The following is a 115,011-nucleotide window of genomic DNA, read 5'->3' as shown; positions in this document are numbered from 1 at the left end:
AATACTGGGCCTTTTCAGTAGCGCTCAGCAGACAACGGGAGATGGCCTGCTCGATGCGCACCAGCCAGGGCTGCAAGGTATAAGTCAGAAACCAGAGGTTCATTTGCTCCAGGCCGGAGCCCCACGCGGTGGATTTCTCCATGCGCCCGATCATGACCGGAGCCACACCGTACCAGCGGCAGATGGTTTCCACGTTAAAGCCACGGGTCTGGAGGAGCTGCATGTCTTCCGGATTCATGCCAATGCTCTCGACCGTCCACCCGCCCTCTAGCAGAGGCGTTTTCCCCGCATTTACGGCCCCGGAATAGTCTTTCAGGATTTCCTTGGCCCGCCCCAGCATCTCATCAGGCACCCAGTCAGGGCTCTTGATGTAGGTTTGGCTCAGCATGCCATTAGCAAACATCCGGGCCGCCGTTTCTTCCGCTGCCATGGCGCTGCCCAGTTGCTGGCGGCCAGCAGAGATCGGCGAGATCCCCATCATGCCGTCTGTGCAGTAGCCCTTGATGTGGAAAATCTGGTTTTCCGCCAGGACCAACTGCTGGCCCTGATAGCTGTAGGTGTAGGTCAGCGCTCCAGTGCCGGCATCCCGCCTTACCGTCATGCGGTCCGGACGCAGGGGATTGAGCGCGATGACCGCGCCATCGCCCCGTCTTACAACCTGAGCAAAGGCATTCCCCCACAGCATGAGGCAACTGACCATGGCCGACCAGAACTCCATGGCGGTCATATCCGCATTGGGCGCGACATACAGGATCCGGTAGAGTGGATGATCCCGCGCCAGGAGCGATGTATCATCAGGCTGCCGCTGGTAGAGCTTGAGCGGCATGGCGGCGATGGTATCGGAGATCAGCCGCGAGCAGGCCCAGACCGTATCAAGCTGCATGGCAGTATCTACCGTCACCAGCTTGCCGCTGTAGGTCGGTCCGCCAGCGAGGAAGGCACCCAGCCGCAGATCTGTCAGAGACACACCTGTGACGGTCAGGGTCATGGCATTGGCCGCTTTATACAGCCAGCCCTTTACCCTGCTCTTGAGTGTCATGCCGTTAACAATCCTCTGCGCATAAATCCGGCCATTGTCGGTTTGGCCTGGGGGTTTTTGCTCATGAGCACCACTGCGTTGAGCAGCGACATGAGCGGATCAATCTTCAGGTAACCTGCTGCCTGTTTTGTAATGATGATGGCGTTGCCACGCGCTTCCACCTTGGCGTTGCTGACTGCCCAAGTCATGATGGGTTGCCCGCAATGGAGCAGGCTACCGTCAGCAAGTTTCCGTTCGGCTGTCTTGATGGCCCCGGAAAGCGTCCAGCCCTGGGAAACACCGACAACGCGCGGACCCTCAATCCCGCGATCTGCCAACGCATCCACGATGGCACCAACACCCATGGGATCCAGGCCAACCATGGCAAGCTTGCCCGACTTGTTCACGCCGCCGAGCGTGTCCGCCAGATGCTCGATATCCATTCCGGGCTCCTGGACGATGACCAGATCACCCTGTTTCACGAAATCCTGTAGCTGGGAGGCTTCACGCTTGCGCAACTGGAGCACGCCTTCCATGACCCAGCTTTTCGACCACTGGAGCCATTCGGCTGTGACACTGTCCCGCCCCATAATGGTCAGAGAAAGCAGATCATCCAGGCCACCACCGTCAATCCCGGCGACAATCACGTCAGAACGGGCGACGATTTCCGAAACAGTAAGATCAGGATCCGCCTGAGCTTCCCAATAATCCGCGCCCGCCCAGCGATCATTCCGCAGCGCAAGGCCGATTTCCACGTTGAGGTGCTGAGACGCCCAGCGGGTGAGTTCTTCAAGCCCCTTTTCCTTGGCCTCCCGGAAATCATCTTCCAGGCGCGGCACAGTGATGGACCGCCCTGCATTTGGCAGGACCATCTGCCACAGGGCTGGATTTTCCCATGGAGCCGGTTGCCCTGGAACCGTGGAGGCTTTCTGAATGTCAGGCGGAAACTCATACAGGATGGGCAACGTATGGCCCTGCACCAAACCGTCACGGACAGCCCGCGCTTTTTTCAGATCACCCTTGAACACACCACGCGGCGGCCTTTCTGACTGCGTCGTGATGATAGCCAGGAAGGCCTCAGGCTGGCTGACCATACCACCACGTATCTGACCCATGACACGGTCAGCATCAGCGCGCTCAGCAACCACGTGCTCTTCATCCACCAGGATGCCAGAAGGCTTCACGCCAGTCATGACATCAGGAGAGAACGCCTTGATTTTGAGCGTAGCCCCCGTAGTCAGATAGGTAATGGTCTTTTTGTGATCCTGAATGTGGAAGCGCTTGCGAAGCCCTCTATCCAGGTCAATCATGCCTGTTGCCTGGTCAAAGGCGAGCTGGGCCACCTCCTTTGTTGGGGCCACGATCAGAAACTCGCCACGGGGCCGTTCATTCATCAGGACCGATGTGAGCATGGTTGCTGCGCCCAGCGTGGTCTTGGCGTTCTTCTTCGGCACAAGGATGAACAGTTCCCGGATCATCCGCTCCCGCGTCACTGGATCGAATGAGCCGTGCAGGGCCATGACGATTTCGCGGAACCATTCACCGCAGGCATCAGCAAGGAGCGGTGTGCCGACAATGTCTGGGATCCGCAGCCGGTTAAAGATGCGGACGGCCCTTTCACCCCGCGCCACGTCCAGATCAGGCAGGTCTGGCATAAGGGACTGGCCGCGCCGTATGCGGTCCTGCCAGTCAACGCAGCTCAGATCCCATGCCATCAATGCAATCCCTTCTGGTCAGCGCCGGGGTTTAGGTCATGGGTCCAGTCATCACCCGCGCCGGGAGCGTTTCCTAAATCCGCCTGATCACCGTCACGGCTTGGCCCAGGCTTTGCATGCATGAACGGCATGGCTTCCTTGGCAGCCGTCATACGCAGATCAAACGGGGCATTATCGTCCCGTAGGATAGCCAGCCAGAAATCGAGAGGCCGAAGCTGCTTACCTTCAGGAAGCTCTGGCCCTTTCCACTCTTCGGTTGTGACTTGCTTCTTTTTGCGGCCAGCGCCAGGACGAGCACCGCCACGAGCCATCTCCATGTCTCCTTTGATTTCTTTGATTGTTTTCAAAACTGACTGAAAAATCTGCGCGTGAGCCTGGCGCGGTTGGGGTGCCCATGGGGCTGTGAAGATTTAACCCACCCCCCACCCCCAGCCGAGAGGCGAGGTCAGATCAGGAAAATCCGCAGATTTCTACCGTTTTTCAGCGTTGATGCCGTTCTCGCATCCGGGCCGCGCGGACTTTGGCTGTCTTTTTGGTGTGACACGATCCACAGAGCAGCCGGATGTTGGCTGGATCCAGTGGAGCGCCACCGTCCTTGAGCTCCTGGAGGTGGTCACCAAAGAGGCGGACACCTGACCGGCCACATTCCTGACAGACGTTTCCGCGTGCGGCGGTGAGGTGCCGCATTAGATCCCGCCAAGGCTTGGTGAGATAAAACGGATCAGCCCGCTTTGGCGGTGGCTGCGCAATACGCGTGTCGATGGCGGCTAGTCCAGGAGGCAGGCATTTGAGGCGTGGTGCCATTGCTGTGCTCCGGGCAATAAAAAAGGCCGTGTAGCCTCTTGGCTGCACGACCCCACATCATGGTCCTTAAAACACTGCATTTTGGAAAGTTTGGAAAGAGAAAAATGCAGTCAGGCGTAAATTTTTTTCGTGATGGAGGATAACCCTCTGTGAAACCAGCTTTTTACCGTGACGTGATTGCTGCCCATCGTGTCACCGATCTGTCGCCAACTGTACCTATGGCGGCGCGTGAGCGGGTGAATCATCATCCAGAGCAGCACGACGCGGCGGTGTCCGGCGTCTTGAATGGACTGAACCCAGTCAAATGCCTCATCCATGCGACTGATGGCAGCGGCTGACGGCATTGGCGGCCTGATCTCGCTTTCGGCGGTAAGGGACAACAGATCATCCAGATCCATCAATGTCTCACCCCATGCGGCACACCGACTGGACGGCCTGATGCCATGGGCTGGCAGGCAGGCCAAAGTAAATCCGGCCTCAAACAGACGGTGCTCCACCATATGGGCCATTTCTGCCCCGTTCATCGGTTTGCAGGCAATCATTTCTGCTGGCGTTCCGTTGGTTCCCATCTGGTTCCCTTTCGGTTCCCTTTATTATCTATGTATATCAATAAGTTAGAAAGAAAGGGAACTAGGGAACCAAGGGAACCGCTGTTCTCTCACGGAACAAGAGGCGAGAAGCAAGTTTCTCCGTGAGGCGCGGATATTGGTTCCGTTAGTGGATTTTGGTTCCCTTTAGGAAAATACAGCAACTAAAGGGAACCCGTTACGTTCCCATTAAGTTCCCTAGTTCCCTTTCGGCGCTATTCACCGTCATCTGACAGTCCCAATTCGCAGCATCGGACCCAGAAGCAGCCCTTGTGCTTCATTTTACCGATGGCAACAGCTTTTTCTGTCCCATCCTTGTTTTTGGGCGCGGGACGGTAACTCTCCATCCTGGCAAACTCATATATGTATTTCTGGCCTGCGAATGTCGTATCCTTGAACAGATCGGCCAGCATAGCGTTACGCGGCCAGATCCACAATCCATCACCATCACTTGCCCGCAATGCAGGTTGTCCGCTTCGCCCTGGCGGCTCATCAGCTCTCACAACCCGGATGCCATAACTTGCCAGGACTGCCGCAACGTTATCACGAGAGTAGCCCACGTCCTGAAATTCTGGCTCCTCCTGCATGCGCTGCCTGTCAGGTTCCAGCATCCGGCTGATCAACACGTTAAGCGGCTGCCTGTCCGTTGAGCGGTTCATCTGCACCTTTTGCGACAGGAGGAAATCAATCATCTGCTGCGTGCCGCTTTGCGTCATGACCTGATCGGCACTGCGGATATATCCAATCACGCCCTGCACGGCATCATCAGCTTCGCTTTCTGCTGGCACATGATCATGGGTGAGAGTCCACCATCCAGCCAGTAGTGAGCCCATCTGGTCCATTTCACGCGGCTGGCATCCCGCCTTACCAATGGCGGCACGGAGGATGATACGTGCCTCACGGTAACGCTCCCACGCAGCAATGGCACGGCCCCACATGGCTGGCCCGATATCCTTGGCCCATGCAGCAAGATCATGATGCTCCGCCGTATGATCAGCACCTTTATGAGCGGCGACCATCTCAACAATGGTGAATCTGCCCAGGTGCTGGGCCTCCATGTCTGGCGGCCTGATGGATGCCATGATGATGCTCCCCGCTACAGAGATCTTGCGGGCAATACCATCCGAGCCACCACGCGCGCCCTTGGTACCTTCGCCACCCGTGGCAGACAGCACCAGATCAAGCAGGGCACGGGCCGCACGCTGGTCAACACGGTCTGACGCCTCATCAACAAGCATGGGTATTGCACGGCCGTCCACCGTCTGCTCAATCCCGGCCTTTGAGGCATCGTTGGTTGCAAACTTGAGCGGAATGGCGCTTTTCAGCACTTCCAGCAGCGATGATTTACCGCAGCCCGCGCCACCAGTCAGGAAACCGGCTGGCCGCCACGGAATAGCCGCACCGTAATAAGCGCACGCCAACATGCCCATAACAATGACATCACTGCCCGGAATACGAAAATTCCAGAGATCCCGTATGCTTTGCTGGAGCGCACGCGCCTCTGCCGCGTCACATGGAGCTGCGGGGCGCGGCTCAGGTGCCGCGGCAGCCCAGATCTGATTGCCGATGCGCGTACCTGGGCGTTCCAACCTTGCTCCAACCAACACGCGATCACCACAATGCACAATTGGCATACCTTTCGGATCCGGCCACACGCCTGGACGCCTGATCTGGATATGATCACCATACAGACCGGCGCGAAAGCACTCACGCTGGAGATACTCGGCGGCATGATTGATCTTAAAATCAACAACAACATCGCGGCTAGTTTCTTCACCGTCCTGTCCTTTTTCTTTTACCTTCGTTGTTTTCGGAAATTTGGCTTTCAGCCACGAAATATTGCCGCCGAACAGCGCCACCAGATCCGCACGGCGCGTCATTTGCGATGCCTTGAGCACACGCAACTGACCGACGCGATCCAGAAAATAAAAAGCACCGTCCAAATGGCCGATTGTCACAACCGGACAATCTTCTTCCACCTGGGGCGCTTCTGGCGGTCCACCACCGCCTTTTTTATCTTTGCCGCCATCAATGATCTGAAAATGCCTATCGGCCGAATGAACGGCGGCTCTGATATCCGATAATGCATCACCCGAGGACATCATTAAAATCCTTACCTTTGGGCGGCTTTGCCACGCGCACGTTGCGATCAGCCTGCAAGAATTGATCTATTGCTTTGCGGAGACCCTGCTGCGCAGCGGGCGCTTCATCCCGATCCGCCAGTATCAGCACATCTGTGGCTGTATCTGGCAGTTGGACTGAGCCGAGATTTGAGAGGGAGACTGCGGCGAGGATCCGCAGTTCCGGGCAGGCCAGAGCGACTGACAGGCAGGTTTCGATACCTTCCCCAATCGCCACTGTCTCGCCCGGTTTGATCTGTTTTAGCGTGGTGCCTGATGCACCTTTGCGGAGCGGGATAAACCCGCCAGACATTCTGCCACGCACCTTTTTGGCGCATTGCAGGTTGGCTTTGGTCCATTGACCACCATGCTGGCCGAGCCATGTCTGGTGCAGGGCGATGATCTTGCCCTCCAGATTGGAGATGGCGGCCAGCATGGCGGGCAATGGAGCACGGATTTCATGGCAATAATGCGCAGGCGCAAACCGTAGCGCTCCTGGAGCGTGATCCAGCTTGCGCAGGTCGATGCCACGGCCTTTCAGGTAGGCATCGACCGGCGAACCGATGATATCGGGCCGGGCGTCCAGCCACAGTTTGCGGGCCGTCGCACGGTTGTTTTTTTCATATTCTTGCTGGGCCTTTTGAGCCTTTTCGCATTTCTCTTTAATTTCCGCACGGCGGATGGCAACTGTCTCATGTGTCAGACCCAACCAGTTTGATGCCCAGCGATATGCCTCAGACAGATCTCCGCCCGTCAGACTGGCAGCAATCAGATCCAGCGCATCACCGGACTGGCCAGACGCAAAATCCTTCCACACGCCCGCTTTAGGCCCATAGAGATGCACTGCCAGAGATCTACCGGCCTCACCTGCTACCGATCCACATAGCCATTCTGCGCCATTTTTGCGGCCGCCCGGCAGCACCTCACGGGCCAACTGTTCCATGCTTTGCGCCAGCATGGCAGACAGTTCCGCAGCGGACAGTTTCTGTTTGCTCATGCCGCCACCTTTGCCAGGGAGAAACGGACAACTGGCGGCCCGTAGCCAAGGCGAGCCAAAACGGGCGCAAAGCCACGCACACCGTTGAGAATGTTGGAGAGGTGCTGCTCAGATATGCCAAATTCTGGAGCAGCCGCACGCTGAGAGCCGCAGGTTCGGATAAAACTATTCAGATTTTCTTGAATTTCCCACCCTGTCGCAAGGCGATTGGCTTGGGCAAGAACTGGATAACGCAGAACCTTTATCAAGCCAAGAGCTTTGGCAACATCATCCCCAATAACCTTGAGCGCCACAGCATCCCGTACAGCCTGCGGCTTGAGGCCATGCTGGCGTGCAAACGCAGCAGCGCCACCAGCCTTGCGCGTTGCGGCATTGATTCGGGCCGCAAAATCCAAACCCTTGAGCAGAAGATCATCCATTTTTGCGATCTCCAGACAAAGACAGAGGCCGCCAGCTAAAGCCGGAGGACGCACGGATCTGCTGCGACTGGTCTGGCCTGATGCGGCAGCTTTTGGCCAGCACATCAGCATTAAGAGGGCGACAGATAATAAGATGCCGCCCAGGCATGGCCCGCTCGCCAAAGGTGTGGACTGATAGGGCAGTTTTAAGCATGAGCCGTAGGCTCCTGATTTTTGCGTTTACGGCCAAGGCCCAGAGCGGAACGGCGCTGATAAACGGCGCGTTCTGAGACTTTCAGTTTGCGGGCCTGCCGCTTGATGCTCAGGCCCGCCCGATCCATCCGGCGGAGCGTGCCATCCAGTTCACGCCATTCTATGGCTGGCCGTACCATCAGGCGGCACCGCTGTCTGGATGCGGGAAAACGATCTGTGGCTTGTTTTCATCCACAATTTTCCGCATGGCGGCCTCAATGTGGGCTGAGGTAATGGCGACCGCCTGCATATGTTTCAGGACGGCCAAGGCTTCCTGCACATCCACCTTGCCATCAGCCATACTTTCCAGACCGGCCTGAAGCACATCACTGGTGGTTTCGGCAAATTTGCTCAGATCACGCGGGATATGGCCTTCACCAAAATGCATTGGCACCAGGCGGTAGCCTTCTGCATTGGCCATGGCCGTGAGGATAAGCGGCTGCTGGGCGCTGAGATCAAGATCAACAGCAACATCCACCGGGACAATCTGCGGACTGTTGCGGTTGCCGTAGTCGCTTAGCTGAGACTTACCAACGCGGGTAATATCCTTGGCATAATCCGGGCCACCACAGATTTTAACGGCCTTTTGCGTGGCGGTTTTCAGGGCAGCAACGTGCATCAGTGGCACTCCGCAGCATTGCAGGCAGTGGCATTGCTGCCACCGCCCGCTACGTCCATCATGTGATGTGGGAAGACATGAAAGGACGATTCCGAAAATGAGTATTGCGACGTGCAGCCAATGTGGAGCGCAGGCTTCCGTAGTGACAATTGGCCGGAAAAACACGGTACGATATGTGCCGCCATGCATTGATAAATGCATGATCTGGCACCAAAAGAACCCAGACCAAGGGAAAGCTGGTCCTGATTGCTCATTTCTACAGGCAGCAATTCAGGAAACAGTTTCCGATAACATACGCCGTCAGCGGTAAAGCTTCGGCCAGCCAAACTGCCGCACATGCTGAATGAAATCGCGTAGGCGGCAGTAATAGCGCCACCGGATGACATACTGCCCATTTTCAGGCCATTCGGCATATTCAACGATACCTCTGGCACACAATAACCACGGGTTATCCGCATCAAGCCTGAGCCAGTACCAAGGGCGCTTGCCCAGGTGGAATTTGAGCCAATTCCGCATTGACCATCCTTTGCAATGGAGTTCAGAGCAGCCCCCCGGACAACATCCGGCTGACAGGCTGGGGCAGCAGGCGTACGGGTGGGGTTATGAGATTTCATGCTGCTTCACCGTTACTGAGTGACAAAGCCGTCGGGTACAGATCTGGTCGCAACTCACAGGCGGGAATCCCTGTGATTTCGGCTATGCGGACCACCCTCCTCGGAGGAATTTCTTTCCATGAGTATATTGACGGAGGTTTGATGCCGAGGAGTGACGCTAAGGGCGTCACCCCTCCAACAGCTTCAATCACTCTCTTGAGCGCATCGTTTTCCATAGGATGGATAATAGGCAATGCCTAGCATGTTGGCAATAGGCAAATACTAGGCGACATTAGGATGTGCCTAATAGATTATGAATGCATGGAAGATTGGGCATCACGTCTTAAGCGCCTGCGCATGCACACACGTCTTTCGCAAGCTAAAGTAGCTCGCGAATTAGGTATTTCTGCACCTTCAGTAGCGCAATGGGAAATTGGCAGATCGAAGCCAATGCTTGACCGCTTACCTCAACTCGCAGCTCTCTACGGAGTGAGCTTAGAAGACCTATGCGGCTCAGATCTTGGATCACCGAAAGAAGCACTTAAAGCGGCTGGATGCACTCTTTCAGAACGAGGAACCAAAGTGCCGGTTTCTGGTTTTGTCGCTGGAGCTGATAGGGTGGTGCTCTTTGAGGACGGTGACATCGAGCAAGACGGAGAGGCCTATCTGCCCTTCCAATGCTATGACGGTATTGTCCTGCGGGTCCAAGGTGAATCCATGGTTCCAAGATATAAACCAGGAGAAGTCATTGGCATTCATTTGCCTGGGCGAGAGACGTTTTCTCTTCGCATGATTGGGAAGGATGTTGTAGCTCGCCTTTCAGATGGGCAAATGGTGCTTAAGACGGTAGCGTCTGGTCCAAAGCCTGCAACATTTGTTCTCACTTCGGTCAATCCAATGGTGCCACCAATTTTTGAGCCAGAAATTGAATGGGTGGCACCTGTCGAGTTCCATTTGGTTGGTTAGATTACTGAAGCATAATACTAGAGATGAAAATCTCTTCTTTCTGAATTAGCCGATGAAAATGCATGATTAACAACTATATTATTTTCAAAATATATAGTGATTGTTTTCTTATTTGTTTTCTGAACTTGCTGGAATGGTGTTGATACAAATACAGGAGTCCGCGTTTTAGAGAACGTGTATGTCCAAACTTCTTGATTTTTAGTTTTAAAATCTACGTTGTCAGGATCACCATAATACTGCTTTATTTGGCTTTTTGTTGTTTGGCCATCTATAATTTTTTGTGAAACGGACGCATCAGTCTCCTTTTCAACTCGCTCATTACCTGAACTTGAGCAGCCTGGAAGAATGACCAGCAGACCGATTAGACCAATCCCTAGAAAACGTCTCATTCCGTAATGTCTCTCTAAATTACATTTTACTTATATTACCCACTTGCCCACAAACAAGAAACTAGGCATTGCCTATTGACATCATCAGTAGGCAATGCCTAGTGTTTCTCCGTCGCCCACCGCGATGGAGGAATGAATGCCCACGCACCAGGACCACACAGCCCCCACACCACCGCGCTTGTTTCGTGCCGCCGGCGTGCAGGTGCGCCGCTATCTGATTGTGGACCTGAACGGTCAGGCAAGGTCACTCACAGACCACCAGCTTTCAAGCCGCCGAATGCTGCTCAGCCTGCATGGCGGCAACAAGGATTGGCTGATCCGCCACTATCCACGCATGGTTGATGGCAAGCCTACGGATGACTGGGATGATCTGGCTGTTGCAGATGCCATAAAAAGGCAGGCGCTTTTCAAAACCTATCACCTTAGCCAGGCAGCCCACGTGCGCCTGCGCCAGAAAGGATTGCGCGCATGACACGCCATGCTCTGATAACCCCCTGCGGTGATGATCTGGATGATGCAGGCCTGACCTATGGCGGCATTGCCCAGCAGCTTATGGCGCATGCGGAAGAGGCTGACCGGCAGGCTTTACGGTGCCGGAAAGCCAAGATGCCCTACGGTGAAGGCGTCTGGTTTGCCGTGGCCAAGAATTACCGCACGCAGGCAGCGCTTATTTCTGGCCGCCTGATGGATGGTTCACTTACCGATACTGTCAAACATCAGTAATCGAACAGTAAATACAAGGTTTTACTTAAATGCAGAACACAACTCAGTTTGAACAGCACCGGGCTGTGCTGGAGCAGCATGTCCATCGTACGGTGACAGACCCCGACATGCGCCAGGTGATGCTGTCACACATCGGTGCCATGGGCGCAGCCATGCATGCTGAAAGCATGAATACCGATGCCGCCCTGCGTCTGTACGATGTGCGCCGCCGCAGCCCCTTGCGTCGCTTTGTTCTGGGTGTTGTGGAGAGCGTGGCGTGATGACTATGAGCAAAGAACAGAAAGAAGCCCTTGAAGCTCTTGAGGACGCCTATCAGGACACTATTAAGCTTATCAAAAGCGCAAAACTTGATGATCAGGTCGCTCTCCTTTCCACCGCAGCATTGGTAAGGCCTTCAGGATTTTCCAGTGCCGGCATGCATACACTCGGAACGTTCGGTGCGCTGATTACCGCCGCTGGTCAGTCTCTCGTCCAGGTGGTGATGATGGCTCCGGATGATGAGCGGGATAAGGTTTTGTTCAGAGTTATGGTGATTATTGCGGAAACCGTAAGGAGAAAGCGCAAGGGAGATGAAACGCCGGTCACCTCTGCTTATATCGACAGGGTAAAGAGCCTGATACTCTTCCCCGAACCAAACCCATGCCCAGATACCAAATTACACTGACCGGCGCGGGCCGTGGCCGGTTTGAGGCAATCATGACCGACCACACCACCGGCTGGCAGATAGTGTTTGGTGACTGCCGCAGAGAGATGCGTGACGGCCAGAAGATCTGCGCAGGCCCGCAAACAGAAGGCCGAGGCCTGTGGATGCTGGAAATGCGGAAGAAGGCAGACGGATACTATCAGATTGACCTGACGGATGCCCAACATTGGCTGATCCGTTTTGAAGATTGTGAACTGGACGCCGAAGACGGCCGCCAGTGCATCACCGGTTGGTGCAACCAGGCAGAGCCGCTTGCGGCGGAGAAGGAGGCAGCGTGAAGATTATGAGCGGAGACCTGTTTGTGTCTCAAAATCCACGCTCTACTTATGCAAGTGTGCAGATCCTGCGGGCAGATAATGCGCCCAATTCAAACCAGATCAATATTCGGTTTGAAACCAAATGGACCGATAGAAAAGGGATTGTAAAATCATTCCTTGAATACAGGCAGAATATAAAAGTCTGGATATTCAAGAATGACGCAACACGTCACCCTATGACAGAGGCTTTCGTACCAAGAACGCATGTTATTGGCTATGTGCCAGACACGTTACCTTGGAATAATCTTGAACCATCTATGACTGGACTTTACCGGCAGGCGTCTCCGTTGGGACGGAAAGCTGTAGTCCTGGAAGCAGATCATGCAGCGGACATGGCTGCCCGCGAAGTCCTTATTGCGGATCTCTATTCTCGCATAGGCCGCTTACGCAAAGGGCTGGAGAAGATTGCTGAGCCATCCGGCGTAAGGTGCGTCAGCAAGCTAATGCGTACCGCCAAAGTAATACTGGAGAACGACGAATGAGCGTCCAAGAACAAGATATGTCAGTGGTGACTGTCCAGCCAGCAGGCCTTTACTTGTTGGATATTAAGGAGGTGATAAAACGCACCAGCCTGAGCCGCACCACAATATGGCGGCGGCTCAAGAGCAAGAGCTTTCCAGAGCCCGTGAGGCTTTCCGAACAGTGTGTACGCTGGCGAGCAGACGAGGTTGATTCGTGGATCCGGAATTTACCGGCGCGGCAGGAATAACAACTCCGCAGCCGGTGGGAAATCTTCCAGGAGAAGATCGGCCCATTCCTGCGCTAATGCTTTTCTGCGTGCCATATGCTTGGCACGGTTATAGACACCCTCAACCCTGTTTGATGGTGTATGCGCCAGCATCAGATCAATCACGGCCCGATCTGTCGGATTGCGTTCATTCATGATGCTGGAAAATGAACTGCGGAAGCCATGCGGAACATGGCGGCCGCTGTATCCAGCCCTGTTGAGCAGATAGCCTAAAGCGTTTTCGCTCATCGGCCGCATGATCCATCTTGCACCAGGGAAAACATAAGGGCTGCCCAATGATATAGGGCGCACGGCCTCAATGACCTCCAAAGCCTGCCGTGAGAGCGGAATCAAATGCTCTTTGTGCGTTTTGGCGCGCTCGGCCGGTATCAGCCATCCATCCCCATTGATCTCTGCCCAGGTAGCTAACCGCACCTCACCTGGGCGAGCTGCTGTGAGCGCCAGGAACCGCAGAGCCAACTTTGTGACGCCATGCGCCGGCGTTATTTCCACGGCGCTTAGCATCTCACGCAGATCCGTCAGATCTATGATGGCAGGCTGCGGCTTAGTAGGGACGGGGGCAAATGCCGCCTTGATTACGCCTGCAGGATCCATATCGGCTTTGCCGCAGGCAATGGCATGGATGAACACAGCCGAGATGCGTTGACGTACCCGGCGCGCAATCTCCTTGGCGCGTACCTTCTCGATATCCAGCACGGCTGCCCGGACCATCTGGGGGCTGATATCCCGCATGGGTAAAGCGCCTAGACGTGGGAACACTAAGCGCTCCATGCTGTCCAGGACTGATGCCGCATGGCGCGGCCGCCATGTGGGAGCCATGACGGAAAACCATTCGCGGGCTGCTACCTCAAAGGTGCTGCGCTGTTCGGCCGCAGCTTCTGCCCGCCTGCGTAGCTTGGTAATGGCGGGATTAAGCCCCGCTCGTAGATCTGCCCGCGCTCTATCCCGCGCTGATCGTGCCTCTGCTAATGAGACTTCAGGGTATGCACCAATGGAGAGAGTTTGCTCTTTGCCCTCATAACGATAGCGATAGTGCCACAACTTGGAACCACTCGTCCTGACCAGCAGCAGCAGTCCGCGCCCATCATAGAGCTTATATTGTTTGTCCTTTGGCTTTGCTTTACGAATAGCCGTATCAGTCAGCACGTTACCCCACCCCAATACCCTATTTCCGGGGATCAGTTACCCCGGACGTTACCCCAAAACATAAAGGCTTGGATGACACTGACTGGAACGGGATGCAATGTTGAATCCGCAGTTTTCAGCCGACTTTATGGGATTTGAAACAGCGGGGAATTGCCTGATTGTGTGCTCTGGTGTCCGCGGCGGGATTCGAACCCACGGCCCCAGGATTCTTCCCACTTCGGTTTTCACCGCCATCCACCGGGCAGATGCCGTTGGCAGATGTTCGTGGTCTGGACTGTCCCTTTGCCTTAGGCCACCGAAGTGGCCCGTAGGCACCGCCCGTCCAGTCTCTACACCTTCCGGCCCTGCGTGGCAGGGCTGGCTTGGCTCGGGATCGGCACGGTCCGAGTGGACCAGAGCGTTCCCCGACTTTGAGCGGATACACCATGATGTTTCCTGTCATGGCGCCCAATTGCATTAGGAATCCTGTGCTCTATCCTACTGAGCTACGCGGACACACTCTTTCATCTATACTGAAAGCCGGAACGGGGGCAAGAGGCGGGGGTGCCGGATACTGCCCTGTGATTCAACGGCGTGCGGCGCGTGCGGCTTTGGCGGCCAGCGTAGCCACATAGCGTTTACATAAAAGCTGGTCGGGCGCGCCGGTCTGTTTGCAGGCCAGTTCCAGCGCCTGTGTGTCTTCCAGTGCCTGCGTCAGGGCCGCCAGAGGCCAAAGATCAAGAGACCGACCGAATCCATTTGTCCGTTTGAAAAACACTGGCGGTCTGAGGGTTTTCATGGCGTCTGAGCGACTTTCCCCCTCGGCCATGGCTGCGCGCACCCGCCGCAGGCGGTTCAGGTGGCTTAGAAACGCACGGGCTATGGTAATGGGGCTGGTGCCCTCCGCTAGAGCCCGCTCAATGGCCAGATCAGCATCCGCGCGGCGACCTTCCGTGGCGGCAAAAGCGGCGTCCTCAATGGAAACGCTACCCGCATCTCCAATGCAGGCACGGGCGTCATCCAGCGTGAGTGTGCCGGTGTCGCCCGCATACAGGGCCAGTTTTTCTACTTCGCTGCGGGCGGCCCCCCGGTCTGCACCCAGCCGGCCCATCAGCCAGTGCAGGGCGTCCGGTTCAATGCGCACCGTGAGGGCTGCCAGCATCTGGGTAATGGTGGCTTCCAGCGTGCGGCCTTCCTCCGGGTAGCAGCCAACGCTGGCGCAGTCCGGTCGTTTTTCCAGCAAGGCACGCAGTTTGGAGCGCGAGGGCAGGCTGGGTGATTCCAGAATAACCACTGTATCGGTGGGCTGTTCCAGCACGTGGCTCACAGCTTTCAGCAGTGAGTCAGAGGCATCACGCACCCGCACCACGCGGCGGCCACCCATCAGGGAAAGGGCGGTGGCTTCTTCTTCAAGCCGGTCATGGGTTTCCTTGTCCAGCACGGAAACCCGAAACGGATCATCGGTAGAGCCCGCAATCTTGCGTGTGGCATCCTGCGCGCGCTCACGGATCAACCCGGTATCTTCTCCGTGCAACAGGATAACACGCCACGCGCCAGGGTTCTGGGTAACGCGGGGCAGGGAACGGGCATCAATCTTCATGGTCCGGCTTTCCTGCCGCGCCGGAAATTACAGAGAACCCGCGTTGGGGGCGTTACGGCCTGTTGCCATATCGGGAATGGCGTCAGCCCCTTCCTGTTCCATGGGGGCCTGTTTTTCAGACTCCGGAATGGCGTTGGGGGTTGGGTAATAGGCCGCTGGGCCCTGATCGCGCCGGCGGGATGGCGCAGTATGGGTCCGGAACCATGTGGCAACCTGCTGGGTCACCTGTTCGGCCAGAGTCTGTGCCACGCGCCCGATTGCTGTTTCACTGTTCAGGGTCTGGGCAAAATACTGTTCGTACGTGCTGGTGTATCCATCCATTGTGGAGGCATCACCCTGCGCCAGCAGTTTGGGGTATTGTTCAACGGTCAGAAGCTGCCAGTGGGCATGGGCGTTCATACGCACCCGGCCGGATGTGTTGTCCGAGTGGATATCAATGGATTCCTGCCCGAAGGAGGGCTGCACAATCAGTGTATAGCCATCCGGGGCTTCGGGGCCATCGCCCGCCATGTTCTGCTGCAATGCCAGCCGTAACTGCTGGCCGGAGCGTTCAGGAATATTGGCAACATAAACCCGCTTCAATTCCACTTCCGGCGTGGTCTCACCCTTCTGCTCGCCATACAGGGGTTGGAATCCGCAGCCGCTGAGGGCCGCGGGCAACACCAGCAGGGGGAGAGCCGTCAGGGGAAGAGCGAGTGCCTTCCGGAGGGAGCGGGTTTTTTGCATCAGCCTGCCGTTACAAAGTTTACAATGCGGTTGGGCACATGCACGCGTTTGACAATACGCTTGCCTTCAAGCAGCCGGGCCACATTAGGTTCGGCTTCTGCACGGGCCACCACGGCATCCTTGGCTTCATCCGGAGCCGCTTCAATGGTGCCGCGCAGCTTGCCCATGATCTGCACTGCAATGGTCACCTGCGTTGCAGCCAGCAGACTGGGGTCTGCTTCCGGCCACGGCTGTTCCACCACCATGGATGTGCCGGGTTCAAGCTGGGCGTACATTTCCTCGGCAAGATGTGGCATCATGGGGGCGCACAGCAGGCAAAGGGTGCGGGCCGCTTCACGCCGGGCAAACGCCATGCCGGGCAGGTCTGCCGTTTTTTCGGCTTCAGCCAGAGCGGATGTCAGTTCATGAATACGCGCCACCGCCACGTTGATGGTAAAGCCTTCCAGCGCTTCGGTTACCGCCGCAATGGTGCGGTGGTTGGCACGGCGGAGCGCATCGGCCTGCGGGGCGATCTCGACCGGGCAGCTTTCCTGCGCGGGCACTGTCTGGGCAACTGTGCGGACAATGCGGAACAGACGTTGTGCAAAACGGGCAGCGCCGGAAACCCCGGCTTCCGTCCATTCCATATCGCGTTCGGGCGGGCTGTCAGACAGAACGAACCAGCGGGCGGTGTCAGCCCCAAAGCGCTCGATAATGGCCACCGGGGCCACTGTGTTGCGCTTGGATTTGGACATTTTCTCCACACGGCCAACGGTTACGGGTTCTTCCGTTCCGCGTTTGACCGCGCCATCGCCCTTGCGCTCCACTTCTTCCGGATACAGCCAGTTGCCAGCGGAATCCTTGTAGCTTTCATGGCTGACCATGCCCTGTGTAAACAGCCCGGCAAAGGGTTCGCTTACGTCCAGATGGCCGGTTTTCTTCATCGCGCGGGTGAAGAAGCGGGCATAGAGCAGATGCAGAATGGCGTGTTCAATGCCGCCAATATACTGGTCAACCGCCAGCCAACCATCCGCCGCGGCGCGCACGGTAGGGGTATCAGCATGGGGTGCCGTAAAGCGGGCAAAATACCACGAGCTATCAACAAACGTATCAAACGTGTCTGTTTCACGGGTGGCGGGCTTGCCGCATTTGGGGCAGGCCACATGCTTCCATGTGGGGTGGTGATCCAGCGGGTTGCCCGGTTTATCGAAGGTAACATCTTCCGGCAGCTTAACCGGAAGCTGGTCATCGGGAACAGGCACAGCCCCGCAGCTTTCGCAGTGAATGACCGGAATGGGGCAGCCCCAGTACCGCTGGCGCGAAACGCCCCAGTCACGCAGGCGCCAGTTGACCACGCCATTGCCCACGCCCATGTCTTCCAGCCGCGCAATGGCTTCACGCCGGGCTTCTTCCGTTGAAAGACCGTCCAGAAAGCCGGAGTTGATCATGGTGCCGTCACCGGTGAAGGCGGTTTTGGTGATGGCAAAGTCCGCCTGATCCTTGCCCGGAGGCAGAACAACAGGCGTTACCGGCAGATTGTATTTATGCGCGAAATCAAGGTCGCGCTGGTCACCGGACGGGCAGCCGAACAGAGCGCCCGTGCCGTAATCCATCAGCACAAAATTGGCGATCCAGACCGGGAAGCTCTGGTCAAGGAACGGGTGATTGACGCGCAGGCCCGTATCAAACCCACGCTTTTCTGCCGTTTCCACTGCTTCCACGGATGTGCCAAGACGACGACATTCGGCAATGAACGCGGCAGCTTCAGGGTTCTGCTTACCTGCCCATTCCGCCAGCGGATGATCTGGGGCAATGGCCAGAAAGGACATGCCAAACAGCGTATCCGGCCGGGTGGTGAACACTTCAACAGCGTTCAGGTTGGTGTCCAGCCCATGTGGGGGTGCGTGTAGGGAGAAACGGACGCGAGCCCCTTCCGAGCGGCCAATCCAGCGCTCCTGCATGGTGCGCACGCGGTCCGGCCAGCGATCCAGTGTTTTCAGGCCATCCAGAAGGTCTTCCGCAAAATCGGTGATCTTGAGGAACCACTGCGAAAGCTGCTTTTTCTCGATAGGGGCGCCGGAACGCCAGCCCCGGCCATCTACCACCTGCTCGTTGGCCAGAACGGTCTGATCCACCGGGTCCCAGTTCACCCAGCTTTCCCGCCGTTCCACCAGTCCGGCCTGCAAAAAGTCCAGAAACAGTTTCTGCTGCTTGCCGTAATAATCGGGCAGGCAGGTGGCAATTTCACGGTCCCAGTTCAGGGAGAAGCCAAGCCGCTGCAACGTGGTGCGCATGGCGGCAATATTGTTCAGCGTCCATTCCTGCGGGTGCACACCGCGTTCACGCGCTGCGTTTTCTGCTGGCAGGCCAAAGGCGTCCCAGCCCATGGGGTGCAGCACCGCGTAGCCCCGTGCCCGTTTGTAGCGGGCAATCACGTCACCCAGCGCGTAGTTGCGCACGTGGCCCATGTGCAACTGGCCAGATGGATAGGGGAACATCTCCAGCACGTAATATTTCGGGCGGTCTGCCGGGGGCACATCCGGCACCGTGAAGATGCTCGCTTCATCCCATGTTTTCTGCCAGCGCGGTTCAACAGACTGGAAATCGTAGGAAACGGCGGCAGGAGCCGGTGCGGCAGGCGTGTTGGCGGGCTGTGTCATGGAACTCGTGCGGGTCACTGGGGAGAGAAGGAAACGGCAGGAAAAGCCGGGACGTCAGTCGTCCCGGTTGCCGTTGTCCGCGCGCAGCTTGCGGGCGCGGGAGAGAATGCGGGCGGCAATGTCAGATGCAGTGTTGGCGGCAGGCGGAGAATCCACCCATTCATCGCCTTCCTTCACCTGCCGGAACACGGACAGACGCAGCGCGTCAGAGCGCAGGCGGCGGTCAAGAATGAACGCGGTAATCTTGAAGCGTTCATTATGCGCGGCGGGTGGTGTGTACCAGTCCGTCAGGATAATGCCGCCTTCAGCATCTGCCGTGGCAACGGGCATGAAGGAAATGGTATCCAGCGTGGCGCGCCACAGATAGGCGTTTACGCCGCCTTTCAGCTTGTCTTCTCCGCCAGATGCACCGCGGTCTTCTGCCAGCAGATGGTTGCGCGGGGCTGTCAGATCCGTGGAGGAGCGTGGACCACTGGAGCAGGCAGGCAGAAGCACCACCCCCAGCAGGGCTGCAACGGAAAGGCAGGAAACGCCCGGTATGCGGCGTGCGGAAGAACCGGGAGTGGGACGGCAGGGCATGAGACGACGTGGCATAATGTCGATACGGCTCCTTCGGCGCGCGGGCGTCGATGTTCCCAGTCCTGTCTGCTTGCGGCAGATCAGGTCCGGTTCATGGTCAATCAGGTCTATTGTGCCTTCATATCCTGTCGGGGCAATCCCGCCAAGCGTCTGCGTGCAATGGCGGCATGGTGTGTGGGAGTCTTTCCGACCTTAGGACAGCCGCAGCGATGGGCACAGTATCTCTCTCTCCTGCACCAAGGTGCCGCCCGTTGCTTCAGTGTGGAGGCGGTTGGAGCACTCAGTCCTGTCGGTTCGGTAGGGTTTTTTGTGCCGGAATGCGCCGGATTTTCGTCCCGATGCCTCTGCATGAGGCTGTCAGATCCTTCATGATAGCCTCAAAAACGGCTCATGGCCCTCAACGCGGACGTTTCAAATTACGTCTTATTGGGTGATCACCAGCACGCAGGACATCCCCTGCTGGCGTAGGCTGGTGCAGATGTTGTCTGTCTGATCGGCGGGCAGGCCTGCAAGCCGGGTGCGCCATATGGGACGGCCCGAGCCGCCTGTGTTGACAGGTTCAATCCGGCTGACGGCATTTGCCAGCGCGGTGGAGGATTGTCTGGCCAGTGCCGCAGCGCGCTGTGCCCGTTCCTGCGTGGAGAACGCACCAATCTGGATGATGGCGTTCCCCGTGCTGTAGGCGGCGTTCTGCCCCCACGCTGCCCGCACTGCCGCCGGGGAAGTTGGCGCGGCTGTATAAGAAACGGGCCCAGCCGTTGCAGGCGTGGTCTGGGCTACCGTGGTGCTGGAGACAGGAATACCGTCATCTGCGCCAGCCCCAGACTCTGCTGAGGCACCCATCGGGGCCGGGGGCGCAAGATCATCCTGCAAGGGTGGTGCCGTTCCCACAGTCTGCTGGCTGAGGGGCGCAGAAGCCGGTGCGGTAACTGCCGTGACGGTAACGGGCGGCGTAGGGGCCGGGGCGTAAGCAATCTGGGTAGGTTGCAACATGGCGGGGATGGGGTCGTTCAGATGCGGCTTGATGGCGGCCATGTAGGTTTTGGCATAACCGGGCAGCGCCGTGCCACGGGAGCGATGATTCTCCGCGCATTGGGGGCCACAATTATAGGCGGCCAGAAAATCCGGTGACCCGAAACGATCATACAGTTCACGAATATAGCCACTGCCCGCCATGATATTGTCATGCGGATTATAGGGATCGGAGCCAAGATGATACCGGTGGGCCAGTTCCATATAGGTGCCCGGTTTAAGCTGCATCAGGCCCACAGCCCCATGCACAGACCGCACCAGATGCCCCCGGATATACTGGTGCCCTCCGGATTCTTGCTGCATGACCGCACGGATCCAGGATTGGGGAATGGAAAAGCGGGTGGAGGCTTCCTGAATATACGGTCCCCATTGGTCAACAGCAGGTCCCGGCGCGCGGTAGGACGTGGGGCGTGATGATGGCCCCGCACAGGCAGAAAGAACCGCCAGACCGCCAAGGAACAGGGTAGAAAGCGCCCGTTTGGGGGAAATGTCTGCTTTCTGAATGCCGTATGCCCTGTTCATGCCCGCATGGTGCCTTTGTTGCTCTGTGGATGCAATCCATAACGGACGGCCAGAAAGGAGAGGCCGCTATACGGAATACGGGCGATGCGTGATCCGAATATGGCGTCGGGTGATCCTGTTTCTTACCGAAGCGTCGTTCTGCGTATTTTTCCGGGCATGGCAGTCGTGATGTCCTGCATCAGGTCCGGGTTGGTGCGTCTGATCTGCCCGGCGCGCAGAATGCTGGCGGCATTGTTGTCCGGGCTGGTGGCCCATTGTTCCAGAAAATGCAGGTCAGACAGGCTGGTGCGGCCATGTCGGCGCAGGGCGCGGCGGGCGGCGGCAGTCAGAAAGGCGGGTTTAGGTGTCATGGTCTTCTTCAGAAGTTTGCGACTTTCGCAGGTGTAGATTTTCTGGCCGACGTAACGCGCCATGAATGTGTCAATTTCAAGAGGGGATCAGGACAGATCTGTGAAAGACATACGCCGTCGCGCGGATGTTATCGCTTCTGCTTTTCCCGCAGAATTTGTGCGCCCAATGCCTCAAGCGCCTCCTTTAACGGGCTCTCCTGCATGTCGGGCACGCTGCATTTGGGGGCAGGGCGGAGGGAGGGCGCCCGTCTGGCTGCGGCAGGGCGCATGCCAGCCTTGGGGTCCTGCACAAAGCGCAGGCGTGCCACCAGTGCCTGCCCGCACCAGGTATTGATACGGGCAATCAGCGCATCGCTCAGATGTTGCAGTTCCATGGCAACCGGGCCAGCGCATGCAATGGTCAGGTTGCCTGCCGCCAGCTTGCTGGGGGTTGTCACGGCGGCATGAGCCGGGCCGACAATATCGCTCCAGTCCGTAAAAAGCTGCACGCTGGCCGGGTTGCGGCGGCGAAAGGCCGGGGCGGTCACGGCAGGCAGAAGGGCGGCCAGACTCCGCGCCGTCATGGCGCGGCGCGGTGGCTCGGCTGGTCCGGTTTTGCTTGCGGCATGGTTGGTCGTCTTGCCCGCAGTCTGGGCTGCTTGCTCAAGGGATGGCCGCCCCTCTCTCTGGGGTGCCGTGCCTGTTTTCGCACTGCTTCTGGCCGAAGGTGCGGAGCGGGTGGTTGCCCGTGTTTTCTTCGCTCCCGTCTTGCCGGAGAGACTCTCCTTCGTCATAACGTCCTCCGTGAAAACCCCGCCCGCCCGTTCCCTGCTTGACTGGTATGATCGTCATCGCCGTGTGTTGCCGTGGCGTTCTGGCCCCGGCCAGACGGCAGATCCTTACGCGGTCTGGTTGAGCGAGATCATGCTTCAGCAGACCACCGTCAAGGCGGTTGGGCCATATTATCATCGTTTTCTGGAAAAATTTCCAACCGTGCAGGCTTTGGCTGCGGCGGACCGGGATGATGTCCTCTCCGCGTGGGCGGGCCTAGGTTATTATTCCCGCGCCCGAAACCTGCATGCCTGTGCGCAGAAGGTGGTGGAGCTTGGCGGCTTTCCCAACACGGTGGAAGGCTTGCTCACCCTGCCGGGAATAGGGGCCTATACCGCTGCCGCTGTGGCCGCCATTGCCTTCGGCGTGCCCGTGGTGCCAGTGGATGGCAATGTGGAGCGCATTACCTCGCGCCTGTTTGCCATAGAAGAGCCTCTTCCGGCATCGCGTAAAAAGCTTGCGGCTCTCGCTTCTGGCCTGAACGCGGATAAAGAAGCGCAGAAACGTCCGTCCGATTTTGCGCAGGCGCTGTTTGATCTGGGCGCGTCCCTGTGTTCGCCGCGCTCCCCGGCTTGCGGGCTGTGCCCGTGGGTTGCGGTTTGCGCGGCGCACAAGGCGGGCATAGCCGCAACCTTGCCGCGCCGCGCCCCCAAGGCGGTCAAGCCGGTGCGATACGGTGCGCATTTTCTGGTGATTGATGCGGCCGGGCAGGTGCTTTTACGCAAGCGGCCAGAAAAAGGGCTACTTGCCGCCATGACAGAACTGCCCGGCACCCCATGGCGCACCGAGCCGTGGAGCACGGAGGAAGCCCTGATCCACGCCCCTGTGCAGACCGAATGGCAGGACTGCGGCATGGTCAAGCATGTGTTCACGCACTTCACGTTGCAGGTCACGGTCTATGCTGCACGCATAAGCCGTTTTTCCAATCAGGCCGTGCAGGAGGGGTTTCTGGCTCCCGCAACCGGGGTGGATGCGCTCTCGTTGCCCTCCCTTATGCTCAAGTGCATAAAACGGGGCATGAAAACTCTGGCCACGTAAATCCGTTGGCATGGCAGGCTGGCAAAAGGCTGTTTGTTTTAAAAGACGTTCGGCCAAGGGCTGTTCGGGTTCAGGAAAGAGATCATGGTTTTTCACCATATTCCCCCACGTAAACGCCCTGATGGCACAGCCGCGTTTGAAGGCCGCCCCGGTATTCTGCTCCTGAATCTCGGCACGCCTGATGATACCGGATACCGCTCCGTGCGGCGCTACCTGTCCGAATTTCTGTCTGACCGCCGGGTGATAGAAGGCTCTCCTGTGCTCTGGCAGCCCATTTTGCAGGGTGTTGTTCTGACGGTACGCCCCGGTAAAAGCGGCAAGGCGTATGAGCGTATCTGGGATAAAACCCGTAATGAAAGCCCCCTGCGCGGCTATACCCGTGCACAGGCGGAAAGTCTGGCCCAGCGCTTTATTCAGGATGACGTGCCCGTGGCGTGGGGCATGCGCTATGGCAAGCCATCCGTTGCGGCGGGTGTGCGGGAACTGCTGGAACATGGGTGTGACCGCATTCTGGCCATGCCGCTCTATCCACAATACAGCGCCACCACGACTGCTACGGCGAATGATCAGCTTTTTCGTGCGCTGATGCGTCTGCGGAATCAACCTGCTGTGCGCACATTGCCTCCGTTTCCTGATCACCCGGCCTATATCAAGGCACTGGCTGATTCCGTGCGGGACGGGCTGGCACCCCTTGCCTCCCCGCCGCAGATGGTGGTGGCGTCCTTTCATGGCTTGCCGCAGGAATATGTGGACAAGGGAGATTCCTATCTGGCGGACTGCATCCGCACGGTGGAAGCCCTCCGCGCAGCCTTGGGGATGACTGCGGAAACACTGCCGCTTACGTTCCAGTCCCGCTTTGGGCCCACCAAATGGCTGGAGCCCTATACCGCACCCTTTATTGAAGCCCTTCCCGAAAAAGGGGTGAAGAATATTGCGGTCATTACGCCCGGTTTCATGGCGGACTGCATTGAAACGCTGGATGAAATTGGCAACGAAGTGCGCGATGAGTTCATGGCCAAAGGCGGAGAAGCCTTCACGCTTTTGCCGTGCCTGAATGATAGCCCCGCCTGTGTGGATATGCTGGAACAACTCGCCCGGCAGGACCTTTCCGGCTGGCTGTAAAAGGCTGTTGCAAAACTCTGCCGGGTTCAAGGGTAACCGGTTTTGGCCATGGATCTGCGGGTGTTTCGTCCAGATGGGTTTGCCGCGTGCCCTCACACCTGTCTTTCAGGTTCAAAAAACCCAGGGCGGTTTCGACTGTTTACTTTTGACGTACCTCCATGAGCCAGCATCAGCCGAAGAGGCTGGTGAGTAGCTTACGGCTTGCCGAACAGATCTGACCGATTTTTTGGCACGTGCATGACAGAGAGCATACGCTGTCAGGGTGGGAAGGGGGCGCGTGCTCTGGCCAAATAGAAAACCGGCCTATGTGCTCTGACGTGGCGGTTTGCTGACGGGTCTGTCCGTCTTGGCAGGGAACAGGCACGGCACACTGGCGGCGCAGCGCCAGCATTCCGGCTTACGCGCCTTACATACGTAACGGCCCTGCAAAATCATCCAATGGTGGGAATCACGGATCATTTCTGGTGGAATACGCTTCTCCAGCGCGGTTTCCACCGCCTCCACCGTCTTGCCCCGCCCCAACCCGGTGCGGTTGGCCAGCCGGAACACATGCGTATCCACCGGCACGGTGGGCTGATTGAATGCAACATTCAGGACCACATTGGCTGTTTTGCGGCCGACCCCTGCCAACGCTTCCAGTTGGTCCCGCGTGCCGGGAACCTGTCCATCATGCCGTTCCAGCAACTGGCGGGACAGTTCCACCACATTTTTGGCCTTGTTGCGCCATAGCCCGATAGTGCGAATGTGTTCGCCCACGCCTTCTTCCCCCAACTGCACCATGGCGGCTGGCGTGGGGGCATCCGCAAACAGGCCCGGCGTAACACGGTTGACGGATGCATCCGTCGCCTGGGCAGAGAGCACTACCGCCACCAGTAGCGTGAAAGGCGTGGTGTAATGCAGTTCTGTCACTGCATTGGGCCACGCGTGGGAAAGATCGGTCAGGAAAAGACGAATTTCCTCTTTGGTCATGTCACGTGGGGCCTGCGTGACAGTCTTTGCGTCCTCAACAGGTGCTGCTTTGTCTTTTGCCGCAGCCTTCGGTTTTTTCGGGCTGGTAGCAACCTTCCGTTTGGAGGTTGCGGGCTGCGTGGTACGGCGGGATGAGGGCGGGGGCTGTTTGACCATGGGGGCAGTTTATCCCGCTCCGGGCTGGTGCGTCCATTGGCAGAGTGTGGCCCAAGCACGGTTCTGGTTTGCTAAAAAGAATGGGGCGCGATACATAAGCGGACCAGATATGGCCTGTTTTCTCAGTTTTCCTGAGCTATTTTTCGGAATTTCCTTATGAATACCCCCTCTTCCGCTGCGCATTCCGCCGCACGGAGGCAAAATCTGTTTGTCGATGTCCTGAAATTTGTCATGCGCCGCTGGCTGGATTTTCCAGTTCCGCTGTGGGTGACTGTGGCCGGTGTCATGGTGGCCACAGTGCTGGATGTGCTCATGCCCGTTCTGGCCGGACGGCTGGTGTCGGATGTTGCGCAGCCCGCAACACAGTCTGCTTTGATGCGGGATGCCATCTGGATGCTGGTGGGCATGGCGGCGTGCGGCGTGGGGAATGTGCTGGGCAAGCGGGCCGCCTATCTGGGCATCACACATCTGACCACGCAGGTCATGCACAAGATTGGCGCGCAGGCTTTTGCGCGGGTGCAGCGTCTCTCCACAGACTGGCACGCCAATACCTTTGCAGGTTCTACCGTAAGAAGGCTGACACGCGGCATGTGGGCGGTGGACATGCTGGATGATACCCTGCTGCTTATGCTCATTCCTGAAGTCTGTCTGCTGGTGCTGACCACATTGGTTCTGGCATGGCACTGGCTTTTCATGGGTGTGCTGCTGGGCGTTCTGTCCGCGGTGTTCATCACCACCTCCTGCCTGCTGACCTTGCGCTACGTTGCGCCCACGGCACGGGAATCCAACCGGTGGGACAGCCGCATGGGGGCCGCGTTGGCGGATGCCATTACCTGCAATGCGGTGGTCAAGGCCTTTGGCGCGGAGAAGCGTGAAGAGCAGCGGCTGGAGGATGTTATTGGCCAGTGGCGCAAACACACCTGCCTGACATGGACACGCGGCACCAACAGCGCGGGCATTCAGAATCTGATGGTCACGTTCATGCGGTTGGCTCTTGCGGGGGCGGCAGTATGGTTGTGGCTGAAAGGGCTCGCCGGGCCGGGCGATGTTGCTTACGTGCTGACCATGACCTTTCTGGTGCAGGGCTATCTGCGGGATATCGGCCAGCAGGTGTCCGTTGTGCAGCGCTCCGTCAACGAGATGGAAGAACTGCTTGAACTGTGGCGTACCGAACCATCCGTGAAAGATGTTCCCACTGCTGTTCCGTTCAAAGCGCGGGAAGGGGAGATCCGGTTCGAGCATGTCAGTTTTCAATATCCGGGCCAGAAAAAGCAGATTTTTTCTGATCTGAACGTCACCATCAAAGCAGGCAGCCGCGTGGGGCTGGTGGGGCCTTCAGGTTCGGGAAAATCGACCTTCACCAAGCTGTTGCAGCGGCTTTATGAACTGGATGGCGGGCGTATCACTATTGATGGGGTGGATATTTCCACCATCAATCAGTCCTCTCTGCGGTCGGAAATTGCCATTGTGCAGCAGGAGCCCATGCTGTTTCACCGCAGTCTGGCAGACAATATTGCCTATGGCAGCCCGGATGCCACACAGGCCGATATTGAAGAAGCAGCCCGGCTGGCCAATGCGGCGGACTTCATTGCCCGCCTGCCGGAGGGATATGACACGCTGGTTGGTGAACGCGGCGTGAAGCTCTCGGGTGGGGAGCGTCAGCGGGTGGCCATTGCGCGTGCGTTTCTGGCCAACACCCCTATTCTGGTGATGGACGAAGCCACAGCCAGCCTTGATTCTCAATCAGAGGCGCTGGTGCAGGAGGCCATGCAACGCCTGATGGAAGGGCGCACGGTGATCGTCATTGCCCATCGTCTTGCTACTGTGGTTGATCTGGACCGCATTCTGGTGTTTGAGCGCGGTCATGTGGTGGAAGATGGTTCGCACGCAAAACTGGTGCAGAAACCGGACGGACTTTATCACAAACTGTATGAATTGCAGTCCCTGGAACAGTAGCGGGCTGCCTGCGTTAGCAGAGACGCAGATGATAGCCCGTGGGTTTCAGCCCTGAAACGAACTGTTGCCAAACCACCACACACTGTTGCCAATACGATCTGCCATCAGACTTTCCAGATGATACCAAAGAAAAAGTTGTATAGATAATAATACGTTATTATTTGTATTTTTGTGTATCAGGAGCGTGCCTCGTGCATCAGCGTTTTTTGTCAGAGGGTAGAAAAGGTATGCGGGCAGGCAAAGGTGCGGTTCTGCGCCAGCGGGGCAGTTTTGCCTCCGCGCTGCTGACCGCAACTCTTTTTTCCGGGCCAGTTGCTGCCTATGCACAGACAGTTCAGCCTTCTTCGGGTGGCAGAAATACAGGGGCGGCGTCTGAAGCTGCGGTAGTGCCGCATCGCTCAACCCGGGCTGCCACCGCCACGCCTTCTGTGGCAGATCCCTCTGCTGCCAGTACGGTGCGCTCTGTTAGCAAAACAGCGGCTGCGGCCCCCGTTGAAAGCAGTGGGGAGGAAAGCGTCATTGTCACCGGCACGCGTGAGACAGGCCGCAAGGCCCGGCAAAGTCTTTCCCCTATTGATGTGGTGTCCGCCAAGCAGTTGAGCCAGACCGGGCAGCCCAACCTGCGGGAGGCTCTGGCCCAGCTTCTGCCCTCTCTCACCATGCCCACCGGCGGGTTTGATACCGGCGCTTTGACTGATTCCATCAGCCTGCGTGGCCTCAACCCGAATGAAACGCTGGTGCTGGTAGATGGCAAACGGCGCCACACCACAGCCAACATGTATGCAGACCCGGGCCCGCAGCAGGGTTCCACTGCTGTTGATATTGATATGATTCCCATGGCGGCCATTGACCATGTGGAAGTGCTGCGTGATGGCGCATCTGCACAATATGGGTCAGATGCCGTGGCAGGTGTGGTGAATATCATCCTGAAAAAGCAGGATCACGGTTTTCATGCACAATCCATCTCCGGTATCACGGCGGCCAAAGATGGTTTTCAGCAGGGCGTTTATCTGGATGGCGGGGCCAAGCTGGGCCAGCGTGGCTTTATTCACGTCAGTGGCGATTTTTTCCATACCGATCACACCTATCGCAGCGCGTCCGATGCCCGTACCGGCACCAAGATCAACAATGTGCTGGGTCAGCCGGAACAGACGCGTGAAAGTGTGGCCATCAAGGCCGGATACGATATTACCGACAATATCCAGCTTTACGGCACGGCAACCTACGCGCATCGCCATGCGGAATCGTATCAGAACTACCGTCTGCCGTCCTCTCTGGCCAGTTATCCCGGTTACGCAGCCCTTTATCCATACGGCTATTCTCCCCTGCAAACCATGGAGGAGAATGATTACGAACTTACTGCTGGCATCAAGGGTGTTTTCAAAGGTTGGAACTGGGATCTTTCAACCGTTTACGGGCGTGACTACAATGATATCGGCCTGAAGAACTCTGCAAACACCGCTATCGAACGTGATACAGGCCGCACGCCAACACGTTTTGATGTGCAGGGGTTCAATAACTCGCAGTGGAGCAACACGTTCGATCTGTCGCGCAAGTTCCGGTTTTCTGGATGGCCGCATGAAATCAATGTGGCCGGTGGGGCATCCTACCGGTACGAAAGCTATTCCATCGGCACCGGCTCTCCCGACTCCCTTTATGGCAGCGGGTCAGATGCTCTGGCGGGCACCAACCCCGGAAACGCGGGCAACTTCAATCGTGATGTTGTGGCTGGGTATGTGGATGTTTCCACACACCTTACCCGGCACTGGCAGCTTGATCTCGCTGGGCGTTATGAGCACTACACAGACGTAGGGGATACAGAAACGGGCAAAGTGTCCACCCGTTACGATGTCTCGCCTCGTCTGGCATTCCGCGCCACGATCTCCAACGGGTTTCATGCCCCCACGCTTGCGCAGGAACACTATAGCGCTCTGGCTATTTCTCCCACGGCCGCACGTGGCCTGATCGCTGTGAACTCCGCCGGTGCGTTGGCAAATGGTGCTTCCGCCCTCAAGCCGGAACGCTCAACCAACGTGAGCGGTGGCATCGTCATGGAACCGTTCAAGAAACTGCATGTCACAGTGGATGTGTATCAGATCAACCTGCGTGATCAGATCATGCCGGGTGGCCAGGTTTATGGCGCTCAGGCAGCATCTGCTTTGCTGATGAACGGCTTTGCTCTGCCGGAGGGGTATCAGTCCTGGTCTGATGCTTCTCTTTCCACCCATTGGTTTGCTAATGTGGCCAGTACACGCACACAGGGGCTGGATCTGACGGCAACCTATCCTACCCAGCTTGGCAATATTGGCCGCATTGATTGGGATGTTGCGATCAACCTCAACCGTACGCGTCTTTCCCATCAGGCTACGGATACCAATGGTAATCCGCTGCTGAATGCACAGAGCATTGCTTACATCACCACAGCTTACCCGCGCAGCAAGATGATTTTTGGGGGCCGCTTTACCAGCGGAAAATGGGCTGTTGCCGTGCATGAAATCCGCTACGGGCAGGTAACATCACAGTTGACCTATTATGGTGGGGCCGGAAACACCAGCTCTCTCTCAAGCACAAATTACAGAGAGTTCCAGAACACGCCAAAATTCATTACAAACCTTGAAGTCACCTACCGTGTTAATCCACATCTTGCCGTAACGCTGGGGGGAAACAACCTGTTTGATGCCCGCCCCAGCCGCGTGCCGGATAACAACCGTTATCTGGGCGCACCCCAGTATTACATGAGCACGTCTCAACTTGGTATGAATGGTGGCTTCTATTACCTGCGCGGAGATATTTCTTTCTGATAGCTTTCACGCTGTGCTGTTGGCATTTGGTTTGATTTGTCGAAAAAACCGTTCGATCACGTTTCTGGATTTATAGAGAGGAGCAGATTTTTGTGGATTGCATCAGTTTTTCTTTGATGGATAACTGGTGTCCTTCCTCCCTCTCCAAATTTTTCTATAATCGGATCGGCTTCAAAAGCCTTGTCGGAGATGAAGGCTCTGGGACTTTATCCAGAAGCGGCTCTGCTTCAGTGCTGTCAGCCCTTTGTCCTGATGTGACGTGAAAGAGCCAAGGTCTTTCCGCCAGATTGACAATGGTGTGGGTTTTCGTGGTCAGTCCGCCACGGAATACCTGCGCGGTAACGATACATTACGGCTTCACAAACAGACGGTTATTTGCAGCCGTTTCACACACACACACACACACACACACGAAGGCTACTCAGTCAAGCTAAGTGCTTTTCAGCATCAAAAAAACGGCCGCTTAATACCATTTCTTCCACATGAGACAGAAAGAATGGGACACAGAATGGAGTCCAAAAACAAGGATTTTTTCGAACAGTCCATGTGGGGAGGAAGAAAAGCGCGGAAGAGTGTTGATGAGGAGTGATGGGATATCTTGTAATTTTTGTAACTCGACGTGGTTGAAATAAATTTCTTCGTAATATCGCTACGCTGCTTCGTGCCGCTCAGTTTAGCAGGAACATATTGAGATGTTCCTGCTAAAAAAATTGCTTCTCATTCAGATAGGTTGAAAAACTGATCCGCTTTTAATACGGCTTCCAGCAATACATTGGCACCTGCTTCGGCATGGGCCTTGGTAATGCTTTCTTCTTCATTATGGCTGAGGCCATCTTTGCAGGGTACAAAAATCATGGCGGTTGGTGCTACACGCGCTACGTATCCGGCATCATGTCCGGGGCCGGAGACAATACGCCGTGCCGGATAATTGCCCTCGGCAGCAGCTTCTTCCACCATATTTACACATTGTTGATCAAAATGCACAGCCGGGGCGTCCCATATCTGAACGACTTCAATTGTTACACCACCGTTTTCTGCAATCTGTTGCAGGCGCTGCATAAGGTCCTGTTCCATTTTCAGAACAACGGCATCGTCCGGGTCGCGAATATCAATGGTGAAGAAAACTTCTCCGGGCACAACGTTGCTGCTGTTAGGCCTGTTTTCTAACAAGCCGACGGTGCCAACGGCAGAAGGACTATGCTCTTTGGCAACAAGGCTTACTGCCTCGATCATTTTTGCAGAAGCGAGAAGCGCATCATGCCGTAAGGGCATGGGGGTGGATCCCGCATGGGCATCCTTGCCGCGCACGGTTACTTCATACCAACGTGCGCCCTGAATCCCTGTGACAATGCCGATTGTTTTATCTTCGGCCTCAAGAATAGGTCCCTGTTCAATATGGAGTTCAAAATAAGCTGTCAGGGGATGTTGCCCACACGGCTCTGCACCGCGGTATCCTATCGTATCCAGTTCATCACCAAAGCGGATACCTGCGCGGTCGCGTTTTTCCAGAACGTCTTCTTCAGTAAATACGCCGGCAAATACGCCAGAGCACATCATGGGGGGAGAGAAGCGGGAGCCTTCTTCGTTCGTCCAGTTGATGAGCTCGATCGGGTGGCGCGTGATATAACCGGATTTGTGCAAGGCACGGAGTACGGACAGTCCACCGAGCACCCCCAGAATACCATCAAATTTTCCGCCGGTTGGTTGCGTGTCCAGATGGCTCCCCATAGTGATGGGGGGAAGGGTGTTGTCCTGCCCGGGCCTTCGGGCAAAAAGGTTTCCCATGGAATCATAGGAGACAGTGCAGCCTAAGCTTTCACAGGTTTGCATGAACCAGTCACGCACCTGTTTGTCTTCCTGCGTGAGGGTTAATCGACGGATACCGCCTTTTGGCGTCTTCCCGAATCTGGCTGTGTCCATCAGATCGGTCCAGAGAGCCTGCCCATCCACACACAGATTGCTGGTTCTTGCCTTGTTTTTTTCCTGCATCATGCCTGCCAATCCTTTAATACGACGCTTTATTTCAAGATGATTTATGATTCCACAGTAACGCGATTAGGGTTGTTGGGATGTTCCGGCCAGGTAAGCTCTTCTTCTACAGGTTGAGGTTGCATGGTAATACAGCCATCAATAGGGCAGACATGGGCGCACAGGTTACACCCTACACATTCTTCCTCAATCACATCGTAATGGCGTTCACCATTTATCAGGGATTTGGCAATTGCCTGATGAGATGTATCTTCGCAGGCAATGTGACATAGCCCGCAACTAACACAGGCATCCTGATTGATTTCAGCTATTGTTTTGAATTTTAGATTCAGCTTGTTCCAGTTGACAAATTTTGGAATGGCCTGACCACTCAGAGACGGAATATCCGTATACCCCTTCTGGTCCATCCAGGCGGAAAGCCCATCAATCATGTCATCGACAATTCGGAAGCCGTAATGCATTGCGGCGGTGCACACCTGAAGCGTGGTGGAACCCATAGCCAAAAACTCGGCGGCATCCCGCCATGACCCGATACCGCCTATGCCGGAAATAGGCATACCAGCCATTTCCGGGTCACGTGCAATTTCGCCAATCATGCGCAGGGCAATGGGTTTTACGGCAGGGCCGCAATAGCCACCGTGTGTGCCTTTTCCCCCGACAACCGGCATTGGGGCCATCTGGTCCAGATCAACGCCGATAACAGACTGAATGGTATTAATGAGTGAGACCGCATCCGCGCCACCGCGTTTTGCGGCATGCGCGGGCATGAGAATATTTGTGATATTAGGCGTCAGTTTTACAATAACTGGCATACGTGTATATTGCTTGCACCAGCGCGTAACCATCTCCACATATTCGGGCACCTGTCCGACTGCTGCACCCATATTGCGTTCAGACATCCCATGCGGGCAGCCGAAGTTCAGTTCAACGCCATCCGCCCCTGTTTCTTCCACTATAGGAAGAATGGCCTTCCAACTGTCTTCCACACACGGCACCATCAGGCTGACAACAACAGCCCGGTCAGGATACTCTTTTTTTACCTGTTTGATTTCTGCAATATTCACGGCCAGAGGCCGGTCAGAAATCAGTTCGATATTGTTCAGCCCCATCATACGGCTGCCGTTATAGTTCAATGATCCATAACGCGAACTGACATTGACAACGGGGGGATCTTCACCGAGCGTTTTCCAGATGACCCCGCCCCATCCAGCCTGAAAGGCGCGTCGTACATTGTAGGCTTTATCTGTTGGAGGAGCAGAAGCCAGCCAGAATGGGTTGGGAGACGTGATGCCAGCAAAGCTGGTGCGCAGATCAGCCATGGTCTGTTCCTTTATTGCCCTGATGTTTCGGACAGCATCAGATGAATAGCCTCTGCTGCGTCTCGCCCGTCTCGCACTGCAGCTACAGTCAGATCCTCTCCAGGCGTGCAATCTCCCCCAGCATAAACACCTTCCATTGTGGTGCGGTACTGATCATCCACCAGAATACGGCCACTGCTGATAGCAATGGAATCGCCTTTTAACGGGTCGGGCAGAAAAACTTGCCCTACGGCCTTAAGCACCATATCGGCTGGCACCACAAACGTGTCCTGTAGATCATACACGGCTTGCCCATCAGGCTTCATTGAGCCTCGTGCAAATTCCACACCGCAGAGCAGGCCATTTTGAGCCACTATTCTGATCGGCGAGGCCCAATGCTTGACGCTCACGCCATTTGTTTGCGCCCATTCCCGCTCAACCGGAGTGGCAGACATATGCTCTGCCCCACGTCGGTAAACAAGAGTGACCTCTTCCGCCCCTAACCGGCGGGCTTGGACGGCCGCATCGACTGCTGTGTTCCCACCGCCAATCACCACAACCTTCCGACCAACCGGGACAGTTTTCTTATCATGTGAGCGTAGGGTTTCAATAAACCTTACGGCATCCATAACGCCGTCAAGCTGTTCTCCCTCTATTCCCAACGCACGCACGCCAGCAAGCCCAACGGCGAGAAATACCGCATCATAGTCACGCCGCAGATTTGAAACCGTAAAGTCTTTTCCAAGAATTTGGGTGCCGGAGAATGTAATGCCGCCAATGCTCATGAGAAACTCTACTTCTCTCTGGGCAAAATCATCGGCCAGTTTGTAGGCGGCTACTCCATACTCGTTCAGTCCGCCTGGTAGAGCGTGGGCGTCAAACAGCACAACGTCATGCCCGTGGAGTGCAAGCCGATGCGCGCAGGCCAATCCAGCAGGGCCTGCGCCAACAACGGCAACTTTTTTGCCTGTTAAGGCTGCACGGGTAAAAGGCTGGTCGCCATGCGCCATCTGCCAGTCTGTTGCGTGGCGCTGCAAGGCTCCAATGCGAATAGGATGACCTTCTTCCCGCACGTTATGCACACATTTTTGCTCACACAGAATTTCTGTCGGGCAAACACGGGCACACGCTCCGCCCAATATATTGGCCTCAAGGATGGTTCGCGCGGCTCCCTGCATATTATCTGTTGCAATAGCCCGAATAAATTTTGGAATATCAATGCTGGTTGGGCAAGCTTCAATGCACGGAGCATCGTAGCAGAAAAAACACCGTTCGGCTTCGACTACCGCCTGTGCATGCGTCAGGGGCGGGTGCGCATCTGCAAAGTTGACTGCTAGTTCTTCTTCGCTCAGGCGGCAGCACAGGGTATCCGGGAGGCTTATCATGACAGTCCTCATGAAATTCCGATTTCGTAATGGTATGAGGAAACAAGCCGCCTCCGCAACATTTTTCTGACCATCTGTTCAGTTTTTGCGTCTCATATCGGAAACTGTTGCTTGTCTGCCTCTGAAAGCTGAGCGGCTCCCGTGCGCCCAATCGGGTGCGCGGACCATATTGAGAATGAAAGGGTAGAATTTCCGAAGCTACTCGAAATGGAGCACGTCATTGCTCGGTGCTATTATGCAAGAAAATAAGCTATCGTTACGATTTCTTGTGCCACAAAATCGCTTTTTAGTATTCTTTTTTATACTTATATAAATTTACGGAATTATTTTTTATGGCGAACATATAGTTCTTCTCTGAATGCCCGTCATGTGGATTTCGGTAAATCACATGACAAACGTAATATTTTATTCCGCACTTTTTTATATAGGCTCTACCCGGTTACAAAAGACGGCTCCTATGCTTGCCGTATATGTCCCATCAAGTTTCCGCTTGCTGCATAAGAAAATACAAGAAGATCGAAAATATCATAACGGGAAGCGTGCGGACCGCTTATAAGCAGGACGTTCCAGATAGCGGCCAGCGCCTCTTACGGCTTTTAAGTCTCCATTATCCCACACCAGCTTACCGTTGCTGATGGTTTTTCGAGCAAGTCCGCTGACAGTCATGCCTTCATAGATATTGTAATCAACATTTTGGTGATGCGTTGCGGCAGAGATAGTGCGCTCAGCCGTTGGGTCCCATAAAACAATATCGGCATCAGCGCCTATGGTTATGCTCCCTTTCCGCGGATACATATTGAAAATACGGGCTGTGTTGGTCGATGTCAGGGCGACAAAATTCTCTGGTGTCAATTTTCCACTTTTCACACCGAAATGCCACAACACGCTCATACGGTCCTCAATGCCGGGTGTTCCATTGGGAATACGTGTAAAATCAGCCTTACCAGCTTCTTTCTGCGCCTTGCAGAAACAGCAATGATCGGTTGCTGTGGTCTGCAACTGGCCAGACATTAGGCCGCCCCATAATGCTTTCTGATGATGAGCAGGCCTGAACGGGGGGCTCATGACGTATCGGGCAGCTTTCAGCCAGTCTGATGCCGTATAAACCTGATCATCAAATACCAGATGCTGAGGCAGAACTTCACCATAGACTTCCTGCCCACGCATACGGGCCTGCGCTATGGCCGAGGTCGCTTCTTCAGTGGAAACATGGACAACGTAAAGTGGCACACCCAGCAAACCAGCCAATGTAATGGCACGCTGTGTGGCTTCTCCTTCTACTGCTGGCGGTCGTGAAGCTGGATGCGCTTCCGGGCCGGTTTGCCCCTTTTCCAGCAGGTTTTGCTGAAGATAAGCAACGGCATCCCCGTTTTCTGCATGCACCGTGCAAAGAGCCCCCAATTCTCCTGCACGCCGCATGGAATGGAGAAACGTTTCATCTTCAATCATCAACGCATTCTTGTACGCCATGAAATGCTTGAACGAATTAACGCCACAGTCCTGCACCAGAGTTCCCATATCGGCATGGACCTGATCGTTCCAGTGCGTAATAGCAACATGAAACCCGTAATCGGATGCCGCCTTCCGGGCTTTCTCACGCCACGCCTTCCAGGACTCCAGCAAGGTGCGGTCAGAACCGGGAATGACAAAATCCAGAATACTGGTTGTGCCTCCGGCAAGACCAGCTGCCGTGCCCGTATAAAAATCATCACTGGCTGTGGTGCCCATGAACGGCATTTCCATATGGGTGTGCGGATCAATACCTCCCGGCATAACCAGCAACCCGCCAGCATCAACAACGTCATATCCAGCAGGTGTTTCCAGATTTGCACCGACCTGAACAATCAGTCCTGTATCGTCACACAGAATATCAGCCCGCGTTGAACGTTCAGCCGTAACAACAGTTCCGCCTCTGATATGCAGCATGATCCGGTTTGCCTTCCCTGCTGTTCGGCCTGAGATGAAATTTTATATCAAAATCGTATTGTTATTTTGACCTCTTGGTCAATAAGATATTCTGAGAGCGAACCAATCAGAAAGTGTCCTCAATGCCCCCCACCATGGATGGTCAGACTGATACGCGTTTGATTAACAAGGATCTCGCACCCACCCAGGCCAGAACGTGGGCGTGGTCTGATTATCTCTTCCTGTGGATGTCCAACGTTCATAGTGTGGCAGGGTATGTTACTGCGGGCAGCCTTTTTGCCATGGGGTTGCCAGCAATGGATGTTTTTCTGGCACTGCTGCTGGCCATATGTGTTGTGCAATTAGGGAGCAATCTTGTCGCTCAACCCAGCTTTGTTTCAGGCTCACCATTTCCGGTTGTTGCGCGCATGGCATTTGGTGTTCATGGTGCCATTGTACCGGCTTTTGTAAGGGGTGCTATTGCTGTTGGATGGTATGGCATCCAAACATGGCTTGCCTCCAACGCGCTCCTCATTCTGGCGCTCAAGATCTGGCCTTATCTGGCGTCATGGGCAGAAGTGCAGCAGCATGGTTTTGCGGGGCTTTCCACCTTGGGGTGGGCAACCTTCATGACCGTATGGCTGCTTCAACTCCTGCTGTTCTGGCGCGGAATGGAAGCTATCCGGCATTTTATTGATTGGGTAGGCCCTGCCATTTACATCATGATGATTGCGCTGGACGGGTGGCTTTTGTGGCATGCACACGGGCAGATTGATTTTCACGTTTTTGATACGTCTGAAAACGGGAATTTCACAAAAAGGGTTCTGGGTGTTCTGAATGCAGTCTCGTTAACTGTTGCCTATTTTTCACCCATCATTCTGAATTTTGGTGATTTTTCTCGTTATGGAAAATCAATGCGGGATATCCGCGTTGGCAATTTCTGGGGGCTTCCTGTCAATTTCATGGGTTTCTCCATTCTAACGCTTGTAACAATTCTGCTGACTCAACCTGTTTTTGGGCGTATTATTCTGGATCCTGTTGAAACGATTACTCAAATTGATAGTTTGAGCATTATTGTTGTTGGTATGGCGACGTTTCTGATCGCAACAATAGGGATCAATATTTCTGCAAATTTTGTTTCAGCCGCATTTGATTTCTCAAACCTTTCTCCTCGTCTTCTTTCCTGGCGCAAAGGGGGCGTTATTGCTGCTGTGGGGGCTATTCTTGTAACACCATGGAATCTCTACACACGGCCAGAGCTTATTCACTTCACGCTGGACGTTCTTGGCACCTTTATTGCGCCTCTTATCGGTATTCTCCTTTCTGATTACTATCTCGTCCAGAAAAAGATGGTTGATGTGCAGGCCCTATACTCTGGCAGTCCGGCAGCGCGTTACTGGTACCGCAAAGGGGTGAATTTCCGTGCTCTTTTCGCCCTCATAGCGGGTGTGGGATGCGGGTTGATCATAATTTTCACACAGCATTATATGGCTTTCCGCAATTTTTCCTGGATTGCAGGGTTTTGTGTGGGAGGAATATCATACACGGGGTTGAGTTTGCTGCTGCCCCGTTCCCACAAACAGCCTCAACCGTCTCCATGATATTTTGGATGACGTTTTCACAATCCAAATTTTGAAAAACAGGTCGATCTTGTCAGATCATCTCCACGAATGCTTGTGCAGCATGCCCCATGCGTCGTGATTTGTGGCGCAGCATAGAGAAGTTGCGTTCATCCAGAACGCAATCAAGAGCCTGAATGAGGCCTGCCCGAACGCGCGGCGCGGCAGCAAGGTGAGAGACGGCGGTAATCAGATCACCGTCTGAGACAGCCTCCATCACGGCCTCATTGGATGGAAGAACCAGTCTGACTGTCAGTTCTGTTAAGTCCAGACCAAAACGGGAGTGCAGACAGGTTTCCAGATGGTTGCGTGTGCCAGATCCTTCCTCACGCAAGACCCATTGGGCTTTTATCAGGTCTTCACGGCGGGGCGGGCGGTTCGTCAGGGGATGTCTTGGTGCCACATAGAGCCCAAAGCCATCTCCTCCCACTTTGTGCCGCGCCAACACTCCTTCTTCAACATAGCCTTCCACAAATCCCAAATCCGCATCGCCAGCAAGAACGCTCGCGGCTGCCTGCGTTGTATTGCAAACCCGAAGGTCGAGCGTGATGCCGGGGTGGCAGGATGCGAACCGTGCGAGGCGGCGCGGCAACCAGTAGCTCGCTACTGTCTGGCTGGCGACGACGCGCAACGTTCCGCGGACCAGCCCTGAAAGATCGTCAAGTGTTTGCAAAGCCTGCGCCGCTTTTGCCAGAACACCCTGTGCCTCCGGCAGAAAAGTTCGGCCTGCTTCATTAAGCTCAAGGCCGCGCCCAATGCGTTCGAACAGTCTGGTCGCGTGTTTTTCTTCTAATGCAGCAATGGCAGCACTTACGGCAGGTTGCGTCAGGCACAGGATTTCGGCAGCCGCACGCATGTTGAGCGTTTCCGCAACGGTCACGAAGATACGAAGTTGTTCTAGTGTCATTCAATAAATATAATCTATTGAACAAATACAAACAATCCATTGGATTTATCGAGCGCGGGTCGCGATGCTGCCCTCATGAAACAGAAGCGTCTCAATTATGGTTATGCGCCTGGGGTAGTCCTCAGTCTTGTCGTCGCCGTCGTATCGCTATTGGTAGAACAGGCTGAGCGGCTACTAACAGGCACGGTATGGCTTGAAGGGCTTGTTCTTGCCATTCTTCTGGGAACAATCGTTCGCACCGTCTGGATGCCGTCGGCTCGTTATCATTCTGGTATCCATTTTACGGCGCATCGGGTGTTGGAATGGGCCGTTGCACTAATGGGGGGAACAATCAGCGCGGGCGTGGTGCTGCGGGCAGGGCCAGTGCTGCTGTTCGGGATTGTCGTCACAGTGTGCGTTACAATTCTCGCTGGTATCGCAATTGGGCGTGTGTTGAAACTGCCCACGAAGATGGCCATTCTGATCGCATGCGGCAACGCAATCTGTGGCAATTCCGCGATTGCCGCCATAGCCCCTGTTATTGATGCAGATAGCGACGATGTGGCGACATCTGTTGCCTTTACTGCCGTGCTCGGCATTATCGTGGTGGTTGCCCTGCCAATCATTGCCCATGGATTGGGGTTGACGGCTGAAGGAGGGGGTATGCTGGCTGGGCTGACGGTGTATGCCGTGCCACAGGTTCTGGCTGCTGCTGGCCCTATGGGCCCAGTGGCGGTACAGATGGGCACAGTGGTCAAGCTGGTGCGTGTGCTGATGCTGGGGCCAGTTGTCGCTGGTTTTTCGCTTCTTCACGCACGAACGGAGTTGGCGCGGGATGCCTCCATTTGTAGATTCGGCATTACCCGGTTCCTTCCACCATTCATTCTGGCGTTCATGGCGCTGATGGCCCTGCGTTCGGTCGGCCTGCTACCGGATGCTGTGGTCGTCCCCCTGCACGTTACGAGCAATTTACTGACAATTGTCGCCATGGCGGGGCTTGGTCTGACCGTTGATCTGCGCGGTGTCTGTGCTGCCGGCATGAAAACCATAGCCTGCGTTACGCTCTCTCTCTTTCTGCTGGGAGCTGCTGCCTTGTGCGTTGTTCGGTTGTGCTGTCATGCATAACGGAAAACGGCACCCGCACTGATCGGGCAGGAAAAGTCCGCATGCCAAGAAAAGGGCGAAGGCTGGCTCGGGCATTTTTGAAGAAGGTGATGGTGCACCAGAATGCGTAGGAGCAAGTATAGTTGCTCCTACGCAAGATGATACCGTGTCTTATTCGGTAATCGCGCGGCCTTGTGGAATGTTTTGAGGGTTGGCGCGGGCGGCTACTTCTCGCGCGTAGGTCTCATTGGCCCGTTTTATCAGGAACTGGCGGATTTTTTCAATGTCCTGACGTGAAAGGATGTCATCAAAGCGTGCCATGCCGTACGCGGTCAGGGCTCCCCGGCCGACAACATTCTGGAATCCCGCCATGTGATGAATGGCACCTGACCAGCGCAGGTCCGGCAGGACACCACCAGAAAGCGCGTTGTCACCGTGGCAGACCTGACAGAACGTTTCGTATAGCTGGTACCCTGCGGCAGCCTGTTGTGCATCGAATTGTTCTGGCGGCTTGACCGGTATCATCCCCCTGTCATTTTGCGGTGGGAGTTCCGCCGTACCATCCAGCGCGAAAACGAGCAGACGGGAATGATTGACCGTCCAGCCTGAGGATAGCGCCGTTCGTCCCATCAGCAATGGATAGATGCCGCCCCAACCGGTTTCTACAGCAATATATTGCTTGCCATTCACTTCATAGGAGATCGGCGGTGCGATAATCCCGCTCTGTGCATTGAAATTGAAAAGATCCGCCCCATTCCTTGCGTCATAGGCATGGAACTCGCCGTTTGCTAGCCCCTGGAAGATCAAGTTGCCACCCGTGGAAAGGAGGCCCCCGTTCCATGGCCCCTTGTGATCGACCCGAAAGATTTCCTTCTGTTGTTTGGGGTCCCACGCAATCAGCCACCCTGTGAGCGTCTTGAGAAAACCGTCGCGGATAGCGGGATCATCGGGAAGACCCTGCATGCTAATTCCGAGGTTCAAGCCTTTGTGCTTCAAGGGTTGGGCGTCGGGGGTAAACACCATCGGGATCTGTTGGGCAGGAATATAGACAAGGCCAGTCTGGGCGCTATAGCTCATGGCTGCAAAATTATGTCCGCCCAGATCCCCCGGAAGGCCTGCCCAAGGTTTGCCCGTAAGGGAATACAGTGCGTCAGGAACGATATTGGGGCGGCCCGTTACGGGATCAATATCCTTGGCCCAGTTGACAGGCACATAGTTCCTTGCCGTGATAAATTCACCCGTTTGCGCGTCTATAATGTAGAAGAAACCGTTTTTTGGTGCGTGAAGCAGGACATGACGCTTTTTGCCGTTGATTTCGAGATCGGCGGTCATAATGTGCTGGGTCGAGGTATAATCCCACTGGTCCTGAGGCGTTTCCTGGAAATGCCAGACATATTCACCAGTTTCTGGTCGAATGGCCACAATTGACCCAAGGAAGAGATTGTCCCCAATCCCATCAGAACGTTGTTTATAGTTCCACGGTGAGCCGTTGCCGACGCCAAGATAGACAAGATCGGTCTGCGGATCATAAACGATGGAATCCCATACTGTTCCGCCACCGCCGGAGTGGATCCATGCACCATGCGGCCCCCAGGTACGATAGGCCATGGTCATCAGGGGGGCGTCAGATGCTGCGTGGTCGGGTTGATTTGAACGGTTGGGCGTGGTGTAGAAGCGCCATTTCAGCGCCCCGGTTTCTGCATCGAAGCCCGAGACGAAGCCGCGTGCGCCGAACTCCGCGCCACCATTGCCGATCATCACCACGCCCTTGGCTACGCGTGGCGCGCCATCGGTAATGTAGGATCTGATATCACCCAGCCACGCGTCCTTGGGAATTGTGTCCACCTCCCATATTTTGTGGCCGGTTTTAGCATCCAGAGCGATCAGACGGTTATCGAATGTTCCTACAAAAATCTTGCCGTTCCAGTAGGCTGCCCCACGATTAACGGTATCACAACAGCCGCGCACGGCGGATGGTCCCGGCACTTGAGGATCATAACTCCAGAGCAACTTGCCGCTCGCTCCGTCATAGGCACGGACCTTGCTCCAGTTTGTCGTGGCGTAGAGGATACCATTGACCACCAGCGGCGTGCCTTCCTGGCCGCGATTGGTGTCGAAGTTGCTTGACCACGCCAGTTTGAGCCGGCCAATTGTTTCCGTGTTGATCTGGTTTAGCGGGCTATAACGGTGTTCGTTATAGGTGCGTCCATGGGTCGGCCAGTTCTGTGGCGATTCCTCCGCTTGTGTGACGACAGGATCATCCGTTGCAGCCTGGCTTTGCGATAGATGGGTAGCGGACAAGGTAAGGATGACGACCATATATAAGGTCGCCCTAAACAGGAAAAAGTGCTTCATGGTATTGCTCTCGACCAGTGCTGACTTGCGAAGAGTGCTCCGGTTATTGTTTTTAATATCGCATGATCACTGATTTGATTTCCGTGAAATGATCGATGAACGCACTTCCGAATTCACGACCGATTCCAGATCCTTTTGTGCCGCCAAATGGCATGGCGGGATCGATATAATTGTGCATGTTGACCCAGACTGTGCCCGCTTCAACACGAGGAATGAGACGCAGGGCCTGCGATAGATTGTTGGTCCAAAGGCTGGCAGCCAGACCGTATGGTGAGTCGTTCATGAGTGTCACCAGTTCGTCCACGCTGTCATACGCCAGAAGAGACGCGACTGGACCGAATACTTCCTGACGCATCAGTTCGTCATTCTCTGATCGCGCCAGTACTGCCGTTGGCTGTATGTAGCAACCGGGCAGATCAAATGCGCCGCCGCCATGGATGAATGTCAGATTCTGGTCACGCGCTCGCGTGAAATACCCGATCACTTTGTTAAAGTGGGACCGATTTGCCAGCGGGCCGAAACGGCTTTCATCATCCATCGGATCACCCGGTGTGAGAGTCGCCAGGCGCTTGCCGAGTTGCTCTGCTACATTATTGATCAGGGAGCGATGGACATAATAGCGTTCAGCAGAAGCACAGACTTGACCCGAATTGAGAAAACCGGCCTCAATAATGCCCTCTACCGTCTTCTCTGGCGAAACATCAGGTAAGAAACCTGCGGCATTCTTGCCACCGAGTTCGAGAGTGACCCGTTTGAAGCCAGATTGAAGGGCGGCTGTGCCGATAATTGCCCCTGTTTCCATGCCGCCGGTAAACGTAACTTTGGCAATTTTTGGATGTGTTGTGAGGGCGTGACCCACCTGCTGCCCGGGGCCGTTGACCACGTTTAGAACACCAGGAGGGATTCCTGCTTCAATCACCAGTTCTGCAACACGTAGCATGGTGAGGGGCGTCACCTCGCTGGGCTTGATGACGGCTGTGCAGCCACACGCCAGGGCTGACCCGAATTTCCAGACCGCAATCATGATCGAAAAATTCCAGGGTACAATGCCTGCCACCACACCCAGTGGCTCACGCAGTGTCAGCCCGGTATATTTCTCGCCATTGGCGGAAGGGAGAGAGAGTGCAACAGTCTTGCCCTCAATTCGTGTTGTCCAGCCTGCATAATAGCGCAGGAATGATACGGCATAATCGACCTCGAAAGCACGTGATAAAGTAATCAGCTTTCCCGAAGTCAGGGTTTCAATCTGTGCCAGTTCTTCACGATGGGCGATCATGAGATCGGCAAGCCGGTTCAGCAGCAGGCCGCGCTGGGCTGGAGAAACGTTCGCCCAGCCACCGTGAAAGGCACGGTGAGCGGAGTCTACCGCATAGTCGATATCTCCGCTCGTGGCCGTGGCAACATGTGCAATCACCTCATCCGTAGCGGGATTGGTGATGGTGATCACTTCGTCCTGCTGGGAAACAACAGTTTTGCCGTTTATGAACTGACCGTTCAACCGATTCATGAAATCGCGAACTTGGGGTAGTATGGAAACTTCAACCATATTTTAAACGTCCTGTTCTGAACGGAAGATATTCTTGATCAGTCGAACAGGTGGATCGGTAAGGCAAATTCCACCCAGTAACGGTCGCCGCCAATTGTATTGCGGGCATCCAGGGCATGCTGCCATTTAAGGACTACGGCTGTACCGGGGGAAAAATCATAAACAATCTGCGGTCCTATGGTGAAGTTGCGCAGCTTGTAGCCGTCCATATAACGTTGCCCGTTCAGGGTATCGTTACTTGTCTGGTAGGCCCAGTTGCCGTTGACGCCAAACTGCAGTTTGCGCAATTTAGGGAACGGGCGGTAGGAAATACCATAATCCATGTTGAACAGTGTACCATCATGGTAGCCTGTATCGCGGTTACGGGTTGACATCTGGACTGTATTTTCAAGAGAAAACTCCCAGTTTCCAGGGGTCCATGTCACGGCGCCTTCTTCCATGAATGTCACGCGCGTGGCAGTAACATTCGAGAAATCAGAGTGGTTGTAGGAGGAACCCGGAAACCAGAAATCCTGTCCGAACAGTAAATGCAGGTCTCCTTTCGACCAGGTGACATAGAGGGCCTGCAGGTCGAATGATGACATATTGAAAGTATAGCTGTTCTGGCCACCGACGCTTACATATTTGCGCTGGAAAACTGGCGAAAGTCCGGTGGAAAAATGAAAGTCCCCTAGTGCAAAATTCCATGTATGCAAAAGGCGCGGCGCAAACGCGAACAGATTTCCTCCAAATGCTTCGGGGGAATGACGACCGTGGCTGTCGTTGAGGGATGTCAGCGGAATATCAGCAAGATAATTCAGAAGTTCGGTTTTCCCGAGATCTGGCATGATGGCCGGCAAAACGGTATTGACCCCCATGGGGTAGGTACTGCCACCTCCCTCAGTGGCATAAGCCGCCCGTGGCGCAGCATGCAAGCTCCACGCTGCCAACGTGATCAAAACAAAGGGCAACGCTTTTTTGAAAAGAGAGTCATGAATTTTTCTCAGTTTCTTGCGCTGAAGCGCCATGATGTCGTCCCGCGAGGTGCCTTGTGCGGCACGACAAGACTGAACGAAACCTTTACCCTTCGACACAGCAGAATAAGGCAGTGCCATAAGTTCCTCCATGTAGCACGTTGACCGTGCTTTTGTTGTGAACACGTTTGCCGTGTTTTTTATTATCAACACGCTTTTCGTGTTTATTGATTAAGACCGTTATGAAGACGGCTCGGAGAACAGGGTGCCGCCTATAGATCGGGAATGCCCGCGAAATTGCGCTATGATGGTTCCTTCCTGAGTGACTTCAATGTCGTACAGGCCGGAACGTCCTGCGCGACTGATTTCCCGGGCGCTTGCGAGGAGGCGCTTGCCTGCCACGCCGGGGGCCAGATAAGTGATGGAGCAATGCGCGGCGACTGTACGCTCATTGTAGCTATTGCACGCAACAGCAAATGCGCTGTCTGCCAAGGCAAAGATAAAGCCACCATGGATTGTGCCGATGCCGTTGGTCATTTCAGTGGTTGCATTCATGGCAACTATCGAAAAGCCGGGTCCTACTTCCAGGATTTCCATGCCCAGGCTTTTGCTTGCCCTGTCATTGGTCCATAAGGCTCTGGCTGCTGCGCGGGCACGTTCTTCTGGGGTCATGTCGCTTTACCATTGGTCCGAGTTACGCGCTGTTTTGCGAAAACCAAGAAGCTTCCTCTAAATACTTGGCAAAAACAGGTCATGCGTAGCTTGTCTCTGTTTAAGGCAAGCGTAGCGCTGTTGTGCACTATAAAAAGGGTTGGCTTCACGTAAGCACTCCCGCCTCAGACCAACGTGGTCTTTAATTAACCGTCTGGACGATCAATAACGATTCTGACATTACAGAGTTTCTGTCTCTGTCGCCATCACTTCTGAGGGAGGATCTTAAATTGCCACTTTCCTTTTGAAGCGCAGCCCAGTTTTGAGGAGGGGGAACTCGATGTTCTGCTAGCGTTAGGCTGTTATTCGGATACACTTTTTCAGACGGCAGGAAGAAGAGAAAGTATTTCTATGTATCTGTAATTATTGGTAAAAACTGTTTTAAATACATAATTTATCGTAACAGGAATAAGGTTGTGACAATAAACGTGGATGGTTCAATGGTCCAATTGAGTGGTCATACAAGCTGTTCGATGAGGTAGATAAACAGCGTTTGTAATCACCGCCTGAATAGAACCATGATTATTGCAGTATAAGGCGATATATACGCTTTTTTTGAAGAGAAATAGGAGATTTTTTCTCATATATGATGATGTTTTGATGAATTTATTTTAAGTCGAGGTTGCTGGCCTTTGCGGTGATTGTTTGTGGCAGCCTTTTCTTCCTCAGTGGGGCTTATTGGGAAGGAAAGTGTAGACAGGACCGTTATTCTTCTTGCATTTCAGCACTCAGAAAAAGCATTGGCCGAGGAATATCAGGATCATGGACAAACCGCTCAAAGATATATTGCGGCTGTTTCAGGCAGAGCCAAGCCGAACATGGTCCATTGTCATGACCTTTTTTGGGGATATGGTTCTTCCTCGTGGTGGTTCGATTGGACTGCCGACGCTTTTAAGTCTTTTTCACGCCATGGATGTGGGCTCTGGCACAGTCAGAACAGCGTTATCACGGCTTTCTGCTGATGGATGGGTTGAGCGTACACGTATTGGGCGCAACGCTTATTATTGTTTGTCGTCCCGCGGCATGGCGCTCTCGCGTGATGCAGAGCCAAGAATCTATGGAACCTTTTCGTTTAAAACCCAGCGTAAGCTGCGCTTGGCCGTTGCATCGGCATCCGTAAGGTCGTTGGTGGGCGATGAAGCAGCTCTTGTGGCTACACGGATGAGGGAAGCTGGATATACAGCATTTGCCCCTGGGGCATGGCTTGGGGTGGATGACGGCACTTTGCCTGATGGCATCTTCGGCCTTGACGTGAACGGCTCGCAGGTAGCCATGCAATGTCTTGCTGCATATTTTTCACTTGATGATCTCGCTCGATCCTATCTGCGGTTTGAAAAGATATTTTCGCCTCTTGCCAAAATGTGCACAGACCATGCGGAGCAAAAAGGGGCGTTCCATCAGGATGGACTGAGTGCCGTTGTTGCGCGCACTCTGCTCATTCATGAATATCGGCGTATTGCCTTGCGTGATCCGCATCTTCCAGAAGCGCTCATGCCATCTGACTGGGCCGGATATAGAGCTCAGACTCTATGCGCCACAATCTATCGGGCTTTATTGCCAGCATCAGAAGCATGGTTGACGGAAAATGGTCGTGGCGGTGATGCAGGGCGGCTACCAGCACCAACGCCAGCATTTTATAAGCGATTTCAAGAGGTAAGAGGGGCGCAGTCGGGGGACTTTGTATAGTCCTTGCTCCAGAAAAAGAAAAATAGGGAAAGTCAGTTCTGATATCACGTGTATTTTATGTTACAAGATTCGCTATTATTCTTGAAATTATGTAATGCTTTCGACTGTAAGTTTGCAGGAGAACGCTTATGTACACGCAGGCACTTAACGATCTGCCGACTCCGCATAATCTGGAAGATGCCGAAAAAATGGCAAATTTTCAGACCCGTATTGATTCGGAAGACCGGATTGAAGCAAATGACTGGATGCCCGAAGCTTATCGGCGTACTTTGGTACGCCAGATCAGCCAGCATGCCCATTCTGAAATTATCGGACAGTTACCAGAAGGGGCGTGGATAACCAGAGCACCATCCTTGCGCCGCAAGGCCGCCCTTTTGGCAAAAGTACAGGATGAATGCGGGCACGGCCTGTATCTCTACGCTGCCGCAGAAACACTCAATGCATCCCGTGAAGCTCTTATGGACCAGCTCATGGAAGGAAAGGCCAAATACTCCTCCATTTTCAATTATCCCACCATGACATGGGCCGATATTGGTGCAATCGGGTGGCTGGTGGACGGGGCGGCAATCATGAACCAGATTCCGCTCTGTCGCTGCTCTTATGGGCCTTATGCGCGTGCGATGATTCGTGTCTGCAAGGAGGAGAGCTTTCACCAGCGGCAGGGATTTGAAATTATGATGACGCTGGCAAAAGGTTCCGCACGTCAGAAAGCAATGGCGCAGGATGCCCTGAACCGCTGGTGGTGGCCCAGCCTGATGATGTTTGGACCACCGGATACTGACAGCCAGCATTCAGACCAGTCTACTCGTTGGAAAATCAAGCGTTTTAGCAACGATGAACTGCGTCAGAAGTTTGTGGATGCGACCGTACCTCAGGCCCAGTTCCTGGGTTTGACTCTTCCAGATCCGGATTTGCGTCAGGATGAGGTCACCGGAAATTGGATCTATGGCGAGATAGACTGGGAAGAATTCAAGCAGGTTATCGCTGGAAACGGCCCCTGTAATCAGGACAGGCTCGCCAGCCGCAGGAAAGCTCATGAAGAAGGTGCATGGGTAAGAGAAGCTGCTGCAGCTTATGCTGCGCGGCAGGCTTCCCGCAATGCCGCTTAAGGAAATAGGATTATGAATAAAACGCTTAAGGCAACGCCGCCTGTGCAATTGTGGGAAGTCTTCATTCGTAGCCGAAGCGGGCTTGCGCACAAGCATGTGGGATCTTTGCATGCTGAAGATGCTGAGCTGGCGCTTCAGGCTGCCCGTAATCTTTTTACACGCAGAGGCGAAGGGCTTTCAATCTGGGTTATACCCTCGCACCTGATTGTTGCTTCAGACCCTTCGGAGAAAGGCATGCTGTTTGAGCCTGCGCTTTCTAAAGCTTACAGGCACCCAACTTTTTACAATGTACCTGAAGAAGTCGGGCATATGTAGCCTTTGGCTATCGTGCCATGGCACGAAGCCTGCAAGAGCAGGAAAAGAATATTATGGTCACAAATACCATATCTGTTTCAGAAACCCCACAGGTGCTTTACGCACTGCGTCGAGCCGATGATGCGCTCATATTGGGGCACAGGCTTTCAGAATGCTGTGGTCATGCTCCTACCTTGGAAGAAGATATGGCTCTGGCCAATATCGGGTTGGATCTTATTGGTCAGGCGCGCGCGTTATACGCGCTTGCCGCACTGCGTGAGCCCTCTTTAGAAGATGGTCGTGCGAATACAGAAGATACCTATGCCTATTTGCGTGATGTTGGGCAGTATCGTAATCTTCTGTTGTGTGAATTACCAAATGGTGACTTCGGGCGCATCATCATGCGTCAGTTTCTTTATTCTGCTTTCATCGATCCCTATTGGCGTGCGATGATGAAATCATCTGATGCACAATTGGCCGCTATTGCAGAAAAAGCAGAGAAGGAAACAGCATACCATCTGCGTTATACCTCTGAATGGGTTATCAGGCTTGGGGATGGCACGCCGAAAAGCCATGATCGGATGCAAGCCGCTCTGGAGTTTCTTTGGTCTTATACCGGAGAAATGTTCGATACGGACGAAGCGGAAGTCATGCTGCAGGCTGAGGGAATGATTATTGATGCCTCGGTTATTCATGATGGATGGCGCACCACGGTGCAAACTATCCTTGATCGTGCAACTCTCACCCTTCCTCAAAGTGCATGGATGCAGAAAGGTGGACGTAGCGGCCGTCATTCAGAACATCTTGGATTTTTGCTTGCTGAAATGCAGCAACTCCCTCGTTCTGAACCGGGAGCTGTGTGGTGACACCCCAGACAGATGCCCTGTTGCGTACAAGGGTACTGCATGCTCTCGATGATGTAACTGACCCGGAAATTCCTGTTCTGACAATAGCAGATTTGGGAATTTTACGGGATGTCCGAGTGCATAATGGTGTGGTGGATGTGACCATTACGCCTACCTATTCAGGTTGCCCAGCCATGAACATGATTGCTCTGGATATTGAGACAGCCCTTGCGCGCGCTGGTATTGAAAATTTTCATGTAAAGACAACGCTTTCCCCCGCTTGGACAACCGCATGGCTGAGTGAAGCCGGCCGCCAGAAACTTCTTGCATATGGTATTGCGCCTCCACAGGAAGGAAGTGGGCGTGGCAGTCTTTTTGGAACAGTGGAAGTGGCGTGCCCCCAATGCGGCTCAATAGACACCAGCAGGTTGGCGGAATTTGGGTCTACCTCCTGCAAGGCTTTGTGGCGTTGCAATACATGCCGTGAACCCTTTGATTATTTTAGGTGCCATTGAGCCCAAAGCATGAGATTTCATAAAAAAGAAAGAATAGGAAATGTCTCAAACAGATAGTCTTAACGCATCAAGTGCTCAGGTTGCACGCACGGCGCGCTTCCATAAATTGCAGATTGCTGATGTGAGGCGTGAGACACCGGATGCGGTTTCTCTTGCTTTCACAGTGCCGGACGATCTTGCTGAGGCTTACAGTTTTGTGCCTGGGCAGTATCTTACTTTGCGAACCACGCTGGATGGGGAAGACGTGCGTCGTTCTTACTCTATCTGCTCCGCGCCATCTGATGGCGAGTTACGGGTGGCCCTTAAACGTGTGGAAGATGGTATATTTTCCACATGGGCCAATACAAGCCTGGCTGCAGGCGACACTCTGGATGTGATGACTCCTACGGGGCGTTTTGGCATTCAGCCTGATAGCACTGCGCAACGTGTTTATGCGGGGTTTGCCGCGGGTTCTGGTATTACGCCTGTTTTATCCCTTGCCAGAGGATTGCTTGCGACCGAACCGGATAGTTCCTTCTTCCTGTTTTATGGGAACAGATCAGTCGGGGATATGCTGTTTCGTGAAATGCTGGAAGATCTGAAAGACCAGTTTATGGAGCGCTTTTCGATCTTTCATGTTTTTTCAAAGGAACAACAGGATATTCCAACGTTGAATGGTCGCCTGGATGCAGAAAAAATAAGAACAATTCTTCTGCATGTTTTACCTACCGAAACATTGGACCATATTTTTGTGTGTGGTCCATCAGGTATGACCGATGATGCGCTTTCAGTGCTTCAGGATGCAGGGGTGGCGGAAGACAAGATACATATAGAAAGATTCATATCCACGTTTTCTGGAAAACCGCGTTTGCATCCAAAAATTACGTCAGAGCAAGCGGCGCAGACCGGGGTGGTGGCCACCTTAATTGTGGATGGCAAGCGCGCAGACGTGAATGTTGCTGAAGAAGAAACGCTTCTGGATGCTGCATTACGCTCCGGGCTGGATCTTCCCTATGCGTGTAAGGGCGGTATGTGTAGCACCTGCCGCGCCAAAGTGACCGAGGGGAAGGCCGAGATGACTCTTAATTTCTCACTTGAAAAATGGGAGGTCGATGCAGGTTTTGTTCTTACCTGTCAGGCACACCCGACAACAGAGCACGTTACGGTAGATTATGACGCCATGTAAGGCGTCATTGTTTTCTTACCCCAGTTTGTCACCACTCTTTTTTCAGGGGAGTGGTGCGCCAATAATACGCCCCGCCGCGAGCCTGGCATAGTCTGCACGGCTCAGGGGGCCATCTTCTTTGAACCATGTATAGGCCCAGTTCAGCATGGCGAATAAGGACATTGTCAACGGTTTCAGTAACATGGAAGAGGAGCCGGGGGAGGGGAGTGCTGCATTGATGGCGTCCGAAAATCGACTCACCAGAGCGCGCTCCATCATACGGATGGTGTCTTGCTGTTCAGGGTCCAGCAGATCCATGTGGTTGAGCTGAACCTTGTGTTTTGCATTAGCATCCCGGTAGGCGTTAAGCAGCGCTTCTGTCATACTGTAAAGTGTTTCTTGCGCAGTTAGGCCTGACCATTGTGTTGGATCCGTTGCGACCAGAAGCTCCTGCAGATGGGTTTCGATCAGGTCAAACAGCAGTTGCTGTTTATCTGTATAATAATGATAAAAAAGAGCTTTGGATGTTCCACAGGCTTTGGCAATCATGTTGATCGAAGCACGATCAAATCCAAGGCTTGCAAATAAATGAGCCGACCGCTCCAGAATCATGAGGCGTTTTTCTTCGTAGTCGCTTGCGCGCGGTCGCGCCATGATTGATTTCCTTTAATGTATAGTCAGTAGATGCTAGTTTTTTATAGAAATGCCAATAAAATCAAGGGGTATGTTGGCCCCTTGATAAAAGAAAGCAAGCAGCCTCAGGCTGCGGCAGGTTGTGCGCTCATGGTCAGAAGATCGTAGCGCGCCACTGTCTCCTTGTTCTGGTTAAACAGTTCTACGTCCCAGCGAACCTCGCCATAATGAGGTTCACGAGCGGCATTTTTTGACTTTACAGTCAACCGTACCTGAATGGCATCTCCAGGTGACACTGGCTTAAGGAACCGAAGGGATTCCAGTCCATAATTGGCCAGAAGTGGACCGGGCGCTGGGTCCACAAACAGGCCGGCAGCAAAAGAGAGCAGCAAATAGCCATGTGCCACCCGACCGGGGAAAAACGGGTTGGCGGCGGCTGCCTTCTCATCCGTATGAGCGTAGAAAGTATCTCCCGTAAATTCAGCAAAATGCTCTATATCCTGCACAGTAATTGTGCGCGGCTGAGTATGGATGGTGTCCCCTACAGTTAGCTGGGCAAAATTGTATCGGAAGGGATGTTCCTTGCGCAACGCTTCCTGCGCGCCAATGGTCCAGCGCCCTGTGAGCCGTGTGAGGCGTGTGGGAGAGGCCTGCAAGGCCGTGCGCTGCATATAATGGCGAATGCCCCGTATGCCGCCCAGTTCCTCTCCACCACCCGCACGGCCGGGGCCGCCATGCACCAAGGCGGGAAGAGGTGAGCCATGGCCCGTGCTTTCTTTGGCACACTCCCGGTCCAATATGTGCAGCCTCCCGTGGAATGAAGCCAGACTTGCCACAAGCTCCGCTGCCACATTGTCATCGTATGTGCAGAGGGTTGCGACCAAGCTTCCTTCACCACGTTTTACCAGGCTGGCTGCGTCGGCCAGAGAGGTGTAGGGCATGATAGTCGCAACAGGGCCAAAAGCTTCAGTATGGTGTACACTGGTGGCATCATGAGGGTTCAGATTCTGGAGCAGGACCGGACTCATAAAAGCTCCGCTCTGATCAGATGCACCGAGTGGATCGCAGTGCTGAGGGTCCCCGAAAACAATTTCGCTTTCTTGTGCGAGAGTTGCGACGTGACGTCGAACATCTTCACGCTGGGCGAGGCCAGCGAGGGGGCCCATTGTCACACCTTCATGCTGCGGGTCGCCCACAACAATCCTGTCCAGCCGTGCTTTTAGTGCTGTTGTGACCTCTGCGATGATGGTCTCCGGCACCATAATTCTTCTGATAGCTGTACATTTCTGACCTGCCTTGACGGTCATTTCCTGCGTAACCGCCCGAATAAACAGATCAAATTCCGGCATATCGGGAGAAATATCAGGGCCAAGTACGGCTGCATTGAGGCTATCACGTTCTGCGATAAAGCGTACAGCGTTTGCAGAAATGATTGGGTGATTACGTAATTTTTCGGAGGTTGTAATGGAACCGGTAAAAGACAGAACGTCCTGCCCTTCGAGATGATCCAAAAGGTCGCCTGTGCTTCCACAAATAAATTGAAAAGCGCCGGGGGGAAAGATGCCGGAGTCAACAATCATTTGGGCAACAGCATGTGCAACATAACTGGTCACTGTGGCGGGTTTTGTAATAACGGGAACGCCAGCAATAATTGCAGGTGCAAGTTTTTCAAGCATGCCCCAGCAGGGAAAATTATAGGCATTGATGTGAACGGCTACTCCTTGCAGGGATGACAGGATATGCGTTCCCATGAATGTGCCATTACGAGAAAGTGTTTCAACTTCTTCGGCAAGGATATACTTGTCTGGAAGGTTTTTCTTGGCCATTGATGCATAGGCAAAAAGTGTTCCTATCCCGCCGTCAATGTCAAACAGATTATCGCGGCTGGTCGCGCCGGTGTTGAAAGAGAGATCGTAAAGCGTCTGTTTCCGTTCTGTCAGATAGAGAGCCAGTTTTTTTATCATATCTGCACGCTGATGAAAATTCAGCTTGCGGAGTGCAGGCCCGCCTTTGCTGCGCGCATGTTGCACAAGTCCTCCAAAATCCAAACCTGAACTGGATGCCTGTGCGATGATCTGCCCGTTGACCGCGCTCTGTATATCTTCAAAGCTGGAAACAGCTTTATGCCATCTGTCCTGCGCGTACGAGGCAAGTATGGGTGTCATGACTATTATCCTTTTAGGTTCAGGCCAGAATACTGCTTGCCTTGGCGCGGTTATCAATCACGCGGGTTACTTTGCCGTTTGAGCGCGGGATCATGCCTGGTTCTTTCACGGAAACCTGAACAGAAACACCGATTGTATTTTTGATGGTTTTTATGATTTCGCGGGAACGGTGAGACGTTTCTGCCGGGTTCCATGCTTCCGGCCGGGGCTCTACATGAATGGTCATGTTATCCATGCGGCCATGATGGGTCAGTTCGATCTGAAAATGTGCGCTGCACCATTTACAGTGCAGAAGGGCCGCTTCAACTTGTGTAGGGAAAATGTTCACGCCGCGCAGAATGATCATATCATCTGAACGTGCCATTATTTTTTCTATTCGTCTTACTGCAGGCACCATGGTGCCCGGTAAAAGGCGGGTTAAGTCACGCGTGCGATAGCGCACGATAGGGAAAGCTTCCTTGGAAAGTGATGTAATGACCAACTCTCCCGGCTCTCCGTCCGTGACGGGAACGCCCGTTTCCGGGTTAATGATCTCAGGGTAGAAATGATCCTCCCAGAAATGAAGGCCATCTTTTGTTTCTATAAACTCCTGAGCAACACCGGGGCCAACAACTTCTGAAAGTCCGTAAATATCAACAGCATGCATATCGAATGCCTGCTCTATCTCTTCACGCATACTGTTTGTCCACGGCTCTGCACCAAAGATGCCATACTTTATGGAAGAAGCCCGAGGGTCCAAACCCTGCCGACGGAATTCATCCAGCAGGGCCAACATGTAGGAGGGGGTGACTGTAATGATTTGCGGCTTGAAGTCTTCAATCAGTTGCACCTGCCGTTCCGTCATGCCGCCCGACATGGGGATAACGGTGCAGCCCATACGTTCAGCTCCCAAATGCATGCCGAGGCCGCCTGTAAACAACCCATAGCCATATGCATTATGCAGTTTCATGCCGGGCCGTCCGCCTGCCGCGCGGATTGAGCGCCCGACAATGCCCGCCCACATATCCAGATCCGCATGGGTGTATCCGACAACTATGGGTTTTCCTGTGGTGCCGGAGGAACCATGAATGCGTGCAAGCCTTTCCTGTGGCACGGCAAACATTCCAAAAGGGTAGGTATCGCGTAGGTCTGCTTTGGTTGTTGTCGGGAACCGAGCAAGATCGGATAATGAGCAGAGATCGTCCGGATGGACGCCCGCCTCTATGCATCGGTTACGGTATAAAGCGACGTTATCATAGGCATGGCGAAGAGACCATTTCATACGCTCAAGCTGAATGAACATCAGTTCATCGCGAGATAGCACGGCAATGTCATGTATGGCTTCCGGATGGGGGTAAGCCGGGGTGTAGACGGTGGCGTTCATCGTAACCTCATATCGCCTCTTTGCGGGGCTGTTGTTTTGGGAAGGTTCGGTTTGTAAAACGTTCGTCCTGTAGGCACTGTATCGGTTAGATGTTGTTTTTCAGGGCAGAGAAACCATTGATGACATGAGCATTTTCCCTGCCGATGTTGAGGTTTTCTTGTGCTCTGTCTTTTTTCATGAAAAGCGTGGTCCAAGGTTTTGCAGCTTTTGGAACAAGGAAGACTGTAAAACAGGCAGAGCCTTCGTAAGACATAGCGATTATCCCAAACCGCTGAAATGCGGCTTTCGCTTTTCGATGAAAGCGGCTACCCCTTCAGCATAATCATCTGTCTGGCCAGCACGGCGCATCAGGTCACGCTCAAGGTCCAGTTGCTGGTCCAATGTGTTATGGGATGATGCATTGAGGGCAGATTTTATCTGGCCCAGTCCAAAAGTCGGCTGTTCAGAAAGGTGTTTTGCAAGAGAGAAAGCCTCTTCATGAAGGTTTTCATCTTCGACAGTCTTCCAGATGAGTCCCCAGTCCGCCGCGGTTTCTGCTGAGAGGGGCTCGCCCAGTAAAGCAAGTCCCCGGGCACGAGCCTCACCAACAAGGCGGGGGAGGTGGTATGTGCCTCCAGAATCGGGGATAAGGCCAAGTTTGGCAAAGGAAAGTACAAATCGTGCTCCCTTGCCTGCAATCACAATGTCGCAAGCTAGGGCAATATTCACGCCCGCACCTGCTGCCACACCGTTGACGGCGCACACTATGGGCTTGGGCAGGGACCGAAGTTGCCGGATAAGAGGATTATAAAATGTCTCTACAGTATGTCCAAGATCAGGAGCCGCGGCATCTGGTGCGCGAAGTCGCTCGGAAAGATCCTGGCCAGCACAAAACCCTCTTCCTGAGCCTGTAAGCAGAACGGCCCTGCATGATGAATCTTCTCGCGCTTCTGTCAGGGCTGCTCGTAACGCTGCATGCATTTCATCGTTAAGCGAGTTAAGGCGTTCTGGCCTGTTGAGAGTGATGGAAAGCCAGCCAGGATGCCGTTCAACGAGCACTGTAGTCATGGGATATTCCTTGTGGGTCGGTAAAGCCGATCTTGTTTTTGTTTCAGGCGAAGGACATCACGTATTAATATATTGACCAACCGGACGGCTGATATATTCTGACAGAAGTCTACATCTGTCAATAAATCAAAAAAAACGGAGGCAGCCGATGGATGATAACCCAATATGTCAGAAAGCGTTTTTCTTTGGTGCATTTGTCCCACGCTTTACGAATCAATGCCGGGATGAGTTCCCTGACGCTAGAGACTGCCTTTCACGATCTGTTAGCCGCCTAAGCACGGAGCCGTTTTGGAATATTCCCGTAATACCCAGGCGCGCAGGAGATATTTCATGAGGCATGCTTATATCTGTGATTATACGCGCACACCCATAGGCCGTTATGCAGGTATTTTGCGCGATATTCGGACAGATGATCTTGCGGCACATCCGCTGCGTGTCATGCGTGAGCGGCATGCAGCACTGGATTGGGAAAGCATTGATGATGTGATTCTAGGATGCGCCAATCAGGCTGGGGAAGATAACCGCAACATAGCCCGTATGGCACTTCTGCTGGCTGGACTTCCAGAAAGTGTATCGGGCACCACAATCAACAGGTTGTGCGGTTCCGGCCTGGATGCTGTGGGCATGGCGGCTTACCGTATTATTGCCGGAGATGCAGATCTGGTTCTGGCAGGCGGGGTGGAGAGCATGACGCGTGCTCCGTTTGTAACAGGCAAGGCAACGCACGCATTTGGCCGCCATTGCGAGATGTATGATACGACCATCGGCTGGCGTTTTATCAATCCCGTTTTTCAGGCGCGGTTCGGTGTGGATTCCATGCCTGAAACGGCCGAAAACGTGGCGGAACAGTTTGGAATTTCTCGCCAGGATCAGGATCTTTTTGCTGCTCGCTCACACAAACGTGCAGCCGCCGCTCAGGCAAGCGGCTTTTTTGCAGGTGAAATTTCACCGGTGCAGATTTCTGGTCCTGTAAAAGGCGAAAAATGCTGGGTAACGGATGATGAACATATCCGCCCCTCAACAACCCCCGAAACATTGTCCAAGCTAAAAACACCATTTCGTGATGGTGGAAGTGTGACTGCTGGCAATGCATCTGGTGTGAATGATGGTGCAGCTATTCTTGTTCTAGCAAGTGAAGACGGAATACGCCGCCATGGCTTGCAGCCTAAAGCGCGCCTGGTTTCAGTGGCAACTGTGGGCGTGGCCCCCCGGATCATGGGGATTGCTCCGGCTCCCGCCACAGAGAAATTGCTTCAGCGAAACGCTCTTTCAGTGAAAGAAATCGACGTTCTGGAACTGAATGAAGCATTTGCCGCACAGGCATTGGCTGTTTTACGTCAGCTTGGGTTGCCTGATGATGCTGATCATGTGAACACCCATGGGGGTGCCATAGCGCTGGGGCATCCGTTGGGAATGTCGGGTGCGCGGCTGGCTATGACAGCGGTAAATGCCATGGAGCAGGGAGCGGGGAAACGTGCTGTGGCAACCATGTGTATCGGCGTTGGGCAGGGTATTGCCGCTTTGATTGAAAAGGTTTGAGACAATGCAGACTATATCTCAACCTGTCGTTCGTGTGTCGCGTCATGATAAAATTGCTGTCGTGACAATTGATAATCCACCCGTAAATGCTCTGTCTGATACAGTAAGAGCGTCACTGCTGCATATGCTCCGCGAGCTGGCGGAAGACCCCACCGTAGCGGCTGTGGTATTGACAGGCCAGAACGGACAGTTTGTTGCAGGGGCAGATATTCGCGAGATGTCCAGATCGCCGACTCAACCATTTTTGCCAGAAGTTGTGGCCGCGATTGATGCAATGAAAAAACCAATTCTTGCGGCTATTGATGGTGCTGCTTTAGGGGGAGGGCTAGAGCTTGCCCTTGCATGTGATCTTCGTGTTGGCACTGAGCGTAGTCGTGTGGGGCTGCCAGAAACAAAACTGGGGGTTATTCCCGGTGCTGGCGGTACGCAACGCTTGCCTCGATTGACAGGGGTAGCAACAGCGCTTGAGTTGATTGGAAGCGCAAAAATCATTTCTGGAAAAGAGTCTTTGCATCTTGGTATTTTAGATGCGCTCACGCCAGAGGACAGAATGTTAACAGACGTTATCGCTTTGGCGGAAAATACTCCCAAGCGCAGGCTGTCCGAGCATGATGTGCTATGTGTTTCGAAAACTGATGTTCAGGACGCAGAGAAGAGCACCCTTAAGCGGGCCAAGGGAGCTACGGCTGTGCTGGAAGCCGTGCGGGTGGTTAAAGCAGCCGAGACAGAACCTTTTGCACAAGGTCTCTCCCTTGAACGAGAGGCTTTCCTGCGGTTGCGCGAAAGTGATGAGGCAAAAGCGCTCCGTTATCTTTTCCTTGCAGAACGCGCTACAGGACGTTTGCCGGCAAGTGAAAAAGCCCAACCGCGCTATTTTTCCCGTATCGGGATTATTGGTGGCGGAACGATGGGAGCGGGAATTGCTGTTACCACAGCGGATGCAGCATTAAACGTTGTGATTATAGAGCGTGATGCTACTGCGGTAGCTGCATGCCAGAAACGCATTGCAAGTCTTTATGCCAAACAGATTGAAACAAAAAGAATTAGCGAAGAAGAGGCAGAAAGACGATTTAAAAAAATACAGATTTCCCACGAGTGGGACGCGTTAAAGAATGTGGATTTTGTGATTGAAGCAGCATTCGAATCCATGGAAGTAAAAGAAGATATTTTCCGTAGTCTTAATAAAGTCGTGCAGGCCCATACGGTTGTCGCAACCAATACATCTTATCTGGATCTTGACGCAATTGCCGGATGTGCCGAAAGGCCAGAGAATGTGCTGGGGCTGCATTTCTTCTCTCCTGCTCATATTATGCGTTTGGTTGAAGTTATTCGTGGTGCCAAAACAGCACCGGATGCTTTGGCAACAGCGATTGCTTTAGGACGGAAAATACAGAAACTCCCCGTCGTTGCCGCCGTGGGCGAAGGATTTATTGGGAATAGAATATTTTCGCATTATCGTAAGCACGCAGAATATTTAATGGAAGATGGGGTGTCTCCGCAGGAAATTGATCAGGCCATGCAATCTTATGGCTTTGCTATGGGGCCATTTGCTGTAGCGGACCTTTCCGGGCTGGATATTGCATGGGCTATGAGGAGGCGGCAGAGTGCAACACGCAATCCGAACGAGCGGTATGTGAAAATACCTGATATGTTTTGCGAGGCAGGGCGTCTTGGTAGAAAGACCGGTAAAGGCTGGTATTCTTATGCTTCGGCTTCACCCGAACTGGACGATGAAGCGTGTGCTCTGATTGAAGCAGGAAGAAAACAGGCGGGGAGTCGTCACGTTAAATTGAGTGCTGAAGCCATTCAACGTCGTCTTCTTGCCGTTCTTGCAAATGAAGGGGCCAAGGTGCTGGAAAGCGGAGTTGCGTCTTCTGCGTCTGATATAGATATCGTGTTTGTAAATGGGTACGGCTTTCCCCGTATTCAGGGTGGCCCGATGTTTGCGGCTGATAAAATGGGTTTGCCTAATGTTTTGAGGGAAGTGGAAGCTGCTGCCGCTGTAGGGGGAGCAGGTTCAGAACCTTCGGCTTTATTGATCAAGCTGGCGCAATCAGGCGGCTCTTTTACCGCAGGAATAACATGAAAGCAGCGTTGCAGACAGATTGGCGGTTACGAGAAGAGACTCCAGTCTATGGAAAGCCCATGGATGTTGTGGATGGGATCAGGCGCATTGTAGCACCTAATCCCCACTCCATGACGTATCATGGCACAAATACGTGGCTTATAACTCATGCAGCAGGTACCGCCGTAGTTGATCCAGGAACGGATGATCCTGCGCATCTGGATGCTATCTGCGGAGTTTCCGGTACAATCAGTCATATTATTGTCACGCACTGGCATCATGATCATTTTGACGGGGCCCGTGCTCTTGCATTGCGTGCTAACGTTCCTGTTTTCAAGTTTCCGTCGGGTCCGTTAAAAGGGGATAAAGACCTTCTTCACGGAGCTGAAATTGCGGGTATGCGGGTTATCCATACGCCAGGCCATGCAGAAGATCATATTTGTCTTGAACGGTCTGATGGAGTTTTGCTGAGCGGTGATCATGTGATGGGATGGTCAACCACCTTGGTTCCTCCACCGCCGGATGGTGATCTGGGCGATTATATTGAAAGCCTGGAACGCGTGCAGGCTCTTAACGCTCGAATTTTTCTGCCCGGGCACGGGCCTGAGATTCTGAAACCATATTCGTTCATTGAACAACTTTTGGAAAAAAGATATGAAAAGCTACATCAAATTGAAAGTATTCTGACGCATGAGGTTCAGGAGTTTTCCTGTATTTTTGACCGTGCATATCCAAAATTGAGCAAGACATTGCGGTTTGCAGCAGAAATGATGCTTGAAACGTACTTGCTAGAGTTGAAAAAACGCGGGAAAGCAATACAAGCACCGGCAGGTTGGAAACGAGCAGGATTCTGATTTTTCGATCACCCAAGATCGTATTTTTTCTATAAGAGTCAGTAGAAATGAGCGGAATCTGCTCTTGCCTTTTTCTAGAATCAGGTTTCCTGAATGTTATTCTTCCACTTGAAGCAGAGCATTATTTCATAACTGACGATAAGTGACAGGGAGGGAACAGTCTGTGCATCTGGCCAGAGTAATCGCTGGACGATTGTCGGTGTCAATAAGAACGTTAGATTAGGTATAGTAAACATTCTTCTTACAAAGCATCTCATAAATATTAATTAAGTTTTTTAGAATTATGTTTTTGTAAAGGGCAAGTGCAGCATTCTTTCAGTGTGCCGAAAGGCCCGAGAGGAAGCCCATGTCGATCATCAACTGACCAGCAAGAACGATACCATTTGAACTAATCTTCTTTGCTGCGGGATTATAGTAATTGTCAGGATTAAAAATGTATTGAACGCTTGGCTCGAACGCGATTCCGGGAACGATGGAGATATGGCCACTGACCTCCAGGCGCATGATATTCTGGGAGCCTAGCCGCGGGTCTCCTCCATTTTGAATACGTGTTCGCTGCTGATAGAGCATTTGGTGCTTGGAAGCCCGTACGTAGCTGAATTTAATCTGTTCCCGGTCTAACGTGCGTTTAAAGAGCCCATGATAACTAAAGCCTCCTTCTGCTAGTGCTTTGAAGGGAGCAGCAGGGTCTGCGGCAAAGCCGAGTGCCCCGAACGCATTAAGACCTTCAGGTAAGGGAGAAGGAACTGGGTGCCTATGGTCCCGGCGCCAGATGAGCTGTTGGCCGCGAAATTCGGCACCGGCTCGTCCATAATGTGTTGTATTGGTGTAAGGGTCTTTATATTGGGAACTGTTAAAGAAGCCGGATAACTGATACCGGCCGCCGTAAAGGTGCGAAATCTGAAGCCTTCTATAATTGAAGCCGCCCAGCAGAAGATAACCTGAGGCCGTGCGGGTGTCCCAACGCCATCCGTTTCCGTGTTGGAAATACTGATTCATATTGGCCTCAAAAGCACCCATCTCAAAACTGATGTCATGAAACATACGTGCAGTGATGTAGCTGCCCCATGTTGCATACGGAGGCGGCAGTATACCGGCGGATGCCTGCATGATCGGATCTGTGCAGTTAAGGAAGTTATCGCAGTTATTAAAGAAAAAATACCGCCGAGGGTGGGTTCTACCCACAGAAAAGTTGACACGATTATAAAAGAGTTTTTGCTGATATGTTAGCAGTGCGAGCCAGCCTCCCGCAATATCATTGTGCTGATCAATGCCTGCAAAATAATTTCCAACGGCTCCAGCCCATGCAGGGCCTGCGGGGTATCCACCATTTACAGTGGGCCGAAAGAGAATTTCTTCAAAATGAATTTCACCCCCTTTGACTCCCATAATTTTTTGAAGATTGGCATCCAATCCCAATACAATGCCGGTTCCAAGAGAAAAACGGCCAGGGCGCGGCCCAATGTCAGGATTTGTCATATAGAGCTGGTTGAAAATTGCGTGCGGCGTTAAACCAATGTGCGTTAGAAATCGACCCAGAAATGTGAAAGGTCCCTTTGGTGCCGATGTGCCAGGTGACACCAGAAGGGGCGCGCCAGCCAATACTTGAGGAGGCAGTTCTGAAGGCACAAGTGTAATCGGTCCCTGTACATTAACGTAGCGGTCCTGCAATTCTTTGGTAAGGCGTACCGAATCCCAAAAATGACTGTTGGGTGGAGGAGGTGATGTTATTGTGGTTTCCTCTGCCACTGCAACGTGGAACAGGGTTGATAGTGCGAGGCTGAGGCATACGAGATTTGCCCAAAACCATGACAGACGGTGCCGTGTACGTACGGACCGTATACAGACGAATTTCATGAAACACTCCTCTCTGACTGAATTTTTATTATTATTCAGACAGAAGCGTAGGGATCTTTGTCCTGGATAAAAGAGCGTGCACAGCAGGGAAAAACTGCTTCATGCGGTGCGTGCTGCGCGGGAACCGGAATCCGATGCAAAAGAAAGGATCGCTCCTAGTGCCACACTGAGATAAGCGGCAAAAACAACCCGCCATATATTGGGCAATAGAAACGTGATGGTATGTGCTGGGGTCCAGAAAAAAATCAGACATAAGCCAACAATTTTTGCCCAACGGGGGAATCCGTTGGAACGTAGGTACTCGGTCGGAGCCTTTATGCCCTCATCCAGAATTCGGTCCGTGATAAAATGGGTTAGCATCATAAAGAAACCGTACCCGGAAAAGATATTCATCCACGCACTGATAGCGAAAGCTGTGACTGGTTTAGATAGAGAGCTGGTACCAACAAACCATCTAACGCCTGAATCCATAATCATGAATGACATTGCAATCCAGACACCAAAGCACCCCCAAATGAGAGCCCGCGCAATCAGATGATCTGGGATCCAGTTGTCTTGCGTAATACGGCGCCTCAGGCATTCGCCAAAGGTGGCCAGGAAGAAAAATTTTATATAAGCCAAAAGGAACGGATGCCTCTGGACATTCAAGACGAGGTATATGACTCCACAGGTAACCAAAATCAGGTAAAAAATGGCTGCGATATCGGACGATCTGAATCCAATGTTTTGCTGGCTAGTGTTGAATATATTTTCATTATTAGACATTTTGGTCCGCCTTTTTCTTTTTATATTTAGCGTGACTTTGTACGATTGAGCCCAGAAAAGGGAGTTGGTAAGCCTTGCAGTGTCATCTCTGGAAACAGAAGGCTTCCTCCTGTCTGTAGGCTAATTTAATTATCATGTTAATTAAAACAACGTATACCGCGCCACCTCACGCAGGCGTGTTGTCTGGTATGGCTGTCAGTAAGCTGTCTTTAGTGTTTTCTGCCCATTGCCGTCTCCATTCTCGAGGCGAGAGGCCAGAAAAAGTATGGAAAAATCGGGAGAAATAAGCGGGGTCAGGGATTCCGACTTCAGCGGCAATGGCCTCGATAGGGCGGATGGTAAATGCAAGAAGCCGTTTGCTTTCTAGTAATCTGCGCTCAATAATCAGCCGTTTCAGGCTTTGGCCGAAGGCGGCCTGTGTCGTCGTGTTGATTTGATATGGCGTTTGACCAAGCGCGCGTGCGTAATCGGTAATCGACCACGCATCACGAAAATGCTCCTCAATGAGAGACCGGATTCTGACTGCTGCGGCACTTTCATCGGGAACCCGTGCAGAACAGGTTAGGGAAAGTGCTTCACCTAAAATTGCTATGGCAAGACCACGAATAACACTCTGTGATGTCTCGGGAGCGATTCTGTAACGCTCATAACCAGCCTGCATAAGTGTCAGTATCAGCGGGGTAGGTTTTGGCTGCTCCGGACTGCCCAGAACCAGCGGTGTGCGGGCGGCAGTGCTTTTAAAAAGTGGGTCGGTATCAGTATAACTGCTGGCAAGAGAAAACACGATTGCATCAGAGCCCGATGATACAGAAAACCCATGCACGACCCGAGCAGGAATAAAGACAAACATCGGTGCTTGGAATTCAATTAACCGATCTTCAATGACATACGTGCCTGATCCGTCTGTCCAAAAACACAACTGAAAAATCTGCTCGTGCCTGTGGGCCGGAACGTGGCCGTTATGGAGGGATTTGCGATCCATAACGTTTTCGACATGCACAAAGCCTATGTCATCAGTTTTTGTGTTGATGCCATATGTCAGAAAGCTCGGAATCTCGGGTTTTGGGGGCATTTAAAAAAGTCCAAGTTTTTCTTTGTTTTCTGCATTCTCTCTTAAATTCAGAAAATATACCATCGGTTTCAAGAAGAATAATAAAGGATGATCGGAAATGGATGATTCCTCAGGGCTATGTGGCGCGGGCGCTAAGCCGCCTACCATCATCAAGCGTCCTTTCACGGGCGCGGAATACCTCGAGTCACTTCGTGATGGTCGAAACGTCTATATTAATGGAGAACGCATAGACGACGTCACCACGCATCCGGCCATGCGAAATTCGGCGCGATCAATAGCGCGGCTGTATGATGCTCTCCACCAGCCAGAACACAGCAAAATCCTGACAACTCAAACAGACACAGGCAATGGCGGCTTTACCCATAAAAGCTTTGTATCGCCTAAGTCTGTTGAAGATCTTGTGGGGCAACAGCAAGCTATCGCCGGATGGGCGAGAATGACGTATGGCTGGATGGGCCGAACGGCAGATTACAAGGCTGCGCTGACAAATACGTTGGGAGCGAACGCGGAGTGGTATGGTCCTTTTGCTGACAACGCACGGGCATGGTATAAAAAGACACAGGAACAGGTATTGTTCCTTAATCACGCAATTGTAAATCCGCCTATTGACCGGCACAAACCGGCCGAAGAGGTCAAGGATGTATTTGTCCATATTACAAAAGAGACGGACGCAGGCATTTATGTGTCTGGCGCAAAGGTTGTTGCAACGTCGTCTGCCCTGACCCACCACAATCTTCTGGCTCAAAGCTCCGCAACAGTAACAGAAGATCCATCAATGTCTGTAACATTCATCGCCCCGATGAATGCCCCTGGCATTAAAATGATCTGCCGTACGTCTTATGAAGAGACAGCGAACACGGTCTCCTCCCCGTTCGATTATCCGCTTTCCTCGCGGTTTGATGAAAATGATGCCATCCTGGTGCTGGATAATGTTTTTGTGCCGTGGGAGGACGTTCTCATTCTGCGGGATGCAAAGAAAATCCTGTCTTTCCCCATAGGCTCGGGCTTTATGCAGGGGTATTGCTTCCAAGGGTGCACGCGTTTTGCGGTCAAGCTGGACTTTCTGGCTGGCGTTCTTGCCAAAGCGCTTCGCTGCACGGGTGGAGATGCCTTTCGCGGCAATCAGGCGGCATTGGGTGAGGTGATTGGGTTGCGTCATCTTTTCTGGTCGCTTTCCAATGCCATGGCACGCGCTCCGCAGCAGTGGCATAATGGTGCGGTGCTTCCGAACCTTGAAGCGGCATTGACCTATCGCGCCTTTATGTCAGACGCCTACCCGCGGGTGATAGACCTTGTGCGTCGCTGTGTGGCTTCGGGGCTTATTTATTTGCCGTCTTCGGTCAAGGATTTCGCTAACCCGGAGATAGACGGTTATCTTGCGCAGTATGTTCGTGGTTCAAATGGCATCAGCCACAAGGACCGGATCAAGATCATGAAACTGTTGTGGGATGCAACGGGCACCGAGTTCGGTGGGCGGCACGCACTTTATGAACTGAATTATGCAGGTAGTCCAGAGGATGTGCGCTTGCAAATTCTTAAAGGAGCAGAACGAGGCACGGTGCTGCGTCAAATGGAAGAACTCGTTGATACCTGTTTGAACGATTATGATGAAAATGGCTGGACTGGTGACACATGGCTGTCTCCGGCGAAAGCTGCGGAGTGAGGTGTGACATGACCACTACACTGAAGCAACAGGTAGCGTTGCCCGATCTTGGAGCTGTTCAGCTTGAGTTTCGTGCGGCGATGGCGAGGGTCGGGGCATCCGTAAACGTCATTTCTTCTGCTGGGGAAGCGGGGCGGGGCGGATTTACCGCAACGGCCATGTGCTCGGTGACGGACAGCCCGCCAACCCTGCTTGTCTGCATGAACAGGCGGTCCAGCCAATGTGATCTTTTTCTTCGGAATGGCGTTTTCTGTGTGAATGTTCTCAGCCATGATCATGTTGATCTGGCGGAATATTTTGCAGGGAAGGTCACTGATATGAATGAGCGCTATGCGTCCGGTATGTGGGAGTGCCTACCGTCCGGAAATCATGCTCTGGCGGATGCCATCGCCTCGTTTGATTGCAAGATTACGGCGCATCACGTTGTTGGAACGCATTATGTGCTCTTTGGGGAAGTCCAGAGTATTCGATGTTCAACAGTAGGGCATCCGCTTTTGTATCTTGATCGAGCCTTTGTTGGCGCGACTGCCGGGATTGTATCGAACTGAACGTTTCTCAAAATTGAGCAAGATCATCTAGGAGTTCAAGAAGGAGCGCTATTTTTCTTTTTCCAAAATATGCTTCTATTTCTTTGTAAATTTTTACCCTGTCTGGATAGATTTTTTGGAAAGAGGTCTCGCCGAGGGATGTCAGCCTGAAGAGATAACGCCGACGGTCTGACGCGCATTGAACCCGCGTCACCAGATCGCGTGCTTCCAGATTGGCAAGGATACGTGTCAGGCTGGGGGGCAGGATGAAGGCTTTTTCTGCAAGTTGCGCTGCATCCAGTGTGGAGTGCTCGTTCAGAAGTCTGATAACGCGCCACTGCTGGGATGTGAAATCGTGTTCAGCAAGCATGGGACGAAAGCGGGACATAAGCGCTTCTCTCGCCCTCAGCAGCGCAATAGGCAAAGCCTTTGTGGCTTCGTGAGGTAATTCGGACGGATTGGCGCGTGAGGCGGGGTGCGAGTCCTGCGTTGGTGGTGGCCGCTTTGGGATAGTCATATTTCACCTTGGGTTGAGAAGGTTATCGAGAGGATATCACGAAATATGGAACGAGGGAGCGTAACGTGAATGTGAGACCTCAAATTAACTGACATGCCGCTATAACATTAACAAGTTAAGTAAATGTGCTGACTGAGGTGGGAGGATTCCCGTGCCGCACTTATCTCTCGAATATTCTGCAAATCTACGAGGAAAGGTCGATTTTACAGAATTATGTCTCAAACTTCGGGATGCAGTCCTGGGAACCGGGCTTTTTGAAATAGGCGCGATCCGCGTCAGGGCCTTTGAAGCATCGGCATGGGCGGTTGCGGATGCCCTTCCGGAGAATGGGTTTGTCGATATGTCTTTCCGAATTGGGAAGGGGCGGTCTCAAGAAGAGAAAAAGCGGGCAGGAGAAGCTATTTTTTCCACAGCTACGAATGCGATGTCCCGTTTATTGGAAACGCAAAATTTCGCTCTTTCACTAGAGATACGAGAAATAGAGTCAACGCTGAGTTGGAAGAAAAACGCCATGCATGATCGGCTAAGAAAACAGTAAAAACAGAACAAAAACAAAAGCCGAAAGCTTGGAAAGGATAAGATGAATGTCAACTTTAGAAGAAAATGCAAGAAAGGCGAACGAATACACTACACGTATCCGCGAAAAAGGTGTTCTCAACCGTATTGGTGGGAAAGAATGCCCCGCGATCAGTGGCGAGGTTTTTGAAACACTATCGCCAATTGATCTCAAGCCGCTGGCGTCCGTTGCGAAAGGTGATGCGCGAGACATTGATCAGGCAGCAAAAGCTGCGAAAGCGGCTCAACCTGCGTGGGCTGCATTGAGTGGGACGAAACGTCGGGAGATTTTGCACACTATCGCTGATGCCATTGAAGCGCGTGCCGAAGAAATTGCATTTCTGGAGTGCCTGGATACAGGTCAGTCGCTGCGGTTTATGTCAAAAGCGGCGCTTCGCGGTGCTGAAAATTTCCGGTATTTTGCAGACAAGGCACCTTCTGCCCGTAACGGACTTTCTCTTCCCACAGGCGGACAGGCCAATATAACCACACGTAATCCTGTAGGGCCGGTAGGTGTTATCACTCCGTGGAACACGCCTTTTATGCTCTCAACATGGAAGATCGCACCCGCTTTGGCCGCGGGCTGCACGGTTGTTCACAAACCTGCGGAGTTTTCACCCATCACAGCATCGGTTCTGGTGGAGATTGCTGAGAAAGCCGGATTGCCCCCCGGCGTGTGGAATCTTGTGAATGGCTTTGGAGAAGACGCTGGCGCGGAACTGACACGACACCCGGATATCAAGGCGATCGCCTTTGTTGGGGAAAGTGGAACTGGTTCGCTGATCATGAAGCAGGCAGCAGATACTCTGAAGCGTTTTCATTTTGAGCTCGGCGGGAAAAATCCAATTATTGTTTTTGCTGATGCGGACTTGGAACGTGCAGCAGATGCCGCTTTGTTCATGATTTACTCTCTCAATGGGGAGCGGTGTACTTCGTCTTCACGTCTTCTGGTGGAGGCAAGCATTTATGACAAGTTTACCGCTACTCTTGCCGAGCGTGTAAAGACCATAAAAGTAGGGCATCCGCTAGATCCAGCCACGGTTGTCGGTCCGCTTATTCATCCCGTTCATGAAAAGAAAGTTCTTGAATATATCGGGATCGGCAAGGAAGAAGGTGCTACGATAGCCGCTGGTGGTGGAAAGGCTGATGGTCCTGGTGGTGGATGTTATGTTGCTCCCACACTTTTCACACATGCGACCAACAATATGCGTATTGCGCAGGAAGAAATCTTTGGCCCAGTTCTGACCGCAATTCCCTTTAAATCGGAAGATGAGGCCGTTCTTCTGGCGAATGACACCCAGTACGGACTTGCTGCTTATCTTTGGACTTCGGATGTTACCAGATCCTTCCGTGTTTCGGACAAGCTTGAGGCTGGCATGATCTGGGTGAATTCAGAGAATGTGCGGCACCTCGATACACCGTTTGGCGGTGTCAAAGCATCCGGCATAGGCCGCGATGGCGGAGACTGGTCATTCGATTTTTATATGGAAACCAAGAATGTTTCCTTTGCAACAGGCGTCCACACTATCCCGAAACTGGCCTGACAGGGCGGGTTTTCGGACTTCATAAAAATAAAAATCGTACCTGACAGGGCCGTCAGACAAACGAGTGGAGAATAAGAATGCCGATCAGCCCGTTCAACCTTTATCCCGATTTCAATATCCTGCGTCTCAGCCATGTTGAATTGGTGGTGACCGATCTGGCCCGAAGCCGCACCTATTACGCGGACCTGCTCGGTCTGCAGGTCACAGACGAAGACGCAGATCATGTCTATCTGCGTGCGCTTGAGGAGCGGGGCCATCACTGCATGGTGTTACGCCGCGGTGAGAAAGGAGAAGTCGGTTATCTGGGTCTTAAAGTTTTTTCAGAGGAAGATCTGGACAAGGCGGAGCGGTACTTCCGCAATCTGGGTCATAAGGTCGAGTGGATCGAGCGCCCCTATCAGGGACGTACTCTGCGGACGCACGATAATTTCGGCATTCCGCTCGAATTCTACTTCAAAATGGACCGTCTGGAGCCGATTCACCAGAAATATGCGCTCTATCACGGGGTAAAACCGCTACGCATTGACCATTTCAACTGCTTCTCACCCGATGTTGATGCGTCGGTCGAGTTTTACAATAATTTAGGTTTCCGCGTAACAGAATATACGGAAGACGAAAGCACAGGCCGCTTATGGGCGGCCTGGATGCACCGCAAGGGTGGCGTGCATGACATGGCGTTCACAAGTGGCGTCGGACCGCGTCTGCACCACACAGCTTTCTGGGTGCCGACCCCACTGAATATCATTGATCTCCTCGATCTGATGTCCACCACCGGTTATCTTGCCAATATCGAACGTGGCCCTGGTCGTCATGGAATTTCCAACGCGTTCTTCCTGTATCTGCTTGATCCGGACGGACACCGCACAGAAATCTACTGCTCGGACTATCAGACGGTCGATCCTGATCTCGAACCAATCAAATGGCAATTAACGGACCCTCAGCGCCAGACATTGTGGGGAGCACCAGCGCCTAGATCATGGTTCGAACATGGTAGCGAATTCCGTGGTCTTGAAACGAGGCAGCCTGTGGCGACAGCCAGCCCGATTATAGCGCCGTAAGAAAAGAGATCGGGCCATGAAGCTTCAGGATCCATCCCTGCTTCGGGAAGCTGCGCTGGTGGGTGACCGCTGGGTTGCGGCGTCATCGTCATCTTCCATCCCTGTAACCGATCCTGCGACAGGACAGCTTATTGGCTCAGTCCCTGATCTTGGTGAGGCAGAAACAGCAGAGTCAATATCGGCCGCTGTGCGTGCCCAGCGGACTTGGGCAGCCCGCACAGCAGCCGAACGCGCTGCCTTTCTGCGTCGGTGGTATGATCTCGTCATGGCCAGTAAGGCAGATCTTGCCAGAATCATGACGTTCGAACAGGGAAAACCCCTGAAGGAAGCAGAAGGCGAAATTGAGTATGGAGCCAGCTTTATCCTCTGGTTTTCCGAGGAGGCACGCCGCCTGTATGGTGACCTCATTCCAGGGCATCAGCCCGATAAGCGTATTCTGGTAGCCCGCCAACCCGTTGGCGTTGTTGCAGCGATCACGCCCTGGAATTTCCCCAATGCGATGATTACGCGCAAAGTTGCCCCGGCCCTGGCCGCTGGCTGTGCCATCGTGCTCAAACCGGCAATACAGACACCGTTCTCAGCCATTGCCCTAGCGATTCTGGCGGAAAGAGCGGGTCTTCCCGCAGGACTTTTCAGTGTCATTACCGGAGGCGCCAGAGAAATTGGTGCGGAAATGACATCGAATCCTGCTGTGCGTAAACTGACGTTTACCGGATCAACCGAGGTTGGTGCGCTTTTATACGCTCAATGTGCGCCGACAATCAAAAAACTTGGTCTTGAACTGGGCGGAAACGCCCCTCTGATCGTGTTCGACGATGCAGATGTTGATGCCGCCGTGGACGGTACACTGGTTGCAAAATTCAGAAATAATGGCCAGACCTGCGTGTGTGCAAACCGGCTTTATATCCAGTCAGGTGTTTATGACCATTTTGCAGAAGCTCTGACTAAAAAAATCACGTCCCTGAAAACAGGAAACGGTTTCGCGGAAGACGTTACATTCGGCCCGCTTATCGACAATGCTGCTGTGGAGAAGGTCAGAGAGCATATTACAGATGCGATTGAACATGGCGCACGTGTTCTTGCGGGTGGAAAATCACATGCACTGGGCGGACTGTTTTTCGAGCCGACCGTGCTAACTGACGTGACCAGTCAGATGCGTGTGGTCCACGAAGAAACTTTTGGGCCTTTAGCTCCGCTGATCCGTTTTGAGACAGAGGAGGAAGTGATAGCTGCCGCAAACGATACTGAATTTGGACTGGCATCCTATGTATTCACACGTGATGTCGCTCGGGTCTTTCGCGTGAGCGAGGCGCTAGAATACGGAATGGTGGGTGTTAACACAGGGGCTATCTCAACCGCGGAAGCACCTTTCGGCGGAATCAAGATGTCCGGCCTCGGGCGGGAAGGCTCGCGCTACGGTCTCGATGACTTTACAGAGCTCAAATATATCTGCCTTGGCGGCATTGCCTGATTAGAAAGCGAAATTTTTCCATGACTGCAAAATTTCTTACTTTTTCCTATGAGAATGTAACCCGCTACGGATTACTTCACGATCGGGGAATCACGGATTTATCGCGCCTCTATGGTGATCGGTGGCCCGGCCTGCGAGAGGTTATCGAAGCAGGCGCGCTGAACGAACTGGCAACATCCGCGCCACGGTTGGCCGATTTCCGTGAAGAGGATATTCGCTACGAAATTCCTGTTACCAATCCAGAAAAAATCATATGTGTCGGCGTTAATTTTCCTGATCGTAATGAAGAATACAAGGATGGTCAGGCTGCGCCGTCCAATCCGTCCCTGTTTATTCGCTTTCCGCGCAGCTTTGTAGGGCATAAAGAGGCTCTGATAAGACCGCCTGAATCTTTGCAGCTCGACTATGAAGGGGAAATCGTCCTCGTAATAGGGAAGACTGGACGGCGAATCTCTCAGGAAAATGCTCTTGATCACGTCGCCGCTCTGACCCTCTGTAACGAGGGCACGATCCGTGACTGGGTCAGACATGCGAAATTCAATGTGACACAGGGGAAAAATTTCGATCGCACTGGTTCAATCGGTCCTTGGCTGATTCCATTTACCTCAGAAGATCAAATCCGCGATATCGCGTTGAGTACCCGTGTGAATGGTGAGATCCGTCAGCAGGACCGTACTTCCAGGATGATCTTTTCTTTCAAGAAAATTATTTCCTACATATCAACCTTTACAACACTTGTTCCTGGCGATGTCATTGTCACCGGAACACCAACAGGAGCGGGGGCCCGCTTCGATCCGCCAGTCTGGCTGACGCCAGGCGATGTCATTGAAGTTGCTGCCGACGGGCTGGGTGTTCTTCGTAATTCCGTTGCTGACGAGGAGCTGACGTAATGCTGTCACCCGAACAGATCAGAGCAGAAGCAGATAAACTGGATGAGGCGGAAAAAACACGAATACAGACGGGACTGATTTCCCAACGCTATCCCGACGCTTGTCTTGATGATGCCTACGCCATTCAGGATGCCTGGGTTAGCCGTAAGACGGCGTCAGGACGAAAAATCATAGGATGGAAGATTGGCCTGACATCAAAAGCCATGCAATACGCATTGAACATCGATACACCTGATTCAGGTGTTCTTCTTGATGACATGCATTTTAATGATGGTGCCGAAATACCCGCTGATCGGTTCATTCAGCCAAGGATTGAGGCCGAACTTGCTTTCGTGATGAAAAAATCACTCCGTGGACCCGGAGTCAGCATGTTCGATGTCATTGCCGCGACAGATTATATCGTTCCAGCACTTGAAATTCTCGATACGAGGATCGTACGTGTGGATCGTGAAACGGGTCATGCACGGACAATTATCGACACCATTTCGGATAACGCTGCCAATGCTGGCATTGTCCTCGGTTCGGTTCCGGCGGCCCTCGATAAAATCGATATCCGATGGGTGGGCGCGATTGTTTCCCGAAACGCGGTTGTTGAGGAAACTGGGCTGGGGGCAGGCGTACTCAATCATCCCGCACGCGGTGTGGCATGGTTGGCAAACCGGCTGGCGCAATATGGCGGCGGCATCAATGCAGGACAGATTGTTCTCGCAGGGTCGTTCATCCGCCCGGTCGAAGCCCGGCACGGTGATACGATAACGGCGGATTATGGCCCTCTTGGAACAGTAAGCTGCTTTTTTAGATAAGGAGTGTCTTCATGCCGGCACCAGTGAATGAATTCAAAAAGGCTCTGCGTTCTGGGGAGTGCCAGTTTGGGTTGTGGGTGGCTCTTGCCAATGCCTATACAGCTGAAATATGCGCTGGAGCAGGGTATGACTGGCTGCTGATTGACGGCGAGCATGCGCCAAACGATATCCGCAGTATCATGGCGCAGTTGCAAGCCATTGAAGGAAGTAGCAGTCACGCCATTGTCAGGCCGCCTGTTGGTAAGACCTGGATGATCAAACAGGTTCTTGATATCGGGGCACAGACTATCCTTGTTCCAATGGTCGAGAGCGCTGCCCAGGCGCGTGAGCTTGTGCGCGCAGTTCAGTATGCGCCGCAGGGTGGTGTGCGCGGTGTGGGTGCCGCCCTTGCGCGCGCCTCCCGTTTCAACCGTGTGTCTGATTATCTCCAGACAGCAGGAAACGAAATTTGTCTGTTGCTACAGGTGGAAAGTCGCCTCGGCCTTGCGGCCTTGGATGAAATCTGTGCTGTTGAAGGTGTTGACGGAGTGTTTGTCGGGCCAGCAGATCTTGCCGCAGATCTCGGTTATATCGGGCGACCAGGTGAGCCGGAAGTTCAGCGCCACATCGAAGAGGCTCTACGAAAAATTATTTCTCATGGAAAGGCTGCGGGCATTCTGACAGCGGATCCTGTTCTGGCGAGGAATTACGTGTCCGCAGGGGCAACCTTTGTTGCCATCGGCACCGATGTTGGTCTGCTGGCCGGGGGAGGCGCCCGTCTTCTGGAAGATTTCAAAAAAACACTCTGATTCTTTTTCAGAAGAGACTTAATATGATGAAGAGCCGGTCAGCTTCATCTTCTAATGAAAGTCTCATTGGCCGTCGACTGATAGGCCGTATCAGCCCTGACATCAGATCCCGTTGGGTCAGGGTTTTCCTGCCACAGGGCCTTTGACGGTGTTTTTTTGGTGGTTCGGTTATCGTTATTTGATCCACTCGCAGTTTGGCTTAGGGGCGGATCAAAAATCAACGTTTTTTAGATTAACTGCTGGAAATGCTTGAAAAAATTAGCATCGTGTGCGGGGTTTGAACTCGTATTACCATCATGAAAAGGCAATAAAGATTGGCTGATAGACTGAGGTTATGTTAGTGATATTCCGATAACGAAACATAACAATATTGCTGATGCTCTCTGGATACAACCAGACTTCACAGTATGCTGGGCTCAGGTGGGGGCGAAACTATTGCGTTCCTTGTCAGTTATCTGTCCCCTTCTTGGGTGTGGATGTATGAGCCGTTCGGTAATCAAAGTTACCTATTTGGCTTCTGTGTATTATATTTTCATATTCACGTGAAATATCATTTATGGTTGAGCTGTAAAATATGGGGTATTCCATGCGACATGCGCGGATAGGTCTACTGAGTGCCATGATCGGTAATATCGTGGAATGGTATGACTTTGCCCTTTACACCGCAGCGACGCCACTGGTGTTTGCGTCGCTCTTCTTTTCCTCAAACATCTCCGCATTTCAGAACCAGATCGAGGCCATAGGTCTGTTTGCCTCAGGTTTCATCGCGCGGCCGTTGGGAGGAATTTTTTTTGGGGCGTTGGGAGATCGGCACGGGCACATGGTGGCCCTTCGCTGGACTCTCTTTCTCATCGGGGGTGCTACGACTTTAATTGGCCTCCTGCCAACCTATGCCATGGTAGGAAGTCTGGCACCGATGCTGCTGCTTTTGCTCAGGCTGGTGCAGGGGGCTGCGGCAGGCGGAGAATGGGCGGGTAGCATACTGGTTGTCGGTGGAATGCTGCCTGACGGTCCTCGTAAAATGGTGGCCCTTGCCCTGAGCCAATCAGGTGTGGCGATCGGTATGGTCCTGGGGACGGCGGCGCTTTGGCTGGTTTCTCATCTTTCACCAGCAGATTTTTTGGTGTGGGGCTGGCGTGTGCCGTTTCTGGCAACGTTACCGACTGTCGTTCTGGGTGTATGGCTGCGTAGTGCAATGACCGATCTCAAAACAACATCTTCCGCTAAGCACATGCCCCGCTTTCCTGTCTGGGCGATCATGCGGGATTATCCGATACCGCTGGTTCGGGGAATTGGTCTGCGATTAGCGGAGAACGGAGGCGTTTACCTCATTACTGTATTTGGCTTGGCCTACGGTCATGAGAAGCATGTGCCTGATACATTATTACTTCTGGCTTTAATGATAGGTTTGTTGGCAGACGGGATATCCATGCCTGTTGCTGCATGGCTGGCTGCCCGGTGGGGGGCTGGCAGGACATATCTCTCAGGCATTCTGGCTTTGGCCCTTCTGATAGGGCCGTTTTTTAAACTCATTGAGGCAGGGAGTACGATAGCTGTTATCAGTGCGTTTGTGCTGCTGCTTGCGCTCGGCCATGCCCCGACAATTGCGGTTGAACCCTTTCTTCTGGAAAGATTGTTCCCGCGTGAGGTGCAATATAGTGGTGTTGCCCTTGGTCATGAGGTAGGGGCTATCTTGGCAGGCGGTCTTTCGCCGCTAGTGGCAGTTTTCCTGTATCATGCGGTGGGGAGCGTGCAGGCGGTTACAGTGTACGCCTTCGGATTGGTAATCTGTTCTGCCGCTGCGCTGTTCTTCCCTTGTTCACTCAGTCGAAAGTCTCTTTCCGCTGCTAGCGAGATGGGCTAGTTCTTCTGGCATGAAACCCGAGGGGAGCCCGCTGGTACCTGAGAATATGAGGAGCGCTGTCAGGTGCTTGCAATGACGCACTTTCACTATAGTCGCGTGATTTCGAGTTAGGGTCCGCTCAAGAGAGCTGAGGATGTATTTTGAGACGAGGCAAGATCTGGCGTCAGGCAAACCCGACAAATCCGGCTTTCACGCCTGAGACATCTCCCTTTTTCCACCTTTCACGTCTTACTGGCTTGTATCATCTCCGTATGGACGCGCATCTGAAGCCCATCGGGATGGATGTGCCGCGCTGGCGCGTGCTGAATATTTTATATGAGCACGAATGCGCCCCGATAAGCACCATCGCGGATCTTGCTGTGATCCGGATGCCCACGATGACCAAGCTGATTTACCGCATGGAAGGTGAGGGGCTGGTTTCGACACGTGTGTCAGCCAAGGATGGACGCGTTACAGAAGTCAGTCTTACCGAGAAGGGGCACGCAGGCGTGGATCAGGTTCGGGTCAAGGCTGGACTGATTTTTGAACGCGCGTTTCATGATATTGAGGACGGTGAAATTGAGGCGTTCATGAAGATCATGAAGAAAATTTATGACAACATCTACTGAACGACCCAGCGTGGCGTTCGAAAAATAAGTTGAAATATCCACTATTGCGTTATAGTATCGAATCGGTTCTCAGATAACCTGCGAACCCGAGAGGATAGCGCGGGGGTGGACGTGATCGTTTCGGTTGACGACTTCCGGACGGCAGCGCGGCGGAGGGTTCCGCGCTGGTTATTTGATTACGTTGACGGTGGCTCGTATGCAGAAGCGACGTTGCTTCGCAACCGCTCCTGTTTCAACGAGCATCCATTTCTGCCTCGTGTCCTGCGTCAGATTGCGCAGCCAGATACAACCACCACAGTGCTGGGGGTAAAGCACGCTTTCCCTCTCATTCTTTCCCCTGTGGGGATGGGAGGGATGCTGAGTGCGGCTGGGGAGGGCGCTGCTGCCCGTGCTGCGGCAGATGCTGCTCTTTCAATGTGTGTGTCGCATTTTTCCATTGCCTCTATTGAAAATCTAGCCCGAACCGTAGATCCGGCGCGCCTAATGTTTCAACTCTATATCTTCCGTGATCGTGCAATTACGGCAGACATGGTGCGACGTGCATGGGATGCAGGGGTAAGGACGCTTGTTCTGACTGTTGATACACCTGTGACTCCTTTGCGTGAGCGAGACGCCCGTAATGGGTTTCGGCGACTGTCACGTCTTTCTGGTCGGCAGATATGTCAAATGGCGTTCAGGCCACGCTGGACGCTCGGTGTCGCGCAGAGGTCTGACCGAGTGATCGGTAATCTTGTCCCCTATTCCATGGGGCGGACGCTATTTGAGCAGGCTGCGACCATTTCCCGCAGTCTTGATCCGGCTATCGGGTGGGCGGATGTGGCGTGGCTCCGTCAGCTTTGGAAGGGGCAATTCGTATTGAAAGGGATATTACATCCAGAAGATACGGAGCGGGCTGCCGGTATCGGTGTGGATGCGGTCATTCTGTCTAATCATGGTGGTCGGCAATTGGACGGAGCTGTTGCCGCTCTGGAAACGCTCGAAGCGAACGTGGCCACAGCGGCCGGGCGCCTTGAAATTCTTGTCGATGGCGGATTTCGTTACGGTAACGACATTATAAGGGCGCTCACGTTGGGTGCGCGGGCCGTTATGGTTGGTCGTCCCTGGGCGTATGCGCTTGCGGCAGGCGGTGAAAAGGGAGTGCGCGATCTGCTCACTTATTTTCACGAGGGTCTTCAATCAGGAATGTCTCTTCTGGGAGCAGACAGAATTCAGAACCTGCAAGAGGAAAATTATCAGGTTCCGGTTTAGTTCCTAGGATTGCGTTCTCCATGTTCTTTGATCAGAAAAGGAGTTTACATGACTCTTACTGTCATCTTGCCAAAGGTTCTGGCATTTCTTGAAAAGCAGCATGGTCTTTATATTCAAGGGCAGTGGAAGGAATCATCTGGTTCGGACCGACTGACGGTTTTTGATCCTGCCACAGGTGCTTCAATCAGTTCCGTGCCGGATGCTTCATTATTAGATGTCAATCAAGCTGTCCAATCTGCAAAGCAAAGTTTTGATAGTGGGATTTGGCGTGGCCTGACACCATGTGCGCGTGAGCGGGTGCTGCTGCGGTTAGCTGACCTGATAGAGCGGGACGCAGAGATTCTTGCGCAGCTTGAAACACTTGAGCAGGGTAAGTCCATTACTCTTTCTCGTATTCTTGAAGCAGGAGGTGCACAGAACTGGATACGGTATGTTGCTGGATTGAGTACAAAACTGACCGGTAAAAGTATGGATGTTTCCATACCGTTACCGCCTGGTGCCCGTTATACGTCCTTTACACGTAAAGAGCCTGTTGGTGTTGTGGCTGGGATTGTGCCGTGGAATTTTCCGCTCCTCATCTCTGTATGGAAAATATTACCAGCACTTGCAGCAGGTTGTTCGGTTGTCGCCAAACCGTCTGAAACAACACCCCTGACGCTGCTTTATCTTGCTCAGCTTGCGACGGAAGCTGGTGTGCCGGATGGTGTTTTTAATGTCGTGACGGGAAGAGGAACTAGTGCTGGTGAAGCGTTGGTGCGTCATCCCGATATTGCAAAAGTCAGTTTTACCGGTTCCACACCTGTCGGTAAACGAATTGCCGAAATCTGCGGTGCACGTCTGGCGCGTGTGTCTTTGGAGTTGGGCGGAAAAAATCCAGCGTTGGTCTTGGCAGATGCTGATGTCGATCAGGTTGTTTCGGGGCTTGCGTTAGCGGGATTTTTGAATCAGGGGCAGGTTTGCGCGGCGTGTTCGCGTGTGTATATCGAGGCCCCGCTATTCGATAAAGTGGCAGCCGGACTTGCTGCAGCAATTGGTAGCATGCGCATTGGACCAGGGCTGGATGAGGCAACACAGATTAATCCAGTTGTTTCAGCCGCCCATCAAGCAAAAATAAACGCCTACCAGCAGACGGCCCTTGAAAAGGGAGCTGAAATTGTATGGGGCCAAGATGTGCCGGAGAACGGGGGATATTATGTGCGTCCAGCGCTTGTCCTTAACCCGAATGACTCTCTGCCGTTGGCGCGTGAAGAGGTCTTCGGGCCGGTAATGACATTGACGCGTGTCCGTAATGCAGAAGAAGGCTTGGCCCATGCGAATGACAGCCGTTTTGGTCTTGCCGCAAGTGTCTGGACGACCGGCCTGCAATCGGCCATTGATCTGCCTACTCGTCTTCAGGCTGGAACTGTCTGGGTCAACAGCCATGTCATGATTGATCCTAATCTTCCTTTTGGAGGGCTAAAGGATTCTGGTCTTGGTCGTGATTTTGGCACTGACTGGCTTGATGCCTTTACAGAAACCAAATCTATTTGCATCCGGTATTGAAAAGGACAGGGTAATGAATCTTCAATTTCGTTCCCTCCTTTTATGTGCGGCGTGTTTTATCGCTACAGTGGGCAAGGGGAATGCCGATGATATTTCCCCAGCCGACTGGCCGCAGCATGGGCGTACGGCGGCAGAACAACGCTATAGCCCGCTCTCGCAAATCAATACAGAGAACGTAAAGCGGTTGGGCCTTGCCTGGTATGAAGATTTTGACACTTTGCGAGGGCAGGAGGGAACGCCGCTCATTATTGATGGCGTTATGTATCTAACGACCAACTGGAGCAAGGTCGAGGCATTGAACGCGGCTACCGGCGAACTGTTGTGGCGTTATGATCCCCGCGTGCCGGGCAACGTTGCCGTCCGGGGATGCTGCGATACCGTCAATCGTGGGGCGGCTTACTGGAAAGGTAAGGTTTTTGTCGGCACATTTGACGGTCGTCTTATCGCACTGAATGCGAAAAGTGGCCAACTTGAATGGAGCGTGGACACAATTCCGCATGACGCGTCATTGGGGAAAATTCGTTCCTATACGGTGGATGGCGCGCCCCGCGTAGCAAAAGGAACGGTCATTATCGGTAATGGAGGCGCCGAATTTGGCGCTCGTGGTTTTGTCTCGGGTTTTGATGCCGAGACAGGAAAACTGAAATGGCGTTTTTTTACCGTGCCTGCGCCTGATAATCGTCCAGACGGGGCCGCGTCGGATGAGGTTTTGCAGAAGAAGGCGTATCGAACCTGGAGTCCTACGGGGGGGTGGACGGAATCAGGGGGAGGCGGAACAGTATGGGATTCGATAGTCTATGATCCTGAAACGGACCTTTTGTTTCTGGGGGTAGGAAATGGATCTCCATGGAACTATCAGGTTCGTTCAAAGGGGATAGGTAGTAACCTGTTTCTTGGCAGCATTGTTGCTATCAGGCCTGAAACAGGTGAATATGTATGGCACTTTCAAGAAACCCCAATGGACCAATGGGATTTCACGGCGTCACAACCGATCATGGTGCTGGACCTGATGTTAAATGGTCGTAAGCGGCATGTTCTGGCTCAGGCCCCAAAAAATGGTTTTTTCTATCTTCTTGATGCTCAAACAGGTGAATTTATCTCGGGCCACCCCTATACAGATGTGAACTGGTGCTATGGATTGGACCCCAAAACGGGTCGTCCGCAGATGGTGCCTGAGGCCTTATGGTCTCTGACAGGTGAGACGTGGCTTGGCGTACCCGGTTCTCTGGGCGGTCACAACTGGGCCCCTATGGCTTACAGCCCTCAAACGGGATATGTTTATATTCCTGCACAGCAATTACCCGAGCCATTCAAATCCGAAAAAGGGTTTAAAATGGGGCGGATGGGCGTTAATCTCGGTATAGACATGGCCGGTCTGCCTGATGATCCGAAGGTGCTTGAAGAAGTCGGTAAAGGGGTTAAAGGCTGGCTGGAAGCATGGGACCCTGTGGCGGGGAAAGTGGCATTTCGGGTGCCACATACCACTCCCTGGAACGGTGGTGTGCTGGCAACTGGTGGTTCGCTTGTTTTCCAGGGGCTCGCAACGGGTGGTTTTGAAGCCTACGATGCTCGGAACGGACAGGCGCTTTACAATTTTGACGCCCATACAGGTATTGTTGCACCCCCTGTTACCTACGAGGTGAACGGTCGACAATATGTGGCGGTGGAAGTCGGGTGGGGCGGGGTGTTTCCTCTTATGGGGGGCGCTCTGGCACGATTGCACAATACAACCACAAATCATTCTCGGATGCTCGTATTTGCGTTGGACGGTAAAGCTGCTTTACCTGCAGAAATCCGGGACCAGCAGATACCTTTGAAATCTCGACAGTCTTTTGATCCTGATAAGGCCCAGAAAGGCTATGCTGTTTATCAGCGCTACTGTCTTGCATGTCACGGTGATAATGCTGTTGGGGGCGGCGTTCTGCCCGATCTACGTTGGTCTGGAGCACTGGAAGATAGTACAGCTTTTTACAGCGTGGTTGGTAACGGTGCTTTGACAAACTACGGCATGGTCGGGTTCGGAAAAGAGATATCTCACAAAGGCATAGAGCAAATAAGACAGTTCCTGATCTCACGTTCAGTTTCCTCTTTCAGTCATGAAGCAGGCACTACTAAAGATAAATAATTCCGAATCGAAACGATTATACTGGACATATCACTTTCATATTCACATAATATTTTTGTTCAGGGGGAGGTGGCCAGCAGCGTCAGATAGATGCAGCCCAGAACGTGCCGCACTATAACGTTGCTATACCGAACTAAAAACCTGACTGGAAATGCGCAATGAGTCCGGGAAATCAGGGAAGATAGATATGCGGATGAATCAGGTACGCATGCAGGCCAAGAGAGGAGTGCAGAGCCGAATTATGGCTTTTGGCAATCTCACTCTGTGGTCAGGCTGCTCAGCACTAGCGCTATCGCTGGTTATGGACAGTACAGCTTTTGCCGCTACGTCTACGGAGCAGGCAAAAAAAACCAATGAGGCACGATCTGTCACCAAGCAGGCTCCCTCAAAAGCAAAAGGGCGGTCGCGGAAACTGTCTCATAGTACGGGATTGGAAGAGGTGACAGTCAATGCGCGTCGTCGTTCCGAGCGTATTGAGCGTACACCAATCTCGATGACAACAATGTCAGGTAAGCAATTTACGGAACGTGGTATCACTTCGGTCGATAAAATTCAGAATTTTGCGCCTAATATCTCGTTTGGTAATGTTGCTTCCAACTCTGGCGTTGCGAATGCCGCCGCCGTCTTTATCCGCGGGATCGGTCAGACAGATTTCTCGTTTGGTGTCGATCCTGGCGTTGGCATGTATGTTGACGGTGTATATGTCGGCAGCCCGGTGGGTGCAGTGCTGAACATGGTCGATATTTCCAATGTTTCTGTGTTGCGTGGCCCCCAGGGTACTTTGTTTGGTCGGAATACCATTGGTGGCGCTGTATCGGTTTCTTCTCTTACACCGAATGAACGTTTGTCTGGTATGGCAGATGTGAAATATGGGACTGCAAAACGTATTAACGCCCGAGCCTTTATCAATACGCCAATCGCCAAAAATCTGTATGCAAATTTTTCGGTCGGCAGTTTCATGCAGGATGGGTATGTGCATGCTCCCTATCAGAAAAATCAGCGGGAGTTAGGGAATCAGGATACGCGCGTGTTCAAGGGGGCACTCCGCTGGCACCCGGTGGAAAAACTTGACATTGTTCTTCGAGGTGACTGGACGCGCGATCGCAGTAATGGTGCTCCTTTTGTGACAACGGGTGTCAATCCCAGTTCCACCGGCAGTATGATCGCGCTTAATAACAGTCTTGCTGGAGGTACATTGACAAACTGTACAGCCGCATCCTGTTATAATTCTCGATATTACAGCAAGAACACCAATTACGGAACTGGAAATGACTTTTCTAATCTGACAAGCTGGTCGACGTCTGCTACTATTGATTACAAGCTTTCAGATTATCTCGATTTCAAGTCAATTACGGCTTATCGTAAGAGCCTTGGTAAGTTTGCTCAAGATCGAGATGCCTCGCCAATTGGCATCAACTATGTTTATGACGATTATGTTGGTAAGCAGTTTTCTGAAGAATTCCAGGTCAATGGAAAGGCACTGAAAAATCGGTTGCATTATTCTGCTGGGTTTTATTATTTCAACCAGTCTGGTGCAGACGTTAACCCGACACAGTTCTATATTCTTCACTTGAATAGTGGTGGCTTTTTTAAAGATATTAACTACGCCGGTTATGCTCAGGCGACCTATGCAGTCACTAAAAAACTTCATGTGACGGCAGGCGTTCGTTATACCGAAGACAATAAGACGTTCTCGCCTGATCAGTATTATACCTGGACGATCGGTGCCCCTATTATTTCCATTCCTCCTGGCACGCGGATTGTTCCATATAAAAACTACCACAATAACAATGCCCGTTGGACACCGATGGTGAACGTGTCCTATCAGATCAATGAAGAACTGATGGCTTACGCTACTTTCTCTCAGGGCTTTAAAGGTGGTGGCTTTACGCAACGTTTGACTAATATTACCAATGCCCCTCCCTCATTTCGTCCTGAAACAGTGACGTCTTTTGAAGGGGGACTGAAATTCTATGGGCTAAACCGCAAATTGCGTGTCAGTGCCTCAGGATTCTATACTTTCTATGATGACGTGCAGTTGCTGGTGGCGGATGAGACTAACATCGGTCCCTATTATACCAATGCTGGCACGGCTCATATTCCTGGCTTTGAACTGGAAGCCCAGTACGCGATCGGTAATGGATGGAGCATCTATGGCTCTCTGGGCATGACAGACGCGCACTATACCAAGCTCAGGGCATCTGTGCAGGGATTGTCTTTGGATAGTCGCTTTGTGCTTGTGTCAAAATGGACCGCCAATTTGGGTATGGCGAAGAGAATAGACCTGGGTGAATACGGTTCATTGACACCGCGTGTTGATGCAACGTACCGCTCGAAATACAACGCAAATCTCAATGCAATCATGTACCCGACGCTCATCCAGCCAAAATACATCACCGTAGCCCTTAGCGCTCGGTGGATGAGCGCTAATGAGCGATATAACTTTATGGTTGGATTGGATAACGCGACAAACGAAAAATTTATGGCTTGGGGTAGCTATTCAGGCAGCTTCGGCAACTACCAGAAATCGTTTGATCGTGGCCGGCAGTGGTACTTTCAGGGTGGGGTGTCTTTCTGAGGACTTTATCTGAAATAAAAAACCACCCCATAATAGTTGAAAAGGAAACCAATATGGGGTAGCTTTGATCTTGTCGAGCTAGCTGGGGAGTCTGCCTTGAACAGGCTTCGGAGTTGGTTGGGTGAGGGTGTTGATCGAAACGACGGGGGCACATGCGTGCCCTCGCAAATCGGCGGGTAAAATGAACATGCTGAAAGAAAACCCTTCTGCCGCAGATCTGTTTTCTTCGGGAGGGTTTCTGGAGGAACTTCTTGTCACGATTCGAAATCGTGCCTTGGAATTCAGATCGCTACGGCGTATTCCCGATGATATTATTGTCGGTTTTCAAAAGGCTGGAGTCTACAGAGCTCTGGTGTGTCGGCGGTTTGGGGGGATGGAAGTGTCCCCCATGATGTTTCTGGAGTTGATTGAAAAAATCGCTCATGCCGATGCTTCTGCCGGATGGGTGGCAAGTTTCGGTGTATCCGCCACTTACCTTGCGGCGCTCCCTATACCTACGCTGGAACAAATCTATCGGGACGGACCGGATGTGGTATTCGCTGGGGCGATCTTTCCGCCGCAAAAAGCCAAGGTAAGTGCCGATGGTTTTCTGGTAAGTGGTCGTTGGCCCTATGCTAGCGGATGCCCCGGCGCGTCTCTTATCGGTGTTGGTATTGCTGTGGACGGCGAGAGCGGTGGACTGCCACGTACTGCCGTAATGCCGGCTTCAGCAGTGCATATAGATCCAACCTGGAATACAATTGGTCTTGCTGGTACCGGCAGCCATGATGTTGTTGTGGAAGATGTATTCGTGCCGGAAGACTGGACATTCATCCGGGGTGGCAAGCCGAATATCGAAGCACCGATTTATGATTATCCTTCACTTGGGTTGGCAGCTCAGGTCCTCACTGTGGTGGGATTGGGTTGCGCCTCGCGCGCTTTGGATGAAGTGCGGGAAATGGCGGAGCGAAGACGCTCTATTACGGGAGCCCCGACTATGGCTGATAGGCCGTATGTGCAGGCTGTGGTGGGTGAGGCCGAAGCAAAACTGGCTTCTGCTCGCGCATTTTTTTACGATACAACAGTGCGTACATGGTCTCTTCTGACTCAAGGAGATGTCGTTTCCGAGGAAGATGCCAATCGGGTTCGTTTGGCTGCGACGCATGTTGCGCAGGAAGCCTTTGAGGTTGCCCGTATGTGCTTCACCCTTGGCGGTATTGCTGCGGTGCAGACGGACCACATTCTCGGGCGCTGTTTTCAGGATTGTGCCGTGGTAGCACAGCACGCCTTTATGGCGCGTGGAAATTATGAAGCTGCAGGCCGTGTATCTCTCGGCCGTGGGGGGCGCCCCGGTTACCCGTGAGAGCGCACATTCTTGAGTCTTACGCTCTGAATTGAATACTGGATTGAGGAGACGACATATGCAGGATCTTCCAGACCCTAGAAGTCTCGTGAATACGGACTATGCTGACGGGTCAATTTACAGCAACCCCGAGTTGTACGACATGGAAATGGACCGTATTTTCATGCATAACTGGATTTGGGTTGCGCATCGTAGTGACTTGCCTGAGCCGGGTAATTTCATCACGACCTTTGTTGGGCCGCATCCCGTTATTGTTTCGCGGGACCGCAAGGGGGATGTGCATGTGATGCTCAACCGCTGCCGCCATCGCGGTGCAACAGTATGCGAACGCAAAAGTGGTACTGGTGCAAGTTTTGTCTGCCCTTATCATGGGTGGGCGTACGGTCTTGATGGTGCGTTGCGGGGTGTGCCTTACCAGGAAGGATATTCCGGACAACTGGACAAGAAGAAATATCCGCTCGTATCATTGCGTGTCGAAGAATATAACGGGCTGATCTTCGCGACATTTGATAAAAGCATCATGTCTCTGGATGCGTGGCTGGGACGCGCCAAGCCGTGGATCGATCTGTTTATGAAGCAGGGTGCTGGTTGGCCAGTCAAGACGATGGGTGAACACAAATTCACCTTTCCGGGGAACTGGAAGATTCAGCTTGAAAATACGACAGATGCTTATCACTTCCCGATAGTTCATAAATCATTTCTGGATTCCGTGGACGAGGAAACACAGAATACGTTCGATTTTGTCGGTGGTAAGGGGTTTGTGGAAGATCTCGGTCATGGTCATTCTGTGATGGTGATGATCCCGGAACTTGTGGATCTGGACGAAAATCTTGATGCCGCTATTCCCGAAAGGTTCCTTGAACTGGCGGAAGAGTTGTCAAAGGATTACCCGCCGGAGAAAGTGCGTCAGATTGTTCGGGCGGTTGGTGGTACAGGCTTTAACCTCAACCTGTTTCCAAACTTAGCCTGCTCCATGGCGTTTTTCCGCGTGTTGCGCCCGTTGAGTGTGAACGAGACGGAAATTCGTCATATTGCGATTGGTATGGATGGCGGTCCGGAAAGTGCGAACGAAGCCCGTTTGCGTTTGCACGAGCATTTTCAGGGGCCGATGGGTTTTGGAACGCCTGACGATGCAGAGGCGTGGGATCGTGTGCAGCGTGGCTCTCTGGCCGGGCGTGACATTGCCATTCTTCTCAATCGTGGTTTGGGGCATGAAGCGAAACGTGAGGATGGCAATCTGTTCAGCGATGTGAGTGCGGAGACCGGCATGCGGGCTGCGTACCGGCAGTGGCTTGCGGCAATGACGGATGAGATGGCAGCGGCGGAGGCGGGCGTATGACAATCACGCTGAACGAAGCGATCGAACTGATTACGCTTGAAGCTGATATGCTCGATCACAGTGAATTCCGTGAGTGGTTAAAACTGTACACGGCAGATAGCCTCTACGCGGTGCCAATAGATCCCGACGCGAAAGTGGAAGACCTCGGGAAAATACTCAATTATGCCTATGATAATGCAGAAATGCGTGAGAAGCGCGTTGAACGTCTTCTTGGTGGCCGGTCCATTTCCGCGGCGCCACCTGCCCGAACAGTCCGGCTGTTGTCCCGTTATCGCATGCTGGAAGCCGGGACGGAAAGCTGCACACTGCGCTGTGCCCAGCTTCTGACAGAATTGCGGCAGGGTAGAGAGCGCTATTATGCAGCGGATGTCACGTTTCGTTTAAAAAGAACGGAAGATGGCCTCCGGATTAACCAGAAAATTGTACGGTTGCTAACCTCGACCGAAGCTCTGACTGCTGTGAGTTACATTCTGTGAAGCCGGTTGCGCTTGTTACAGGTGGTGGCAAAGGGCTAGGGGCTGCCATTGCCGGACATCTCGTCACGGAAGGCTATCGCGTTGTGGTCGGTGACATTGATCTTGTAGCAGCCCAGGCGACAGCAGAGACGCTTGGAGAGGCAGCTTGTGCCGTGCAGGTGGATGTGTCTAGCGAAGTCTCTGTTGAGGGCATGCTGGATGCTGCGGAACAGGTATTTGGGCTGCCCTGGCTGCTCGTCAACAATGCTGCCGTTATGAAGGCAGAGAAGGTTCTCGATATCGAGATTGAGACGTTCGACACTGTTCTGGCAGTGAATCTGCGTGGGACTTTTCTTGGGTGCCAGCGTTTTGCACGCCGTCTCAGGGCGAAGGAAGCCGGGGGGCGTATTGTCAATATCGGGTCCTTGGCAGGTGAAAACGGGGGCACGGCGACGGGAGCGCATTATGCGGCCTCCAAGGGCGGCGTGCATACGTTGACCAAGGTTTTCGCGCGGGATCTGGCTCCACATGGCATTACGGTTAATGCCGTGGCACCAGGGCCGCTTGATCTGCCATCGGTCGCCGAGACGATTGGTGCAGAAAATGCGGCGCGCGTGATGGCCAATCTGCCTACCGGGCAGGCGGGAAATCCGCTGACGGTGGCCCGCATGGTTGCAGAACTGGCGCGTGCCGATGCGGGCTCCATTACCGGTTCCATCATCGATATCAACAGTGGGTTGTACATGCGATGAAAGCAAACGCCGAAACTGCAGATACGATTGACGTCAGAGTGGCTGCTGCGGAGCGTCTTGGCGAGGTGCTGTCCTTCGATCTTGTGCCACTGCAGGGTGTTTTACCATCATGGGAAGCGGGTGCGCACGTGGACCTGTTACTGGGTGATGGCTTGATCCGGCAGTATTCACTGTGCGGTGATCCGGGCGACTGCTCCTGCTATCGTCTGGCCGTTCTCCGTGATCCGGCATCCCGTGGAGGGTCTCGAGCGGTACATGATCTTGTCCGAGTGGGTGAGGTCATGAAAATTGGCGTACCGCGCAATCTTTTTCCGCTGGATAAGAAAGCAGAACATTCGGTTCTGATTGGCGGCGGCATTGGCGTTACCCCGCTGATTGCCATGGCCTACGAACTGTATGACAAGGGACAGTCTTTTACGCTGCACTACGTGGCGCGTGACCCGGTCTTTACGGCGCTCCTGCAACAGGCTCCTTTTGCGCAGGCCGTGAAGGTGCATGATCGCGGGCGCCCAGACGCGCCACGTTTCGATCCGGCCAGTGTGCTGGCTGGGTGTTTGAAGCCGACGACGCGTGTTTATACCTGCGGTCCCCTCGGGTTGATGGACGCTGTTTTTGAAGCCGGTCTTACTGTTGGCTATATGGAAAATCAGCTTCATCGGGAAACTTTTTCGGCCCAGCCTGTTGCTGGTGGAAACGCTTTTGAAGTTCTGGCAGCAAAATCTGGCGTGCGGGTTCATGTAGGGCCAGATGACACTATTGCCGGGGCGCTGGGTAAAGCGGGTGTGAAAGTCACATTGAGCTGCGAGCAGGGTATTTGCGGCACCTGCGTGGTCAATGTGCTGGAAGGCGAGCCGGACCATCGTGACGAGTATCTGACTGAGGACGAACAGACAGACCAGATTGCCCTCTGCTGTTCACGGTCCCATTCCCCTTTGCTGGTGGTTGATATCTGATGGTGGAGGCCCCGAAAATCTGTGTTGCAGGGATTGGGGCGCTTGGTGGCACATTTGCTGCCATGTTGGCCCATAGCGGTGCCAACGTGTCTGTTGTGGCGCGCGGTGCAACATTACAGGCTATTCGGGCGCGAGGGCTGGAGTTGCAGGGGCCTGCAGGCACATTTTGCACCCCTGTTGCGGCGGCAGAGCGGGCACCGGATACCCGGCAGGATCTGCTGGTGCTGGCAGTCAAGGCGCATCAGCTTGCAACACTGGTGCCCCTTGTAAAGGCAACTGTGGACGCAGGAACACCTGTTCTTCCCATCGTTAATGGCATTCCATGGTGGATGACAGTGGATGGTCCCTTTGAGTCCGCCCATGAAACGGTCGATCCAGGAAGTGTGCTGACGGCTGCTTTTCCCGCCGCGCAGGTGATCGGGTGTGTAGCCTATGCTTTTGCCTCAATGCCCTTGCCTGCTGTTGTCAGGTCGGACCGTCAGCCGAAGCTTGTGCTGGGGCGCGCTGCACAGCAGAGTGGAGTGGATACGGGTCTGGCACAGATTGGAAACATTCTGTCCACCGCGGGTATTGCCGTGGAACTGAGTACGGATATCCGGCAGCCCATATGGACGAAACTGGCCTTCAATCTGGCGACCAATCCACTATCCGTGCTGTGTGAGGCTACGCTGGAAAAAATGGGAACGGTGGAAGACAGCCGGGCCGTTATCTCTGATGTGCTCGCGGAAGTACGTGCCGTTGGCGCAGCTTGCGGCCTTACTGGTTTGCCGCCTACCTCTGCGCTTTTGGATGTCATTGCAAGTGCTGGCCCACACGAGACGTCCATGTTGCAGGATTTTCGTGCTGGCCGTCTGCTGGAACTGGATGCGATGGGGGAGGCGGTAACAAGACTTGCTGGGGCGTATGGGGTGCCCACACCGACAATCAACACGCTTGTCAGGCTAACGCGGTTTAAGGCCGCGCAATGCCGATAGGGAGACATTCGCATATGACAACGGATACACAGAAAGAAGAGTGGCAGCTTCGGGTCCGGCTGGCCGAGTGCTATCACCTTATCAGTTATTTCGGCTGGACCGAGATGATTTTCAACCATATTTCTCTTCGCCTGCCGGGTGAGCCGCGTCGGTATCTCGTTAATGCGTTCGGCCTGAATTACGACGAGATCTCACCAGAGAACTTGCTGGTTGTGAATGCAGATGGCCAGCTTGTGGGCGACACGGAAGGCAAGCCCAACCCCGCGGGCTTCGCGCTTCACGGTGCTATTCATTCCGCGCGGGATGACATTCATTGCATCATCCACACGCATACCAGCGAAGTCAGCGCGGTAGCCATGAAGCAGGCCGGTTTCAGTTACGACAATTTTTACGGTGCGCAGTTGTTTGGCAGGGTCGGGTACCACGCGTTTGAAGGTATCACCCTGTATGAAGAAGAGCGTCCACGCATGTTGGAAAGCCTTGGCGACAAGCATGTGCTAGTTTTGCGCAACCATGGTGTGGCGGTTGGAGAAAGCGATGTTGCTCGTGCTTTCTTTCTCCTCTGGACCGTGCAGCGTGCAGCAGAAATACAGTGTCATGCCGGCATGCTTCCTGGGCCTGACGTCCCGCTTTCCGACACCATCCGCGCATCGTGTGCCAAGGATGCAGCCTGGGTTCTGTCCAGCACGTCTGCTGCCGACAAGATGTTCGATGCAGCCGTGCGGAAGATGCGCAAGGACGTGGGCCCCTTATGGCATGGAGACAATGCATGACATCCTTGACGTCCGATCAGTTTCGACGCGCAATGTCTCATTTCGCTACCGGTGTGGCCGTCGTGACGGCGCGGGGAGAGGAAGGCGAGCAGGGCGCGACGATCAGTGCGCTGAGTTCCGTCTCTCTTGACCCGCTTATGCTTCTCATCTGCCTGAACCGTAGAAGTTCCACCTGCCGGGCCATTGAGCATAGTGGGCGCTTTGGTGTGAGTATTCTCCGGCAATCACAGGAAGCCGTTGCCATGCATTTTGCGGGTCCTGCCAAGGACAAGCAGTTTGATGATTATTGCGTACGCCAAGAGGACGGATTGTTCTTCGTGTGTGATGCGCTCGTGCAGATTGGTGTCGAGGTGGTCGAAACCCTGCGTGGTGGCACACATGAGATCTTTCTCGCACGTCCTGTACATGTTGCAATGAATTCTGACAGCGAAGTAGGCCCCTTGCTGTATTATCGGGGTGCCTTCGATCTAGCATCCTGACGTGCGCTGCATAGCCGAAAGGTAAAACAATGAGCGAGACACGGGCCACCATGGCCTCGAAAATCCTGAATGGTATCGAGAAATATGAACCACAGTTAAAAGCTTTTACAAGTTATGATCCCGTACGCATACGGCAGGATGCTGATATGGCCTCTCCGGGACCTCTTCTTGGAATGAGTGTCGGGGTCAAGGATATCATCGACACCGTTCATTATCCCACCAGTCATGGGTCGCCGATCTATGCAGGATATCACTCGCTGTCTGATGCGGCGTGTGTCACGCAGCTCAAGACGGCGGGTGCAGTCTGTGTTGGCAAGACCGTGACGACGGAGTTTGCCTTCTTTTCGCCGGGACCAACGGTTAATCCTTACGACGTGACGCGTACGCCCGGAGGGTCCTCCAGCGGGTCTGCGGCGGCAGTGGCGGTTGGTATGGTTGACATCGGCCTGGCGTCTCAGACGGCAGCCTCGCTCACACGGCCGGCTTCCTACTGTGGTATTGTGGGCTTCAAGCCCAGCTATGGCCGCTATGCTGCCGCGGGCATCAAGAGCCTCGCTCCATCCTTCGATACGCTCGGCACGATGACGCGCGATGTCGCTACGGCGGCTCTGGCAGATGGTGTTCTTAAGGGGCCAACGGCTGTACCAAGCACTTTCAAGCCCCGACGGCCTTCCAGTATCGGGATATGCCGAACCCCACATTGGGATGCAGCCGAAGAGGCCACACAAAAAGCTATTGAAAAGGCCGCCGCACTTTTTAGCAAAGAAGTTCAGGTCACCTATATTGATCTGGAGGATTTTGCCGAAGCAGCAGATTTGCACATCACGATCATGAGTTATGAAGCGGCGCAAGCGCTCGGTTGGGAATATGCGGACCGTCGGCCACTGCTAAGCTCCCAGATAGTCGGCTTGCTGGAAGCCGGAAAGCAGATTGACTACGCAACATATCGTGCCGCTCTTGCCAGGGCCGAGGAACTTCGTTGTCGTATGGCAGATATTTTCGCCAATTATGATGTACTTGTTGCACCGGCAGCACCGGGCGAGGCGCCTTTGGCGGAAAGTGGTACAGGTAGCCCGCTTTTTAGCCGGTTGTGGACGCTATTGCGCCTGCCGACCGTAACGCTACCGGGGTTAACCAGTTCAAGCGGTCTTCCGGTTGGTGTGCAGCTTCTGTCCGCATATGGGACGGATGAAGATTTGCTGAATTGGGCCGGTTGGGCAGAGACGATCCTTCCGCCGCGCCCTCTTCCTTCGATGTGCACATGATAATAGGCCAGCGTGCGCCAGGATATGCGGAGATTGGGACATCATGACAGACGAGATTCTTGCCCGTCGCATTGATGCGTTGAGCCAACGTATCGAGCAACTGGAGGCAGAAGCGGATATTCGCCGTATCCAGGCACGTTACATGTTCCTGTGTGATACGCCTTGCCCGGAAGCAGGGGTGACGAATGATGCGGAACGTATCGATTGTATTATGGATCTCTATACTGAAGATGCAATCTGGGAAGGTGTTGGCGAATACTATACCAACCAGTTCGGGCGTTGCATCGGTAAGGCCGCGATCCGGGCCCATTTCGAGGGATTCTGGAGCCAGAAACGGGACCCGGCTCTGCTGTTGAATGTCCATTACCTTACCTCTGAGCAGATTCACGTGAAGGGCGACACGGCGGACGGACAGTGGGTGCATTGTCAGCCCTGGATCTTCAAGGATGGCTCTTCACTGTTGCGGTCTAGCCGCCTTAACAATCTTTTCCGTAAGGAAGACGGTGTGTGGAAAATTTCCCGCACGCGCACAGAAAATGTGTTTATCGCACCACTGACTGCGGGCTGGGCTGAAAGCGTGCCGACACGTTCGGTTCTTATGGAGCCCTGAGTTTAGGGTAAAGAAAAGGAAAAGATGACGTGGAAAACATGATAAATAACGTAACATACGAGATTATTGAGCTACATCGGTTGTTACAGGCTTGGTTTCGTGGCGAGAATGAAGAGCCGCTTTCATGCCTGCTTGCGCATTTTGCACCAGGCTACATGATGGTAGGCGCCGCTGGACGTGTGATAACGCTGGAAGGTTTTGAAAAGGCGCTTCCTTCCCTCAAAGGATCACGTCCCGGTTTGATCATGGAAATTTTTGATGTGAAAATCTGTCAGACTTTTGATGGAGGGATTCTGGCCTTCTATCGCGAAGTGCAGACACAGGGCGAAGCGCGGACGGAACGCTGGTCAACAGTGCTATTTGTCGAGAATGCTGCCAAGACACAGCTTCTTTGGAAGCATCTGCAGGAAACATTCCTGTCCTGATTATAATAGATCATACTGCTGGCAGGGAAAGAGACTGCTCTGTCAGCCATATCCTACCCTATACGCGGCCCGAGCCAATTCTTTCCGTGTTGTGGCAATGAAGGCAGCGCCGACAAGGGCAGCTCCCGTGGTGACCACTGCCAGCGAGGAGGTGATACCGTTGGCAGCGGTAAAGACATGATCGTCGAGATATCCGATCAGCATTGAGCCTCCCGATAGACCGATCAGGGCATTGCAAAACAGCAACACGGCTGAAAACTGGGCGCGCATGGTTTTGGGCACGGTTTGTTGCACCACAAGAGCCGACGGTGGCATGGGAAAGGATGCGAAGAAAAATGCAAAAGCCAGCAGTATTACGCAAATAACGGTGTTACCCACATACAAAGACGGAAGAAAGAAAAGAGGCACGGCAAGAGCACCGCAAATCCCTACCCGAGCAGCTGCGTCTGTATTTCCTCGCATAAAAAGCGCGTCGATGAGGCGTCCGCTGGTGTAGGCGCCCCCGCAGCCGCAGAGAATTGCGATGATGCCCATGACAACGCCAACGGTTTCCCGAGAAAAATGTCGGTCACGCATCAGAAGGGCGGGTGTCCAACTCATGAGAGAGAACAGGATGATGGCGGTGGCGGAGTAGCCCAGAAAGTGCAGTGTGAAAAATCGCCAGCGAGACAGGAAATACTGGCAACTTGCGGCTACTCCGCTCCGGGTTATTGCGACGAACCGGGGGCCGGGTTCCTTTATGCAGCAGATAATGAGCAACGCGAGTGGCAGGCCGGGCAGACCGACTATCATGAAACAGAGCTTCCATGTGGCGACGCCATGCCATGCTCCGTTTTCGTGAAGAAGGGCGATCAACATGCCTCCACAAAGGAAAGCAAGCCCCGAACCAATAAATGACCCCAGAGAAAATAAAGCTAGTGTGCGACCAAGACGTTCGGAGGGTACAATATCGGCAAGAAAAGAATAGACGGCAGGAACCAGCGTGGCCTCTCCAATGCCCACGAACATACGGGAAAGGAAAAGCTGCCAGAAATTCTGAGAAAAACCACAGCCTATTGTTGCCATACTCCAAATGATGATGCCTGCTACAATGATGGGAGGACGCGGGACGCGGTCGCTCAGCGAGGCAATGGGAAGCCCAAGAATGGAATAGAGCAGCGCGAACGCCAGCCCGTTCAGAAGAGCGAACTGGAAATCTGACAAACCGAGATCGGCTTTAACAGGACCAATCAGGAGTGCCAGTATCTGCCTGTCCACAAAAGACAGGACATAGGCGAATGCGAACAACCCGGTAGTCCACCGCACAGAAGCCTGTTTCATGAGAAAGCCTTGTTTGTACCGAATACGAAACAATATACTATTCAAATGAAAATTCTACAATAAAAAGAAACCGACGGGCTATGATGCGGAATTCAGACGTTTGAATGGACGATAGATATGGCGATGCCAGCCGTGCAACGTGTCATGGCCTGATCCGGTGGTGGAGTCCTCCTTCCGCAAATAAGCTGATATCTTGTGCAGGAGTTCATTGGGCTGATGCAATTCACAAACTTCGCCCTCCATTTTACGGATATTCCTCCAATCAAGGAGTTCACTCATAACAGGAGTATTGGCTTGTTTCTGTAACCGGGGGCATTGTAATAGCGTGTCAGGATGAATATCCAGCTTCGGGACAACCATCGTTACCGTAGCACAGAGTGCCGCATGGTTCTGATTTTCTCCCAGAACCATGCGGCCGCACGCTCACGCACTTCAAACGGAAAGGGCTTCCATTTGTTACTTATGAATGCCTCTTACTTCACGGGTGTTTCTATCTACAGAAAACCTTGGGCAGTTTATTTTTTCAGCCTCTTTATTTAAATTTTGTTCTGATTGTAGCGCATAATCCGCCCGTGGCGACCGGTCCGGTCATTTTCCAGTTCATAGCAATCCCCCGGTACTGACGGGGTATCACCGATAATTTGTCGAATACGCTTGTGATCTTCTTCCGAAAGAGAGAAGGAAAAAATGCTTTCGTTGCGTTTGAGGTAGCGTGTGGAGGTGGCTCCCACAATGGAACCTGCAACACGAGGTTGTTCGATAACCCAGCGCACGGCGACCTCACCAATACCAACACCATATTGTTTGCCGATACCCTGCAACAGTTTCAGTAAAGACTGGAATTTCTCCCATCCACCAAAATCATCAATAATGAGCTTGTATTTTATCTGAGATCGATTCGCCATCTCTCCTGCCGGTTCGGGTTTTCCAAGCCATTCTTCTGAAATGAAACCTCCAGCTAACTGGCCATAGGTGAGAATATACATATTGTGAGCAGCGCAATATTCGACCATCTTGCGTTCAGGGCGCCGGTCTAGCAGGGAATATTGCACTTGGTTGGTTACAAACGGAATGTTGGCGTCAACCAGCTGTGTCAATTGTGGCACAGAAAAATTTGTTATGCCAAGACGTGCAATTTTGCCTTCCTTCATCAGGTCATGCAAAATCTGTGCAGTTTCAATCGCACCAGGAATTTTCCAATCCCACCAGAAAAACTGTACCAGATCCAGGTAGTCGACCTTAAGGCGTGTTAGCGACCGATCAATAATGCCGGTAATATACTGTCGGGTGATTGTCGGAAGGATATCAAGGTCTGGCACAAACTTTGTCTGAACCTGCGTTTTTTTGGCGAGTTCAGGGTAAGTCTGTCTAAACTGGCCTATCATCTCCTCCACGCCTGTATAATGGTCGGCGCAGTCAAAAGTCGTAATGCCTGCTTCGACAAATTCCTTCATGTCGGCAACAGCCTGCTTTACATCCACCTTGCCGTGGCCACCGGCAAGATGCCATCCTCCCTTCATGATGCGGGAGATGCTATAGGATCCATCAATATAAAAACGGTCAATAGGCATTGTCATTAATCCAAAGTAGAGAATGATTGGGAAACGGCAGTTGTGTCATCATGGCGAAACTTCCTCAGACCTGTGCGGGTAATACGGAAGCGCGTCGGGCAGTTAGGGTCAGTGCAGGCAATATCCGTGTCGGTAAACATCCAGTCATTTTTGTCTACTTGGCGTTGCTTTGCGGGCAGCAAAGGCAAGAGGGCTGCAAGATTGTAGAGGCTGAAGGGCATATCCTCACGGAAATGCAGCAGCTCTCCTTTGACTTCAAAGTAATCACCAACCTTGGCGTTGCACCAGATCTTGCTACCTTCCGGGGCAATGACTTCTACCTTGAGGTCGTAAAGAAAGAACGTGCCCTCCTCAAAATCGCTCGTATTGCTCTCCGATATCATGTCACCTCGCAGATTATAAAAAATAGTGTTTATTCATCAAAGGGCGGCCTCATAATGAAGCCGGGACGTTGACATTCCTCATGGTGCCGATCTGCGTATTGGCCCAGACCCGGTCAATCAGGGCGACAAACTGAAGAAGGTTATTCTCGTTCAAGGCCGCGAGATTGATCCGTCCATTATCAGCCATGTAAATGCTATATTCGTTTCGCAACAGCATAATAATTGTAGGCGGAAGTGGCAACATGCAGAACATCCCTCGGCCTGTGGCAATGGTTTGCACATTGCATGGCCCGATCTGCTTGTGGGCAGCTAGTTGCGTGCGCACGGTATGGAGGTGTGCCTGCATGCTTTCAACCTCATTTTCCCATTGCTGGCGCAGGACAGGAGTTGTCAGAATGTGTCCAACCGTAAGGGCACCGTGTGCAGGCGGCATGGAATAATTAGTCCTTGCGATTGCGGCCAATTGACTTTGCAGCGCCTGTGGCTGGACATTGCTCTGTCCTGCTACAAGAAGTGCGCCTACCCGGTCCCGGTAAAGGCCAAAATTCTTGCTGCAGGAATAGCACACCAGAGTCACATCGGTCTGTTCGACTAAAGTGTGCAGGCGCGTCAGATCGCTTGCAAGGTCCTGCCCTAGGCCATGATAGGCTATATCCACTAATGGCAGGAGGCCAGCCTTTACAATCTGTACCGTTATCTCATCCCATTCTGCTTTGCTCCAGTCATCGCCCGTAGGGTTATGGCAGATTGGCTGAAGCAAAATGATGTCACCCCGGCGCGCTTTATGGGTCAGGACATCCATAAGGGCAGCAAAGTTCCGCCCACCAGTCGGCAGGCTACGCGCATATGTCTGAACATTGAGGTCACATTGCCTCATAACTGCAACATGATTGCTCCATGTGGGCGTCCCGATCCAAATGACACTCTCTGGGAAATTGTCTGACAAGAACCGTCCGGCCAGTGAAAGTGCCCCCGTTCCTCCAAGCGTCTGTACGGTTGCCAGCCTGTTGCAGGTCACGTCGTGCGGCGACAGGATAAGGTCCGCTATCGCGTTGCAAAATGTCGGCACGCCTTCGGTCGACAGATAGGATTTGGTTATCTCGTTCTGCACAAGAGAGCTTTCTGCAGATTTAACACTTTTGAAGATGGGGGTTTGTCCGCTGCGATCTTTGTACACCCCAATTGTAAGATCCAGTTTTCCTATACGATGATCCCGTTCCGCCTGCTGAGCAACGGACAGAAGCGGATCCGGCGACAAAAAAGGTAAATCATCCAAAAAGGACATGGTCGCACTTCCAGCAGTAAAAAACATTAAGGCAATAGTATCAGCCCGAAGACGTGCAATTTTTTTGCATTATTTGTTGGAAAAGACGTTTTTTTGCATGAATCATTCACAAAGGTAGAAAATTCATTTGGATTATACATATCGTGCGCACAGAAAGGACGATGAAAGCTCTTCAGACGCAAAGAAATGCGACGTCCAACACCACGAGGGCGATTTGGTAATGCGATTCTGATCCGTTCAGGTCGACAATGGAGCGCACTTCCTGACGACTTTATGCAAAAATTTTGCAAATTTGACGCAAAAAGCACCAAATTTGCATGGTTTCCGCAAATTTTCATAAACAGACAATTTATATTATGAAATCGAAATATAATATGTTTTACATAAGAAACGGTTTTGAGGTGTAGTCTGGAAAATATTCCACGAGGGTCCAGAGTAATGCGTGATGCAACAATCGACAGCTTCGATAGAGCCATCCTTTCGACATTGCAAAACAAGGGCGATATCAGCCTGAACGACCTGAGCAATCTTGTTAATCTTTCCAGCTCGCAGTGTTCACGCCGTTTGCAACGTCTTAAGGATGAAGGATATATTGACCGAGTGGTTGCCATACTCAGCCCGGCAAAGCTCAATTTGAATGTTTCATCATTTGTTGTTGTAAAGCTTTACTCACATTCTCCCGAAATAGAAAAACGGTTCTGTGACCATATCAGCCGCCTGAATGAAGTTGTGTCCTGTCACTATATAACAGGATCGTCCGATTTTATATTGTTGGTATATTCACACGATCTGCAGTCTTACCGAGAATTTATTGCGCACAGACTGCTTTCCTTGTCGGATATAACATCGATTACATCTCATATAATTCTGGGAAACGTAAAAAACGTTACGACGCTTCCTCTGGATTACACATGAACAGACACGTCCACAGCACGTAGCTTGAGAATACTCCTCCCTTACTTGTCATAACAGATAGTCGCGCCATGCGACCTGCCGAAGAATTAGGGTAACCGGCCGTTTGAGGCCGCCTTATGATTAAAGATTGTGACTGGTAACTTACCGTCGTTAACGACGTCGTTATTGACGTCATTTGAGAGGTAAGAATGGCCCAGGAAATCCTGATTGGTGTTGAACGCCGTCGCCGCTGGTCGGATGAACGCAAACTGGCGATACTGTCTGAAGTTGGTGTGGATGGAGCGAGTGTATCGGATGTGGCACGTCGGCATGACCTGACCCGCCAACACCTTTACCAATGGCGGAGTTCATTCCGTCAAAGACTATCTTCGCCAGATCAGTCTGTGGCGTTTATTCCTGTTGCTTCAGTGACGACACCTGCTGTGACATCTGGCGGTGGACCTGACGAACTGGCCATAGTGCTGCGCAATGGCCGTAGTATCAGGGTGACGGGACATCCTGCCGAAGATCTTCTGGCCCGGGTCATCCAGATTGCGGAGACGGCATGATTGGCGTGGGCAACGGCGTGCGTGTCTATCTGGCCTGCGGGGTGACCGATATGCGCAAGGGCATATCGGGTCTGGCAGCACTGGCACAGGACGTGCTGCGTCAGAACCCGACATCAGGGGCGCTCTTTGCTTTTCGTGGTCGCCGTGGCGACAGGATCAAGCTTCTGATGTGGGACGGTCAGGGGTTCTGTCTTTATTACAAGGTGCTTGAGAAGGGACGTTTTCCATGGCCGTCTCCGGCAGAGGGCGTTGCACGCCTGACGACAGCACAGATGGCCATGCTGTGGGAAGGCATGGAGTGGAGACGCCCTTCCTGGTCTGCACCACCGTCTCGCGTAGCCTGATTTTTATGGCGTGATCGTGTAGAACCTTTTGAATTTTCTTAGATTTTCTGCTATTTTTTCATAATGACGCCTGCACCCGTGGTCCTGCCTGATGATCCGGATATCCTGAGGGAAATGATTGTTTCCCTGCAGACCGAAGTGGCCCGGCTTTCTGCGTCGGCCCGTGCGTATGAGGCTCTTGTCCAGTCTCTCAAAATCCGGATCGCACGCCTTCAGAAACAGAAATTCGGGGCCAGTTCAGAAAAGATAGACCGTGAGATTGAACAGCTCGAACTGCTCCTTGAAGATGTAAAAATCGCCATCGCGGCAGCCGATCCTTCTCCTGATATCAGGGAGCATGATGTCAGCGATGATGCAGTCTCTCCCCCACGGCAGCGTGGCAAACCACAGGTTTCTGACACGACACCACGGGAGCGTATTGTTCTCGACCCGGGTGAGGCCTGTCCTGCCTGTGGCGGTCCTCTGCGTCTTGTAGGCGAAGATGTCACCGAAATACTGGACTTTATTGCGGCAAAACTGAAAGTTGTCGAAACGGCACGGCTGAAGAAATCCTGCCGCCATTGCGAAACGATGGTGCAGCCTGAAGCACCGTCGCGCCCTGTTCCACGGGGGATGGCTGGCCCCGGGCTTCTGGCCCATATCCTGGTCTCGAAATTCGATGACCATATCCCGCTTTATCGTCAGAACGAGATCTTTGCCCGTCAGGGTGTGGACATTCCCCGTTCAACCCTGATCGACTGGTGTGGTCAGGCCGTTGCCGTTCTGCGTCCTCTCACAGATCTGATCCGTCAGGATGTCGTAAAGGCAGACCTGCTGCATGCCGATGATACACCCATCCAGGTTCTTGATTCCCGTCTGCGCCAGGCTGGGAAACCACGTGGTGTGAAGGAAGGGCGGATCTGGACCTATCTGCGCGATCCCCGCCCCTGGGGCGGGAGTGATCCGCCCGCCGTGGCCTACTGGTTCTCTCCCGATCGCAAGGGGATCAATCCCCAGACCCATCTGGCACAGTTCCGGGGCATTCTGCAGGCTGACGCCTACGCGGGGTTCAGGGATCTGTATAAACCCGATGCAACGGGAACCGTGCATGTGCGCGAAGCGGCCTGCTGGGCTCATCTCCGCAGGGCCTTCCATGATGTCTGGAAGGGCAGTGATTCGACAATCGCAAGGGAAGCACTCGAGCAGATCGGGGAACTCTACGATATCGAGCGGCAGCTCACCGGGTCTCCTGCTCCGTATCGTCTGGCTGTCCGACAGGAAAAAAGCCGCCCTCGTGTCACAGCATTCCACGCATGGTGCGAAACACAGCTCGCCCGTATCCCTGGCAAGGGGGAACTGGCAAAAGCAATCCGTTATGCGCTCAACCGGTGGGCAGCCTTTACCCTCTTCCTCGAAGATGGTCGTGTTGCCATCGACAACAATCCTGCCGAACGGGCCATACGACCGGTATGCGTCGGGCGGAAAAACTATCTGTTTGCCGGTTCAGACGCCGGGGGCGACAACATCGCTGATGCCATGACGCTTATCGAAAGCGCAAAACTTTCAGGCCTCAACCCGCACGATTACCTCGCCGATGTTCTCGCCCGCATCAACGAACACAAGATCAACCGCCTCCACGAATTGTTGCCATGGAACTGGCAACCCGCGAATACGCTTCACAAAAAGGCCGCATAATCAAGGCGGCACAGAACGGCCGGTTACGAATTAGGTAATACACAATGACGTTTCGACAGTGTCTTCTAACCGTCTGCATTCTGGCGCCGGCGACTGTGAAAGCCACAGATGCCTATGGGGCAGATGTGGGTCTTGCGCCTGCTGTTTCATCCAAAGGTAGAGAGGCCCATCATGTTACGCGACCGCGTAACGCAAAGTCAGTTCGGGCTTCGATCACACCTGCTCATGCTGCCAAGGTGCCTTCTGAGCAGGCTGAAGCCATTATTGTAACCGGGACCCATGCGCAGAATGTGGGGGCGCGGCATAGCACGAGCCCTGTTTCGGTCATTACAAATGCAACCCTACGCCGTTCAGGACAGATGAACCTGGGAGATGCGTTGAGCCGCACATATGCATCCATCAACGTGAATCCCATGGGGACCAATGCCAGTGCTCTGACTGCATCAATTCGCATGCGGGGATTGAATCCCAATCAGGTGTTGGTCCTGGTTGATGGTAAGCGCCGTCATACCACGGCCAACATCTCGGCTGATGCAGGGCCGGATTTTGGGGCAACACCAGTTGATCTGAACATGATTCCCGCTGCCGCAATCGATCATATCGAGGTGCTGGAAGATGGTGCTGCAGCACTCTACGGCTCCGACGCCATTGCGGGTGTGGTCAACATTATTACCAAAAAAACCAACCATGGTTTGAATATTAGCAGCCAGACAGGGGCAAATGCCTATAATGGCGATGGATGGCAGTACCAGGTCGGTGGCGATGGCGGACTCTCGCTTGGTGGAGACGGCTATCTTCATTTGAGTGGCCAAGTGTATCATACAGATCACATGCTGCCTAAAACCTATGATCATCGCCTGATGGGTTCATCCGCGCCTGCCGGGGCATATACGGGCGCCAACTATACCGGTTCTGCTACGCCTTCTCTGCAATCTAACCATTTTACAAGTACGCCGGAGGAAACGCGTGAGAACCTGAGCATCAATTTTGGCAAGACAATTGCCAGAGATGTACAGTTCTATGGTCTCATCACCTACGCGCATCGTCATGCGGAAGCATTCGAGAACTATCGTACCCCTTCCTCTGCACCGACCATGTACCCTGACGGGTTCTCTCCAATTTTGACGAATGAAGAAAATGACTATGCTGCTACCCTCGGGCTCAAAGGAGACAATTTCCTTGGTTTCAACTGGGATATAAGCACGACCTATGGCGCCGATGAGGACAAAATCGGCAATAAGAATACTGCCAATCTCGGTATGCTTAGCCCAGAAGGCGATGGTTGTTCGACGTCTCCTTCCAGCCCCTATTATTCCTCTGGGGGATGTGGCTGGTCGCCCAGTAAAGTAAGGGCCGAAACGTTCCGTATGGCTCAATGGACAAATAATGCCGACTTCCGTCGCCAGTTCAAGATTGCCAATACCGTTCCGATGAACCTCGCTTTTGGCGCGGAACATCGGCTTGAAACCTATACGGTCAAGGCAGGCATTCCTGCCTCTTATGAAGATGGCGGCGTTTCGGCGTTCAATGGTTTGCAGCCCCAGAGTGCAGGGAACTGGGACCGTGATATCTGGGCAGGCTACATTGATACTGATTTCCATTTGACGCCCAAATGGAATGTCGATTTTGCCGGTCGGTTCGAACACTATACGGATGTGGGCAATACTGAAAACGGCAAGGTTTCGACCCGCTACAATTTCTCCCGTCGTATTGCCATTCGCGGTACGATCAGCAATGGCTTCCGTGCGCCCACTCTGGCGGAACAGCACTACAGTTCCATGACAGTTGGGCCGACGGGAGCGGGTGGCCTGCTGGGTGTTGACTCTCCTGCTGCACAAGCGCTGGGGGCTGCCAAGCTCAAGCCGGAACGTTCAACTAATGTCAGCGCTGGTATCGTGCTTGAACCAGTGAATGGGTTCCATATCGAAGCGGATGTTTATCAGATCAATATCCGTGACCGTATCGTGCAGGGCGGCGTTGTGAATGGCACTTCCGCCATAACGGCGCTTGAGAACTCCGGCTACCTGCTCAGCTCCAACGTGACCCCGGCGGACGTAACGGCTTATTACTTTACCAATGGCGCCAGCACCCGCACGCAAGGCGTTGACATCAAGGCAGATTACCTGCTGCACCTGCGCCGTTATGGCAACCTTGCTCTCAGCATGGCAATCGACCTTAACCGTACTCGCTTACACCATAATGGCACCTATGATGACCCCAATACCGGAGCGATGGCGCAGTATCTGAATGCCTCGAACATCTCGTCCATCACCACCGCTTATCCGCGTAGCAAGATTATCCTCAATGCCTACTGGACCACGGGCAAGTGGGATGTGAATATCCGTCAGACGCGGTACGGTGAAACGACGTCCATGCTGCAATACATGGACTGGGCTACTGGTACCTGTGCAGACGGTTCCTCTCAGCAGTTTTCTCAGACATGTTTTGGTCAGTTCAAGAATACCCCACGATGGTTGACTGATCTTGAAATTGGGTACCGTATCAATCCGCGCTGGCACATCGCTGTAGGGGCTAACAATATTTTCAATATTCGTCCACGCAAATTGCCTGAGAACCTCAATTATGTTGGTGGTCAGATCTATGATTATCAGTCCGCTCAGGTTCCCATGACAGGTGGTTATTACTACGGTCGTGTCAATTTTACACTCTGAGCGATATTCGGGGCTTCCTCCGCTGTGGTGGAGGAAGTCGGATGGCATTTTGCCATCCCGTCGGTTCCAGCGGATGATTTTTGTATAAGGCATGAAACAGGATTTTATTTATGCGTAATATTCTCGTGCTGTTTTTTCTGTTTGCATGTGCCCTGTTATCATACACCGATCGAGAAATACTCAGTCTTCTTGTTGATTTTATAAAACTTGACCTAAATATCAGTAACTATCAGTTTGCTCTATTGATAGGCACATTTTTTGGCGTAATCTATGCTGTCATGGGTTTACCGGTGGGTTGGCTGGTTGACCGTCTGCCGCGTAAGCCGTTCCTTATCGGTGCCATAGGGCTGTGGAGCGCGGGAACCATGGTCTGTGGTCTGGCCATGCAGTTCCCCCTTATGCTGATGGGGCGTATGCTGGTGGCCGCGGGTGAGGCGGCGTTGGCGCCGGTTGCCCTGTCTCTCATCGGCGATATTTTTCCTCGTCATCAGCAGGGGCGGGCGCTGGGTTTCTATTTTTCGGGCATTGTGGCGGGGGGTGGGGTCTCAATAATTGTTGGTGGCTGGTTACTTGGACCAGCTGGGCTGTGCCTTCTTGCACCCCTCATGCCGCATTTGGCGCCATGGCGGCGGATTTTCATGTTTCTGGCCATGGTTGGGACCTTCATGTGCGTCCTTGCGCTGTTTGTCGTGCATGAACCCAGACGTGTGCATTATGTGTCCGGTGCCCCGGATGGCAGCTCGGATGCATCCGGGCGGAGACAGTCCCGTATGGTCCTGCTCGTTACCTGTCTAGCCGTCTCGACTGTGTCGGTTATCGATAATGCGGTGGGCGCTTGGGCACCCTATGTCATGTTGCACGCGTTTAGTGTTTCTGCTGCCCATATCGGTAAGATACTGGGGGGAAGCTTGATCGTCGGCGGCCTCACAGGTGTTACAATAGGGGGCATTCTGAGTGACCGCTTGATGAAGGGGCGGGGCCAGGAAGCGTTCTATGCACCCATCATCATGCTGCTGCTTGTTCTTGTGGTGCTCTGTCTCGGGGGAGCCGCATATAACTACATGCTTGCATTGTGCATGATCATGGGGATCGTCGCATTGGCCGGTATGTGCTCGACCCTGGGACTGAACCTGATCCTGCATCTGGGCACGTCACGCCGCCGGGGTTTTGTCACTTCGTTCAGCTTTTTCCTTAACGTGCTGGTTGGCGCGGGTTTGGGACCTCTCCTTGTGCCTCTTGCATTGGATATGCCGCTTCAGATCACACCCATTACTGCATTGAGCAGTGTTGCTGCGGGCGCGGCCCTTGTTGCGAGTGGCCTGTTCATAGCAGCCCGATGTCTGAGTCGGAATCTCTCGCCTGCCTGATGATCCGTTTTCTATAGGGACTACAATGATCAAGAAATTCATGGGGCAACGTTGTTTCTGGTTCGGCCACATTATGGCGACAGCTGTGGTTGTTCTGGATCTTGTTCATGGTGGGATGGCTTGTGCCGATACACCATCGGTGTCACGCATCGAACAGATCATCAGCAGGATGACATTGTCGGAAAAGCTGGGGCTTCTTGATGGTGGTGGGCGTTCGGATGCTCGCTGCGTGGGTTATACGCGGGGCGTAAAACGGCTGGGGGTACCCGCTTTGTGCATGGGGGATGGTCCGGCAGGCGTGGGTAACGGGCTGACATCTGTTACCATTTTTCCGGCTCCCATCTCGGTTGCTGCAACATGGGACACAGCGCTTGCCAAGCAGTACGGTGAGGCTCAGGCGGAAGAGCAAAAGGGGAAGGGGCGCAATGTGGCCCTGTTACCCACGGTTAATATTCTCCGCACTCCGTTATGGGGACGTGCTGCGGAAACTTTAGGAGAAGACCCGTTTCTGAGCAGCATGCTGGGGACCGCAATTGTGGAGGGCGTACAAAGCCGCCATGTGATTGCCATGCCAAAGCATTTTGCTGCTAACAACCAGGAAACAGACCGTTTTGGCGATGCCCCTGCTTGGTCAGCGGTTGATGCGATTGTATCCGAACGGGCCTTGCGTGAGATTTATCTTCCCGCTTTCGAGGCTGTTGTTCATGCCGGGCATGCACAGTCTATCATGTGTGCCTATAACAGAATCAATGGGAAATATGCCTGCGATAATACTTATTTGTTGGGTATCCTGCGCAATGAATGGAAATTTGATGGGTTTGTTACGTCTGACTGGCTGTTTGCAGGCCGCAGTACCGTGGCCTCCATCAAGGCCGGACAGGACCAGCTTATGCCGGGGGGGATCAATCCATATGGGCTGCCGGACTATTATGGCCCGCCCTTGGTTCAGGCTCTTAAAAACCATCAGGTTTCCACCGCTGAGATTGACGGTATGGTACGCCATGTCCTTAACGGTATGTACCGTGTTGGGGTAACGGATGCGATGGGTGACCAGTCAGGTGCCAATGTGCGTACGCCCGCCCATTCGGCGCTGGCGGAACAGATCGCTGCCGATGGCATTGTCTTGCTCAGGAACCAGCATCACGTCCTTCCCCTGTCCCGCCATGACAGGCGTATCGCCATTATTGGCCCGGATGCGACCACCGAGCAGAAAATCACCGAACCCTACGGTGGCTTCGTCCCGGAAGATTCTGCTCATCCTGCACTGTCTCCGCTACAGGCCATCCGGGCGCTGGCTGGGAAACGGGAGGTTATTTACGCCGCAGGGACAGAAGGGGTGCGTTCGCTCCCCTCGTTGCCAGCCTCGTTGATAAAAGATCCTGATGCGCAGGGTGACGGGTGGAAAGTAACCGTTTCTGGCAATGGAACCCATGCAGATGTGGTGCAGCGCCATGTTACGGATATGTCTGTTACGCGGCGTCCGCAGCGTTGGGATGGGATACTAATCGCACCAGAAAACGGGACATACCGCTTTTCCATCGCAGGAGGAGGGCAGGCCGCCATAACCATTGACGGACAGGCCGTGGCAGCCTACCGCAAGGAAGAATTCAATACGGTCGCGCAGGGTTCGATAAAGCTTGTTAAAGGCCAGTCCGCGCATATCAGCGTTTTTTATGATCCGTTGACCGCAATACTACCCCTGAAACTCACTCTGGGCTGGGCTCCCCCTTCTGCTCTGCGCGCGCAAGCAGTTGCCGCAGCAAGAAAAGCAGATATTGCCGTTGTCTTTGTTAATGATGAAGTCTCTGAAGGCGCGGATCGGACCACCCTTGACCTGCCGGGTGATCAGAATGAATTGGTTACAGCAGTTGCCGCAGCCAATCCACGAACGGTTGTCGTCATGAACACTGCGGGGGCTGTGCTTATGCCATGGAGAGACAAGGTTTCTGGAATACTGGAGGCATGGTATGCAGGTGAAGGAAACGGTGAGGCCATAGCCAACGTGCTGTTCGGTCTTGTTAATCCATCCGGCCGTTTGCCTGAAACCTTTCCTGCAGATGCAACACAGGGTGTTGCCGCAAATATCTCAACTGTCTCAACTGCCGAATCCCCGGGTGAAAACCTGAAAGTACATTATGACGAAGGAATTCTGGTGGGATACCGGTATTATGACGCTCATTCCCAGCGGAGTGCTTATCCTTTTGGATACGGGCTGAGTTATACCAATTTCAATATTTCCAATGTGAGAATGGAAAATAACACTGTATTTTTTAAAGTAAAAAATGAAGGGAAGCAGGATGGAAAGACTGTTGTGCAGATGTATGTTTCTTTTCCCAAGGCTGCCTATGAAGCTCCCCAACAACTCAAGGCATTCCAGAAAATCAGCCTGAAGGTAGGGGAAAGTAAAGACGTCATATTTCCGCTATCACCTGAAATGTTCAAAACATGGGATGATAAATATCATAAATGGAAAGTTGTTGTTGGGGAATTTAAAATATATATCGGATTTTCCTCCCGTGATCATCTGTTTGAAAAACGTTTTTCAATAAAATAAAAAGACCTTGGGTAGTTATCTTTCGATATTGTTTACATTTTCCTTTTTGACAGTGACCGTTAAAATAAAGTTTAGCCCATGACTGATGGCGGAAAATGGCGATTACGCGGCGGGTTCGAAGAACTCCTTGGGTTTGAGACGCATTTTATGGTTCCGTCTTCAATAGTTAGGCTCAGGACTCATTCTTTGAGGTAGAAGATGACGCTTGCTGCGATATGGATTGCAGACATGAAGGTATGAGCGCACCGGTCATATCGGGTCGCAACACGTCGCCAGTCCTTCAGTTTTGCGAACATGTTTTCGATGAGGTGGCGCTTTTTATACAGATGCCAATTGTAAGGTGGCTTTGATTTCCGGTTCTTCTTCGGCGGAATACAGGCTGTGATATTGCGTTCTGCAAGCGATAATCTGATCTGGTTGCTGTCGTAGCCTCTGTCCCCGATGACTTCTTCTGTCTCATCGGGGAGGTCTGCCAGAAGCACGTCTGCGCCTCTGAAGTCACTGACCTGCCCCGCAGTCAGATGAAGGCGGACAGGTCGACCCTGATCATCGCACACGGCGTGAAGTTTTGAGTTCAGGCCGCCTTTTGTCCGTCCGATATGGCGGGGAAAAGCCCCTTTTTGAGCAGGGACGCCGATGTCCGGTGTGCCTTGAGGTGTGTTGCATCGATCATCAAACGCTTCGAACGGCTAGCCTGTTCTGTCAGGGTGACAAATATCCTGTCAAAGACACCCAGGCGGCTCCACCGGATGAAGCGATTATACAAAGTCTTGTGTGGACCATACGCTTTCGGAGCGTCTTTCCACTGAAGACCGTTACGGATTACATAAACGATCCCGCTCAGAACACGCTGGTCATCCATGCGTGGCACTCCGTGCGCCAGAGGGAAAAATGGCTCAATCCGCTCCATCTGCCTCTCAGACAGCATAAACACATCACTCACAGGCCCACCCTCCATCGGTAAGCCTGTGAATCACAACCTCTCGCTCAGTTCAATAAATTAATAGGTCCTGAGCCTAGCTACAAAAGCATAATAGACAGAGGGTGCAATCGGCAGAACCCTGCAGATTGCACCCGACACCATATGTCTGCCGGTGATCATCAGTTCCTGCGGGACGTGGATTCAGACGCACTTTATGCGCTGCTGACTGAGCGGCTGGCGATCTACCATGACAGAGGCGCCGCTGACGAGAGCAATCAAACTATTGTGTGTCCGGCAAACATGTGTCAGAGTTTTGAAGATCACGGAGCCGAAAATGTTGCTACGTCATACGATGAACGAGAACGAACGTATCATTTTGAACATGATCGTGGAGAATCCGTTCTTGTCGCAGGAAGATCTGGCTGAACGGTGCGGTCTCAGCCGACCGATGCTCGCCACCTATATCGGACAATTGACGCGGAAGGGATTTCGTATTGGTCGTGCCAATATCGTTGCGAAGCAGGGGCGCAGCATCTGTATCGGTGGGGCGGCGATTGACAGGAAATATCGTCTGGCAGGACCGATAGTGCCTGGCACGTCCAATCCTGCTGCCGGGCATACGACATTTGGCGGTGTAGCTCGCAATGTTTGCGAAAATCTCGTGCGGCTTGGCGGGCACACGACGTTACTGGCGGTGGTCGGCGATGATGCGTCCGGGCATGCGCTGGTCGAGTATATGAAAAACTGTGGTACGGACACATCGCGCATCAAATTCGCGACCGGCGCGCCAACTGCGGAGTATGTGGCGATTCTCGACGGAGAATCCAATCTGGGCGTCGGAATTTTTGATGCGTCTGTCGCGGATTTTCTGGATGTTGCTTATCTGCAGTGCAATACATCGCTGATCGCCTCTACAGACTGGGTTTTTGTGGACTGCAACATATCGGCTGACGTGCTGGCCTGGCTTGTTCGGGAGGCTAGGCAGTATTCCTGCCGTCTGGTGTTCGATACTGTGTCCATCAGCAAGGCGCAACGGCTGCGTGGACATCTGCATGATGTTGAGGTGCTGTTTACCAACCAGGACGAGGCGGTGGTTCTGCTGCCAGACGGTACGCAGGATCTTACAATCCCTGATCTGGCGGCGGCCCTTGTCAGAAATGGGGTGCGCGTTGCGGTTATTACCGAGGGCGCGCGCGGTCTGACGGTCGCGGATGCGGAAGGTGTCCGCCGGATTGAGGCTGTTTCCACCGATGTTGTGGATGTGACGGGCGCGGGAGATGCGCTGGTTGCCGCGACGCTGACGGCGCTTATGGAAGGGGCTGATGTGAATGCCGCGTGCCGTCATGGTGTTGCAGCAGCGGCGATGACGATCGGATGCAGGGAAAGCGTCTACCCCGATCTTAATCGGGAATCTCTCGATTTATTCATGAAGAAAAATTTACTCTCTGAACAAGTCAGATAAGGAACACATGGTATGATGACGTCCGGTCTCCCGCTTGTTATTTCTGCCGAAGTCCGGAATGCTCTGGATAAGGGGCAGGCTGTTGTCGCGTTGGAATCGACAATTATCACACATGGTATGCCCTGGCCTGACAATGTGCGGACAGCGCGACTGGTCGAGGAGACGGTGCGCGCCGAGGGCGGTGTACCAGCGACAATTGCGATCATCGACGGCAAAATTCATGTCGGACTCGACGACAAGACCCTCGAATGGCTGGGCACAGCGCAGGATGTTATGAAAATCAGCCGCGCTGATCTGGCTTTTGCGCTGTCGGCCGGGCGGCATGCCTCGACGACCGTGGCGGCGACGATGATCTGTGCGCATCTTGCTGGAATCAGCGTGTTTGCGACGGGCGGGATTGGCGGCGTTCATCGGGGCGTCGAGGAAACGATGGATATTTCGGCTGATCTGCTGGAGTTCGCCCGTACGCCGGTCGTGGTCGTCTGTGCCGGGGCCAAGGCGCTTCTGGATCTGCGACGGACGCTGGAGTTTCTGGAAACGCAGGGTGTGCCGGTTGTCGGATATAAGACCAGTGATTTTCCAGCGTTCTGGAGTCGGTCCAGCGGTCTGCCTATGCCGTTGCGCGCTGACAGCGCCGGGGAAATTGCGGCAATGATCGCCATGCGGCGGACGCTTGCTCTGGAGGGGGGCGTGGTTGTTGCCAATCCTGTTCCGGAACAGGACGAGATACCACAGGCAGAAATCGAAAAGCTGATCAGAACGGCGGTCGAAGAAGCGCATGAAAACGGCGTAACTGGAAAAACTGTCACACCGTATCTGCTTGGCCGCATGCTGGAGTTGACGGACGGGCGCAGTCTGAAGACCAATATCGCGCTGATCGTCAGCAATGCGCGTCTTGCGACGCATATTGGCGTTGCTCTTACGTAAAGACCGGGCCCAAGCAGATCCGAGAGTCCAATCCGGAACGGATGCGCAATATTCCCGATGCAAAGTTTATTGTCGCCATCGGCATTTTGCCTCAGATCACTTATCTGAGTCCGCTGCATGTCAATTTGCTTTCCCGGTACGACTATGCCCCGGCCCGCAGGACACTCTTGGCCGGAAATTCTGTCCCGGCGGCGTGTTGCGTCCCGCTGCGCTGTCTGCCAACAGCGGCTCCAGATCGTGAGGCTGCACCGCCCGCTTTCAGATCCATGACACGGGTGGATGGATTAAGCCACTACGTCTTATGGCAGATTTTGGGCCGGAAGGCGAGCCTACTGGCGGCTGACGGAGACATCTCCAGCACTCGTTACTTCGGAAAGAACTCCAGTTTTGAAATGGTCATGCTTTCTGTGATGTAAGGGACTTTTCTTACGGCAGCTTTGCGAGGCTGTCGAACATGAGCTCGTAGATCTTTTCCATCGCACAGGAGCGGACCCAGTGGCAGTTTGCTGGCAGCCCGGTTGACCCCCACCAGTCCACGACGGTCATCCCTAGGGTCAGCGTCGATCCAGTTTCAATAGCCACATAGCAGTCTTTTCCGCTGAACAGCTCCGGCCAGAGAATCCAGGCCATGGCCAGAGCATCATGCAGGGGCCGTGTCCGTGTTCCGAATTTTCTGTTTCCGTGCTGCTCGAAAAACGAAATCATCCCTGCGCAGGCGTCCCCGGTACGGGTGCCCAGTGCGGCCAGTCTGTCTTTCCAGTCGACTGGCATGAGGGCTGACTGCGTGCAGTCGATCGGCATGACCGTAAGCGGCACCCCTGCGGTAAAAACAACGGCGGCGGCTTCCGGGTCGACAAGAATATTAAATTCGGCTGCGGGCGAGACGTTGCCGCCCTCAAAAAATCCACCGCCCATCATGACGATATTGCGAACGCGTGACGCTGCAGCTGGAGAGCGACGAAGCATCAGCGCCACGTTGGTCAGGGGGCCAAGTGCGAGGAGGGTCACACTTTTTGCTGGATGGGTCAGCAGAGTACGGATCATCCAGTCGATGGAGTCTTCCGAAAGTGGCGGATTGGCAGGCATGGGCCAGTCATAGCCGTCAATTCCGGTTTTCCCATGAATATCATGGGCATAACGGGCAGCCCGCATCAGGGGCATGACAGCGCCGGGTCTGACTTCCATTTCCGGAAATCCCGCGATTTCAACAACACGTCTTGCGTTCTCCGCCGAGGCCATGACCGGAATGTTGCCGGATATCGCACTGATGCCCAGAATATTGATATTGGGGCTTGCCAGAGCAAGGAAAAGGGCAAAAGCGTCGTCATGGCCAGGGTCGGTATCAATTATAAGCGACCGGACCGCTGATATTTGTTGTGATTTCGTCATGAAAGTGGCACGTTCCTATTTAAAAACAAATTTATTGTCGAAACATCATATGTTGGGACCAACAATGCAACAAAAAAACAGCGTTGCTGAAATTCCCGTGCTCAATGTGTCCGCGCTGCGTGGTACCTGTACGCATGATCTGCGCGGGGTGACGATTGAAAAGCTGCGGCATACGCTTGAGACGGTTGGCTTCATCTATCTATCGAACCATGGCATCGACGATGAACTGGTCGAACGGATGCGTGACGCGGTCGTTCGTTTCCACGATCTGCCGCAGGAGGCGAAGGACAGACTTCTCATCAACCGATTTCATCGTGGCTATATTCCAGCCAGAAGCTCGACACTCCGTACATCGTCCGTGGCGGAGGTCACGCGCCCGAACCGCAGTGATTCTCTTATGATTATGCATGAACTGGCCCAGGCCGATCCAGCTTTTCTGCGTGGCGATCCGTTACAGGGCGCGAACTGCTGGCCGGAGGAGTTTCCGGAACTCCGCACGATTGCACTGGACTATATGGCCGCTCTATCAGCTCTTGGCCGGGACATGGCGGTTGCTCTAGCGGAAGCTCTCGGGCTTCTGCCGACATGGTTCCTGCCGCACTTTGATCGTCCGACGCTTTTTCTGCGTCTGCTGCACTATCCGCATCAGGGGCCGGTAACAGAGGATGCCGGCATTGGGGCGGCTCCGCATACGGATTATGGATTCATTACCATTCTGGCACAGGATAACAGTGGCGGTCTGGAAGTGCAGGCCAAAAATGGTGACTGGATTCCGGCACCGCCGATCCCGGGGACCTTTGTCATGAATGTCGGCGATATTCTGTCACGTTGGTCGAATGGGCGTTTTGCCTCGACGCCGCACCGGGTCATCAACCGCTCGGGCAACCGGCGGTTTTCGCAGCCGTTCTTCTTTGATCCGTCTATGGACAGCGTGATCGAGTGTCCTTCCAGTCTGCTTCAGGCTGGTGAGACGCCCCGGATGCCGCCTGTCCGGTGGGGGGATTATCTGATGGAACGACTCGACAGGAACTACAACTATCGAAACTCTCCGTCTCCATGAAGGATCTTGGTCGCCGTGGACTGCTGACGACGGCCGCATCCGCCCTGTTTGCGCCCCGTACAGGCCGGGCACAGGACAACAGTCTTATCATCACAACCTATGGCGGAAGCTGGGAGACATTCTGGCGTGAGCAGATCGTGCCGCGTTTTGTGGCGCGAACCGGGGCTTCTGTCAGCCTTGATGTCGGGTTCGGTCGCACGTTCAGTTCCGCACTTCGTGCCGCCGGACCCGGCGGCACGGACTATTCGGTTCTGATGATGAACGATATTTTTGTTGAACCGTTATGCACAGGCGGGAATTTTGAAAAACTCGATATGGACCTTCTGCCGCACGCGTGTAATCTTTATGATGTCGCCTATGCCGAACATGGGATGGCGCTGACAGCAATGATT

At 53.3% G+C, this 115,011-nt stretch carries 109 protein-coding genes (2 of these 109 running past the window's edge); 62 read left to right on the top strand and 47 right to left on the bottom strand.

Annotated features, from left to right (window positions below; translation table 11 throughout):
* The 6 genes from ASN_RS06125 to ASN_RS06105 form a co-directional block, all read right to left on the bottom strand.
* Positions 1-1,039: the 5' portion of a phage portal protein gene (locus ASN_RS06125; protein ID WP_058987556.1), read on the bottom strand. Its footprint begins 287 nt before the window's first position; the window shows 1,039 of its 1,326 coding nt (coding positions 1-1,039); it begins with the start codon at positions 1,037-1,039; its stop codon lies beyond the left edge, outside the window.
* On the bottom strand, positions 1,036-2,733 hold the full coding sequence (locus tag ASN_RS06120; protein ID WP_058987554.1) for a terminase large subunit: 1,698 nt from the start codon (positions 2,731-2,733) through the stop codon (positions 1,036-1,038). The genes ASN_RS06125 and ASN_RS06120 overlap by 4 nt, the downstream gene beginning before the upstream one ends.
* The gene (locus ASN_RS06115) at positions 2,733-3,044 is read right to left on the bottom strand and encodes a hypothetical protein (RefSeq protein WP_157765128.1); all 312 of its coding nucleotides are present in this window, start codon (positions 3,042-3,044) and stop codon (positions 2,733-2,735) included. The genes ASN_RS06120 and ASN_RS06115 overlap by 1 nt, the downstream gene beginning before the upstream one ends.
* 169 nt (positions 3,045-3,213) lie before the next feature.
* Positions 3,214-3,420, bottom strand: a complete 207-nt coding sequence (locus ASN_RS20155) for an HNH endonuclease signature motif containing protein (protein ID WP_231948501.1) — start codon at positions 3,418-3,420, stop codon at positions 3,214-3,216.
* A 227-nt stretch (positions 3,421-3,647) separates the two neighbouring features.
* Positions 3,648-4,106, bottom strand: a complete 459-nt coding sequence (locus tag ASN_RS06110; RefSeq protein ID WP_231948409.1) for a DUF6362 family protein — start codon at positions 4,104-4,106, stop codon at positions 3,648-3,650.
* A gap of 233 nt (positions 4,107-4,339) precedes the next feature.
* The gene (locus ASN_RS06105; protein ID WP_157765127.1) at positions 4,340-5,758 is read right to left on the bottom strand and encodes an ATP-binding protein; all 1,419 of its coding nucleotides are present in this window, start codon (positions 5,756-5,758) and stop codon (positions 4,340-4,342) included.
* A 42-nt stretch (positions 5,759-5,800) separates the two neighbouring features.
* Here ASN_RS06105 and ASN_RS19565 point away from each other — a divergent pair, with 42 nt between their 5' ends.
* Complete coding sequence (locus ASN_RS19565) at positions 5,801-6,208, top strand: hypothetical protein (RefSeq protein WP_157765126.1); 408 nt, start codon at positions 5,801-5,803, stop codon at positions 6,206-6,208.
* Between the two features lie 4 nt (positions 6,209-6,212).
* Here ASN_RS19565 and ASN_RS06100 read toward each other — a convergent pair whose 3' ends face one another.
* From ASN_RS06100 to ASN_RS20505, 7 genes are read right to left on the bottom strand one after another with little or no spacing between them, the layout of a single operon-like run.
* Positions 6,213-7,241: a DUF7146 domain-containing protein gene (locus ASN_RS06100; protein WP_231948408.1), complete on the bottom strand. Its 1,029-nt coding sequence runs from the start codon at positions 7,239-7,241 to the stop codon at positions 6,213-6,215.
* Positions 7,238-7,660, bottom strand: coding sequence for a helix-turn-helix domain-containing protein (locus ASN_RS06095; protein WP_058987550.1), 423 nt, complete (start codon positions 7,658-7,660; stop codon positions 7,238-7,240). The genes ASN_RS06100 and ASN_RS06095 overlap by 4 nt, the downstream gene beginning before the upstream one ends.
* Positions 7,653-7,853 (bottom strand): hypothetical protein, encoded by a 201-nt coding sequence (locus ASN_RS06090; protein WP_058987548.1) that lies wholly within the window; start codon positions 7,851-7,853, stop codon positions 7,653-7,655. The genes ASN_RS06095 and ASN_RS06090 overlap by 8 nt, the downstream gene beginning before the upstream one ends.
* On the bottom strand, positions 7,846-8,031 hold the full coding sequence (locus ASN_RS06085; protein ID WP_058987546.1) for a hypothetical protein: 186 nt from the start codon (positions 8,029-8,031) through the stop codon (positions 7,846-7,848). Before ASN_RS06085 ends, ASN_RS06090 begins: the two co-directional genes overlap by 8 nt.
* Positions 8,031-8,510, bottom strand: a complete 480-nt coding sequence (locus ASN_RS06080) for a hypothetical protein (RefSeq protein WP_058987543.1) — start codon at positions 8,508-8,510, stop codon at positions 8,031-8,033. The genes ASN_RS06085 and ASN_RS06080 overlap by 1 nt, the downstream gene beginning before the upstream one ends.
* Positions 8,510-9,124, bottom strand: a complete 615-nt coding sequence (locus tag ASN_RS06075) for a hypothetical protein (RefSeq protein WP_058987541.1) — start codon at positions 9,122-9,124, stop codon at positions 8,510-8,512. Before ASN_RS06075 ends, ASN_RS06080 begins: the two co-directional genes overlap by 1 nt.
* Positions 9,121-9,339 (bottom strand): transcriptional regulator, encoded by a 219-nt coding sequence (locus ASN_RS20505; RefSeq protein WP_082666601.1) that lies wholly within the window; start codon positions 9,337-9,339, stop codon positions 9,121-9,123. The genes ASN_RS06075 and ASN_RS20505 overlap by 4 nt, the downstream gene beginning before the upstream one ends.
* 121 nt (positions 9,340-9,460) lie before the next feature.
* Between ASN_RS20505 and ASN_RS06070 the strand changes: the two genes are divergently transcribed.
* A complete protein-coding gene (locus ASN_RS06070; RefSeq protein ID WP_231948407.1) occupies positions 9,461-10,069 on the top strand; it encodes an XRE family transcriptional regulator in 609 nt (202 codons plus the stop codon).
* 17 nt (positions 10,070-10,086) lie between these two features.
* On the opposite strand, the gene ASN_RS19560 is transcribed toward ASN_RS06070, so the two are convergent.
* Positions 10,087-10,458 carry an outer membrane protein assembly factor BamE gene (locus ASN_RS19560; protein ID WP_157765124.1) on the bottom strand — a complete coding sequence of 124 codons (372 nt, stop codon included), beginning with the start codon at positions 10,456-10,458 and terminating at the stop codon, positions 10,087-10,089.
* A gap of 136 nt (positions 10,459-10,594) precedes the next feature.
* Between ASN_RS19560 and ASN_RS06065 the strand changes: the two genes are divergently transcribed.
* The 7 genes from ASN_RS06065 to ASN_RS06035 are packed head-to-tail and all read left to right on the top strand — an operon-like array spanning position 10,595 to position 12,910.
* Positions 10,595-10,930 carry a hypothetical protein gene (locus ASN_RS06065; RefSeq protein ID WP_058987537.1) on the top strand — a complete coding sequence of 112 codons (336 nt, stop codon included), beginning with the start codon at positions 10,595-10,597 and terminating at the stop codon, positions 10,928-10,930.
* Positions 10,927-11,181, top strand: a complete 255-nt coding sequence (locus ASN_RS06060; RefSeq protein WP_058987536.1) for a hypothetical protein — start codon at positions 10,927-10,929, stop codon at positions 11,179-11,181. The genes ASN_RS06065 and ASN_RS06060 overlap by 4 nt, the downstream gene beginning before the upstream one ends.
* Before the next feature lie 29 nt (positions 11,182-11,210).
* The gene (locus ASN_RS06055; protein WP_058987535.1) at positions 11,211-11,441 is read left to right on the top strand and encodes a hypothetical protein; all 231 of its coding nucleotides are present in this window, start codon (positions 11,211-11,213) and stop codon (positions 11,439-11,441) included.
* A 5-nt stretch (positions 11,442-11,446) separates the two neighbouring features.
* Positions 11,447-11,845 carry a hypothetical protein gene (locus ASN_RS06050; RefSeq protein WP_157765123.1) on the top strand — a complete coding sequence of 133 codons (399 nt, stop codon included), beginning with the start codon at positions 11,447-11,449 and terminating at the stop codon, positions 11,843-11,845.
* On the top strand, positions 11,821-12,162 hold the full coding sequence (locus tag ASN_RS06045; RefSeq protein ID WP_058987533.1) for a hypothetical protein: 342 nt from the start codon (positions 11,821-11,823) through the stop codon (positions 12,160-12,162). The genes ASN_RS06050 and ASN_RS06045 overlap by 25 nt, the downstream gene beginning before the upstream one ends.
* A gap of 5 nt (positions 12,163-12,167) precedes the next feature.
* Positions 12,168-12,683: a hypothetical protein gene (locus ASN_RS06040; protein WP_167541300.1), complete on the top strand. Its 516-nt coding sequence runs from the start codon at positions 12,168-12,170 to the stop codon at positions 12,681-12,683.
* On the top strand, positions 12,680-12,910 hold the full coding sequence (locus tag ASN_RS06035) for a helix-turn-helix transcriptional regulator (RefSeq protein ID WP_330937325.1): 231 nt from the start codon (positions 12,680-12,682) through the stop codon (positions 12,908-12,910). The genes ASN_RS06040 and ASN_RS06035 overlap by 4 nt, the downstream gene beginning before the upstream one ends.
* Here the strand turns inward: ASN_RS06035 and ASN_RS06030 are convergent.
* The 8 genes from ASN_RS06030 to ASN_RS05995 all read right to left on the bottom strand — a co-directional run bounded on the left by ASN_RS06030 (position 12,890) and on the right by ASN_RS05995 (position 22,085).
* Positions 12,890-14,110, bottom strand: a complete 1,221-nt coding sequence (locus tag ASN_RS06030; RefSeq protein WP_231948406.1) for a tyrosine-type recombinase/integrase — start codon at positions 14,108-14,110, stop codon at positions 12,890-12,892. The genes ASN_RS06035 and ASN_RS06030 overlap by 21 nt on opposite strands.
* Before the next feature lie 550 nt (positions 14,111-14,660).
* A complete protein-coding gene (holA, locus tag ASN_RS06025) occupies positions 14,661-15,674 on the bottom strand; it encodes a DNA polymerase III subunit delta (protein ID WP_058987531.1) in 1,014 nt (337 codons plus the stop codon).
* A 27-nt stretch (positions 15,675-15,701) separates the two neighbouring features.
* Positions 15,702-16,400, bottom strand: coding sequence for an LPS assembly lipoprotein LptE (locus tag ASN_RS06020; RefSeq protein WP_058987530.1), 699 nt, complete (start codon positions 16,398-16,400; stop codon positions 15,702-15,704).
* Positions 16,400-19,039 carry a leucine--tRNA ligase gene (gene leuS / locus ASN_RS06015; RefSeq protein ID WP_058987529.1) on the bottom strand — a complete coding sequence of 880 codons (2,640 nt, stop codon included), beginning with the start codon at positions 19,037-19,039 and terminating at the stop codon, positions 16,400-16,402. Before leuS ends, ASN_RS06020 begins: the two co-directional genes overlap by 1 nt.
* Positions 19,040-19,093: 54 nt before the next feature.
* Positions 19,094-19,633: a DUF3576 domain-containing protein gene (locus ASN_RS06010; protein WP_035380590.1), complete on the bottom strand. Its 540-nt coding sequence runs from the start codon at positions 19,631-19,633 to the stop codon at positions 19,094-19,096.
* A gap of 408 nt (positions 19,634-20,041) precedes the next feature.
* A complete protein-coding gene (locus ASN_RS06005) occupies positions 20,042-21,172 on the bottom strand; it encodes a lytic transglycosylase domain-containing protein (protein WP_058987528.1) in 1,131 nt (376 codons plus the stop codon).
* A gap of 122 nt (positions 21,173-21,294) precedes the next feature.
* Complete coding sequence (locus tag ASN_RS06000) at positions 21,295-21,585, bottom strand: hypothetical protein (protein WP_058987527.1); 291 nt, start codon at positions 21,583-21,585, stop codon at positions 21,295-21,297.
* Positions 21,586-21,650: 65 nt separating this feature from the next.
* Entirely contained in the window at positions 21,651-22,085 is a 435-nt protein-coding gene (locus ASN_RS05995; RefSeq protein WP_058987526.1) for a DUF721 domain-containing protein, read from the bottom strand.
* Positions 22,086-22,305: 220 nt separating this feature from the next.
* On the opposite strand from ASN_RS05995, the gene mutY reads away from it, so the two are divergent.
* Entirely contained in the window at positions 22,306-23,370 is a 1,065-nt protein-coding gene (mutY, locus tag ASN_RS05990) for an A/G-specific adenine glycosylase (RefSeq protein WP_058989174.1), read from the top strand.
* 84 nt (positions 23,371-23,454) lie between these two features.
* The gene (gene hemH / locus ASN_RS05985) at positions 23,455-24,492 is read left to right on the top strand and encodes a ferrochelatase (protein ID WP_058987525.1); all 1,038 of its coding nucleotides are present in this window, start codon (positions 23,455-23,457) and stop codon (positions 24,490-24,492) included.
* A gap of 303 nt (positions 24,493-24,795) precedes the next feature.
* On the opposite strand, the gene nth is transcribed toward hemH, so the two are convergent.
* The gene (gene nth, locus ASN_RS05980; protein WP_058987524.1) at positions 24,796-25,617 is read right to left on the bottom strand and encodes an endonuclease III; all 822 of its coding nucleotides are present in this window, start codon (positions 25,615-25,617) and stop codon (positions 24,796-24,798) included.
* 156 nt (positions 25,618-25,773) lie between these two features.
* On the opposite strand from nth, the gene ASN_RS05975 reads away from it, so the two are divergent.
* Both ASN_RS05975 and ASN_RS05970 read left to right on the top strand, forming a co-directional pair.
* Positions 25,774-27,573: an ABC transporter ATP-binding protein gene (locus ASN_RS05975; RefSeq protein ID WP_006558064.1), complete on the top strand. Its 1,800-nt coding sequence runs from the start codon at positions 25,774-25,776 to the stop codon at positions 27,571-27,573.
* Positions 27,574-27,800: 227 nt separating this feature from the next.
* Positions 27,801-30,374, top strand: a complete 2,574-nt coding sequence (locus tag ASN_RS05970) for a TonB-dependent receptor plug domain-containing protein (protein WP_058987523.1) — start codon at positions 27,801-27,803, stop codon at positions 30,372-30,374.
* 717 nt (positions 30,375-31,091) lie between these two features.
* Here the strand turns inward: ASN_RS05970 and ASN_RS05965 are convergent.
* From ASN_RS05965 to hydA, 4 genes are all read right to left on the bottom strand, one after another.
* A complete protein-coding gene (locus ASN_RS05965; RefSeq protein WP_058987522.1) occupies positions 31,092-32,366 on the bottom strand; it encodes a M20 family metallo-hydrolase in 1,275 nt (424 codons plus the stop codon).
* A gap of 41 nt (positions 32,367-32,407) precedes the next feature.
* Positions 32,408-33,682: an NAD-dependent dihydropyrimidine dehydrogenase subunit PreA gene (gene preA / locus ASN_RS05960; RefSeq protein WP_058987521.1), complete on the bottom strand. Its 1,275-nt coding sequence runs from the start codon at positions 33,680-33,682 to the stop codon at positions 32,408-32,410.
* Between the two features lie 11 nt (positions 33,683-33,693).
* Entirely contained in the window at positions 33,694-35,043 is a 1,350-nt protein-coding gene (locus ASN_RS05955) for an NAD(P)-dependent oxidoreductase (RefSeq protein ID WP_407922302.1), read from the bottom strand.
* Positions 35,044-35,571: 528 nt separating this feature from the next.
* Positions 35,572-36,972, bottom strand: a complete 1,401-nt coding sequence (gene hydA, locus ASN_RS05950) for a dihydropyrimidinase (RefSeq protein ID WP_058987519.1) — start codon at positions 36,970-36,972, stop codon at positions 35,572-35,574.
* Between the two features lie 122 nt (positions 36,973-37,094).
* Here hydA and ASN_RS05945 point away from each other — a divergent pair, with 122 nt between their 5' ends.
* On the top strand, positions 37,095-38,552 hold the full coding sequence (locus ASN_RS05945; RefSeq protein ID WP_058987518.1) for an NCS1 family nucleobase:cation symporter-1: 1,458 nt from the start codon (positions 37,095-37,097) through the stop codon (positions 38,550-38,552).
* Positions 38,553-38,604: 52 nt separating this feature from the next.
* Here the strand turns inward: ASN_RS05945 and ASN_RS05940 are convergent, their stop codons facing one another.
* Positions 38,605-39,477, bottom strand: coding sequence for a LysR family transcriptional regulator (locus ASN_RS05940; protein WP_058987517.1), 873 nt, complete (start codon positions 39,475-39,477; stop codon positions 38,605-38,607).
* A 75-nt stretch (positions 39,478-39,552) separates the two neighbouring features.
* Between ASN_RS05940 and ASN_RS05935 the strand changes: the two genes are divergently transcribed.
* Positions 39,553-40,581 (top strand): YeiH family protein, encoded by a 1,029-nt coding sequence (locus ASN_RS05935; protein WP_058987516.1) that lies wholly within the window; start codon positions 39,553-39,555, stop codon positions 40,579-40,581.
* A gap of 150 nt (positions 40,582-40,731) precedes the next feature.
* Here ASN_RS05935 and ASN_RS05930 read toward each other — a convergent pair whose 3' ends face one another.
* The 4 genes from ASN_RS05930 to paaI form a co-directional block, all read right to left on the bottom strand.
* On the bottom strand, positions 40,732-42,879 hold the full coding sequence (locus ASN_RS05930) for a PQQ-dependent dehydrogenase, methanol/ethanol family (protein ID WP_058987515.1): 2,148 nt from the start codon (positions 42,877-42,879) through the stop codon (positions 40,732-40,734).
* Positions 42,880-42,967: 88 nt separating this feature from the next.
* Positions 42,968-44,461 carry an aldehyde dehydrogenase family protein gene (locus ASN_RS05925; protein ID WP_058987514.1) on the bottom strand — a complete coding sequence of 498 codons (1,494 nt, stop codon included), beginning with the start codon at positions 44,459-44,461 and terminating at the stop codon, positions 42,968-42,970.
* 38 nt (positions 44,462-44,499) lie between these two features.
* Positions 44,500-45,555, bottom strand: coding sequence for a SphA family protein (locus ASN_RS05920; protein WP_058987513.1), 1,056 nt, complete (start codon positions 45,553-45,555; stop codon positions 44,500-44,502).
* Positions 45,556-45,654: 99 nt separating this feature from the next.
* Complete coding sequence (paaI, locus tag ASN_RS05915) at positions 45,655-46,086, bottom strand: hydroxyphenylacetyl-CoA thioesterase PaaI (protein ID WP_058987512.1); 432 nt, start codon at positions 46,084-46,086, stop codon at positions 45,655-45,657.
* Positions 46,087-46,887: 801 nt separating this feature from the next.
* Here paaI and ASN_RS05910 point away from each other — a divergent pair.
* The 6 genes from ASN_RS05910 to paaE all read left to right on the top strand — a co-directional run bounded on the left by ASN_RS05910 (position 46,888) and on the right by paaE (position 51,739).
* Positions 46,888-47,811, top strand: coding sequence for a PaaX family transcriptional regulator (locus ASN_RS05910; RefSeq protein ID WP_058987511.1), 924 nt, complete (start codon positions 46,888-46,890; stop codon positions 47,809-47,811).
* A gap of 128 nt (positions 47,812-47,939) precedes the next feature.
* Positions 47,940-48,920, top strand: coding sequence for a 1,2-phenylacetyl-CoA epoxidase subunit PaaA (gene paaA, locus ASN_RS05905; RefSeq protein ID WP_058987510.1), 981 nt, complete (start codon positions 47,940-47,942; stop codon positions 48,918-48,920).
* 12 nt (positions 48,921-48,932) lie between these two features.
* Positions 48,933-49,235 carry a 1,2-phenylacetyl-CoA epoxidase subunit PaaB gene (paaB, locus tag ASN_RS05900; RefSeq protein WP_058987509.1) on the top strand — a complete coding sequence of 101 codons (303 nt, stop codon included), beginning with the start codon at positions 48,933-48,935 and terminating at the stop codon, positions 49,233-49,235.
* 17 nt (positions 49,236-49,252) lie between these two features.
* Complete coding sequence (gene paaC / locus ASN_RS05895) at positions 49,253-50,080, top strand: 1,2-phenylacetyl-CoA epoxidase subunit PaaC (RefSeq protein ID WP_082666599.1); 828 nt, start codon at positions 49,253-49,255, stop codon at positions 50,078-50,080.
* Positions 50,077-50,574: a 1,2-phenylacetyl-CoA epoxidase subunit PaaD gene (gene paaD, locus ASN_RS05890; RefSeq protein ID WP_099048359.1), complete on the top strand. Its 498-nt coding sequence runs from the start codon at positions 50,077-50,079 to the stop codon at positions 50,572-50,574. The genes paaC and paaD overlap by 4 nt, the downstream gene beginning before the upstream one ends.
* A gap of 40 nt (positions 50,575-50,614) precedes the next feature.
* Positions 50,615-51,739, top strand: coding sequence for a 1,2-phenylacetyl-CoA epoxidase subunit PaaE (gene paaE / locus ASN_RS05885; RefSeq protein ID WP_058987507.1), 1,125 nt, complete (start codon positions 50,615-50,617; stop codon positions 51,737-51,739).
* A 42-nt stretch (positions 51,740-51,781) separates the two neighbouring features.
* On the opposite strand, the gene ASN_RS05880 is transcribed toward paaE, so the two are convergent.
* The 5 genes from ASN_RS05880 to paaG form a co-directional block, all read right to left on the bottom strand.
* On the bottom strand, positions 51,782-52,372 hold the full coding sequence (locus tag ASN_RS05880) for a TetR/AcrR family transcriptional regulator (protein WP_058987506.1): 591 nt from the start codon (positions 52,370-52,372) through the stop codon (positions 51,782-51,784).
* A 104-nt stretch (positions 52,373-52,476) separates the two neighbouring features.
* Positions 52,477-54,516 (bottom strand): phenylacetic acid degradation bifunctional protein PaaZ, encoded by a 2,040-nt coding sequence (gene paaZ / locus ASN_RS05875; protein ID WP_058987505.1) that lies wholly within the window; start codon positions 54,514-54,516, stop codon positions 52,477-52,479.
* A 19-nt stretch (positions 54,517-54,535) separates the two neighbouring features.
* The gene (gene paaK / locus ASN_RS05870) at positions 54,536-55,879 is read right to left on the bottom strand and encodes a phenylacetate--CoA ligase PaaK (RefSeq protein WP_058987504.1); all 1,344 of its coding nucleotides are present in this window, start codon (positions 55,877-55,879) and stop codon (positions 54,536-54,538) included.
* 85 nt (positions 55,880-55,964) lie between these two features.
* Entirely contained in the window at positions 55,965-56,132 is a 168-nt protein-coding gene (locus tag ASN_RS19555) for a hypothetical protein (RefSeq protein ID WP_157765121.1), read from the bottom strand.
* Between the two features lie 5 nt (positions 56,133-56,137).
* Positions 56,138-56,926, bottom strand: coding sequence for a 2-(1,2-epoxy-1,2-dihydrophenyl)acetyl-CoA isomerase PaaG (gene paaG, locus ASN_RS05865; protein ID WP_058987503.1), 789 nt, complete (start codon positions 56,924-56,926; stop codon positions 56,138-56,140).
* Between the two features lie 330 nt (positions 56,927-57,256).
* On the opposite strand from paaG, the gene pcaF reads away from it, so the two are divergent.
* Genes pcaF through ASN_RS05850 form a run of 3 tightly spaced genes read left to right on the top strand, consistent with a single transcriptional unit; the run spans position 57,257 to position 61,384 of the window.
* Positions 57,257-58,465, top strand: a complete 1,209-nt coding sequence (gene pcaF / locus ASN_RS05860) for a 3-oxoadipyl-CoA thiolase (RefSeq protein ID WP_058987502.1) — start codon at positions 57,257-57,259, stop codon at positions 58,463-58,465.
* Positions 58,452-60,551 (top strand): 3-hydroxyacyl-CoA dehydrogenase NAD-binding domain-containing protein, encoded by a 2,100-nt coding sequence (locus tag ASN_RS05855; RefSeq protein ID WP_231948405.1) that lies wholly within the window; start codon positions 58,452-58,454, stop codon positions 60,549-60,551. Before pcaF ends, ASN_RS05855 begins: the two co-directional genes overlap by 14 nt.
* 59 nt (positions 60,552-60,610) lie before the next feature.
* Complete coding sequence (locus tag ASN_RS05850) at positions 60,611-61,384, top strand: MBL fold metallo-hydrolase (protein WP_167541299.1); 774 nt, start codon at positions 60,611-60,613, stop codon at positions 61,382-61,384.
* 315 nt (positions 61,385-61,699) lie between these two features.
* Here ASN_RS05850 and ASN_RS05845 read toward each other — a convergent pair whose 3' ends face one another.
* The 3 genes from ASN_RS05845 to ASN_RS05835 form a co-directional block, all read right to left on the bottom strand.
* Positions 61,700-63,241, bottom strand: a complete 1,542-nt coding sequence (locus tag ASN_RS05845; RefSeq protein ID WP_082666597.1) for a carbohydrate porin — start codon at positions 63,239-63,241, stop codon at positions 61,700-61,702.
* Positions 63,242-63,340: 99 nt separating this feature from the next.
* Positions 63,341-64,006: a hypothetical protein gene (locus ASN_RS05840; protein ID WP_157765119.1), complete on the bottom strand. Its 666-nt coding sequence runs from the start codon at positions 64,004-64,006 to the stop codon at positions 63,341-63,343.
* A gap of 166 nt (positions 64,007-64,172) precedes the next feature.
* Positions 64,173-65,078, bottom strand: coding sequence for a helix-turn-helix domain-containing protein (locus ASN_RS05835; protein ID WP_058987497.1), 906 nt, complete (start codon positions 65,076-65,078; stop codon positions 64,173-64,175).
* Positions 65,079-65,175: 97 nt separating this feature from the next.
* Here ASN_RS05835 and ASN_RS05830 point away from each other — a divergent pair, with 97 nt between their 5' ends.
* Positions 65,176-66,741, top strand: coding sequence for a 4-hydroxyphenylacetate 3-hydroxylase N-terminal domain-containing protein (locus tag ASN_RS05830; protein ID WP_058987496.1), 1,566 nt, complete (start codon positions 65,176-65,178; stop codon positions 66,739-66,741).
* A gap of 8 nt (positions 66,742-66,749) precedes the next feature.
* Positions 66,750-67,289 carry a flavin reductase gene (locus tag ASN_RS05825; protein WP_006557364.1) on the top strand — a complete coding sequence of 180 codons (540 nt, stop codon included), beginning with the start codon at positions 66,750-66,752 and terminating at the stop codon, positions 67,287-67,289.
* Positions 67,290-67,296: 7 nt separating this feature from the next.
* Here ASN_RS05825 and hpaR read toward each other — a convergent pair whose 3' ends face one another.
* The gene (gene hpaR, locus ASN_RS05820) at positions 67,297-67,785 is read right to left on the bottom strand and encodes a homoprotocatechuate degradation operon regulator HpaR (RefSeq protein WP_081473507.1); all 489 of its coding nucleotides are present in this window, start codon (positions 67,783-67,785) and stop codon (positions 67,297-67,299) included.
* A 151-nt stretch (positions 67,786-67,936) separates the two neighbouring features.
* On the opposite strand from hpaR, the gene ASN_RS05815 reads away from it, so the two are divergent.
* The 24 genes from ASN_RS05815 to ASN_RS05700 all read left to right on the top strand — a co-directional run bounded on the left by ASN_RS05815 (position 67,937) and on the right by ASN_RS05700 (position 94,226).
* Complete coding sequence (locus ASN_RS05815) at positions 67,937-68,323, top strand: 5-carboxymethyl-2-hydroxymuconate Delta-isomerase (protein WP_006557362.1); 387 nt, start codon at positions 67,937-67,939, stop codon at positions 68,321-68,323.
* A gap of 46 nt (positions 68,324-68,369) precedes the next feature.
* Entirely contained in the window at positions 68,370-69,884 is a 1,515-nt protein-coding gene (gene hpaE, locus ASN_RS05810; RefSeq protein WP_058987495.1) for a 5-carboxymethyl-2-hydroxymuconate semialdehyde dehydrogenase, read from the top strand.
* Positions 69,885-69,961: 77 nt separating this feature from the next.
* Complete coding sequence (hpaD, locus tag ASN_RS05805; protein WP_058987494.1) at positions 69,962-70,942, top strand: 3,4-dihydroxyphenylacetate 2,3-dioxygenase; 981 nt, start codon at positions 69,962-69,964, stop codon at positions 70,940-70,942.
* A gap of 16 nt (positions 70,943-70,958) precedes the next feature.
* The gene (locus ASN_RS05800) at positions 70,959-72,413 is read left to right on the top strand and encodes an NAD-dependent succinate-semialdehyde dehydrogenase (protein ID WP_058987493.1); all 1,455 of its coding nucleotides are present in this window, start codon (positions 70,959-70,961) and stop codon (positions 72,411-72,413) included.
* Between the two features lie 20 nt (positions 72,414-72,433).
* Positions 72,434-73,303: a fumarylacetoacetate hydrolase family protein gene (locus ASN_RS05795; RefSeq protein ID WP_058987492.1), complete on the top strand. Its 870-nt coding sequence runs from the start codon at positions 72,434-72,436 to the stop codon at positions 73,301-73,303.
* A complete protein-coding gene (hpaH, locus tag ASN_RS05790) occupies positions 73,303-74,106 on the top strand; it encodes a 2-oxo-hept-4-ene-1,7-dioate hydratase (RefSeq protein ID WP_058987491.1) in 804 nt (267 codons plus the stop codon). Before ASN_RS05795 ends, hpaH begins: the two co-directional genes overlap by 1 nt.
* A gap of 11 nt (positions 74,107-74,117) precedes the next feature.
* On the top strand, positions 74,118-74,894 hold the full coding sequence (gene hpaI, locus ASN_RS05785) for a 4-hydroxy-2-oxoheptanedioate aldolase (protein ID WP_058987490.1): 777 nt from the start codon (positions 74,118-74,120) through the stop codon (positions 74,892-74,894).
* A 619-nt stretch (positions 74,895-75,513) separates the two neighbouring features.
* Positions 75,514-76,758, top strand: a complete 1,245-nt coding sequence (locus ASN_RS05780; protein ID WP_058987489.1) for an MFS transporter — start codon at positions 75,514-75,516, stop codon at positions 76,756-76,758.
* 251 nt (positions 76,759-77,009) lie between these two features.
* Positions 77,010-77,366, top strand: a complete 357-nt coding sequence (locus ASN_RS05775; protein ID WP_231948404.1) for a MarR family winged helix-turn-helix transcriptional regulator — start codon at positions 77,010-77,012, stop codon at positions 77,364-77,366.
* Positions 77,367-77,471: 105 nt separating this feature from the next.
* Positions 77,472-78,614: an alpha-hydroxy acid oxidase gene (locus ASN_RS05770; protein ID WP_058987487.1), complete on the top strand. Its 1,143-nt coding sequence runs from the start codon at positions 77,472-77,474 to the stop codon at positions 78,612-78,614.
* Positions 78,615-78,662: 48 nt separating this feature from the next.
* Positions 78,663-80,156, top strand: a complete 1,494-nt coding sequence (locus tag ASN_RS05765; protein WP_058987486.1) for an aldehyde dehydrogenase family protein — start codon at positions 78,663-78,665, stop codon at positions 80,154-80,156.
* A 13-nt stretch (positions 80,157-80,169) separates the two neighbouring features.
* The gene (locus ASN_RS05760) at positions 80,170-82,281 is read left to right on the top strand and encodes a PQQ-dependent dehydrogenase, methanol/ethanol family (protein WP_231948401.1); all 2,112 of its coding nucleotides are present in this window, start codon (positions 80,170-80,172) and stop codon (positions 82,279-82,281) included.
* Positions 82,282-82,474: 193 nt separating this feature from the next.
* Positions 82,475-84,859 (top strand): TonB-dependent receptor, encoded by a 2,385-nt coding sequence (locus ASN_RS05755; RefSeq protein ID WP_231948400.1) that lies wholly within the window; start codon positions 82,475-82,477, stop codon positions 84,857-84,859.
* 388 nt (positions 84,860-85,247) lie between these two features.
* Positions 85,248-86,201, top strand: coding sequence for an acyl-CoA dehydrogenase family protein (locus ASN_RS05750; RefSeq protein ID WP_227004888.1), 954 nt, complete (start codon positions 85,248-85,250; stop codon positions 86,199-86,201).
* Positions 86,202-86,259: 58 nt separating this feature from the next.
* Positions 86,260-87,540 (top strand): aromatic ring-hydroxylating oxygenase subunit alpha, encoded by a 1,281-nt coding sequence (locus ASN_RS05745; RefSeq protein ID WP_058987485.1) that lies wholly within the window; start codon positions 86,260-86,262, stop codon positions 87,538-87,540.
* A complete protein-coding gene (locus ASN_RS05740; RefSeq protein ID WP_058987484.1) occupies positions 87,537-88,016 on the top strand; it encodes an aromatic-ring-hydroxylating dioxygenase subunit beta in 480 nt (159 codons plus the stop codon). The genes ASN_RS05745 and ASN_RS05740 overlap by 4 nt, the downstream gene beginning before the upstream one ends.
* Positions 88,013-88,747, top strand: a complete 735-nt coding sequence (locus ASN_RS05735) for an SDR family NAD(P)-dependent oxidoreductase (RefSeq protein ID WP_058987483.1) — start codon at positions 88,013-88,015, stop codon at positions 88,745-88,747. The genes ASN_RS05740 and ASN_RS05735 overlap by 4 nt, the downstream gene beginning before the upstream one ends.
* On the top strand, positions 88,744-89,700 hold the full coding sequence (locus ASN_RS05730; protein ID WP_058987482.1) for a PDR/VanB family oxidoreductase: 957 nt from the start codon (positions 88,744-88,746) through the stop codon (positions 89,698-89,700). The genes ASN_RS05735 and ASN_RS05730 overlap by 4 nt, the downstream gene beginning before the upstream one ends.
* Positions 89,700-90,674 (top strand): ketopantoate reductase family protein, encoded by a 975-nt coding sequence (locus ASN_RS05725; RefSeq protein ID WP_058987481.1) that lies wholly within the window; start codon positions 89,700-89,702, stop codon positions 90,672-90,674. The genes ASN_RS05730 and ASN_RS05725 overlap by 1 nt, the downstream gene beginning before the upstream one ends.
* Positions 90,675-90,688: 14 nt before the next feature.
* The gene (locus tag ASN_RS05720) at positions 90,689-91,447 is read left to right on the top strand and encodes a class II aldolase/adducin family protein (RefSeq protein ID WP_045541310.1); all 759 of its coding nucleotides are present in this window, start codon (positions 90,689-90,691) and stop codon (positions 91,445-91,447) included.
* Positions 91,444-91,926 carry a flavin reductase family protein gene (locus tag ASN_RS05715; protein WP_058987480.1) on the top strand — a complete coding sequence of 161 codons (483 nt, stop codon included), beginning with the start codon at positions 91,444-91,446 and terminating at the stop codon, positions 91,924-91,926. Before ASN_RS05720 ends, ASN_RS05715 begins: the two co-directional genes overlap by 4 nt.
* Positions 91,927-91,955: 29 nt before the next feature.
* Complete coding sequence (locus ASN_RS05710) at positions 91,956-93,191, top strand: amidase (RefSeq protein ID WP_058987479.1); 1,236 nt, start codon at positions 91,956-91,958, stop codon at positions 93,189-93,191.
* A 43-nt stretch (positions 93,192-93,234) separates the two neighbouring features.
* Positions 93,235-93,801, top strand: coding sequence for a nuclear transport factor 2 family protein (locus tag ASN_RS05705; protein WP_058987478.1), 567 nt, complete (start codon positions 93,235-93,237; stop codon positions 93,799-93,801).
* 38 nt (positions 93,802-93,839) lie between these two features.
* Complete coding sequence (locus ASN_RS05700; protein ID WP_231948500.1) at positions 93,840-94,226, top strand: hypothetical protein; 387 nt, start codon at positions 93,840-93,842, stop codon at positions 94,224-94,226.
* Between the two features lie 42 nt (positions 94,227-94,268).
* Here the strand turns inward: ASN_RS05700 and ASN_RS05695 are convergent, their stop codons facing one another.
* The 4 genes from ASN_RS05695 to ASN_RS05680 all read right to left on the bottom strand — a co-directional run bounded on the left by ASN_RS05695 (position 94,269) and on the right by ASN_RS05680 (position 98,785).
* Positions 94,269-95,546 (bottom strand): MFS transporter, encoded by a 1,278-nt coding sequence (locus ASN_RS05695; RefSeq protein WP_058987476.1) that lies wholly within the window; start codon positions 95,544-95,546, stop codon positions 94,269-94,271.
* Between the two features lie 536 nt (positions 95,547-96,082).
* Positions 96,083-97,117 (bottom strand): aldo/keto reductase, encoded by a 1,035-nt coding sequence (locus tag ASN_RS05690; RefSeq protein WP_058989152.1) that lies wholly within the window; start codon positions 97,115-97,117, stop codon positions 96,083-96,085.
* A 5-nt stretch (positions 97,118-97,122) separates the two neighbouring features.
* A complete protein-coding gene (locus ASN_RS05685) occupies positions 97,123-97,500 on the bottom strand; it encodes a TIGR04076 family protein (RefSeq protein WP_058987475.1) in 378 nt (125 codons plus the stop codon).
* A 49-nt stretch (positions 97,501-97,549) separates the two neighbouring features.
* Complete coding sequence (locus tag ASN_RS05680; protein ID WP_058987474.1) at positions 97,550-98,785, bottom strand: aromatic amino acid transaminase; 1,236 nt, start codon at positions 98,783-98,785, stop codon at positions 97,550-97,552.
* Positions 98,786-99,223: 438 nt separating this feature from the next.
* On the opposite strand from ASN_RS05680, the gene ASN_RS05675 reads away from it, so the two are divergent.
* The 7 genes from ASN_RS05675 (at position 99,224) to ASN_RS05645 (ending at position 108,859) form a co-directional block, all read left to right on the top strand.
* Positions 99,224-99,700: an Lrp/AsnC family transcriptional regulator gene (locus ASN_RS05675; RefSeq protein ID WP_006557332.1), complete on the top strand. Its 477-nt coding sequence runs from the start codon at positions 99,224-99,226 to the stop codon at positions 99,698-99,700.
* A 188-nt stretch (positions 99,701-99,888) separates the two neighbouring features.
* On the top strand, positions 99,889-100,248 hold the full coding sequence (tnpA, locus tag ASN_RS19195) for an IS66-like element accessory protein TnpA (protein ID WP_058986867.1): 360 nt from the start codon (positions 99,889-99,891) through the stop codon (positions 100,246-100,248).
* Positions 100,245-100,592 (top strand): IS66 family insertion sequence element accessory protein TnpB, encoded by a 348-nt coding sequence (gene tnpB, locus ASN_RS05665; protein WP_010510701.1) that lies wholly within the window; start codon positions 100,245-100,247, stop codon positions 100,590-100,592. The genes tnpA and tnpB overlap by 4 nt, the downstream gene beginning before the upstream one ends.
* Before the next feature lie 63 nt (positions 100,593-100,655).
* Entirely contained in the window at positions 100,656-102,266 is a 1,611-nt protein-coding gene (tnpC, locus tag ASN_RS05660; protein ID WP_058986868.1) for an IS66 family transposase, read from the top strand.
* Between the two features lie 44 nt (positions 102,267-102,310).
* The gene (locus ASN_RS05655) at positions 102,311-104,938 is read left to right on the top strand and encodes a TonB-dependent receptor plug domain-containing protein (protein WP_167541298.1); all 2,628 of its coding nucleotides are present in this window, start codon (positions 102,311-102,313) and stop codon (positions 104,936-104,938) included.
* A gap of 110 nt (positions 104,939-105,048) precedes the next feature.
* Entirely contained in the window at positions 105,049-106,305 is a 1,257-nt protein-coding gene (locus tag ASN_RS05650; RefSeq protein ID WP_058987473.1) for an MFS transporter, read from the top strand.
* A gap of 25 nt (positions 106,306-106,330) precedes the next feature.
* Positions 106,331-108,859, top strand: a complete 2,529-nt coding sequence (locus tag ASN_RS05645) for a beta-glucosidase H (protein ID WP_082666595.1) — start codon at positions 106,331-106,333, stop codon at positions 108,857-108,859.
* A 179-nt stretch (positions 108,860-109,038) separates the two neighbouring features.
* Here ASN_RS05645 and ASN_RS18585 read toward each other — a convergent pair.
* A protein-coding gene (locus ASN_RS18585) for an IS5 family transposase (protein WP_099048358.1) occupies positions 109,039-109,802 on the bottom strand; the annotation gives its coding sequence in 2 pieces (ribosomal slippage) (positions 109,039-109,469 and positions 109,469-109,802; 765 coding nt in all).
* Positions 109,803-110,115: 313 nt separating this feature from the next.
* On the opposite strand from ASN_RS18585, the gene ASN_RS05630 reads away from it, so the two are divergent.
* From ASN_RS05630 to ASN_RS05620, 3 genes are read left to right on the top strand one after another with little or no spacing between them, the layout of a single operon-like run.
* A complete protein-coding gene (locus tag ASN_RS05630; RefSeq protein WP_058987469.1) occupies positions 110,116-111,243 on the top strand; it encodes a carbohydrate kinase in 1,128 nt (375 codons plus the stop codon).
* A gap of 12 nt (positions 111,244-111,255) precedes the next feature.
* Positions 111,256-112,170: a pseudouridine-5'-phosphate glycosidase gene (locus ASN_RS05625; protein ID WP_082666594.1), complete on the top strand. Its 915-nt coding sequence runs from the start codon at positions 111,256-111,258 to the stop codon at positions 112,168-112,170.
* Positions 112,171-112,211: 41 nt separating this feature from the next.
* A complete protein-coding gene (locus ASN_RS05620; RefSeq protein ID WP_058987468.1) occupies positions 112,212-112,586 on the top strand; it encodes a hypothetical protein in 375 nt (124 codons plus the stop codon).
* A gap of 10 nt (positions 112,587-112,596) precedes the next feature.
* On the opposite strand, the gene ASN_RS05615 is transcribed toward ASN_RS05620, so the two are convergent.
* A complete protein-coding gene (locus ASN_RS05615) occupies positions 112,597-113,559 on the bottom strand; it encodes a nucleoside hydrolase (protein ID WP_082666593.1) in 963 nt (320 codons plus the stop codon).
* 64 nt (positions 113,560-113,623) lie between these two features.
* Here ASN_RS05615 and ASN_RS05610 point away from each other — a divergent pair, with 64 nt between their 5' ends.
* Together ASN_RS05610 and ASN_RS05605 are read left to right on the top strand one after the other, a co-directional pair.
* Positions 113,624-114,619: an isopenicillin N synthase family dioxygenase gene (locus ASN_RS05610; RefSeq protein WP_058989147.1), complete on the top strand. Its 996-nt coding sequence runs from the start codon at positions 113,624-113,626 to the stop codon at positions 114,617-114,619.
* A protein-coding gene (locus ASN_RS05605; RefSeq protein WP_058987467.1) for an extracellular solute-binding protein crosses the window boundary here: on the top strand, positions 114,616-115,011 show its 5' end (the start). 633 nt of this gene lie beyond the right edge of the window; the window shows 396 of its 1,029 coding nt (coding positions 1-396); it begins with the start codon at positions 114,616-114,618; the stop codon falls past the right edge of the window. Before ASN_RS05610 ends, ASN_RS05605 begins: the two co-directional genes overlap by 4 nt.

It is taken from the genome of Acetobacter senegalensis, assembly GCF_001499615.1.
In the GTDB taxonomy this organism is placed as follows: Bacteria; Pseudomonadota; Alphaproteobacteria; order Acetobacterales; family Acetobacteraceae; genus Acetobacter; species Acetobacter senegalensis.
This window is presented reverse-complemented; position numbering and strand designations above follow the sequence as displayed.

What these genes read in the sequence shown, in the direction of transcription:
- hpaR (WP_081473507.1), bottom strand. Translation starts at nt 67,785, where the DNA reads ATGACTATCCCAAAGCGGCCACCACCAACGCAGGACTCGCACCCCGCC.
- ASN_RS06005 (WP_058987528.1), bottom strand. Translation starts at nt 21,172, where the DNA reads ATGAACAGGGCATACGGCATTCAGAAAGCAGACATTTCCCCCAAACGG.
- ASN_RS05730 (WP_058987482.1), top strand. Translation starts at nt 88,744, where the DNA reads ATGAAAGCAAACGCCGAAACTGCAGATACGATTGACGTCAGAGTGGCT.
- ASN_RS05780 (WP_058987489.1), top strand. Translation starts at nt 75,514, where the DNA reads ATGATCGGTAATATCGTGGAATGGTATGACTTTGCCCTTTACACCGCA.
- ASN_RS20155 (WP_231948501.1), bottom strand. Translation starts at nt 3,420, where the DNA reads ATGCGGCACCTCACCGCCGCACGCGGAAACGTCTGTCAGGAATGTGGC.
- pcaF (WP_058987502.1), top strand. Translation starts at nt 57,257, where the DNA reads ATGAGGCATGCTTATATCTGTGATTATACGCGCACACCCATAGGCCGT.
- ASN_RS06040 (WP_167541300.1), top strand. Translation starts at nt 12,168, where the DNA reads ATGAGCGGAGACCTGTTTGTGTCTCAAAATCCACGCTCTACTTATGCA.
- ASN_RS05720 (WP_045541310.1), top strand. Translation starts at nt 90,689, where the DNA reads ATGACAACGGATACACAGAAAGAAGAGTGGCAGCTTCGGGTCCGGCTG.
- ASN_RS05795 (WP_058987492.1), top strand. Translation starts at nt 72,434, where the DNA reads ATGACTGCAAAATTTCTTACTTTTTCCTATGAGAATGTAACCCGCTAC.
- ASN_RS06020 (WP_058987530.1), bottom strand. Translation starts at nt 16,400, where the DNA reads ATGCAAAAAACCCGCTCCCTCCGGAAGGCACTCGCTCTTCCCCTGACG.
- tnpB (WP_010510701.1), top strand. Translation starts at nt 100,245, where the DNA reads ATGATTGGCGTGGGCAACGGCGTGCGTGTCTATCTGGCCTGCGGGGTG.
- ASN_RS05835 (WP_058987497.1), bottom strand. Translation starts at nt 65,078, where the DNA reads ATGCCCCCAAAACCCGAGATTCCGAGCTTTCTGACATATGGCATCAAC.
- ASN_RS05760 (WP_231948401.1), top strand. Translation starts at nt 80,170, where the DNA reads ATGAATCTTCAATTTCGTTCCCTCCTTTTATGTGCGGCGTGTTTTATC.
- ASN_RS06055 (WP_058987535.1), top strand. Translation starts at nt 11,211, where the DNA reads ATGCAGAACACAACTCAGTTTGAACAGCACCGGGCTGTGCTGGAGCAG.
- ASN_RS05655 (WP_167541298.1), top strand. Translation starts at nt 102,311, where the DNA reads ATGACGTTTCGACAGTGTCTTCTAACCGTCTGCATTCTGGCGCCGGCG.
- ASN_RS05650 (WP_058987473.1), top strand. Translation starts at nt 105,049, where the DNA reads ATGCGTAATATTCTCGTGCTGTTTTTTCTGTTTGCATGTGCCCTGTTA.
- ASN_RS05945 (WP_058987518.1), top strand. Translation starts at nt 37,095, where the DNA reads ATGCCCCCCACCATGGATGGTCAGACTGATACGCGTTTGATTAACAAG.
- hpaI (WP_058987490.1), top strand. Translation starts at nt 74,118, where the DNA reads ATGCCGGCACCAGTGAATGAATTCAAAAAGGCTCTGCGTTCTGGGGAG.
- ASN_RS20505 (WP_082666601.1), bottom strand. Translation starts at nt 9,339, where the DNA reads ATGGAAAACGATGCGCTCAAGAGAGTGATTGAAGCTGTTGGAGGGGTG.
- ASN_RS05920 (WP_058987513.1), bottom strand. Translation starts at nt 45,555, where the DNA reads ATGGCACTGCCTTATTCTGCTGTGTCGAAGGGTAAAGGTTTCGTTCAG.
- ASN_RS05750 (WP_227004888.1), top strand. Translation starts at nt 85,248, where the DNA reads ATGATGTTTCTGGAGTTGATTGAAAAAATCGCTCATGCCGATGCTTCT.
- ASN_RS06010 (WP_035380590.1), bottom strand. Translation starts at nt 19,633, where the DNA reads ATGCCACGTCGTCTCATGCCCTGCCGTCCCACTCCCGGTTCTTCCGCA.
- hpaD (WP_058987494.1), top strand. Translation starts at nt 69,962, where the DNA reads ATGCCGATCAGCCCGTTCAACCTTTATCCCGATTTCAATATCCTGCGT.
- ASN_RS06090 (WP_058987548.1), bottom strand. Translation starts at nt 7,853, where the DNA reads ATGCTTAAAACTGCCCTATCAGTCCACACCTTTGGCGAGCGGGCCATG.
- preA (WP_058987521.1), bottom strand. Translation starts at nt 33,682, where the DNA reads ATGGCTGATCTGCGCACCAGCTTTGCTGGCATCACGTCTCCCAACCCA.
- ASN_RS05680 (WP_058987474.1), bottom strand. Translation starts at nt 98,785, where the DNA reads ATGTCCTTTTTGGATGATTTACCTTTTTTGTCGCCGGATCCGCTTCTG.
- ASN_RS05690 (WP_058989152.1), bottom strand. Translation starts at nt 97,117, where the DNA reads ATGCCTATTGACCGTTTTTATATTGATGGATCCTATAGCATCTCCCGC.
- ASN_RS05800 (WP_058987493.1), top strand. Translation starts at nt 70,959, where the DNA reads ATGAAGCTTCAGGATCCATCCCTGCTTCGGGAAGCTGCGCTGGTGGGT.
- ASN_RS05645 (WP_082666595.1), top strand. Translation starts at nt 106,331, where the DNA reads ATGATCAAGAAATTCATGGGGCAACGTTGTTTCTGGTTCGGCCACATT.
- ASN_RS06120 (WP_058987554.1), bottom strand. Translation starts at nt 2,733, where the DNA reads ATGGCATGGGATCTGAGCTGCGTTGACTGGCAGGACCGCATACGGCGC.
- ASN_RS05910 (WP_058987511.1), top strand. Translation starts at nt 46,888, where the DNA reads ATGGACAAACCGCTCAAAGATATATTGCGGCTGTTTCAGGCAGAGCCA.
- ASN_RS06065 (WP_058987537.1), top strand. Translation starts at nt 10,595, where the DNA reads ATGCCCACGCACCAGGACCACACAGCCCCCACACCACCGCGCTTGTTT.
- ASN_RS05850 (WP_167541299.1), top strand. Translation starts at nt 60,611, where the DNA reads ATGGATGTTGTGGATGGGATCAGGCGCATTGTAGCACCTAATCCCCAC.
- ASN_RS05965 (WP_058987522.1), bottom strand. Translation starts at nt 32,366, where the DNA reads ATGATGCAGGAAAAAAACAAGGCAAGAACCAGCAATCTGTGTGTGGAT.
- paaZ (WP_058987505.1), bottom strand. Translation starts at nt 54,516, where the DNA reads ATGACACCCATACTTGCCTCGTACGCGCAGGACAGATGGCATAAAGCT.
- holA (WP_058987531.1), bottom strand. Translation starts at nt 15,674, where the DNA reads ATGAAGATTGATGCCCGTTCCCTGCCCCGCGTTACCCAGAACCCTGGC.
- ASN_RS05630 (WP_058987469.1), top strand. Translation starts at nt 110,116, where the DNA reads ATGTTGCTACGTCATACGATGAACGAGAACGAACGTATCATTTTGAAC.
- hpaH (WP_058987491.1), top strand. Translation starts at nt 73,303, where the DNA reads ATGCTGTCACCCGAACAGATCAGAGCAGAAGCAGATAAACTGGATGAG.
- ASN_RS05935 (WP_058987516.1), top strand. Translation starts at nt 39,553, where the DNA reads ATGAAACAGAAGCGTCTCAATTATGGTTATGCGCCTGGGGTAGTCCTC.
- ASN_RS05745 (WP_058987485.1), top strand. Translation starts at nt 86,260, where the DNA reads ATGCAGGATCTTCCAGACCCTAGAAGTCTCGTGAATACGGACTATGCT.
- ASN_RS06000 (WP_058987527.1), bottom strand. Translation starts at nt 21,585, where the DNA reads ATGGCGCGTTACGTCGGCCAGAAAATCTACACCTGCGAAAGTCGCAAA.
- ASN_RS05675 (WP_006557332.1), top strand. Translation starts at nt 99,224, where the DNA reads ATGCGTGATGCAACAATCGACAGCTTCGATAGAGCCATCCTTTCGACA.
- hpaE (WP_058987495.1), top strand. Translation starts at nt 68,370, where the DNA reads ATGTCAACTTTAGAAGAAAATGCAAGAAAGGCGAACGAATACACTACA.
- ASN_RS06115 (WP_157765128.1), bottom strand. Translation starts at nt 3,044, where the DNA reads ATGGCTCGTGGCGGTGCTCGTCCTGGCGCTGGCCGCAAAAAGAAGCAA.
- ASN_RS05880 (WP_058987506.1), bottom strand. Translation starts at nt 52,372, where the DNA reads ATGGCGCGACCGCGCGCAAGCGACTACGAAGAAAAACGCCTCATGATT.
- hemH (WP_058987525.1), top strand. Translation starts at nt 23,455, where the DNA reads ATGGTTTTTCACCATATTCCCCCACGTAAACGCCCTGATGGCACAGCC.
- ASN_RS19560 (WP_157765124.1), bottom strand. Translation starts at nt 10,458, where the DNA reads ATGAGACGTTTTCTAGGGATTGGTCTAATCGGTCTGCTGGTCATTCTT.
- ASN_RS06105 (WP_157765127.1), bottom strand. Translation starts at nt 5,758, where the DNA reads ATGCCAATTGTGCATTGTGGTGATCGCGTGTTGGTTGGAGCAAGGTTG.
- paaB (WP_058987509.1), top strand. Translation starts at nt 48,933, where the DNA reads ATGAATAAAACGCTTAAGGCAACGCCGCCTGTGCAATTGTGGGAAGTC.
- tnpC (WP_058986868.1), top strand. Translation starts at nt 100,656, where the DNA reads ATGACGCCTGCACCCGTGGTCCTGCCTGATGATCCGGATATCCTGAGG.
- leuS (WP_058987529.1), bottom strand. Translation starts at nt 19,039, where the DNA reads ATGACACAGCCCGCCAACACGCCTGCCGCACCGGCTCCTGCCGCCGTT.
- ASN_RS05970 (WP_058987523.1), top strand. Translation starts at nt 27,801, where the DNA reads ATGCGGGCAGGCAAAGGTGCGGTTCTGCGCCAGCGGGGCAGTTTTGCC.
- ASN_RS05975 (WP_006558064.1), top strand. Translation starts at nt 25,774, where the DNA reads ATGAATACCCCCTCTTCCGCTGCGCATTCCGCCGCACGGAGGCAAAAT.
- paaA (WP_058987510.1), top strand. Translation starts at nt 47,940, where the DNA reads ATGTACACGCAGGCACTTAACGATCTGCCGACTCCGCATAATCTGGAA.
- ASN_RS06095 (WP_058987550.1), bottom strand. Translation starts at nt 7,660, where the DNA reads ATGGATGATCTTCTGCTCAAGGGTTTGGATTTTGCGGCCCGAATCAAT.
- ASN_RS06045 (WP_058987533.1), top strand. Translation starts at nt 11,821, where the DNA reads ATGCCCAGATACCAAATTACACTGACCGGCGCGGGCCGTGGCCGGTTT.
- ASN_RS05610 (WP_058989147.1), top strand. Translation starts at nt 113,624, where the DNA reads ATGCAACAAAAAAACAGCGTTGCTGAAATTCCCGTGCTCAATGTGTCC.
- ASN_RS19555 (WP_157765121.1), bottom strand. Translation starts at nt 56,132, where the DNA reads ATGTCTTACGAAGGCTCTGCCTGTTTTACAGTCTTCCTTGTTCCAAAA.
- ASN_RS05925 (WP_058987514.1), bottom strand. Translation starts at nt 44,461, where the DNA reads ATGGTTGAAGTTTCCATACTACCCCAAGTTCGCGATTTCATGAATCGG.
- ASN_RS05710 (WP_058987479.1), top strand. Translation starts at nt 91,956, where the DNA reads ATGAGCGAGACACGGGCCACCATGGCCTCGAAAATCCTGAATGGTATC.
- ASN_RS05725 (WP_058987481.1), top strand. Translation starts at nt 89,700, where the DNA reads ATGGTGGAGGCCCCGAAAATCTGTGTTGCAGGGATTGGGGCGCTTGGT.
- paaG (WP_058987503.1), bottom strand. Translation starts at nt 56,926, where the DNA reads ATGACTACAGTGCTCGTTGAACGGCATCCTGGCTGGCTTTCCATCACT.
- ASN_RS05845 (WP_082666597.1), bottom strand. Translation starts at nt 63,241, where the DNA reads ATGAAATTCGTCTGTATACGGTCCGTACGTACACGGCACCGTCTGTCA.
- ASN_RS06035 (WP_330937325.1), top strand. Translation starts at nt 12,680, where the DNA reads ATGAGCGTCCAAGAACAAGATATGTCAGTGGTGACTGTCCAGCCAGCA.
- ASN_RS05840 (WP_157765119.1), bottom strand. Translation starts at nt 64,006, where the DNA reads ATGTCTAATAATGAAAATATATTCAACACTAGCCAGCAAAACATTGGA.
- ASN_RS05625 (WP_082666594.1), top strand. Translation starts at nt 111,256, where the DNA reads ATGATGACGTCCGGTCTCCCGCTTGTTATTTCTGCCGAAGTCCGGAAT.
- ASN_RS05705 (WP_058987478.1), top strand. Translation starts at nt 93,235, where the DNA reads ATGACAGACGAGATTCTTGCCCGTCGCATTGATGCGTTGAGCCAACGT.
- ASN_RS05930 (WP_058987515.1), bottom strand. Translation starts at nt 42,879, where the DNA reads ATGGTCGTCATCCTTACCTTGTCCGCTACCCATCTATCGCAAAGCCAG.
- paaI (WP_058987512.1), bottom strand. Translation starts at nt 46,086, where the DNA reads ATGACCCCAGAAGAACGTGCCCGCGCAGCAGCCAGAGCCTTATGGACC.
- ASN_RS06080 (WP_058987543.1), bottom strand. Translation starts at nt 8,510, where the DNA reads ATGCACGTTGCTGCCCTGAAAACCGCCACGCAAAAGGCCGTTAAAATC.
- paaC (WP_082666599.1), top strand. Translation starts at nt 49,253, where the DNA reads ATGGCACGAAGCCTGCAAGAGCAGGAAAAGAATATTATGGTCACAAAT.
- ASN_RS05695 (WP_058987476.1), bottom strand. Translation starts at nt 95,546, where the DNA reads ATGAAACAGGCTTCTGTGCGGTGGACTACCGGGTTGTTCGCATTCGCC.
- ASN_RS05825 (WP_006557364.1), top strand. Translation starts at nt 66,750, where the DNA reads ATGACCACTACACTGAAGCAACAGGTAGCGTTGCCCGATCTTGGAGCT.
- ASN_RS05775 (WP_231948404.1), top strand. Translation starts at nt 77,010, where the DNA reads ATGGACGCGCATCTGAAGCCCATCGGGATGGATGTGCCGCGCTGGCGC.
- hydA (WP_058987519.1), bottom strand. Translation starts at nt 36,972, where the DNA reads ATGCTGCATATCAGAGGCGGAACTGTTGTTACGGCTGAACGTTCAACG.
- ASN_RS06110 (WP_231948409.1), bottom strand. Translation starts at nt 4,106, where the DNA reads ATGGGAACCAACGGAACGCCAGCAGAAATGATTGCCTGCAAACCGATG.
- tnpA (WP_058986867.1), top strand. Translation starts at nt 99,889, where the DNA reads ATGGCCCAGGAAATCCTGATTGGTGTTGAACGCCGTCGCCGCTGGTCG.
- ASN_RS05620 (WP_058987468.1), top strand. Translation starts at nt 112,212, where the DNA reads ATGCGCAATATTCCCGATGCAAAGTTTATTGTCGCCATCGGCATTTTG.
- ASN_RS05830 (WP_058987496.1), top strand. Translation starts at nt 65,176, where the DNA reads ATGGATGATTCCTCAGGGCTATGTGGCGCGGGCGCTAAGCCGCCTACC.
- ASN_RS06070 (WP_231948407.1), top strand. Translation starts at nt 9,461, where the DNA reads ATGCACACACGTCTTTCGCAAGCTAAAGTAGCTCGCGAATTAGGTATT.
- ASN_RS05755 (WP_231948400.1), top strand. Translation starts at nt 82,475, where the DNA reads ATGAATCAGGTACGCATGCAGGCCAAGAGAGGAGTGCAGAGCCGAATT.
- ASN_RS05715 (WP_058987480.1), top strand. Translation starts at nt 91,444, where the DNA reads ATGACATCCTTGACGTCCGATCAGTTTCGACGCGCAATGTCTCATTTC.
- nth (WP_058987524.1), bottom strand. Translation starts at nt 25,617, where the DNA reads ATGGTCAAACAGCCCCCGCCCTCATCCCGCCGTACCACGCAGCCCGCA.
- ASN_RS05995 (WP_058987526.1), bottom strand. Translation starts at nt 22,085, where the DNA reads ATGACGGCGCGGAGTCTGGCCGCCCTTCTGCCTGCCGTGACCGCCCCG.
- ASN_RS05615 (WP_082666593.1), bottom strand. Translation starts at nt 113,559, where the DNA reads ATGACGAAATCACAACAAATATCAGCGGTCCGGTCGCTTATAATTGAT.
- ASN_RS05940 (WP_058987517.1), bottom strand. Translation starts at nt 39,477, where the DNA reads ATGACACTAGAACAACTTCGTATCTTCGTGACCGTTGCGGAAACGCTC.
- ASN_RS05685 (WP_058987475.1), bottom strand. Translation starts at nt 97,500, where the DNA reads ATGATATCGGAGAGCAATACGAGCGATTTTGAGGAGGGCACGTTCTTT.
- paaK (WP_058987504.1), bottom strand. Translation starts at nt 55,879, where the DNA reads ATGAACGCCACCGTCTACACCCCGGCTTACCCCCATCCGGAAGCCATA.
- ASN_RS06085 (WP_058987546.1), bottom strand. Translation starts at nt 8,031, where the DNA reads ATGGTACGGCCAGCCATAGAATGGCGTGAACTGGATGGCACGCTCCGC.
- ASN_RS19565 (WP_157765126.1), top strand. Translation starts at nt 5,801, where the DNA reads ATGATCACCATACAGACCGGCGCGAAAGCACTCACGCTGGAGATACTC.
- ASN_RS06100 (WP_231948408.1), bottom strand. Translation starts at nt 7,241, where the DNA reads ATGAGCAAACAGAAACTGTCCGCTGCGGAACTGTCTGCCATGCTGGCG.
- paaE (WP_058987507.1), top strand. Translation starts at nt 50,615, where the DNA reads ATGTCTCAAACAGATAGTCTTAACGCATCAAGTGCTCAGGTTGCACGC.
- ASN_RS06075 (WP_058987541.1), bottom strand. Translation starts at nt 9,124, where the DNA reads ATGAAATCTCATAACCCCACCCGTACGCCTGCTGCCCCAGCCTGTCAG.
- ASN_RS06050 (WP_157765123.1), top strand. Translation starts at nt 11,447, where the DNA reads ATGAGCAAAGAACAGAAAGAAGCCCTTGAAGCTCTTGAGGACGCCTAT.
- ASN_RS06060 (WP_058987536.1), top strand. Translation starts at nt 10,927, where the DNA reads ATGACACGCCATGCTCTGATAACCCCCTGCGGTGATGATCTGGATGAT.
- ASN_RS05700 (WP_231948500.1), top strand. Translation starts at nt 93,840, where the DNA reads ATGATAAATAACGTAACATACGAGATTATTGAGCTACATCGGTTGTTA.
- ASN_RS05740 (WP_058987484.1), top strand. Translation starts at nt 87,537, where the DNA reads ATGACAATCACGCTGAACGAAGCGATCGAACTGATTACGCTTGAAGCT.
- ASN_RS05765 (WP_058987486.1), top strand. Translation starts at nt 78,663, where the DNA reads ATGACTCTTACTGTCATCTTGCCAAAGGTTCTGGCATTTCTTGAAAAG.